The sequence below is a fragment of the Paeniglutamicibacter quisquiliarum genome (genome assembly GCF_019084045.1).
Classification (GTDB): Bacteria; Actinomycetota; Actinomycetes; order Actinomycetales; family Micrococcaceae; genus Paeniglutamicibacter; species Paeniglutamicibacter quisquiliarum.
In genome coordinates this window covers 57,672-173,014 of record NZ_JAHRED010000007.1, presented here as the reverse complement: position 1 = coordinate 173,014, position 115,343 = coordinate 57,672, and the positions used below count along the sequence as shown (strand labels likewise).

General features: G+C 65.5%; 105 protein-coding genes and 3 tRNA genes (2 of these 108 cut by a window edge). 81 read left to right on the top strand and 27 right to left on the bottom strand.

Features of this window, described 5'->3' with window-relative positions:
• Together KRR55_RS13820 and metX are read left to right on the top strand one after the other, a co-directional pair.
• Positions 1-994 carry the 3' portion of a bifunctional o-acetylhomoserine/o-acetylserine sulfhydrylase gene (locus KRR55_RS13820; RefSeq protein WP_217389684.1) on the top strand. The gene continues 350 nt to the left of window position 1, outside the view, so the window shows 994 of its 1,344 coding nt (coding positions 351-1,344); its start codon lies beyond the left edge, outside the window; it ends in the stop codon at positions 992-994.
• A gap of 14 nt (positions 995-1,008) precedes the next feature.
• Positions 1,009-2,169: a homoserine O-acetyltransferase MetX gene (metX, locus tag KRR55_RS13815; protein ID WP_336245122.1), complete on the top strand. Its 1,161-nt coding sequence runs from the start codon at positions 1,009-1,011 to the stop codon at positions 2,167-2,169.
• Between the two features lie 73 nt (positions 2,170-2,242).
• On the opposite strand, the gene KRR55_RS13810 is transcribed toward metX, so the two are convergent.
• Entirely contained in the window at positions 2,243-2,587 is a 345-nt protein-coding gene (locus KRR55_RS13810; protein ID WP_336245121.1) for an SHOCT domain-containing protein, read from the bottom strand.
• Between the two features lie 237 nt (positions 2,588-2,824).
• Positions 2,825-3,685 (bottom strand): SGNH/GDSL hydrolase family protein, encoded by an 861-nt coding sequence (locus KRR55_RS13805; RefSeq protein WP_217389682.1) that lies wholly within the window; start codon positions 3,683-3,685, stop codon positions 2,825-2,827.
• A 92-nt stretch (positions 3,686-3,777) separates the two neighbouring features.
• On the opposite strand from KRR55_RS13805, the gene KRR55_RS13800 reads away from it, so the two are divergent.
• The 3 genes from KRR55_RS13800 to KRR55_RS13790 all read left to right on the top strand — a co-directional run bounded on the left by KRR55_RS13800 (position 3,778) and on the right by KRR55_RS13790 (position 5,947).
• Positions 3,778-4,434: an alpha/beta hydrolase gene (locus tag KRR55_RS13800; RefSeq protein WP_217389681.1), complete on the top strand. Its 657-nt coding sequence runs from the start codon at positions 3,778-3,780 to the stop codon at positions 4,432-4,434.
• Positions 4,435-4,538: 104 nt separating this feature from the next.
• Positions 4,539-5,600: a hypothetical protein gene (locus KRR55_RS13795; protein ID WP_217389680.1), complete on the top strand. Its 1,062-nt coding sequence runs from the start codon at positions 4,539-4,541 to the stop codon at positions 5,598-5,600.
• Positions 5,597-5,947, top strand: coding sequence for a GntR family transcriptional regulator (locus KRR55_RS13790; RefSeq protein ID WP_217389679.1), 351 nt, complete (start codon positions 5,597-5,599; stop codon positions 5,945-5,947). The genes KRR55_RS13795 and KRR55_RS13790 overlap by 4 nt, the downstream gene beginning before the upstream one ends.
• A 32-nt stretch (positions 5,948-5,979) precedes the next feature.
• Here KRR55_RS13790 and KRR55_RS13785 read toward each other — a convergent pair whose 3' ends face one another.
• Positions 5,980-6,207 carry an RNA-binding S4 domain-containing protein gene (locus KRR55_RS13785; RefSeq protein WP_217389678.1) on the bottom strand — a complete coding sequence of 76 codons (228 nt, stop codon included), beginning with the start codon at positions 6,205-6,207 and terminating at the stop codon, positions 5,980-5,982.
• A gap of 144 nt (positions 6,208-6,351) precedes the next feature.
• Here KRR55_RS13785 and KRR55_RS13780 point away from each other — a divergent pair, with 144 nt between their 5' ends.
• From KRR55_RS13780 to KRR55_RS13760, 5 genes are all read left to right on the top strand, one after another.
• Positions 6,352-7,332 (top strand): DMT family transporter, encoded by a 981-nt coding sequence (locus tag KRR55_RS13780; RefSeq protein WP_217389677.1) that lies wholly within the window; start codon positions 6,352-6,354, stop codon positions 7,330-7,332.
• Positions 7,329-8,318 (top strand): DMT family transporter, encoded by a 990-nt coding sequence (locus tag KRR55_RS13775; RefSeq protein ID WP_217389676.1) that lies wholly within the window; start codon positions 7,329-7,331, stop codon positions 8,316-8,318. The genes KRR55_RS13780 and KRR55_RS13775 overlap by 4 nt, the downstream gene beginning before the upstream one ends.
• A 175-nt stretch (positions 8,319-8,493) precedes the next feature.
• On the top strand, positions 8,494-9,087 hold the full coding sequence (locus KRR55_RS13770) for a carboxymuconolactone decarboxylase family protein (protein WP_217389675.1): 594 nt from the start codon (positions 8,494-8,496) through the stop codon (positions 9,085-9,087).
• 235 nt (positions 9,088-9,322) lie between these two features.
• A complete protein-coding gene (locus tag KRR55_RS13765; protein WP_217389674.1) occupies positions 9,323-10,708 on the top strand; it encodes a glycine--tRNA ligase in 1,386 nt (461 codons plus the stop codon).
• 4 nt (positions 10,709-10,712) lie between these two features.
• Positions 10,713-11,630: a GNAT family N-acetyltransferase gene (locus tag KRR55_RS13760; RefSeq protein WP_217389673.1), complete on the top strand. Its 918-nt coding sequence runs from the start codon at positions 10,713-10,715 to the stop codon at positions 11,628-11,630.
• An 83-nt stretch (positions 11,631-11,713) separates the two neighbouring features.
• On the opposite strand, the gene KRR55_RS20530 is transcribed toward KRR55_RS13760, so the two are convergent.
• Complete coding sequence (locus KRR55_RS20530; RefSeq protein ID WP_217389672.1) at positions 11,714-15,616, bottom strand: endo-alpha-N-acetylgalactosaminidase family protein; 3,903 nt, start codon at positions 15,614-15,616, stop codon at positions 11,714-11,716.
• Positions 15,617-16,037: 421 nt separating this feature from the next.
• Between KRR55_RS20530 and KRR55_RS13750 the strand changes: the two genes are divergently transcribed.
• The 14 genes from KRR55_RS13750 to KRR55_RS13685 all read left to right on the top strand — a co-directional run bounded on the left by KRR55_RS13750 (position 16,038) and on the right by KRR55_RS13685 (position 30,680).
• Entirely contained in the window at positions 16,038-16,595 is a 558-nt protein-coding gene (locus tag KRR55_RS13750) for a dihydrofolate reductase family protein (protein WP_217389671.1), read from the top strand.
• A 245-nt stretch (positions 16,596-16,840) separates the two neighbouring features.
• Positions 16,841-18,037: a tRNA dihydrouridine synthase DusB gene (gene dusB / locus KRR55_RS13745; protein ID WP_217389670.1), complete on the top strand. Its 1,197-nt coding sequence runs from the start codon at positions 16,841-16,843 to the stop codon at positions 18,035-18,037.
• Between the two features lie 8 nt (positions 18,038-18,045).
• On the top strand, positions 18,046-19,329 hold the full coding sequence (locus tag KRR55_RS13740; RefSeq protein WP_217389669.1) for a deoxyguanosinetriphosphate triphosphohydrolase: 1,284 nt from the start codon (positions 18,046-18,048) through the stop codon (positions 19,327-19,329).
• Between the two features lie 71 nt (positions 19,330-19,400).
• Positions 19,401-21,278, top strand: coding sequence for a DNA primase (gene dnaG / locus KRR55_RS13735; protein WP_217389668.1), 1,878 nt, complete (start codon positions 19,401-19,403; stop codon positions 21,276-21,278).
• 66 nt (positions 21,279-21,344) lie between these two features.
• Positions 21,345-21,420: transfer RNA gene (locus tag KRR55_RS13730), tRNA-Asn, on the top strand.
• Positions 21,421-21,671: 251 nt separating this feature from the next.
• On the top strand, positions 21,672-23,096 hold the full coding sequence (locus KRR55_RS13725; protein WP_217389667.1) for a lipase maturation factor family protein: 1,425 nt from the start codon (positions 21,672-21,674) through the stop codon (positions 23,094-23,096).
• Positions 23,097-23,160: 64 nt separating this feature from the next.
• Positions 23,161-24,843 carry an ABC-F family ATP-binding cassette domain-containing protein gene (locus KRR55_RS13720; RefSeq protein WP_217389666.1) on the top strand — a complete coding sequence of 561 codons (1,683 nt, stop codon included), beginning with the start codon at positions 23,161-23,163 and terminating at the stop codon, positions 24,841-24,843.
• A gap of 97 nt (positions 24,844-24,940) precedes the next feature.
• A tRNA-Asn gene (locus tag KRR55_RS13715) sits at positions 24,941-25,013 on the top strand.
• A 162-nt stretch (positions 25,014-25,175) separates the two neighbouring features.
• A complete protein-coding gene (locus KRR55_RS13710; RefSeq protein ID WP_217389665.1) occupies positions 25,176-26,051 on the top strand; it encodes a phage holin family protein in 876 nt (291 codons plus the stop codon).
• Positions 26,052-26,214: 163 nt separating this feature from the next.
• Entirely contained in the window at positions 26,215-26,835 is a 621-nt protein-coding gene (locus KRR55_RS13705) for a CDP-alcohol phosphatidyltransferase family protein (protein WP_217389664.1), read from the top strand.
• Complete coding sequence (locus tag KRR55_RS13700) at positions 26,823-27,734, top strand: DMT family transporter (protein ID WP_217389663.1); 912 nt, start codon at positions 26,823-26,825, stop codon at positions 27,732-27,734. Before KRR55_RS13705 ends, KRR55_RS13700 begins: the two co-directional genes overlap by 13 nt.
• Positions 27,735-27,826: 92 nt before the next feature.
• Positions 27,827-29,014: a glycosyltransferase gene (locus tag KRR55_RS13695; protein WP_217389662.1), complete on the top strand. Its 1,188-nt coding sequence runs from the start codon at positions 27,827-27,829 to the stop codon at positions 29,012-29,014.
• Between the two features lie 126 nt (positions 29,015-29,140).
• Positions 29,141-29,214 (top strand) — tRNA-Ile (locus tag KRR55_RS13690).
• A gap of 275 nt (positions 29,215-29,489) precedes the next feature.
• Positions 29,490-30,680 (top strand): glycosyltransferase, encoded by a 1,191-nt coding sequence (locus KRR55_RS13685; protein WP_254456202.1) that lies wholly within the window; start codon positions 29,490-29,492, stop codon positions 30,678-30,680.
• Here the strand turns inward: KRR55_RS13685 and KRR55_RS13680 are convergent.
• Positions 30,677-31,198, bottom strand: coding sequence for a M23 family metallopeptidase (locus KRR55_RS13680; RefSeq protein WP_217389660.1), 522 nt, complete (start codon positions 31,196-31,198; stop codon positions 30,677-30,679). The two genes, KRR55_RS13685 and KRR55_RS13680, sit on opposite strands and share 4 nt — an antisense overlap.
• A 434-nt stretch (positions 31,199-31,632) precedes the next feature.
• On the opposite strand from KRR55_RS13680, the gene rpsB reads away from it, so the two are divergent.
• The 6 genes from rpsB (at position 31,633) to KRR55_RS13650 (ending at position 36,755) form a co-directional block, all read left to right on the top strand.
• Positions 31,633-32,514 (top strand): 30S ribosomal protein S2, encoded by an 882-nt coding sequence (rpsB, locus tag KRR55_RS13675; protein WP_217389659.1) that lies wholly within the window; start codon positions 31,633-31,635, stop codon positions 32,512-32,514.
• A gap of 140 nt (positions 32,515-32,654) precedes the next feature.
• Positions 32,655-33,494, top strand: coding sequence for a translation elongation factor Ts (gene tsf, locus KRR55_RS13670; protein ID WP_217389658.1), 840 nt, complete (start codon positions 32,655-32,657; stop codon positions 33,492-33,494).
• A gap of 206 nt (positions 33,495-33,700) precedes the next feature.
• A complete protein-coding gene (gene pyrH / locus KRR55_RS13665) occupies positions 33,701-34,444 on the top strand; it encodes a UMP kinase (RefSeq protein ID WP_217389657.1) in 744 nt (247 codons plus the stop codon).
• A gap of 97 nt (positions 34,445-34,541) precedes the next feature.
• Positions 34,542-35,099 (top strand): ribosome recycling factor, encoded by a 558-nt coding sequence (frr, locus tag KRR55_RS13660; protein ID WP_217389656.1) that lies wholly within the window; start codon positions 34,542-34,544, stop codon positions 35,097-35,099.
• The gene (locus tag KRR55_RS13655) at positions 35,099-36,031 is read left to right on the top strand and encodes a phosphatidate cytidylyltransferase (protein ID WP_217389655.1); all 933 of its coding nucleotides are present in this window, start codon (positions 35,099-35,101) and stop codon (positions 36,029-36,031) included. Before frr ends, KRR55_RS13655 begins: the two co-directional genes overlap by 1 nt.
• Before the next feature lie 139 nt (positions 36,032-36,170).
• Positions 36,171-36,755, top strand: a complete 585-nt coding sequence (locus KRR55_RS13650) for a DivIVA domain-containing protein (RefSeq protein ID WP_336245119.1) — start codon at positions 36,171-36,173, stop codon at positions 36,753-36,755.
• A 101-nt stretch (positions 36,756-36,856) separates the two neighbouring features.
• Here KRR55_RS13650 and KRR55_RS13645 read toward each other — a convergent pair whose 3' ends face one another.
• The 4 genes from KRR55_RS13645 to KRR55_RS13630 are packed head-to-tail and all read right to left on the bottom strand — an operon-like array spanning position 36,857 to position 40,727.
• Positions 36,857-38,338 (bottom strand): sodium/solute symporter, encoded by a 1,482-nt coding sequence (locus KRR55_RS13645; RefSeq protein ID WP_217389781.1) that lies wholly within the window; start codon positions 38,336-38,338, stop codon positions 36,857-36,859.
• Complete coding sequence (locus tag KRR55_RS13640; RefSeq protein WP_254456199.1) at positions 38,338-38,769, bottom strand: hypothetical protein; 432 nt, start codon at positions 38,767-38,769, stop codon at positions 38,338-38,340. Before KRR55_RS13640 ends, KRR55_RS13645 begins: the two co-directional genes overlap by 1 nt.
• Positions 38,766-39,482: a LytR/AlgR family response regulator transcription factor gene (locus tag KRR55_RS13635; protein WP_217389654.1), complete on the bottom strand. Its 717-nt coding sequence runs from the start codon at positions 39,480-39,482 to the stop codon at positions 38,766-38,768. The genes KRR55_RS13640 and KRR55_RS13635 overlap by 4 nt, the downstream gene beginning before the upstream one ends.
• Before the next feature lie 45 nt (positions 39,483-39,527).
• The gene (locus tag KRR55_RS13630) at positions 39,528-40,727 is read right to left on the bottom strand and encodes a sensor histidine kinase (protein WP_217389653.1); all 1,200 of its coding nucleotides are present in this window, start codon (positions 40,725-40,727) and stop codon (positions 39,528-39,530) included.
• Positions 40,728-40,968: 241 nt separating this feature from the next.
• On the opposite strand from KRR55_RS13630, the gene KRR55_RS13625 reads away from it, so the two are divergent.
• Both KRR55_RS13625 and KRR55_RS13620 read left to right on the top strand, forming a co-directional pair.
• On the top strand, positions 40,969-41,313 hold the full coding sequence (locus tag KRR55_RS13625) for a DUF485 domain-containing protein (RefSeq protein ID WP_217389652.1): 345 nt from the start codon (positions 40,969-40,971) through the stop codon (positions 41,311-41,313).
• Positions 41,314-41,316: 3 nt separating this feature from the next.
• Positions 41,317-42,945: a solute symporter family protein gene (locus tag KRR55_RS13620; RefSeq protein WP_217389651.1), complete on the top strand. Its 1,629-nt coding sequence runs from the start codon at positions 41,317-41,319 to the stop codon at positions 42,943-42,945.
• A 142-nt stretch (positions 42,946-43,087) separates the two neighbouring features.
• Here KRR55_RS13620 and KRR55_RS13615 read toward each other — a convergent pair whose 3' ends face one another.
• A complete protein-coding gene (locus KRR55_RS13615; protein ID WP_217389650.1) occupies positions 43,088-43,609 on the bottom strand; it encodes an Lrp/AsnC family transcriptional regulator in 522 nt (173 codons plus the stop codon).
• A gap of 184 nt (positions 43,610-43,793) precedes the next feature.
• On the opposite strand from KRR55_RS13615, the gene pdhA reads away from it, so the two are divergent.
• The 11 genes from pdhA (at position 43,794) to KRR55_RS13560 (ending at position 59,662) form a co-directional block, all read left to right on the top strand.
• Positions 43,794-44,924 (top strand): pyruvate dehydrogenase (acetyl-transferring) E1 component subunit alpha, encoded by a 1,131-nt coding sequence (gene pdhA / locus KRR55_RS13610; protein ID WP_217389649.1) that lies wholly within the window; start codon positions 43,794-43,796, stop codon positions 44,922-44,924.
• Positions 44,921-45,928, top strand: a complete 1,008-nt coding sequence (locus KRR55_RS13605) for an alpha-ketoacid dehydrogenase subunit beta (protein ID WP_217389648.1) — start codon at positions 44,921-44,923, stop codon at positions 45,926-45,928. Before pdhA ends, KRR55_RS13605 begins: the two co-directional genes overlap by 4 nt.
• Positions 45,925-47,334 carry a dihydrolipoamide acetyltransferase family protein gene (locus KRR55_RS13600; protein ID WP_217389647.1) on the top strand — a complete coding sequence of 470 codons (1,410 nt, stop codon included), beginning with the start codon at positions 45,925-45,927 and terminating at the stop codon, positions 47,332-47,334. Before KRR55_RS13605 ends, KRR55_RS13600 begins: the two co-directional genes overlap by 4 nt.
• Positions 47,335-47,551: 217 nt before the next feature.
• Positions 47,552-49,192, top strand: coding sequence for a peptide ABC transporter substrate-binding protein (locus tag KRR55_RS13595; RefSeq protein ID WP_217389646.1), 1,641 nt, complete (start codon positions 47,552-47,554; stop codon positions 49,190-49,192).
• Between the two features lie 165 nt (positions 49,193-49,357).
• Positions 49,358-50,284 (top strand): ABC transporter permease, encoded by a 927-nt coding sequence (locus KRR55_RS13590; RefSeq protein ID WP_217389645.1) that lies wholly within the window; start codon positions 49,358-49,360, stop codon positions 50,282-50,284.
• A 19-nt stretch (positions 50,285-50,303) separates the two neighbouring features.
• A complete protein-coding gene (locus KRR55_RS13585) occupies positions 50,304-51,290 on the top strand; it encodes an ABC transporter permease (protein WP_336245126.1) in 987 nt (328 codons plus the stop codon).
• Between the two features lie 4 nt (positions 51,291-51,294).
• On the top strand, positions 51,295-52,995 hold the full coding sequence (locus tag KRR55_RS13580; RefSeq protein ID WP_254456198.1) for a dipeptide ABC transporter ATP-binding protein: 1,701 nt from the start codon (positions 51,295-51,297) through the stop codon (positions 52,993-52,995).
• Between the two features lie 451 nt (positions 52,996-53,446).
• On the top strand, positions 53,447-55,249 hold the full coding sequence (locus tag KRR55_RS13575; RefSeq protein WP_217389643.1) for an ABC transporter family substrate-binding protein: 1,803 nt from the start codon (positions 53,447-53,449) through the stop codon (positions 55,247-55,249).
• Positions 55,250-55,363: 114 nt separating this feature from the next.
• Positions 55,364-56,881: an ABC transporter permease gene (locus KRR55_RS13570; protein ID WP_217389642.1), complete on the top strand. Its 1,518-nt coding sequence runs from the start codon at positions 55,364-55,366 to the stop codon at positions 56,879-56,881.
• A gap of 40 nt (positions 56,882-56,921) precedes the next feature.
• Entirely contained in the window at positions 56,922-57,962 is a 1,041-nt protein-coding gene (locus KRR55_RS13565) for an ABC transporter permease (RefSeq protein ID WP_217389641.1), read from the top strand.
• The gene (locus KRR55_RS13560) at positions 57,959-59,662 is read left to right on the top strand and encodes an ABC transporter ATP-binding protein (protein WP_217389640.1); all 1,704 of its coding nucleotides are present in this window, start codon (positions 57,959-57,961) and stop codon (positions 59,660-59,662) included. The genes KRR55_RS13565 and KRR55_RS13560 overlap by 4 nt, the downstream gene beginning before the upstream one ends.
• An 87-nt stretch (positions 59,663-59,749) precedes the next feature.
• Here the strand turns inward: KRR55_RS13560 and KRR55_RS13555 are convergent, their stop codons facing one another.
• Together KRR55_RS13555 and KRR55_RS13550 are read right to left on the bottom strand one after the other, a co-directional pair.
• Positions 59,750-60,214, bottom strand: a complete 465-nt coding sequence (locus KRR55_RS13555) for a GNAT family N-acetyltransferase (RefSeq protein WP_217389639.1) — start codon at positions 60,212-60,214, stop codon at positions 59,750-59,752.
• Positions 60,215-60,251: 37 nt separating this feature from the next.
• Positions 60,252-60,866: a TetR/AcrR family transcriptional regulator gene (locus KRR55_RS13550; RefSeq protein WP_217389638.1), complete on the bottom strand. Its 615-nt coding sequence runs from the start codon at positions 60,864-60,866 to the stop codon at positions 60,252-60,254.
• Positions 60,867-61,111: 245 nt separating this feature from the next.
• Between KRR55_RS13550 and KRR55_RS13545 the strand changes: the two genes are divergently transcribed.
• Together KRR55_RS13545 and KRR55_RS13540 are read left to right on the top strand one after the other, a co-directional pair.
• On the top strand, positions 61,112-62,275 hold the full coding sequence (locus KRR55_RS13545; protein ID WP_217389637.1) for an acyl-CoA dehydrogenase family protein: 1,164 nt from the start codon (positions 61,112-61,114) through the stop codon (positions 62,273-62,275).
• A 143-nt stretch (positions 62,276-62,418) separates the two neighbouring features.
• The gene (locus KRR55_RS13540; protein ID WP_217389636.1) at positions 62,419-62,949 is read left to right on the top strand and encodes a MaoC family dehydratase; all 531 of its coding nucleotides are present in this window, start codon (positions 62,419-62,421) and stop codon (positions 62,947-62,949) included.
• 11 nt (positions 62,950-62,960) lie between these two features.
• Here KRR55_RS13540 and KRR55_RS13535 read toward each other — a convergent pair whose 3' ends face one another.
• Both KRR55_RS13535 and KRR55_RS13530 read right to left on the bottom strand, forming a co-directional pair.
• Complete coding sequence (locus KRR55_RS13535; protein ID WP_217389630.1) at positions 62,961-63,626, bottom strand: response regulator; 666 nt, start codon at positions 63,624-63,626, stop codon at positions 62,961-62,963.
• Positions 63,623-65,197 carry a sensor histidine kinase gene (locus KRR55_RS13530; RefSeq protein ID WP_217389778.1) on the bottom strand — a complete coding sequence of 525 codons (1,575 nt, stop codon included), beginning with the start codon at positions 65,195-65,197 and terminating at the stop codon, positions 63,623-63,625. Before KRR55_RS13530 ends, KRR55_RS13535 begins: the two co-directional genes overlap by 4 nt.
• A gap of 258 nt (positions 65,198-65,455) precedes the next feature.
• On the opposite strand from KRR55_RS13530, the gene KRR55_RS13525 reads away from it, so the two are divergent.
• The 9 genes from KRR55_RS13525 to KRR55_RS13485 all read left to right on the top strand — a co-directional run bounded on the left by KRR55_RS13525 (position 65,456) and on the right by KRR55_RS13485 (position 74,831).
• Positions 65,456-66,463 (top strand): Bug family tripartite tricarboxylate transporter substrate binding protein, encoded by a 1,008-nt coding sequence (locus tag KRR55_RS13525; protein WP_217389629.1) that lies wholly within the window; start codon positions 65,456-65,458, stop codon positions 66,461-66,463.
• Positions 66,460-66,963, top strand: a complete 504-nt coding sequence (locus KRR55_RS13520; RefSeq protein WP_217389628.1) for a tripartite tricarboxylate transporter TctB family protein — start codon at positions 66,460-66,462, stop codon at positions 66,961-66,963. The genes KRR55_RS13525 and KRR55_RS13520 overlap by 4 nt, the downstream gene beginning before the upstream one ends.
• A gap of 21 nt (positions 66,964-66,984) precedes the next feature.
• Positions 66,985-68,595, top strand: coding sequence for a tripartite tricarboxylate transporter permease (locus KRR55_RS13515; RefSeq protein ID WP_254456220.1), 1,611 nt, complete (start codon positions 66,985-66,987; stop codon positions 68,593-68,595).
• Positions 68,596-68,736: 141 nt separating this feature from the next.
• On the top strand, positions 68,737-69,987 hold the full coding sequence (dxr, locus tag KRR55_RS13510) for a 1-deoxy-D-xylulose-5-phosphate reductoisomerase (protein WP_217389626.1): 1,251 nt from the start codon (positions 68,737-68,739) through the stop codon (positions 69,985-69,987).
• Entirely contained in the window at positions 69,981-71,363 is a 1,383-nt protein-coding gene (locus KRR55_RS13505) for a M50 family metallopeptidase (protein WP_217389777.1), read from the top strand. The genes dxr and KRR55_RS13505 overlap by 7 nt, the downstream gene beginning before the upstream one ends.
• A gap of 438 nt (positions 71,364-71,801) precedes the next feature.
• Entirely contained in the window at positions 71,802-72,116 is a 315-nt protein-coding gene (locus KRR55_RS13500) for a pyrophosphorylase (RefSeq protein ID WP_254456194.1), read from the top strand.
• Positions 72,117-72,348: 232 nt separating this feature from the next.
• Positions 72,349-72,948 (top strand): hypothetical protein, encoded by a 600-nt coding sequence (locus KRR55_RS13495; protein ID WP_217389625.1) that lies wholly within the window; start codon positions 72,349-72,351, stop codon positions 72,946-72,948.
• Between the two features lie 27 nt (positions 72,949-72,975).
• On the top strand, positions 72,976-74,313 hold the full coding sequence (locus KRR55_RS13490; protein ID WP_217389624.1) for a hypothetical protein: 1,338 nt from the start codon (positions 72,976-72,978) through the stop codon (positions 74,311-74,313).
• Positions 74,314-74,417: 104 nt separating this feature from the next.
• The gene (locus KRR55_RS13485; protein WP_217389622.1) at positions 74,418-74,831 is read left to right on the top strand and encodes a hypothetical protein; all 414 of its coding nucleotides are present in this window, start codon (positions 74,418-74,420) and stop codon (positions 74,829-74,831) included.
• Positions 74,832-75,161: 330 nt separating this feature from the next.
• Here the strand turns inward: KRR55_RS13485 and KRR55_RS13480 are convergent, their stop codons facing one another.
• Positions 75,162-76,556: an NtaA/DmoA family FMN-dependent monooxygenase gene (locus KRR55_RS13480; protein ID WP_217389620.1), complete on the bottom strand. Its 1,395-nt coding sequence runs from the start codon at positions 76,554-76,556 to the stop codon at positions 75,162-75,164.
• Complete coding sequence (locus tag KRR55_RS13475) at positions 76,553-78,046, bottom strand: amino acid permease (RefSeq protein WP_217389619.1); 1,494 nt, start codon at positions 78,044-78,046, stop codon at positions 76,553-76,555. Before KRR55_RS13475 ends, KRR55_RS13480 begins: the two co-directional genes overlap by 4 nt.
• Positions 78,047-78,588: 542 nt before the next feature.
• Here KRR55_RS13475 and KRR55_RS13470 point away from each other — a divergent pair.
• From KRR55_RS13470 to KRR55_RS13430, 9 genes are all read left to right on the top strand, one after another.
• Complete coding sequence (locus tag KRR55_RS13470) at positions 78,589-79,074, top strand: septum formation family protein (RefSeq protein ID WP_217389618.1); 486 nt, start codon at positions 78,589-78,591, stop codon at positions 79,072-79,074.
• Between the two features lie 187 nt (positions 79,075-79,261).
• Complete coding sequence (locus KRR55_RS13465) at positions 79,262-79,771, top strand: hypothetical protein (RefSeq protein WP_217389616.1); 510 nt, start codon at positions 79,262-79,264, stop codon at positions 79,769-79,771.
• A gap of 10 nt (positions 79,772-79,781) precedes the next feature.
• Positions 79,782-80,072 (top strand): YciI family protein, encoded by a 291-nt coding sequence (locus KRR55_RS13460; protein WP_217389615.1) that lies wholly within the window; start codon positions 79,782-79,784, stop codon positions 80,070-80,072.
• Positions 80,073-80,237: 165 nt separating this feature from the next.
• On the top strand, positions 80,238-81,383 hold the full coding sequence (gene ispG / locus KRR55_RS13455) for a flavodoxin-dependent (E)-4-hydroxy-3-methylbut-2-enyl-diphosphate synthase (protein WP_407611138.1): 1,146 nt from the start codon (positions 80,238-80,240) through the stop codon (positions 81,381-81,383).
• Positions 81,337-82,245 carry a GNAT family N-acetyltransferase gene (locus KRR55_RS13450; protein ID WP_217389614.1) on the top strand — a complete coding sequence of 303 codons (909 nt, stop codon included), beginning with the start codon at positions 81,337-81,339 and terminating at the stop codon, positions 82,243-82,245. The genes ispG and KRR55_RS13450 overlap by 47 nt, the downstream gene beginning before the upstream one ends.
• Positions 82,246-82,338: 93 nt before the next feature.
• Positions 82,339-83,133, top strand: coding sequence for a hypothetical protein (locus KRR55_RS13445; RefSeq protein WP_217389612.1), 795 nt, complete (start codon positions 82,339-82,341; stop codon positions 83,131-83,133).
• Between the two features lie 116 nt (positions 83,134-83,249).
• Positions 83,250-84,119, top strand: coding sequence for a hypothetical protein (locus KRR55_RS13440; protein ID WP_217389610.1), 870 nt, complete (start codon positions 83,250-83,252; stop codon positions 84,117-84,119).
• Between the two features lie 240 nt (positions 84,120-84,359).
• Complete coding sequence (locus KRR55_RS13435; protein ID WP_217389608.1) at positions 84,360-86,159, top strand: proline--tRNA ligase; 1,800 nt, start codon at positions 84,360-84,362, stop codon at positions 86,157-86,159.
• Positions 86,160-86,161: 2 nt separating this feature from the next.
• The gene (locus tag KRR55_RS13430) at positions 86,162-86,977 is read left to right on the top strand and encodes a sulfite exporter TauE/SafE family protein (RefSeq protein WP_217389606.1); all 816 of its coding nucleotides are present in this window, start codon (positions 86,162-86,164) and stop codon (positions 86,975-86,977) included.
• Between the two features lie 175 nt (positions 86,978-87,152).
• Here KRR55_RS13430 and KRR55_RS13425 read toward each other — a convergent pair whose 3' ends face one another.
• The 3 genes from KRR55_RS13425 to KRR55_RS13415 all read right to left on the bottom strand — a co-directional run bounded on the left by KRR55_RS13425 (position 87,153) and on the right by KRR55_RS13415 (position 91,854).
• The gene (locus KRR55_RS13425; RefSeq protein WP_254456193.1) at positions 87,153-88,115 is read right to left on the bottom strand and encodes an Ltp family lipoprotein; all 963 of its coding nucleotides are present in this window, start codon (positions 88,113-88,115) and stop codon (positions 87,153-87,155) included.
• A 536-nt stretch (positions 88,116-88,651) separates the two neighbouring features.
• Entirely contained in the window at positions 88,652-90,481 is a 1,830-nt protein-coding gene (ggt, locus tag KRR55_RS13420) for a gamma-glutamyltransferase (RefSeq protein ID WP_418888842.1), read from the bottom strand.
• Positions 90,482-90,636: 155 nt separating this feature from the next.
• Positions 90,637-91,854, bottom strand: coding sequence for a hypothetical protein (locus tag KRR55_RS13415; RefSeq protein ID WP_217389602.1), 1,218 nt, complete (start codon positions 91,852-91,854; stop codon positions 90,637-90,639).
• Positions 91,855-91,972: 118 nt separating this feature from the next.
• On the opposite strand from KRR55_RS13415, the gene rimP reads away from it, so the two are divergent.
• The 5 genes from rimP to rbfA all read left to right on the top strand — a co-directional run bounded on the left by rimP (position 91,973) and on the right by rbfA (position 97,683).
• Complete coding sequence (rimP, locus tag KRR55_RS13410) at positions 91,973-92,551, top strand: ribosome maturation factor RimP (protein WP_217389600.1); 579 nt, start codon at positions 91,973-91,975, stop codon at positions 92,549-92,551.
• Between the two features lies 1 nt (position 92,552).
• Positions 92,553-93,527 (top strand): transcription termination factor NusA, encoded by a 975-nt coding sequence (nusA, locus tag KRR55_RS13405; RefSeq protein WP_217389599.1) that lies wholly within the window; start codon positions 92,553-92,555, stop codon positions 93,525-93,527.
• A 229-nt stretch (positions 93,528-93,756) separates the two neighbouring features.
• Entirely contained in the window at positions 93,757-94,086 is a 330-nt protein-coding gene (locus KRR55_RS13400) for a YlxR family protein (protein ID WP_336245117.1), read from the top strand.
• A gap of 162 nt (positions 94,087-94,248) precedes the next feature.
• Entirely contained in the window at positions 94,249-97,131 is a 2,883-nt protein-coding gene (gene infB, locus KRR55_RS13395; protein ID WP_217389597.1) for a translation initiation factor IF-2, read from the top strand.
• 117 nt (positions 97,132-97,248) lie between these two features.
• Positions 97,249-97,683 carry a 30S ribosome-binding factor RbfA gene (gene rbfA / locus KRR55_RS13390; protein WP_217389595.1) on the top strand — a complete coding sequence of 145 codons (435 nt, stop codon included), beginning with the start codon at positions 97,249-97,251 and terminating at the stop codon, positions 97,681-97,683.
• A 103-nt stretch (positions 97,684-97,786) separates the two neighbouring features.
• Here rbfA and map read toward each other — a convergent pair whose 3' ends face one another.
• Positions 97,787-98,551 (bottom strand): type I methionyl aminopeptidase, encoded by a 765-nt coding sequence (gene map, locus KRR55_RS13385; RefSeq protein ID WP_217389594.1) that lies wholly within the window; start codon positions 98,549-98,551, stop codon positions 97,787-97,789.
• Positions 98,552-98,618: 67 nt separating this feature from the next.
• Here map and KRR55_RS13380 point away from each other — a divergent pair, with 67 nt between their 5' ends.
• Entirely contained in the window at positions 98,619-98,921 is a 303-nt protein-coding gene (locus KRR55_RS13380) for a helix-turn-helix domain-containing protein (RefSeq protein WP_217389593.1), read from the top strand.
• Between the two features lie 119 nt (positions 98,922-99,040).
• Here the strand turns inward: KRR55_RS13380 and KRR55_RS13375 are convergent, their stop codons facing one another.
• On the bottom strand, positions 99,041-100,138 hold the full coding sequence (locus tag KRR55_RS13375; protein WP_217389592.1) for a ScyD/ScyE family protein: 1,098 nt from the start codon (positions 100,136-100,138) through the stop codon (positions 99,041-99,043).
• Between the two features lie 476 nt (positions 100,139-100,614).
• On the opposite strand from KRR55_RS13375, the gene truB reads away from it, so the two are divergent.
• From truB to KRR55_RS13360, 3 genes are all read left to right on the top strand, one after another.
• Entirely contained in the window at positions 100,615-101,493 is an 879-nt protein-coding gene (truB, locus tag KRR55_RS13370) for a tRNA pseudouridine(55) synthase TruB (protein ID WP_217389772.1), read from the top strand.
• A gap of 65 nt (positions 101,494-101,558) precedes the next feature.
• Positions 101,559-101,933: a hypothetical protein gene (locus KRR55_RS13365; RefSeq protein WP_217389590.1), complete on the top strand. Its 375-nt coding sequence runs from the start codon at positions 101,559-101,561 to the stop codon at positions 101,931-101,933.
• Positions 101,930-102,427 (top strand): hypothetical protein, encoded by a 498-nt coding sequence (locus tag KRR55_RS13360; protein ID WP_217389589.1) that lies wholly within the window; start codon positions 101,930-101,932, stop codon positions 102,425-102,427. The genes KRR55_RS13365 and KRR55_RS13360 overlap by 4 nt, the downstream gene beginning before the upstream one ends.
• Positions 102,428-102,518: 91 nt before the next feature.
• On the opposite strand, the gene KRR55_RS13355 is transcribed toward KRR55_RS13360, so the two are convergent.
• On the bottom strand, positions 102,519-103,133 hold the full coding sequence (locus KRR55_RS13355) for a DUF937 domain-containing protein (RefSeq protein WP_217389588.1): 615 nt from the start codon (positions 103,131-103,133) through the stop codon (positions 102,519-102,521).
• Between the two features lie 178 nt (positions 103,134-103,311).
• On the opposite strand from KRR55_RS13355, the gene KRR55_RS13350 reads away from it, so the two are divergent.
• The 6 genes from KRR55_RS13350 (at position 103,312) to KRR55_RS13325 (ending at position 107,841) form a co-directional block, all read left to right on the top strand.
• Positions 103,312-104,259: a bifunctional riboflavin kinase/FAD synthetase gene (locus tag KRR55_RS13350; RefSeq protein ID WP_217389587.1), complete on the top strand. Its 948-nt coding sequence runs from the start codon at positions 103,312-103,314 to the stop codon at positions 104,257-104,259.
• Positions 104,252-105,067, top strand: coding sequence for a class I SAM-dependent methyltransferase (locus KRR55_RS13345; protein ID WP_217389586.1), 816 nt, complete (start codon positions 104,252-104,254; stop codon positions 105,065-105,067). The genes KRR55_RS13350 and KRR55_RS13345 overlap by 8 nt, the downstream gene beginning before the upstream one ends.
• A gap of 156 nt (positions 105,068-105,223) precedes the next feature.
• The gene (rpsO, locus tag KRR55_RS13340) at positions 105,224-105,493 is read left to right on the top strand and encodes a 30S ribosomal protein S15 (RefSeq protein WP_217389585.1); all 270 of its coding nucleotides are present in this window, start codon (positions 105,224-105,226) and stop codon (positions 105,491-105,493) included.
• A gap of 242 nt (positions 105,494-105,735) precedes the next feature.
• Positions 105,736-106,035, top strand: coding sequence for a hypothetical protein (locus tag KRR55_RS13335; protein ID WP_217389584.1), 300 nt, complete (start codon positions 105,736-105,738; stop codon positions 106,033-106,035).
• Positions 106,032-106,472: a YceI family protein gene (locus tag KRR55_RS13330; protein ID WP_217389583.1), complete on the top strand. Its 441-nt coding sequence runs from the start codon at positions 106,032-106,034 to the stop codon at positions 106,470-106,472. Before KRR55_RS13335 ends, KRR55_RS13330 begins: the two co-directional genes overlap by 4 nt.
• Before the next feature lie 346 nt (positions 106,473-106,818).
• Positions 106,819-107,841, top strand: a complete 1,023-nt coding sequence (locus KRR55_RS13325) for a DUF808 domain-containing protein (protein WP_217389582.1) — start codon at positions 106,819-106,821, stop codon at positions 107,839-107,841.
• A 204-nt stretch (positions 107,842-108,045) separates the two neighbouring features.
• On the opposite strand, the gene KRR55_RS13320 is transcribed toward KRR55_RS13325, so the two are convergent.
• The 3 genes from KRR55_RS13320 to KRR55_RS13310 are packed head-to-tail and all read right to left on the bottom strand — an operon-like array spanning position 108,046 to position 110,090.
• Positions 108,046-108,813 carry an SCO1664 family protein gene (locus tag KRR55_RS13320; RefSeq protein WP_217389581.1) on the bottom strand — a complete coding sequence of 256 codons (768 nt, stop codon included), beginning with the start codon at positions 108,811-108,813 and terminating at the stop codon, positions 108,046-108,048.
• Positions 108,813-109,373 (bottom strand): DUF3090 domain-containing protein, encoded by a 561-nt coding sequence (locus tag KRR55_RS13315; protein WP_217389580.1) that lies wholly within the window; start codon positions 109,371-109,373, stop codon positions 108,813-108,815. Before KRR55_RS13315 ends, KRR55_RS13320 begins: the two co-directional genes overlap by 1 nt.
• A 9-nt stretch (positions 109,374-109,382) precedes the next feature.
• Positions 109,383-110,090, bottom strand: a complete 708-nt coding sequence (locus tag KRR55_RS13310) for an MSMEG_4193 family putative phosphomutase (protein ID WP_217389579.1) — start codon at positions 110,088-110,090, stop codon at positions 109,383-109,385.
• A 236-nt stretch (positions 110,091-110,326) separates the two neighbouring features.
• On the opposite strand from KRR55_RS13310, the gene KRR55_RS13305 reads away from it, so the two are divergent.
• From KRR55_RS13305 to KRR55_RS13295, 3 genes are all read left to right on the top strand, one after another.
• Positions 110,327-110,554, top strand: a complete 228-nt coding sequence (locus KRR55_RS13305; RefSeq protein ID WP_217389578.1) for a hypothetical protein — start codon at positions 110,327-110,329, stop codon at positions 110,552-110,554.
• 475 nt (positions 110,555-111,029) lie between these two features.
• Entirely contained in the window at positions 111,030-111,950 is a 921-nt protein-coding gene (locus KRR55_RS13300) for a polysaccharide deacetylase family protein (RefSeq protein WP_217389577.1), read from the top strand.
• Positions 111,947-113,104: a C45 family autoproteolytic acyltransferase/hydolase gene (locus tag KRR55_RS13295; protein ID WP_217389576.1), complete on the top strand. Its 1,158-nt coding sequence runs from the start codon at positions 111,947-111,949 to the stop codon at positions 113,102-113,104. Before KRR55_RS13300 ends, KRR55_RS13295 begins: the two co-directional genes overlap by 4 nt.
• A 302-nt stretch (positions 113,105-113,406) precedes the next feature.
• Here KRR55_RS13295 and KRR55_RS13290 read toward each other — a convergent pair whose 3' ends face one another.
• Entirely contained in the window at positions 113,407-115,137 is a 1,731-nt protein-coding gene (locus KRR55_RS13290) for an ABC transporter substrate-binding protein (RefSeq protein ID WP_217389575.1), read from the bottom strand.
• 5 nt (positions 115,138-115,142) lie between these two features.
• Positions 115,143-115,343 carry the final stretch of a class II histone deacetylase gene (locus KRR55_RS13285; RefSeq protein WP_217389574.1) on the bottom strand. The gene runs 909 nt beyond the window's last position, so the window shows 201 of its 1,110 coding nt (coding positions 910-1,110); the start codon falls outside the window, past its right edge — the gene reads right to left on this strand; it ends in the stop codon at positions 115,143-115,145.

The following is a 115,343-nucleotide window of genomic DNA, read 5'->3' as shown; positions in this document are numbered from 1 at the left end:
GCTCAAGCACACGCTGCGCAAGCTCGGCATCGAGGTCACGTTCGTGGCGGATCCCGACGACCTGGACGGCTGGCGCGCGGCGGTCAAGCCCAACACCAAGGCATTCTTCGGCGAGGTGGTCTCCAATCCGCGCCAGGACGTGCTCGACATCGAGGCCGTCTCCGCCATCGCACACGAGTCCGGGGTGCCGCTGATTGTCGACAACACCCTGGCCACCCCGTACCTCATCCGTCCCATCGAGTGGGGCGCCGACATCGTGATCCACTCGGCCACCAAGTACCTTGGCGGGCACGGCACCGCGATCGCCGGGGTCATCGTGGATTCGGGCAATTTCGACTTCGCCGCCGACCCGGAAAGGTTCCCGGGCTTCAACACCCCGGACGATTCCTACAACGGGCTGGTCTATGCCCGGGACCTCGGCGTCAACGGGGCACTGGGAGCCAACCTCGCCTACGTGCTCAAGGCTCGCGTGCAATTGCTGCGCGACCTCGGCTCGGCCGTTGCCCCCTTCAACGCGTTCCTGATTGCCCAGGGGCTCGAAACCCTCTCGCTGCGCATGGAGCGCCACGTCGCCAACGCGGTGGAGGTCGCTCAGTGGCTTGAGGCCCGGCCGCAGGTTGAGCGGGTGCTTTATGCAGGGCTCGAGTCCAGCCAGTGGTTCGAGCGGGGCCGCAAGTACGGGCCGCGCGGCATCGGGGCCATCGTGTCCTTCGAGCTGGCGGGCGGAAGCGCGGCCGGCCAGGGCTTCGTCGACGCGCTGGAGCTGCACTCGCACGTGGCCAACCTCGGGGACGTGCGCTCCCTGGTCATCCACCCCGCCTCCACCACCCATGCGCAGCTTAGCGAGGCGGAGCAGGTCGCCGCGGGCGTCTCCCCGGGCCTGGTCCGGTTGAGCGTCGGCATCGAAAACGTCGTGGACATCATCGCCGACCTGCAGGCGGGCTTCGAGGCCGTGGCCGCCGCGGCCGAGGTCGAGCTGCAGGGCACCTTGTGAGTGTGGAGACAAACGTGGTCCTATATGACGCAGAAACCGCCGCGGGGCTGGACTTTGCCCCGGACGGCATCCTGCGGCACCTGCACACCGGTGCCTACACCTTTGAAACCGGCTCGACGCTGCCGGACATCGTGCTGGGCTACGAAACCTGGGGAACGCTGAACGTCGACGCCTCAAACGCGATCTACATTGCCCATGCCCTGACCGGGGACAGCCATGTGGCGCGCGGGGCCTCGACCGAGCCCGGCTGGTGGGACGGCTTCGTCGGCCCCGGCAAGACCGTGGACACCGATCGCTACTTCGTGGTTGCCGCGAACATGGTCGGCGGCTGCTCCGGAAGCACCGGTCCGGCCAGCCTGGACCCGGACGGGGTTCCCTGGGGATCGCGGTTCCCGTTCACCACCATCAAGGACTCGGTGCGTCTCGAGGCGCGTCTGGCCGACGAGCTGGGCATCGCCGCGTGGCACACCGTACTGGGCGGATCCATGGGCGGGGCACGGGCCCTGGAGTGGGCCATCGAGTTCCCGGAGCGGGTGAGGAATTGCGTGGTCGTGGCCGCCTCGGCCGAATCGTCGGCCGAGCAGATTGCCTTCGCCCAGGCGCAAACGGCCGCGATCAGGCTGGACCCTGATTTCGCCGGGGGCGACTACTACGCGAACGAACTCGTGCCCTCCGCGGGGCTGGGGATCGCGCGGCGCATTGCCCACATCACCTACCGCACGGCGGCCGAACTGGACGTCCGTTTCGGGCGGGCGCCGCAAGGCGACGAATTGCCGGTCTCCAGCCCCGGGCTGGACCGCGGCCGGTACCAGGTGGAAAGCTACCTGGACCACCAAGCCAGCAAGCTGGTGGGCCGCTTCGACGCCAACAGTTATTTGGTGCTGACCGAGGCGCTCATGAGCCACGATATCGGCAGGGGCCATGGATCCATCGAAGCGGCCGTGGCACGACTGGAAAATGTGAATGTCCTGGTGGCCGCCGTGGACTCGGATCGCTTGTACTGGCCAGAGCAGTCGGAGCGCCTTGCCGGGTTGCTGCCGATTCCCGGCAAGGTCCACTACATCACGTCGCCGATTGGCCATGACGGCTTCCTGACCGACATCGAGCAACTAAGCGATGCCCTGGATGAACACATTTTCGCGCGGGAATCCGGACTGCAGGCCGACGCCGGGTAGCTGAACGGACATGGCTCCGGTTTGGGGGTCCTTCCCCCGCCGGGGCCATGCATTTCCGCCTCGCGTGCCGGACCTAGTCGGTCAGGATCTTCAGGCGCGCCTGGGTGTATTCATCCCGGGTGATGACGCCCCGGGCCAGAAGTCCTTCGAGTTCGGCCAACTTTTGTTCGCGGGTTTGCCGGGGAGCAAACATTTGGGAATTGGCGGCACGCGTCGCCAGATCGGTTTCCAGTGTAAAGATGTCCATTCCGGCGTTCTTGCTGGCCTTGTAGTTTCGTATCCAGACGAATATCACGAAGGCCACGATCCCGATAAACACAATCGCGAAGATGACCATGAAAACGGGTATTGCCTCGAAAACGCCGCCCATTCCGCCGGGCAGGAAATCCGGGTCGGGGTCGACATAGCCGAAATCCACGGAGTCCTGGGGTCCCAGGACCTCGGGGGGAAGGCCGTCAATTGTGGTGGTGCTTGAATCGTTGATGGGTTGCCGTCCTCAAGGTGTCGAATGCCGGGGCAAACTGGGTCGTGATCTCGCTTTCGACACTAGTCAAACACGCGTCGGCAAAAACCGAGACGAATTCCACCAAACGTTTTCCATTCGTGATGTCGGGGGAGTGCCACCGCCATTCGCCGGGGCCTGGGGTCCACCCGATCAGATCGCGGGACCATTGCCCAGGGACGCGTTGGGCGGCTGCTCGGTGAAAGGGATGGCGAGGGGTCGCTTCGGCGAGATGCCGTCACCGGAGGACTGGTGGCGCAGGCGGCGCAGCACCCATGGGGCCAGGTGCGTGCGCGCCCAGATCAGGTCGTCGCGGCGGGCCTCGCGCCAGTTCTTGATCTCGGCCTCGCTTGGTTCAAGTTGTTGCAGCTGGTGCGGGACGTTCAGGGCATCCAGGGCCATTGCCGCGATGGTGTGGTGGCCCAGGGGTGAGAAATGCAGGCGGTCATCGGCCCACATGCGCGGTTGGTGTAACTCCCGCAGCGACCACATGTCCGCCACCACCGCATCGTAACGGGCAGCGATCGTGCGCACGTTTTCGTTGTAGATGGCAACCTTGCCCCGGATTCCGCCCAGTACCGGGGTATCGCGGATGTCGGGACCGGTGAAGAGCAGGATCGTGGCATTTGAGGTGGCCAGTACCCGCATGAGCGCGTCGAGCTTGTCGGCGGTGGCGTCAGGGTCGCCACCCGGGCGAATCACGTCGTTGCCGCCGGCGCACAGGCTGATGAGGTCCGGCTTCAACTCCAGTGCCGGCCCCGCCTGCTCGTCAAAGATCTGGGTGATGAGGCGTCCCCGAATGGCCAGGTTGGCATAGGCGAAATCATCGACACCCTGGCTGAGCTGTTCGGCAACCCGGTCGGCCCAGCCGCGGTAGTTCCCGGGGCTGCGGGGGTCGTCATCGCCGACGCCTTCCGTGAAGGAATCCCCGATGGCGACATAGCGACCCCACGGATGACTTCCGATGCTCGGTGGGCTGGAAGCTGAGGAAGGTGTTTCAATGACGTTGTTCACGAAGATATTCTTATCAAAGAATACGTAAGTTACCTAAGCGTAGGTTACTTGGCGGATCGCCGAATGCGGCGGACTTCTGCTTGACTGGTCTGGTGAGTGAAACAAGTTGGAACCCCACTGTCATTTGGTCGCGCCCGGAATCCGAACGCGCCGGCACCCCGCTGCTGGTGCTTTTGCACGGCTACCTCTCCAATGAAGAGGACCTCATGGGGCTCGCCCCCATGTTGCCGGAGGAATTCACGATTGTCTCGGTTCGGGCCCCGCAGTCATTGGGGCCGGGGTACACCTGGTTCCCGCTGATGCAGGACCTGGATTATTCATTTGATGCCGTCAAGAACTCCATCGCCGACCTGTGGTCCTGGCTTGAGCCGGTTAGTAAGCAGCATTCATCGGTGAGCCTGCTCGGATTCTCCATGGGCATGGCGGTGGCCACGTCCCTGCTGCGGCACCAGCCCGATGCGATCTCCACGGTCATCGGCCTGTCCGGTTTTGCGGTGCCGGAAGAGGGAGCGGGCTTCTTCCAGGACGAGAAGCTCAAGGAAATGCGGAAGCCGGTGTTCTGGGGAAGGGACCAGGCCGATCCGGTCATCACCCAGGACAAGATCGAGTACACGCATGCCTGGGCCACCAGCGACGTCCACGTCACCAAGGTGCTTTATACCAACATGTTCCACTCGGTGAACGCGCAGGAAATGTCCCATGTGCACGAGTTCCTGAGCCATGTCGTGCTGAAGGGTGCAAAAATCTAGGTTTTTGTACCGATCCATTGACACAAGAAGCGGCCACCTGTTTGTATTGCTTTATTGATACAAGCGGGTGGCTGGTTGGCTCCCGTTCCAACAACGGGAGCCCCATGGTCAACGGATTCGCCCTACTGCTGCTCCTCGGCTTTTCGGTCGGCATCGTCCTGCTTGTCAGGCGAAACATCTTCACCCAGCAACGCTCCAACTTGCTGTCGCTTGCCGCCGCCGGCACCATCATCGAGCGGGCCAACGCCGGCAGGGTGCTGCGCAGCCTGCGGGCACGCACCGTCGTGGCACTGGCGGTGATGGCCTTGGGCGGCGTCGCGGCGCTGGTCCTTCACGCTGAATACCCTGGCGCGGCCGGGCTGCCCCTGGCCGCCGCCCCCGCAGCTATGTGGGTCCTGGCCGCCCTGGTCTTCGTGGCCTGGCGCATCCCGCACGAGTTCTCCGACATCTCCCCGGAATTATCGCTGCACACCAGCGCCGAGCTGACGCCGCGCTCGACCGGAATGTTCGGCCCGGCCTGGGGGATCGTGATGCCGGCGGTGTTGCTCGGGGCATCGGCCGCGGGGCTCGTCGTTGCAGGGATCCTGTCGGGACCGGACGAGCGGGGACGCTTCCGCAACCTCCCATACGTATCGGCCGGCGGCGCGGAACTTGACCAAAACATGGTCGTGACCCAAGTCCAGCTGGGGGCCGGATCGATTGGGCCGTTCCCGGGGTGGTACTACGGAATCCCGGTGCTGGCGCTACTGATGTTGGGATCCGGGCTGGGTCTGTGGGCACTGAGCTCCAATGCCCGTCGACCGCGGATGCGCGGGATGCGGCTTCGTGCCTTCGACGATGCGGTGCGGACCAATGTCGGCTACGTGGTCAGCACGGGCTTTAGCGCGATGCTCTGCTTCCAGGTAGCGCCCTTGCTGCTGTTCGCGGCCTCGGCCCTGCACGGTTCCGGAATGAACGCGCCCTACGTCGTGGGCCAGGTCTTCGATGGGGGCGGTGTGCCCGGCATGACTGCGGATCCATTGCTGACAGCGCTGGCGCTGGCCATGGCCGTGGTCGCGTTGTTGCTACTGATTGTCGGCGCCGTTCTGCTGGTGCGATTGCTGGGGTGGGTGGGGGCAACTGTGCGCCCGCTGCAGTTCCCTGCGACGGCCCGGGCCATTGCATGATCACCCTGGACGCATCGCATCCCAGCGGACCTGCCGAACAAATCCGTGCGCAAATAACGGCTCTGATCCAGTCGGGGGAGCTGGAGGCGGACGACCGGTTGCCGTCGGTGCGCCAGTTGGCCGGCGACTTGCGGATTGCCGCCGGAACCGTTGCCAAGGCCTACAAGGAACTGGAGGCCGCAGGACTGGTGCGCACGGGACGCGCAAACGGTACTCGCGTGAATCCCGGCCAGCTGCTCGACGCCCCGGCCTTGCGGGAAGTTCGACGTCTTGTGGCAGCCGCGCGCAATGCGGGCATGAGTTTGGATGATGTGCAGGGGATCGTGGCGGTTACCTGGAACGCATGATTCCGGACGCCCGCCCTGGGGGCGGACGGTTGCTAGGCGGTCTCCACGCGGATGGTCTCGCCGTGGACGGTCACAGTGTCGCCATTGCGGATCTGGGCCCCGCGGCGCGTCTCGATTTCGCCGTTGACCTGCACCAGGCCATCCTCGATCAGCTGCTTGGCGTGGAATCCGTCGTCGGCCAACGATGCCAGTTTCAGCAGTTGACCCAGTCGAATCGACTCGTCGCGGATTTGGATGGGGAATGTTTCGGAATTTGCCATGTATCCATCATGGCGCATCGGCCGACCGCATATGCACGAGCGGAGGGCGTGAGGCAGGTTTTGTGGTGTTGGCGACATAATGCCCATGCCTTGGGGGCTTCGCAGTAGGTTGCACTAGTAGGAAACCCGTCCCCAAGGAGATCAGTGGCACGCCCCGAACCGCAAGCACATGCAGTCCCCTTGGCGCTGGCCGCCTCGGCCGGGATGCTGATGCCCCTGCAGGCCTTGATCACCTCCGAGGGCGCGGGGTTCCTCGGTGGGTACCTTTCGGCGGCGTTTCTCAGCGCGCTCACGTCCCTGGCCTGCCTCCTGGTGGCGAGCGTGGCGATTCCCGGGGCCCGTGCAGGGTGGAGGCAATTCGGCTCCGTGTGGCGCGACCGCACGATCCCGAGGTGGTTCCTGTTGGCCGGACTGGTCGGCTCGTATTACATGGTTGCCCAGGCCATGAGCGTGGGCAGCATCGGTTTGGCACTCTTCGCCGTCGCGGTTGTCGGTGCCAGGACCCTGTCGAGCATCGTCATCGACATGATTGGGTTCAGCCCGGCCGGGAAGCAGCCGGTCACCCGCATCCGACTCCTCGGCGCGGGGCTATTGGTCATTGGCGCGGTGATTGCCGCCTGGGGTACGGGAGCGCAGGCGGCCGAAGCGCCCCGGGCCCTTATTGCCCTGGCCGTCGCTGCCGGGGCAGGACTTTTGGTCAGCTTCCAGCAATCCATGAATGGCCGTGCCGGGAAGGCCTATGGCTCCACCACCACGGCAACGGCCATCAACTACGTGGCCGCCGCTGCCGGGTTGCTGCTGGCCATGGCACTTGCGGCCGTGCTGCGGATTGAATCATTCGGGTTCTCCCACGCGCCTCTGTGGTGGATGTACTTTGCCGGGCCGCTGGGCATCCTCTTCGTTGTCACGGGTGTCACCCTGGTTCCCCGGCTGGGGGCACTGCTTTTGGGCATGGGGCTGGTGACGGGGCAATTGGTCGGCTCCCTCGTCATGGACCTGGTCATTTCGCCCGAATTGGTGGGTGCAAACGAAATCGTCGGAACGCTGGTCACGCTGGTGGCGGTCCTGGTGGCCTCGTGGCAACCCAACGGGCAACCACGCTGGAAGACACGGAAGGCATCATGATTTCATCGCCGGCTCCCGCCCTGCGCAAGAAACGCTCCCTGGCGCCCCTCTATGTGGCGACCGCCGTGGTGGCCGGGTTGGCGATGCCAATCCAGAGCCGGATCAACGGCGCCCTGGGGCTCCGGCTGGGGGATCCGGTGGCCGCCTCGCTGGTCAGCTTCACCTCCGGACTGATCGTGCTGGCCATCGCCTCACTGCTATTGCCCGGTGCGCGCGCCGGGGCCATGGCGATCCCGCGCGCCCTGCGCGAGAGGCGTTTCCCCCTCTGGTACCTGGCAGCCGGCTGCGTCGGCGCTTTCGTGGTGATCTCCCAGACGCTGACGGTGCCACTGCTGGGCGTCGCGCTGTTCACCGTCTCCATCGTCACGGGCCAGACACTGGGTTCCCTGTTGGTTGACGGCATCGGCTTCGGGCCCGGCGGGCGGCGGCGCATCAGCACGCTCCGCGCGCTCGGTGCCGGATTGACCATTGCCGGCGTCATCTGGGCCGTGAGCCCCAGGATGGGGTCGGCCGCATCCATCGCCGTCCTGCTGCTGCCGATGGCCATCCCGCTGGTGGTGGGCTTCCTCATGGGATTCCAATCCGCGGCCAACGGCGTCCAGGCGCAGGCCTACGGGACGCCGGTGGCGGCAACGCTGGTGAACTTCTTCGTCGGCGGGCTCATGCTCGCGCTCCTGCTGCTGGTGCGCCTGCCGCTGGTCGGGCTCCCGGAGTCCCTGCCCGCCCAGTGGTGGTACTACCTGGGCGGCCCACTGGGATGCGTGTTCATCGGGCTTTCGGCGTTCCTAGTCAAGCACCTGGGCGTGCTGCTGACCGGATTGGGCATGATCTGCGGCCAACTCGTTGGGTCGCTGCTCATCGACGTGGTCGTCCCCGCCCCCGGAGCCGTCGTCAACGGTGCGACGATCGCCGGGACGCTGTTGACGCTTGCGGCCGTCGCGCTGGCCTCGATCCCCTTTGGCAGGATGCGCCGGACGCGGAAATAGCCGCAGCCGCCGTCCCCGGACGGTGGGGGACCGGACAAGGATGCCCGGAGATTTGGGGCATCGGCCCCATGTACCTGCGGGCCCGACTGGCCTAGGATCGCGCCAACAGGGAAAAGAGAACGGGCATGGAAGCGCGGCCGAATCCCTGTCGATGGGAACCGGGAGGCGCCACGCCATGAGTATTCTCCACACCGCCGGCGAGGGCGAGGCGCAGGGCGCCGTCGCCGCCGCGTATGCCGCCGACCGGGCGGCCCTGGGGTACGTCCCCAGCCACACCAAGGTGCTGGCCATCAATCCCGAGGCCTTCGAGGCATGGAAGGCCCTGCAGGGGTCGATCGCCGGCTCGCTGGGCATGCGCAGATACGAACTGGTGACCCTGGCCGCGGCGCTCGGGATCGGGTCCCGGCACTGCCGGCTGGCCCACGGAAACAAGTCCCTGAAGTACTTCGATGAGCAGGAACTGCTGCGCATCGCCAGGGACTACCACACCGCCGGCCTAGAGGAGGCCGAGGTCGCCATGATGGACTTCGCCGTGAGGCTGAGTACCGATTCGGCCGCCATGGAGGAGACCGACAGCCGGCGACTGCGCGATCTCGACTTCTCCGACCGGGAAATCGTCGACATCGCACTGGCGGCGGCGGCCCGGAACTACCTCAGCCGGATCCTGCAGGCCCTGGACGTGGACGTCGACGTGCCGCCGAAGCTCGGCGAGGAGATGCGCGGCGCCCTTCTGGACCCGCTCGATGCCCTTCCGGCGGTCGCCGACTGATCCGTGCCCGCCGGAGGGACCTTGACGCCGGGGATCCGCTGCCGGGGATTCGCTGGGTGCCCCCGCGCCCAAGGGGTCCCGGACCTCACCCGGGGCGGGAGCCAGGGGGTGGTCCGCCTCACGGCCACGGGCCACCGGGACGCTCGAACTTCACAACCCAAACACGTTAGGCTGGGCGAGTATGTTTTCGCCCAACGGACCGCAACCAGCGGCCTCGTGAACCATTGGAGTTGTTATGGCGCCTCAGTCCAAGCTCGATCAAGTCATCTCCCTCGCCAAGCGGCGCGGCTTCGTCTTTCAGGCCGGTGAAATCTACGGCGGATCCCGCTCCGCATGGGACTACGGACCCCTGGGCACCGAATTGAAGGAAAACATCAAGCGCGAATGGTGGCAGACCTTCGTGCGCGGGCGCGAGGACATGGTGGGACTCGACTCCTCCATCATCCTGCCCAAGGCCGTCTGGGAGGCCTCGGGCCACGTCGCCACGTTCACCGACCCGCTGGTCGAGTGCACCTCCTGCCACAAGCGCCACCGCCAGGACCACCTCCTCGAGGCCTTCGAGGCCAAGAAGAAGCGCAAGCCGGTCGACGGCATGAGCGAAATCGCCTGCCCCGACTGCGGCACCAAGGGCCAGTTCACCGAGCCGCAGATGTTCTCCGGGCTGATGAAGACGTTCCTGGGCCCGGTCGACACCGCCGCCGGCATGGCCTACATGCGCCCGGAAACCGCCCAGGGCATCTTCGTTAACTTCAACAACGTGCTCACCGCTTCGCGCAAGAAGCCCCCGTTCGGCATCGGCCAGATCGGCAAGGCGTTCCGCAACGAAATCACGCCGGGCAACTTCATCTTCCGCACCCGCGAGTTCGAGCAGATGGAAATCGAGTTCTTCACCGCGCCCGAGGACGCCCCGGCGTTCTTCGACAAATGGGTCGAGGACTGCTGGGCCTGGTTCCTGGACCTGGGCATCAACGAGGAGAACCTGCGCCGCTTCGACGTCCCGGAGGACGAGCGCGCCCACTACTCGGCCGGCACCATCGACTTCGAGTACCGCTTCGGCTTCCAGGGCTCGGAGTGGGGCGAGCTCATGGGCGTCGCCAACCGCACCGACTACGACCTGACGTCTCACTCCAAGGGCTCGGGCACCGAGTTGAGCTACTTCAACCAGGCCACCGGCGAACGCTACACCCCGTACGTGATCGAGCCGTCCTTCGGCCTGACCCGTTCGATGATGGCCTTCCTGGTCGACGCCTACGTCGAGGACGAGGCCCCGAACGCCAAGGGCGGGGTGGACAAGCGCACCGTGCTCAAGCTCGACCCGCGCCTGGCCCCGGTCAAGGCCGCGGTGCTTCCGCTCTCGCGCAACGAGGACCTGTCCCCGAAGGCCAAGGCGCTGGCCGCCGAGCTGCGCAAGACCTGGAACATCGACTTCGACGACGCGGGTGCCATTGGCCGCCGCTACCGCCGCCAGGACGAGATCGGCACCCCGTTCTGCATCACCGTGGACTTCGACACCCTCGAGGACCAGGCAGTGACCATTCGCGACCGCGACACCATGACCCAGGAACGCGTGGCACTGGACAAGGTGCGCACCTACCTGTCCGAGCGCCTCAACGGAGCCTAGGAACATGTCGACACTCGAATTCCGGCCCTGGCGGGACGGGGACGACCTGGCGCTGCTGGAGATCTTCGGCGACCCCGCGTCCCCGCACGCCCACCAGGACCGCACGATGTTCCGGAACGATTCCAACGCGCCGTTCAGCCGCGCGCTGGTGGCCACCGACCAGGGCATTGCCGTGGCGGCGGGCGTGGTGTTCGCCTCGACGTTGCACCCCACGCGGCTGTGGCTCTACGTCGAGGTGGCGCGCGAACACCGGCGCACCGGGGTCGGCACCGAACTGGTGGCGCGGCTGCGCGCCCTGGTGCCGGCCGGCCAGCCCTCCGAGCTCAAGGCCCGCTACACCGTGACTCCCGGAACCGATGCCGCGGCCGCGGCGGGGTTCTGCGCGTCGCTGGGCATGGCGGAAATCCAGGTTGCCCGCGACGTCGTGGTGGAGCCCGGCGGCCTGCAGATGCCGGTTTTCCATGACGACGGGCTGACCCTGGACGACATCGCCACCGGCAGCGTGGAGCTGACCAAGTTGGTCGTGGAGTTCTACAACTCGACCCATGAGTGGGACCCGGCAAACATGACCCTCGGCAGCGCGCAGAAGATGCTGCTCGACGACGCCACCGGCGCGCAGGGCGTGATCGTGCTGCGCGACAGGCCCAAGGCGCAGGGCGGGAAGATCCTGACCTTTGCCATCAGCTACACCCCGGCGCGCGCCGATGCGCCGGCGGACGTGCTGCTGGGCTGGAACCCGGAACTCAGCCAGGACGAGTCGGCGGAGCCCATCCGCGGGATGTTGGCCATGCTGGCGCACCAGCACCCGGTGAAGCTGGAGGTTGACGGCTCCATGCCCGTGCTCTCCTCGCTCATCGACATCCTGGTTGCCGCCGGCCAGGCCACCGTCATCGCGACCACGCACATCGTGGCCACCGCGTAGCCGCACCGCAACAACGCCGATGGCGCCGGATGCCCCCGTAAAACGGGGGCATCCGGCGCCATTGTCGTTTGGCAGGCGGGTGCCTACGAGCAGGTGAACTTCGCGTCGGCCCAGTCGGCGTGGTCGTTCCCGTTGCCGTCACCGGCAACGTCGGCCACCAGGTCCACGTACTGCGCCCCGGTGATGTCGGCGCTCAGCGCGTGGGTCGCGCTGCTGGCGCGCATCACCGGGGAGGCGGCGACTGACTTGCCGTCGGCCAGCACGGTGAAGCCGACCGAGCCCAGGGTCTTCTGCGCGTCGTCGATGCCGACGTCGGCGGTGAAGGATGAGCACTTTCCGCCCGTGAAGTAGCGCACGGTGCTCGGTGCGTGGGCACCCAGGCCCTTGGCGTAGACCACGCCGTTGAGCGTCAGGGCAGGACCGTCGCCCTGCCCGTTTTCGCCGTTGGCCCTGTCCCGCTCCACCGGGCCCCAGCCGTTCTCGGCGCTGACCCACTGGTGGTCGCTGGCGTAGACGGTGCCCGCGGGAGGTGCCGGCAGCGTGTACACGGACACGTCGTCGGACACGGTGCGCGCCCCCACCGGGTCGGCGGTGGTGGTGTAGGTCGCCCGCGTGCCGACGGTGTAGTCGCCGTCGGCGGATGCCGGGGGAACCACCTTCCAGGTGGTCTTCAGTGTCGCACCCGGTGCCAGCGTGTGCGCGGAGGCCGCGTCCCGGGCGGTGGCGGTCCAGCCCTCGGGGAGTTCGAGTCCCACCTCCAGGTCCTTGATGTCCGCCGGTTCGTCGCTGGTGAACGTCGTGGTGAACGTGTTCTCCTGGTCCTGCTTGATCACGTCTCCCTGAAGCGCGACGTCGACCTGCGCGCAGGCGGGGATGCCTGCCGCCTCGCCGAGGTCCTCGATGAGCAGGTTGTCCAGCGAGAAGTCGGCCTCCGAGTTGCCGCCGACCCGTTCCAGGCCCACCCAGGTGTCGCCGCAACCGCCGGCGACGATGGTGTCCTGGAAGCGGGCGGTCTCCAGTTGGCTGGGCAGGGCGGTGGTCTGGGTCTTGACCGTGCCGCTGGCCGCGGCATAGCCGCCGACCCAGTTGTATTCGCCCGCCAGCGCGTTCTGGTAGTCGAAGCTGACCCGGTACTCGTGGCCTGGCTTCAGCGGGAGCGTGTAGTTGCTGGTCCGGTACACCAGGCCCGGGCCCCCGCCCGGCGCCTTGTTCTCGGCATGGGACTTCAGCGACCAGCTGCCGTCGATGACGTCGTCGGTCTTCTTCCCGTTCCAGCCGGACTGCGTGTAGGGGGCGTTGAGTTCGGCCAGGTGGGTGCGGGGGTCGGTGGACCCGCCGGCGTTGCCCTTCACGAACGGCCCCCAGCCCTGGTCGATGTCCTCGAAGTCCTCCGAGATCACCCCGGCGGTGGGGACCTTGGAGGTTGAAACGACCCGCACGTCGTCGATGCGCACCTTGGCTGCACCCTGCCCGGCGGAGATCCGCAGCGTGGGGTTGCCCGTTGCCTTCACGTCCACGAGCACGCGCAGCCGCTGGAAGTTGGTGCCGTGCTTTTCATCCGCGGCGACGTAGTTGGTGGCCCGGGAGCTGGAGATGGTGTTGGATGCCGATTGCATGCCCTCGCCCGTGACGGAGAGGGTCGTCTCGCGCGTTTGTCCCTGCTCCACCTCGACCCAGGCGCTGACCGAGTAGGTTCCCGGTTTCAGCTCGCCCAGCCGCTGGGTGATCGCCGCGGGGCCCTCGCCCAGGACGGCGTAGCGGTGGCCCTTGGCGTTGCGTTCGGTGGCGGCGGCGCCGGAGGGGTTCCAGGCCGTGAGGGTGGCGGCGTTGAAGCCGGGGTCGGCGACGGGTGTGCCCTGGCCGAAGCCCGGGGCCTGGGGCAGGACCGGCCGGTCGTCGCCGACCAGCACGTAGGGTTGCCCGGCCTTGGCGGTCAGGGTGAGCTTGCCCCGGCGCGCCGTCGGCTCGCCCGCCAGTTCGCGCCCGGTGTCGGTGAGCCGGTACAGCTTGTAGTCGCCGTTCTGGCGGAAGCGTTCGGGCAGCGTCCAGGTGCTGGTGCCGCCATTGGCGCTGTAGTGGTAGAACTTGGAAGGTTCACTCGTGCCGGCCTCGTAGGTGCCGTCGGCGGCCCAGGGCAGCAGGTAGGTGTCCCCGCGCAGGACCTCGGTTCCCGAGTCGGTGATGACCCTTTCGGCCGCCGAGGTGCCGGTGACGGTCACGCCGCCGGTGAGGTCGATCCGGTCCTTTTCCCACTTCATGATCTCCTGCTGCTGCAGGTACTTGGCCGGAAGGTTCTTCTTCCAGATGTTTTGGTAGAAGGCGTTGTAGTCGGTCTGCCCCGTCCAGCCTTCCCATTCGACGATGTTCGCGTTGCCCAGCAGCGGGTGCGGGTTCCAGGTGTCCTTCTGCGAATTGAGTGCAAAGCGGATGATCTCCGAGTTGACGCCCTTGTTGTTGGATCCGCCGTAGTTCTCGTCCGTGGCCCAGTGCGACCAGGTGTTGTGCCTGTCCAGCGAATAGGCCCACTCGGAGCTGACGCGGAAGCCGTTCTTGACCAGTTCCTTCTGCAGGCGATCGGCCAGCCAGCCGTACTGGTAGTAGACGTCGACGTAGACCATGTCCAGGTTCTCGTCGGTCTGCTCGCGGAACTTCTTGATGCGCTCGGCCAGGTTTCCGGTGAGGATATCCTTGCGCTGGTTGATGTAGTACGACTGGTCCAGCCAGCTCCAGCCCTTGGCCTTCGGGTCCACGAGGTCCTCGGAGAAGAACTTCGATTCGGGGTAGGCCTCGGTCTGGTTGATGTGCACGCCGTAGGAGGCGTTCCACTTCTTGCTGGCCTTCAGGAGCTGGTTTAGGTCCTTCAGGCCTCCGGCGCGGGTGTTGTAGTTGTCGGCGAAGTCGGTGTTGGCCGAGTCGTGGCCCTCGCTGCCGAACCCCTTGAGGATGGCAGACTGGCCCAGCCCGTCGGTGGCAAGCGCGATGCGCTTGGTGTCATCGAGCGTGCGCAGGAACGGGTGCGTGGCCTGGGAGGCGAAATTGAATGGGATCCGCTGCACCACCTTGTCCTTGACGTCGCCGCCCTTGTGGGGGAGCACCGCGATGTCGCGCAACGCGATGGCCGCGTCCTGCCAGTTGACGGTGTGATCGCCGTTGGCGTCGGCGGTGATCTTCACCTTGGACCACGGCAACTCCTCGGTCTCGTTCGATTCGTTGGCGCGGTAGAGCCAGTCGCCGCTGGAGATGCCCACGCGCACATGCTCGCCGTCCTTGACGGCCTGGCGTTCGAAGCGGCCCTGGCTGCGGTAGCCGGGGCCCGCCGAGGTGTCGTGCAGCGAGTTCGACTCGAGCGCGGCGGCGAGATCGCCGGAGTTGGCCAGCGCGAATGCCGACCCGCGTGGTTCGGCGTCGACGGGCGTGGAGTCCGTGACGTTCGTGAAGGTGTCACCGGACTTCGCGCGGTCCACGGAGATGTTGGCGGTGGCGACCTGGGCGCCGGTGACGGCCGAGGACACGCTGACCAGGTTGTTCCCGGGGATGCCCAGCGTGCGGACCTTGGTGTCGGTGCCGTCCTTGATGCCGGTGACGCGGAAGGTCATGACGGAGTCCTCGACGCTGATCCGCGCGTCGATGGCGGCACCGGGAATGCCGGGAACGGTGAGACGGTAGTCCATCGCCGAGCCGTCCACCGGCTCCGAGGTCACCACGACCTTGTGGGTCTCGCCGTTGACCTTGATTGCATCGATCGCCTTGGTGCTTGCCTCAAGGGATGCCGAGGTCGAGGCATCGGTGTACCTGAGCACCTGGGGGAAGTCGCGGGAAACCGTGACCTTGAGTTCCGCTGAGGAAATGGTGCCCGTTGCCCCGTCGGGTGCTTCGGGCATGGCGCTCGCGCCGGCCATCCCGAGGGGGACCAGCGCGGACGCCGTGAGGGCTCCGATCGCCGTGAGGCTGATGGCTCTTCGAGTCTTGCGTGGTGAACTTCGCATCGTGCTCCTTGTTAGTTGCGAGCGGTCCAGGCTCACACGACGTCCCCACCCAGCGCGGTGCCAAACCGTACAGATATGTTATGGATAACAACCATAGTGTGACACGGCCCACTCTCGTTGGTAAAGGTATTTCTCGAAGTTCTTGCTTCCGCGCTGGGCTGGGAAAGGCGCCAAATTGTGATCCATAGCAAGCGGTGGCGACGAGGGGCAGCCAGGGGGCGTTGCCGGGGCCGGGGGCCTTGCGAGCAGGGTCATGCGCGTGGCCTCCCGCGGGTGTATTGTGTCTGCGCCTCCGCCTCGCACTGCCTCCCGACCTCCTTGACGCGTGCCACGTGCCACTTCTACGGTCGATGTACACGCCGTGGGCATGATGGCCCGCTGCGTTCGTCGCGGGAGCCGATGGCAGAGGAGGAATCGTCGCATGGGCCTTCTAACGTTCATCATCAACGTCACCCTGGATGGTTGCGTCGACCACGAGGAGGGTATCGCCGACGACGAGACGCACGCCCACTACACTCGCCTGCTGGACGAGAGCGGCGCAATGCTCTGGGGCCGCACCACCTACGAGATGATGGAGAGCTACTGGCCGGCGGTCGCCCGCGGCGACGTCGGTGCGCCGCCGGCGATGCGGGAGTGGGCGCTCATGCTGGAGGCCAAGCCGAAGTATGTCGTGTCCTCGACGCGAAGCGACTTCCCGTGGGCCAACAGCCACCACGTCGCCGGCGATCTGCGCACGTCGGTGCGGGAGCTCAAGGATCGGACCCCCGGGGGAGTGCTCGTCGGAAGCGGCAAACTCGCGACGGGGCTGGATCGACTGGATCTGATCGACGAGTACAAGTTCCTCGTCCATCCCATGATCGCCGGCCACGGCCCGACCTTGTACCAGGGCGGGCTGCCCGGCACACGACGCCTCGAGCTGATCTCGGCGGAGCCGCTGGGCAACGGCGCAATCGCCGTGCACTATCGACGGGCGGAGTGAGTTTCGCCGCGCGACGGCGGCGCACGCGACCGCGGCCACCGGCAGGAAGGCGAGGCACATCGCGCCGGCCGCCGACCAGAGCTGACGGGTCTCCAGCTTCGCCCCCGAGGAGACGATCCTCTTGGCCGCCCTTCAAGTCCAGCCGCCCACGATGTTGCACGGCTGCGCCTGGTGCCATTCCCGGTGTGATGCACAAGTTGGCCCCCGGCCGCCACGGATTTGGATCTATTTGAGAGAATGGGTTAGTGACTGCAATTTCCGACGTAACCCAGACCGGCGCGCCCTCGACGGCGAAACTTGAGCTGCCCCCGCTCCAGCTGGGCAAGCACACCATTGACACCCCGGTGATCCTTGCCCCCATGGCAGGCATCACCAACAAGGCCTTCCGCCGGCTCTGCCGCGAATACGGCGGCGGGGTGTACGTCACCGAGATGGTCACCTCCCGGGCCCTGGTGGAGCGCAACGCCGAGTCCATGCGCATCATCTCCCACGATCCGGATGAGGAACTGCGCTCGGTGCAGCTCTACGGCGTGGACCCCAAGACCGTTGGTGCCGCCGTGCGCCTGATCGTCGAGGAAGACCGCGCGGACCACATCGACCTGAACTTCGGCTGCCCGGTGCCCAAGGTCACCCGCAAGGGCGGGGGAGCGGCGCTGCCCTGGAAGACCGACCTCTTCACCTCCATCATCAAGGCGGCCACCACCGAGGCCGCCCGCGGGGACGTGCCCTTGACCATCAAGATGCGCAAGGGTATCAACGAGGACCACCTCACCTACATCGAATCGGGCAAGATCGCCCGCGACCACGGCGTTGCGGCCGTCGCCCTGCACGGGCGCACCGCCAGCCAGTACTACTCCGGCAAGGCCGACTGGGACGCGATTGCCAAGCTGCGCGAGTCCCTGCCGGACATGCCGGTGCTGGGCAACGGAGATATCTGGAGCGCCGAGGACGCCGTGGCGATGGTCAAGCAGACCGGCGTCGACGGCATCGTCGTGGGCCGCGGCTGCATGGGCCGCCCTTGGCTCTTCGGGGACCTGCAGGCTGCCTTCGAGGGCACCGACACGCGCTACACCCCCGGACTGGCCAAGGTCGCCGAGACCGTCTACCGCCACGCGGAACTGCTGACCGAATACTTCGAGGACGAGTTCAAGGGCCTGCGCGACATCCGCAAGCACATGGCCTGGTACTTCAAGGGCTACCCGGTCGGCGGGGACATCCGCTCCGCCCTGGCCCAGGTGCCCACCCTCGAGGTGCTGCGCGAGCTGCTGTCCCAGCTGGATCACTCCATGCCGTACCCGGGCAAGGACGCCGAGGGCCAGCGCGGACGCGCCGGCTCCCCGAAGAAGACGCACCTGCCCGACGGCTGGCTTGCCACGCGCGAGATGGACGAAAAGCACAAGGCCATGATTTCCGCGGCCGAACTAGACGTTTCCGGCGGCTAAGGAGCCCAATGTTGCAGATTCCCGGATACACCGAGGCGGACCAGGATCGCTGGGTACCCGAACCGCCCAAGAAGGCGTACCGGACCGCGTTCGAGCGCGACCGCGCCCGGGTGCTCCATTCCTCGGCGCTGCGCCGGCTGGGGGCCAAGACCCAGGTCGTGGCCCCGTCCTCCGACGACTTCGTGCGCACCAGGCTCACCCATTCCCTGGAGGTGGCCCAGGTGGGCCGCGAGCTCGGCGCCACCCTGGGTTGCGACCCGGACGTGGTTGACACCGCCTGCCTGGCCCACGACCTGGGCCACCCGCCGTTCGGGCACAACGGGGAGAACACGCTCAACGAACTGGCCGGCGACATCGGCGGCTTCGAGGGCAACGCGCAGACCCTGCGCCTGCTCACCCGCATCGAGACCAAGACCTTCCGGCACACCGGTGCCTCCGCCGGGCTGAACCTCACCCGCGCCTCGCTGGATGCCGCCTGCAAGTACCCGTGGCTGCGGGCCGACGCCCCGGAAAAGAACGGCAAGAAGACCAAGAAGTTCGGCGTCTACGTCGATGACGCCCCGGTCTTTGACTGGCTGCGCTCCGGCTCCGGCGCCCGGCCGCGGCAGACCTGCATCGAGGCCCAGGTCATGGACCTGGCCGACGACATCTCCTACTCGGTGCACGACGTGGAGGACGCGATCAACGCCGGGCGCTTCCAGCTGCGCTGGATCAAGGACCGTGCCGAGCGCGCCAGGGCCATCACCTTCACCCGGCAGTGGTATTTGCCACACGTGGAGGACGACGTCATCGATGCCGCCTTCTCCCGCCTCGAGGCCACCAACGAATGGGTGCCGCACGCCGACGGCTCGCGCCGCTCCATGGCGGCGCTGAAGGACATGACCAGCCAGTTCATCGGGCGCTTCTGCCAATCCGCCATCGACGCGACCCGCGAGCAGTTCGGGCCCGGGGAACTGACCCGCTTCAACGCGGCGCTCATCGTCCCCGAGTCCACCGAGCACGAGATCGCCGCGATGAAGGGCCTGGCCACCGCCTACGTGATGACCAGCGACGAGCGCAAGCCCATCTACGCGCGGCAAAACGAGATCCTGGGCGAGCTGGTGACCCTGCTGGCCGAGACCGGGGACAAGTACCTCGAGCCGCTCTTCGCCGCGGACTGGCGCGACGCCGCCGACGACGCGGGGCGGCTGCGCACCGTCATCGACCAGGTGGCCTCGCTCACCGACGCCTCGGCCATCGAATGGCACGCCACCCTGGTGCTGGGCAAGAGCTTCAACGAACGCCTCTTCTAGCTCCGCCGCCCGATCCACACCCCGCAGCGAAACGGCGCATGCGCTCCCGTTTCGTCACTAGACTGGGTGGTATGGCAGGCCTGATTAAGCGTGAAGATATCGACGAAGTCCGCAACCGCACGGACATCAAGGAAGTCATCGACGGGTATGTGACGCTGAAATCCGCCGGTGTCGGCTCGTGGAAGGGCCTGTGCCCCTTCCACGACGAGCGTTCCCCGTCCTTCCACGTGCGCCCGCAGGTCGGCTCCTTCCACTGCTTTGGCTGCGGCGAGTCCGGCGACGTGATCGCCTTCATGCAGAAGATGGACCACGGCACCTTCTCCGAGACCGTCGAACAGCTGGCCGCCCGCGTCGGCGTCGAGCTTCACTACGAAGACGGCGGCACCGGCCCGCGCCGCGAGGACACCGGCCGCCGCCAGCGCCTGCTCGACGCGCACAAGATCTCCGAGGAGTTCTTCCGCGAGCAGCTCACCACCCACGGTGCCGAAACCGCCCGGAAGTTCCTCTCCGAGCGCGACTTCGATGCGGAGGCCGCCGCGCACTTCGGCGTCGGCTACGCACCCCAGGGCTGGGACGCCCTGCTCAAGCACTTGCGTGGCCGCGGCTTCCACGACGAGGAACTCAAGCTCACCGGCATCTTTTCCGAGGGCAACCGCGGGATCTACGACAGGTTCCGCGGCCGGTTGATCTGGCCCATCCGCGACCTCACCGGTGCCACCATCGGGTTCGGTGCGCGCAAGCTCTACGAGGACGACCAGGGCCCCAAGTACCTGAACACCCCCGAGACCCAGCTCTACAAGAAGTCCCAGGTCCTTTACGGGGTCGACCTGGCCAAGAAGGAAATCACCAAGACCCGCCAGTTGGTCGTCGTCGAGGGCTACACCGATGTGATGGCCTGCCACCTGTCGGGCATCGGGACCGCGGTGGCAACCTGCGGCACCGCCTTTGGCGCGGACCACATCAAGATTGCCCGCCGGCTGTTGCGCGACGACGGATCCGGCGGCGAGGTGGTCTTCACCTTCGACGGCGACGCCGCCGGCCAGAAGGCCGCCCTGCGGGCCTTTGAGGAAGACCAAAAGTTCATTGCCCAAACCTACGTCGCGGTGGAGCCGAGCGGGGCGGACCCGTGCGACCTGCGCCAGACCCGTGGCCCGGAGGCGGTGCGCGAGCTCATCGACTCCAAGCGCCCGCTCTTCGAGTTTGCCATCAAGGCCGGCCTGAAGAACTTCAACCTCAACACCGTCGAGGGGCGGGTTCAGGCGCTGCGCGTCAGTGCCCCCATCGTGGCGGAGATCCGCGATTCGGCCATTCGCCCGGCCTACGCCCGTGAACTGGCCGGGTGGCTGGGCATGGACATGGAGGACGTCAACCGCGCCGTGGGGGCCTCGGTGCGCCGCAACCGGATGCCCAAGTCGGCGGAACCTGTCCACGGCAACGCCGGCCATGCGGCACCGGAGCAGCCTGCCGCCCCCGTCTACTCCCGTCCCGATCCGCGCGACCCGGTCTCACGAATGGAGCGCGAGGCGCTCGAGGTTGTGCTGCAGCAGCCGGCGCAGCTGACACCCGAACAGTGGCAGGCATTCTACGATGCCCGGTTCATGGCACCTGCCCACGCCGCGGTCCACGATGCCGTCCGCGCCGCCGGGCTGGCCGGCGCCACCCCGTCACAGTGGGTCGAGGCCATCCGCCAGGAAGTCCCCGAACCGCTGCGCTCATTCGTTTCCGAGCTGGCAGTGACTCCGTTGCCGGCCAACAGCAACGAGGCATTGCTGCGCTATTGCAACGACATCATCAATCGCCTTTTCGAGTTGCAAATCACACACCTGAAGGCAGAGAAGATGGGGGAGCTGCAACGCATGGATCCCGCGGGCGATCCGGAGGGCTTCCAGCGCATCAATCGGGAGCTTTTGGAGCTGGAATTGCGCCGCAGGGCGCTGCGCCAGGACTAAGCGCGGCGCGGGTCCGGGACGATTTTTGTTTTCCCGGAACCTTGTGTAGAGTATTTTTCGTTGCATTCCTCCGTAGCTCAATTGGCAGAGCATTCGACTGTTAATCGAAGGGTTACTGGTTCAAGTCCAGTCGGAGGAGCCAAATCAAAGGAATCCGTATTTTCTTCACAGGAAATGCGGATTCTTTTGTATTTAGAAGCTGCCCGGGCAGCCGGGGCCTCTCCCGCCCTCGACATGGCGGCCAGGCATTCATCGCGCTGTCCTACAGGCGAACGGCAAACCCCCTCGAGAACTGCCTGCTTCGCCGAATGTCGGTGACCGGCTCGGCGAGAATGCCGGAAACCGGTTCCCTCCGGCATGGTCGTACAGTCCCGGTGAATCTAGTCTGGTTCCATGGAATGGCTGGCGGCTACCGACTACGGCATGGCCCGGGAAATCCTGCAACGCGGCGTCGCGTTGATATATCTGATCGCCTTCATTTCCACGCTGAACCAGTTCCTCGCCCTCGCCGGCGAGCACGGATTGCTGCCAGTGCCCAGGTTGCTGCGCGGCCGCGGTGCCCGTGGACCGTCGCTGTTCAGCCGGATGGGGTACTCGGACAGGAAACTGTCGACCGTGTGTATCGCCGGGTGCGTCATGTCGGGGGTGCTGGTCCTCGGCCTTCCCCAAATGGGGCCCCCTTGGCTGCCCTTGGCCGGATTCCTGGCGCTGTGGGGCCTGTACATGTCGATCGTCAATGTCGGACAGATCTTCTACGGTTTCGGCTGGGAAATGCTCTTGCTGGAGGCCGGGTTCACCGTGGGCCTGCTCGGTTCCCGGCAGGTCCCGCCGCCGCAAACCATCCTGCTGCTGATTGCCTGGCTGGTGTTCCGGTTGGAATTCGGGGCAGGCATGATCAAGTGGCGTGGCGATCAGGCCTGGCGCAACCTCACGGCCATGTACTACCACCACCAGACCCAGCCAATGCCCGGACCGTTCAGCCGCCTGGCGCACTTGGCCCCGCGATGGTGGCATCGCTGCGAGGCGGCGGGGAACCACGGGGCGCAATTGGTGGTTCCGTTTCTTCTGTTTGCGCCCCAGCCGATCGCCTCCATCGCCGCCGGCATTGTCATTGCCACACAGCTCTGGCTGGTGGCGACCGGCAACTTCGCCTGGTTGAACTGGATCACCATTGTGCTGGCCTTCTGCCGGGTCAGTGATCCGGTGCTGCACCGGATCATTCCCTGGCTACCGCCGGAAGGTGTGCCGCCCGCCGAGGCTCCGGTGTGGTGGACGGTGGTGGTGCTGGCCGGCACGGTGATCCTGGCCGTGGCTTCGATTCCGGCGCTGCGCAACCTGTTCTCCCCACACCAGCGCATGAATGCATCCTTTAACCGGTGGCAATTGGGCAATGCCTATGGTGCGTTCGGCACGGTGACCCGGGAACGGATCGAGGTCGTCATCGAGGGCACCGAGGACGAGGCTCCCGACGAAGCGTCCTGGCGGGAATACGGGTTCAAGGGGAAACCGGGGGACGTGGACCGGCGGCCGCGCCAATTCGCGCCCTACCACCTGCGCCTGGACTGGATGATGTGGTTCCTGCCCTTTGACTCCATCCACCAGCGCTGGTTCCACGCGCTGCTGTCCAGGCTTTTGGAGGCCGACGCCCGGACCCTGGCGTTGTTGCGCCACGATCCGTTCTCCGGAAGGCCGCCGCGCTTCGTGCGCGTGCTGACCTATCGCTACCGTTTCGCGACCGCCGCGGAGCATCGAAGCACCGGCGCCGTTTGGGTGCGCGACCGGCGGCTGCTGGTGATTGGTCCCGTGCTCCGGCAATGAGGCGCCGCCCGTCCCTGCGCGAGACGGTGGGGAGACCGCGCCGGGAGGTCAGTAGGATGGGACGGTGGCTCATATCGACGTATCCGACATCCATTACTTCCTCTCCGACGGAACCCAGCTCCTGGGCGGCGTGACGTTCAAGGTCACCTCGGGATCCAAGACTGCTCTCATCGGCCCCAACGGGGCAGGAAAGACGACGCTCTTCAAGATCATCGCCGGCGACCTCAAATCGGATGAAGGTGCGGTCAGCCGTTCCGGCGGCATGGGCATCATGCGGCAGTTCGTTGGCCAGGTGCGCGACGAATCCACCGTGCGCGACCTGCTGGTCTCCACCGCCTCGGCGGACCTGGCGGCTGCGGCGAAGGCCGTGGACGAGACCGAGCTGCTGATGATGGAGTCCGACGACGAAAAGGTCCAGATGCGCTACGCCCAGGCCATCATCGACTGGGGGGACGCCGGCGGCTACGAACTGGAAACCGCGTGGGACAAGGTCTGCATGGCGGCCCTCGGGGTGCCCTTCGACCGCGCCGCCCACCGCCTTGCCTCGACGCTCTCCGGCGGAGAGCAAAAGCGCCTGGTGCTCGAGGCCCTCTTCGAAGGTCCCGACGAATTGCTGCTGCTCGACGAGCCGGACAACTACCTCGACGTCCCAGGCAAGCGCTGGCTCGAGGCGATGCTCAACGACTCGCCGAAAACCGTCCTGTTCATCAGCCACGACCGAGAATTGCTGAACAACGCAGCGAACCGCATCGTCACCCTCGAGCCCGGCCACTCCGGGGCCACCGCGTGGATCCACGGCGGGGCGTTCGGCTCCTATGTGGAAGCACGGCGCGAACGCAACGAGCGCTTTGAGGAACTGCGCAAGCGCTGGGACGAGGAACACGCCAAGCTCAAGGAGTTGGTGAACATGTACAAGAACAAGGCGGCCTTCCGCTCCGACATGGCCAACAGGTACCACGCCGCGCAAACCCGCCTTGCGAAGTTCCTCGAGGCGGGCCCGCCCCAGGCCATCCCGTTGGAGCAGAACGTCAACATGCGGCTCAAGGGCGGCCGAACGGCCAAGCGCGCGATCGTGGCCGAGAAACTTGAACTCACGGGCCTGATGAAGCCCTTCAGCAACGAGATTTGGTTTGGGGACCGCGTGGCGATCCTAGGATCAAACGGTTCGGGCAAGTCCCACTTCCTGCGGCTGCTGGCGGCCGGGGGAACGGACCCGGAACGCGAACACCTGCCCGTCTCGGAGGTCGAGATCGCCGAGGTCCCGCACAACGGAACCGTGAAGCTCGGTGCGCGCATCCGCCCCGGTTTCTTTGCCCAGACCCACAGCCGACCCGACCTCATGGGCCGGACACTGCTGGATATCCTGCACCGGGGCGACGAACACCGCTCGGGCATGGCCCGGGAGGCAGCCTCCGGGGCGCTCGACGGCTACGGCCTGGCCGGCCAGGCGGAGCAGAAATACGATTCCCTCTCCGGCGGACAGCAGGCACGTTTCCAGATCCTGCTGCTGCAGCTCTCGGGCGCAACGCTGCTGCTGCTCGATGAACCCACCGACAACCTCGACCTGCACTCGGGGGAGGCCCTGGAACGTGCCATCGAATCGTTCGTGGGCACCGTGCTGGCCGTGACCCACGACCGCTGGTTCGCCCGCTCCTTTGACAGGTTCCTGGTGTTCGGCTCCGACGGGAAGGTCTATGAGTCCGCGGAACCGGTCTGGGACGAGGGCCGGGTCCAACGCCAGCGGTAGCGGCGGCCGCCCCCGTGGTTGGGGGCGAAAGGGGCGCATGGGGCGATTCCGATTTGGGTTTCCAATCGGGGCTCTGGTAGTGTTTTACCTGCTTCATTCCTCCGTAGCTCAATTGGCAGAGCATTCGACTGTTAATCGAAGGGTTACTGGTTCAAGTCCAGTCGGAGGAGCGTACATGAGAAACCCCGTTCTCCATTGGAGGGCGGGGTTTTCTTGTCTTCACGCGATCTCATACCCTGGGTGTACCTCTTCAGGTTGAGCCGTTTAGGCACGTCCGGGTGATAGTTTTGGGTGGAGCGGGCCGGGCCTAGGCCGCATGAAATGGAGACACCATGTCTGGATCGGAATCGACTGGAACCCAATACCAGTCAACGCCACGAACCATCAAGGGACAGGTGGGCGGACTAAGCCACCTGATTCCAAACCAATTGGCTGACGAAGCGCGCATTGCCGCCATCGTCCTCAAGTCAAAGGGCATCAGCGTCGGCATTGCGGCAGGCGCCGGAATCGTGGCGCTGGCATTGCTTGGCTTGATGGTGATTGCCTTGGTCGTGGCCCTGATAATGGGCATCGGTACCGTCATCGATCCGTGGCTGGCAGCGCTGCTCGTGGCGGCCGGCTTCCTGGTCCTTGCACTAATCTTTGCGGCATTCGCCTTCTTCAAGATCAAGAAGTCCATGCCGCTGGTGCCGGAGGAAGCGATCCGGGGAATCCGGCACGACCTCGGGGTGGTCAAGGACGGCAGCGCCTTCGATGTTTCGACGCTCGATGAGCCGAAGCCATCGAAGAAGAAGGATGAGAAGGACGCCAAGAAGGACGATGCCCACGAGGCAAAGGCCGAGAAGCCCACGCACAACGAGTTGATCATCCGTACCCGTGAACGTCGCGAGGAGATTGCCCTGCATCGCGATGGCCTGGGACAAAAACTTGAGGCTCCCCTTCATCTGGGAGAAAAGTTCTCGGACGCCGGGCAGGCCGCCGGCGATGCGGTGACCAAGGCCGCCGGCAAGGCCAGGCACCTGGCGGACACCGCTTCGGAAAAATTCTCCGAAGGGGCGGAACGGGCAACCGGAAAGCTTGCCTCGCTCAGCGGTCTCGAAGGCGACAATGCCAAGGAGGCCCTGCGCGAACGGTGGCGGCCGTTGGCCATCATGGCCGGATCGGTGACGATGTTCTTTGTTTTCCTGCGCAAGTTGGTGCGCAAGTAGGCAATGCCCCGGTGCGGTCAGGCTGAAATTCCTGAACCGTTCCACCCCCGGACGCCGTTCCTGCAGCAGTTTCGAAGCAGGACGAGCGACACCTGAGGAAAACAAATGCCCTTGATTAGCCCACCAGCCCCGGACCCCGGAACAGACCATGAAAGAGGAGGGCATGCGCATCTTTGGAGCGGGAACACGCGACAATTTTGAATACCGCGAGCTCACCACATTCTGGACGGTTCCGAACCTGATAACTGTCCTCAGATTCCTGCTGGTACCGCTATTTGTCTGGCAGACGCTGACCATGCACTACGGCTGGGCGACACTCACCTTGGCAATCCTCGGTTCCTCCGACTGGATCGATGGCTTTGCTGCCCGGCGCCTCGACCAGATATCCACCGTTGGCAAATGGCTGGACCCCGTCGCCGACAGGGTGGCCCTGATTGTCATCGCCACGACCTTTGTGGCCACCGGGATCGCCCCTGCTTGGCTGGTGTTCTCCATTGTGATCCCCGATGCCGTATTGATCATCAACGCGTGGGTGCTCTTTCATGGCAACCCCAACCTGCCGGTCAGCAACCTTGGGAAATTCCGTACCGCCCTGCTATTGGTCGGAACCCCGTTGTTGCTCCTGGGGAACACCAACTGGGGCAGGGGAACAATCCTGGGCGACATCGCGACCTGGGCCTTGGCACTGGCCTGCGTTCTCCACGTGATTGCGGCGGTGCAGTATTTCCTACTGGCCCGGCGCAAGGCCAAGGCTCTCAGGTCGGGAACTGAATGGTCTGGCTAGCGGTCACGGCCGCGATCGCCGGGGCGTTCTTTCTGGCATTTGGAACGCAGCGGCAATCGAGCGCGGTGCGTGCCAGCGCCGGCGGACTGGACGTCACAGGATGGGGGCTGCTCCGACTTTTCAGGTCGCCCCGCTGGGTGTTCGGGCTGCTTTTGCTCGCCATGGGGATGAGCCTGAATGTGTATGCCTTGGCAAGCGCACCGTTGACGGTGGTCCAACCCATTGGTGCGATTGCGCTGGTCATCACCACGGTGGTCAATGCCCGCGAGCACCACATCAAGATGAACCGGCCCACGATCCTGGCGATCACTGCCTGCATGGTGGGCAGCGCGGCGTTCGTCTTCCTGGCCATCGAGGTCAGCGCCGAGGAACACCGGATCACCAGTGGCCAGGAACTGGTCACCATATTGATCCTGGCGATCGCCGTGGCCGTATTCGGTGGAGCGGTGGTGCTGTTGCCGCATCGGCTTGGAGCGTTCTTCTACATCCTGGGCGCCGGGGTCCTTTTCGGGTTCGTGGCGGTGTTGGTGCGCACCATATCCGTGTCCCTGCTGGATCCCAACGGCCGATTCCTGGCCAACGTTTCCTGGTATTCCCTTATAGCCGTGGCCGTTGCGGGACTGTTGGGTTCCTACTTCGTGCAGAATGCCTATTCGAAGGGCCCCCCGGACTTGGTCATTGCCGGGCTGACGGTGATCGACCCCATCGTGGGGATCTCCATCGGGATTGTGATCTTGGGTGAATTGGATCCCAATGTCCAACCCGCCATGGCGCTTAGCATGGTGGGCGCCGGATGCATTGCTATCGTTGGGGTAATCGCGCTATCGCGCCATCACCCGGACGTGCTTGAACGCAAGGCCGAGGCCAAGCGGCGCACCAGGGTTGCCGATGGCAAATAGTCGATGACAAACCCCTGTTATTGCCCAACCAAGACAATGAAACGACAACCGTGGCCTCGAAATGCGGTCATGTCAAGGAGTGAACACACCCCGTGACGGGCGAGAAACCATTGAAGATCGTGATTGCGGCGGATACCTATCATCCGGACGTCAACGGGGCAGCAGTTTTTTGCTACCGGTTGGCCACGGCCATGACCGAGCGCGGGCACGAGGTGCATGTCATGGCCACCCGGCCGGACAAGGGACCCACGGTCACCGAGGTCCTGCCCGAGGCCACCGTCCACCGGTTGCGCTCGCATGCGGTGCCGACCCACGAGTACTTCCGCATTTGTTTCCCCTGGGAAGTGAACCCGGAAATCAAGGCGCTGCTCAACGAGATCAAGCCGGACGTCGTCCACGCACAGTGCCACTACATGATCGGCCAGGGCGCGCTGGCCTTCGGCAAGAAGCAGGGCATCCGGACGGTGGCGACCAACCACTTCATGCCGGAGAACCTGGATCCGTTCCTGCCGTTCCCCCAGTGGTTCAAGCGGATCGTGGCCCGCAACTCCTGGCGCGACATGGGCAAGATCATGGGCAAGGCGAACGTCGTCACCACGCCGACCCCGCTGGCGGCCCGGGCCATGACGCAGTATGCGCGTTTGGGCAAGGTCCTCCCGCTGTCCAACGGCATCGAATCCAGCAACTATGAACTCGGGGCCACGGAGACGATCGACCGCAACCCGTACCCCACGATCCTGTTCGTTGGCAGGTTGGCGGTGGAGAAGAACGTCAATGAAATCATTGACGCCCTGTCGCTGATGAAGACCGTGCCCGACGCCCACCTGGAAGTCATTGGCGGCGGCGAACAGCGGGGCCCGCTGGAAAAGCTGGCCCGGGAAAACGGGGTTGCGAGCCGCGTGCACTTCCTTGGCCACGTCGATGACGAGGAACTCCGCAGCGCCTACCTGCGCTGCGACGTGTTTTGCCAGCCCGGCACCGCGGAACTCCAGTCCCTGGTGACATTGGAAGCCCTGTCTGCCTCCAAGCCCGTGGTGCTGGCCAACGCGATGGCGTTGCCGCACCTGGTCGATGACGGGGTCAACGGGCACCTGTTCGAACCGGGGGACCGCGCCGAACTGGCTGCCAAGTTGGACTCGATCCTTGCGCTGGCACCCGAGGAACGAGCCGTCATGGGCAAGGCCGGGCACGCAAAGGTCTCTGTGCACAGCCACAGCAAGACCATGGATACCTTCGAGGCGATCTACCGCGGTGCCGTGGCTGAGGACTTCCTTCCCTAATATCGGTGCTGGCCATGGGTTTTTGGCAGGGAAAGATGAAAAGCCGCGGGGGAATCCATTAGGATGGCTGGGGATGTTTCACCGAATCCCGCCAGTGGCGGGGAATTGATGGTTCATTCCGATGTTGGGGCGGTAGCTCAGTTGGTCAGAGCAGGGGACTCATAATCCCTTGGTCGTGGGTTCAAGCCCCACCCGCCCTACATGTGAAAGGCCTAGCCGAGATCTCCGTCAAGGGATTTTGGCCGGGCCTTTTTCGTTGGCTCATGCTTTGCTGGGTTGGTTTCGCGCAAAGACGCCTGATCCTCCGCGTTCCCGCGTGAAGCCCGACGTGGCTTGCCCAGTGGTCGACGCATCTCCGTTAGGCTCGATTTGCGGCGGCGAGGTGAAACCTTCGGCCATTGGCCCGGGCATGCACCGCACGCCGAACATACTTCTTTACGCACCGAAAGGACGCGCCCGGTAAATGCATTGCGTCATGTTTGTCGACCAGCACCCCGACACCCTGGGGGGAATGCAAACCTCCGTGCGGCTGCAGCGGCGGTTCCTCGAGCTGGCGGGGCACCGGGTGACGATTGTTTCGCCCAGATACCGGGGCAACCATGCAAGTGACCCGGCGGTCATCGAGCTCCCCTCCGTGCCGCTGGGGCCGGGGGAGTATTCCATGACCATCCCCGGCAAGGTCAGCGACAGGTTGCTGGCCGCCGCCATGGCCGCCCGCGGGCCAATCGACGTCGTGCACGTCCAGGCGGACTTCTGGCAGGCCATCATCGGCTACCGCTTCGCCAGGGACAACAACCTTCCGGTCGTCCACACCATGCACAACCGGCTCGATGTGGGAATCGCCGCAACGATGCCGCTGCCGGGCCTGGTCCAGCGCGGGTTCGGCCTCGCGCAGAAGGCTTTCCTGCACACCGGCCTGCCAGTGGCTGCCAACGCATGGACATACCTGCGAAGGTTCACCGACCGTGCCCAACGAGTAACGGCCCCCTCCAGCCATTTCGCCCGGCTGCTGCAGGACGAACACGTCTTTGCACACGTCGATGTCGTCCCCAACGGCATGGACGACGGAATAGCGGCGGGGCTGCTGGCCCGGCCGCCGGCAGAACCCGGCCCCCGACCGAGGCTGGCGTGGGTGGGGCGGTTCAGCGCGGAGAAGCGCCTGCTTCCATTCCTGGACGCGGTTGCCATGTCCAACATCGACGCGGAGATCCATGTCTTTGGCGACGGCGCGGATCGGGCCAAGGCGGAAGCCAAGGCCAAGTCAATGGACAAGCCGACAGTGGTCATCCGCGGCAAGGTTCCCTACGGGAAAATGCTTGACGAGCTGCGTCGGGCCGACGCCTTGGTCCAGACGTCCCAGGGATTCGAGACCCAGGGCATGACCGTCTATGAGGCTGCTGCCCTGGGCACACCGTCACTGCTCAGCGACCGAAGCATCGCCGACGACCTGCCGGAGGGGGTCTATTGGCTCACCGAGGACGACTCAATCGGCGGACTGGCCGACGCCCTGGGCAGGTGCGTCGATGAGCTGCGGTCGGGCCGCGGACCACAGACGTCTTCCTTCGACCCGGCGTCGTTCCTGCAAAGCCGGCAGACCCAACTCATGGTTGAGGTCTATGCGGCGGCGGATCGCGAATTCAGGTCCCAGGGCCAGCCCCAAGGCTAATCCAGCGGCAGAAGGATCGAGGGACGGGTATCGATGATCGTGAGCAACGGATCGATGTACTCCCCGTCCAGCCGCAGGCCCCAGTGCAGGCAGCGAGCATCGCAGTGAGCACCGGTTCCGACCACACCGATCTCATCCTTGGCGGAGACGATGGCACCGACGGCCAGGGTGCTGCGCACCGGCTCGAAGCTGGAAAGCAGCCCCGATCCATGGTTGATGACAATGACGGGACGATCCACGATGGTTCCGGAGAAGGACACGATGCCGTCGGCGGGCGCGCTGACGGCGTCGCCGGGCCCCGCCTCCAGATCGGCGCCCCGGTGGCCGCTAAGCCAACGCTGGGCCGGCGGGTCGAATCCGCCCACCACCCGCGGAATCGGTGGCAGCGGCCAGCTCCACGCGCCCGCCGGGGCGGCGCGTTGGCTGGCCGGGCCGGGGGCTGGCGGAAGCCCGCTGGCCGGGGCCAGCAGCACCACGGTGCCGATCGCGAAGCCTGCCAGGGCTGAAACTGTTTTCATGCCCCCAGCATGCTTCGGCCGGGCCGGCCCGCCGGCCGCTGCCCGCTGCCCTGTGGAGGGCTCAGCGGTGTGATGCACGTCCCCTGTTCCTGTGCGGACGGGTCAAATTTCGGGCCGCCCGCCTGTAGTACACTTGAGCATGCGGTTCCCTGTGCCCTCTTGACGCCTGCGCTGACGGGGGGAAGGCAAGGAACTGACTTCGCGTATGAGTCATCCACACCTGAAAATCCCGCTTTCGTGGCGATTGGTTGTGTGTGCGACTTCCAGGCCCGCGGTCCGAATTACTTCGGGAGGGGCCGGGCAAGGAACGAATTGCCGTTCTGCTCATGCCAGGGGTCGCGTCCAATTCCGGATGCGCACCATCAACCGATAACAATGGCAGTTACCGCGGCCCAGTGATGGGCCGGCCAGCTACTGCCGGAAGGAGTTGCGACATGCCAGTCGTAACCATGCGCCAGCTGCTCGACAGCGGCGTTCACTTTGGACACCAGACCCGTCGTTGGAACCCGAAGATGAAGCGTTTCATCTTCACGGAGCGCAACGGCATCTACATCATTGACTTGCAGCAGTCGCTGTCGTACATCGACCGCGCCTACGAGTTCGTCAAGCAGACCGTTGCCCACGGCGGCACCGTTCTGTTCGTTGGCACCAAGAAGCAGGCTCAGGAAGCAATTTCGGAGCAGGCTACCCGCGTTGGCCAGCCCTTCGTCAACCAGCGCTGGCTCGGTGGCATGCTCACCAACTTCCAGACCGTTTCCAAGCGCATCTCGCGCATGAAGGAACTGGAAGAGATCAACTTCGAGGATGTTGCCGGTTCGGGCCACACCAAGAAGGAGCTGCTGCTGCTCAAGCGCGAGCTGACCAAGCTTCAGACCAACCTTGGCGGTATCCGCAACCTGACGAAGACCCCTTCGGTCCTCTGGGTTGTTGACACCAAGAAGGAGCACTTGGCCATCGACGAGGCACGCAAGCTGGGCATCCCGGTTGTTGCCATCCTCGACACCAACTGCGACCCGGATGAAGTCCAGTACCCGATCCCGGGCAACGACGACGCCATCCGCTCCGTCAACCTGCTCACCCGCGTCGTTGCCGACGCCGTTGCCGCTGGCCTCATCGCCCGCAACAACAAGGCTGCAGGCAACACCGAAGCTCCGGCCGAGCCGTTGGCCGAGTGGGAGCGCGAACTGCTCGAGGCCGGCAAGGCCGAGGCACCTGCCGCCGAAGCTGCTGCTGAAGCCGCTCCGGCTGCTGAAGAAGCACCTGCCGCTGAGGCTGCCCCGGCAGCCGAGGAAGCACCGGCCGCTTCGGCCGAGTAGTCACAAACCAAGGTCCCGGGCTGCCGGCGCTCCTCCCTTTGCGGGGGAGCGCCGGCAGCCCGGGACAAACCGCGGGACGGGCCACTATCGGCCCGTCCTTCGGCGAAAAAGCTCAAAACCACTTATGAATGGGGTTGCACGTGGCAAACTACACCGCTGCTGACATTAAGGCACTGCGCGAGCGCACCGGCGCTGGCATGATGGACGTCAAGAAGGCCCTCGACGAGGCCAACGGCGACGCCGAAAAGGCCATGGAGCTCATCCGCATCAAGGGCCTCAAGGGCGCCACCAAGCGCGAAGGCCGCTCGACCTCGGAAGGCCTCGTTGCCGCCAAGGTCGTCGACGGCACCGTCGGCGTCATGATCGAGCTTTCCTGCGAGACCGACTTCGTCGCCAAGAACGACAAGTTCATCGCACTGGCTGCCCGGGTCCTGGAAGTTGCCGTTTCCTCGGCCGCAGCCGACCTGGAGACCCTGCTGGCAGTCGACGTCGACGGCAAGACCCTTGCCGACGTCGTCACCGAAGAGGGCGCAGTCCTGGGCGAAAAGGTCATCGTCCGTCGCCTGTCCCGCATTGAGGGCGCATCGGTTGATGCCTACCTGCACAAGACCTCCAAGGACTTGCCGGCACAGGTTGGCGTTCTCGTCGCAGTGGACGGCGCCGGCGAAGCCGCTGCCACCGTTGCACACGACGTTGCAGTGCACACCGCTGCAATGGCACCGACCGTGCTTTCCCGCGACGACATCGACGCCGAGATCGTCGAATCCGAGCGCCGCATCGCCCAGGAGACCGCTGTCGCCGAGGGCAAGCCGGAAGCCGCCATGACCAAGATCGTTGAAGGACGCCTGACCGGCTTCTTCAAGGAGCAGGTGCTGGTCGACCAGGCATTCGCCAAGGACGCCAAGAAGACCGTGGGCAAGGTGCTGGAAGAAGCCGGCGTCAACGCCACCGCCTTCGCACGTTTCCGCGTCGGAGCCTAATTAGCTTCAACAGCAGGTAAATTGGTTCTCGGCGCCCCGGCACCGGCAACCATTTGCTTCACACCAAGGTAAAGGGGGTGGCCACTTGAAGGTGGCCGCCCCTTTTTCCTGCCAGCTCCCGGGCCATTGAGGCCCGGGGGCCGGCAACACCCCCAACAGCTACAACGTGGGCCCGCACCGACCCGCACGCAGGAGGAATGACACCCATGGAAGCAACCCCCGAATCGCATGAACACACCCAGGCCCCGCGTCGCCGCAGGGTCTTGCTGAAGCTTTCCGGAGAGGTCTTCGGCGGCGGCAAGCTGGGCGTGGACCCGGTCACCGTGCGCGGCATTGCCGAGCAGATCGCCGCGACCGTGGGCAAGGTCGAGGTCGCCATCGTCGTCGGCGGCGGAAACTTCTTCCGCGGCGCCGAGCTCTCGGCCTCCGGCATGGACCGCTCGCGAGCCGACTACATGGGCATGCTGGGCACCGTCATGAACTGCCTGGCCCTGCAGGACTTCCTGGAGCAGGCCGGCGTCGACACCCGCGTCCAGTCCGCGATCTCCATGGCCCAGGTCGCCGAGACCTACATCCCGCGACGCGCCATCCGCCACATGGAAAAGGACCGCGTCGTCATCTTCGGCGCCGGTGCCGGCCTGCCGTACTTCTCCACCGACACCGTGGCGGCCCAGCGTGCCCTCGAGGTCGACGCCGACGTGGTGCTGATGGCCAAGAGCGGGGTCGACGGCGTCTACACCGCGGACCCGAAGAAGGACCCCACCGCCACCAAGCTCGAGCACCTCACCTACGAGGAGGCGCTCATCAAGGACATCCGCGTCATGGACCAGACCGCTATGACCATGTGCAAGGACAACAAGCTGGAGATGATGGTCTTCGGCATGGAAGGCGACGGAAACGTCACCCGCGCGATCCTTGGCGAAAAGATCGGCACCCGCGTCACCATCTAGGTGCCCCTCGCCATGCGCTTGCGTGGCATAGGATTGTTCACAAGCCCAAAATTACCCGGCCGCCCATGTACTGGGAGCCGATTCAAAGGAGTAGACCGTGATTGAGGAAACACTCGCCGAAGTTGCCGACAAGATGGACCGCACCATCGAATCCGCCAAGGAGGATTTCTCGGCGATTCGCACGGGCCGCGCCCACCCGGGAATGTACGCCAAGGTCATGGTGGACTACTACGGCACCCCGACCCCGCTGCAGCAGCTGGCATCCTTCGCCACCCCGGACGCACGCACCATCATGATCAGCCCGTACGACGTCAGCGCACTGCGCGAGATCGAAAAGGCCCTGGGCGATTCCGAGGTCGGCGCCAACCCGTCCAACGACGGCAAGTCCATCCGCGTGATCATGCCGGTGCTGACCGAGGAACGCCGCAAGGAGTACGTCAAGGTCGTGCGCGTCAAGGGCGAGGACGCCAAGGTCGCGCTGCGCAACCTGCGCCGCAAGGCCAAGGACGCCATTGACAAGCTGGTCAAGGACGGCGAAGTCGGCGAGGACGAAGGCGCACGCGCCGAAAAGGACCTCGACGCACTGACCAAGTCCCACACCGACGGCATCGACGACCTGCTCAAGCGCAAGGAAGCCGAGCTGCTGGAAGTCTAATGTCCAATCCCACCGAGCCGAGCGAAGGATCCGCAGGATCCCTTCCGGAGCCGACGCCGGAACCCGGCGGGCTTGAACCATTGACCCGGCGAGGCCGCAAGGCCAAGCGGACCAAGCCATCGCGGGCAGGGCGCGACCTGCCCGCGGCCATCGTCGTCGGCCTCGTGCTGCTGGCCGTGGTGTTGACGGGGCTGTTTTGGCTGCCGCTGGCGTTCGTCGCCACGGTGGCCATCTTCGGCGTCGTTGGCAGTTGGGAGGTTTCCCGCGCGCTGAACGGCGGGGGAGTCGACACCCCGTTGGTTCCCCTGGCCGTTGCCGGGGTTGCCCTGCCGTTCTCCGCGTACTACGGCGGCCTCGAGGCCCTGGGCATGGCGTTCACCGCCAGCGCGCTGCTGGTCTTCCTGTGGCGCATCATCGAGGGCCCGGCCAAGTCCGTGGCCTCGATCGTTGCAAGCATCTTCGTCCTGACGTGGGTGCCGCTGTTGCTGAGCTTCGCGGTGCTGCTGCTGAACGCTCCGGACGGGCACTTGTTGGTGACAACCATGTTGTTGCTGGTGGTCTCCAACGACACGTTCGGGTACCTGGTGGGCGTGCTGTTCGGAAAACGCCCGATGGCCCCGAAGATCAGCCCCAAGAAGTCCTGGGAGGGCTTTGCCGGGTCGGTCGCCGGGGCCACCGTGGTGGGCATTGCCGCGGCGGTGTTCCTGTTGGACGCTCCCTGGTGGGTCGGCATCCCGCTGGCGGTGGCGACGGTTGTTGCCGCGACGGCCGGGGACCTGGCCGAGTCCATGGTCAAGCGGGAGCTGGGCATCAAGGACATGAGCAACATCCTGCCCGGCCATGGCGGAGTCATGGACCGGCTCGATTCGGTGGTTTTCGCGATTCCGGCGACGTACATCCTCACCATTTTGCTGATGCCCGGCGCGCTGTAGGGCGCCGGTGCCAATGCATCCCTAAGATGGATATGCAGGCAGGTGCGACCGCTCCGCGGTCGGATCCGGTCCATCGCACCACCCGCAGCACCAAGGTGCCGGTTTTCCGGTACGCAATACCGAGATCAAGGAAAGAATTGTGAGTCAGGACAAGGCACAGCCGGCCCCCAGCCCCTTTGAGCGCGTGGGGGAAAAGGAATTCGGCTACAACACCAAACAGGTGGATGTGTTCCTCGCCCGCGCCCGAGCCACTTTCAACGGCGACGGCGACGATGATTCGATTGTCACCAGCCACATGGTGCGCCGCACCGTCTTCCCGGCCCAGCGCGGCGGCTACAGCGCCCGCGAGGTCGACGGCGCCCTGGACCGGCTCGAGGACGTCTTTGCCCAGCGGGAACGCGACGCCCTGATCCAGTCCAACGGCGAGGACGCCTGGCTGCAGCAGGTCGGCCGGCTCTCGGCGATCCTGCGCGGACGCCTGCACCGGTCCCCGGGGGAACGCTTCCGCCGGCCCTCGCGCACCAGTGCCTCGAGCTACAACGTGCAGGATGTGGACAAGCTCTGCGCCCAGCTGATCGACTACTTCGAGAAGGATGTCCCGATGAGCGTGGACGCGGTGCGCCGCGCGGAGTTCCGCCGGGCAGAGGGCGAACACGGCTACGAGGAGTCGCAGGTCGATGCGTTCCTGGACCGCGTCGTGGAGCTCATGGCCTCGATCGACTAGCCTCGGCGGTCGCCGAAGGATTCAATGCGGTTGGCTTGGTGTCGGACACCGGGCCAGCCGCATTTTTTTGTGCCCCGGCGCCGGCTTGCCCGGCCGGCGGCTCAGGGCAGCGGGCCGGCCTGCGGCTCGGGCACATGCAGCCGGGCCATGACCTCGTCGATGCGCACCGGGGCACGGCGCCTGGTGGCCAGGGACACGAAGAACATGACCAGGAACGCCAGCGGCACGCACCAGCCGGCGGGCTGGGCGAGCAGCGCGTGGAACGACTGCGCCTCGTTGGGCAGCGCTGCCGCCAGGATCAGCGAGGTCGCGCAGGCCACGGCGCCGGTCACCATGCCGGAAATGGCCCCGGCGACGGTGAGCCCGCGCCACCAGATGCCCAGCAGCAGCAGCGGGCAGATGGTCGCGGCGGTGAAGGCGAAGACCGAGCCGATGGCCCCGGCCAGGGCCAGGCTGGAGGTGCCCATGGCCAGCAGCAGGGGGACGGCGGTGGCGATGAGCGTGGAGATCCTGAATCCGCGCACCGTGCCGCGGAAAAGGTCCTGCGAGATGGTCCCGGCCAGGGACACCACCAGCCCCGAGGAGGTGGAAAGGAACGCGGCGAAGGCCCCGCCGATGATGATCGCGGTCAGCGCATCCCCGGCGGTCCCGCCCACGATGCGCCCGGGCAGCAGCAACACCGTGGCATCGGCGTTGCCGCTGGTGGCCAGCTCGGGCGTGTAGGCGCGGCCCAGGATTCCCAGCACCGTGGGGAAGAGGTAGAACAGGGCCAGCAGGCCCAGCACGATCGCGGTGGTCTTGCGCGCAGAGGGCCCGTCCGGGTTGGTGTAGAAACGCACCAGCACATGCGGCAGGCCCAGCGTGCCGAAGAGCAGGGCCACCAGCAGGGAGATGTTGTAGTACAGGCCCTGGTTCGCCGCCGGGTCGGCCGCCCGGTCAAAGACCGCGCCGCCCAGGGTCGCCGATTCCCCGGCCAGCCCCAGGTGCAGCAGCAAGAAGACCGCGGGGATCGCCAGTGCCGCGAGCTTGAGCCAGTACTGGAAGGCCTGGACGAAGGTGATCGAGCGCATGCCGCCGGCCAGCACCGTGAGGCACACGACCCCCATCACCAGCAGCGAACCGAGCCAGCCCGGCAGCCCGGTGCTGATGCCCAGGGTCAGTGCGGCCCCGTGCAGCTGCGGGACGATGTACAGCCAGCAGATGACCACCACCAGGAAGCTGGTGAGCCGGCGCAATTTCATGGATCCGAGCCGGATCTGCGCGAAGTCCGGGATCGTGTAGGCACGCGAGCGGCGCAACGGTGCCGCCACGAAAAGCAGCAGCATCAGGTAGCCGGCCGTGTACCCGATGGGGAACCACAGCCCGTCCTGCCCGGAGACCACGATCAGACCGGCAATGCCCAGGAACGATGCCGCGGAAAGGTATTCCCCGCCGATGGCGCTGGCGTTCCACCAGGGCTTGACGGTGCGCGAGGCCACATAGAAGTCCCCGGTGGTGCGCGAGAGCCGCAGCCCGTTGACGGCGATGAGCACCGTCGCCAGGGACACCAGCAACACCGAAAGCAGGGCAACCGCGGGATTGATCATTTCTTGGCGATGCTCCGGTACTTTGCCTCGTTGCGGGCAGCGGCCCGGTTGAAGAGGAACGCGCAGAGCATGATCAGCGGGTACACCCCCACGCCCAGGATCCACCAGGGCAGCGGGATCGTGGCCAGGCGGATGTCGTTGATCTGCGGCCAGGTGAACACCATGACGGCCAGGCCCACCAGCAGCAGCAGGAAGCCCAGGGCAACCGATGCGGCCAGGCGCAGCTGCGAGCGGATGAGCGAGTGGACGTAGAAGGTGTCTGCGGCATCCGGGGCGGAGCGGCGGACGATGTTCAACATGGTGCCGGCGGGGGCGCTGACCCGCACGCGGGCGCCGCTGGGCGCCGGCAGCGTGCCATCGGGTGCCGGGCCCTGGCGGGGCCCGGGGGCCCCGCGCGGGCCCGGGGCGGCTGCGCCGGTCTCGCTCACAGCGGCCGGACTCGGTTCGCCGCCAGCTTCTCGCGCAGGTAGGGCAGGGCGCGGCGGCTGACCGGCAGTTCGGTGCCGCCGATGACCACCACGGCCTTGCCGGTGGCGAGCTTGACGGTGTCGATCTTGTCCATGGCCACCAGGTAGGAGCGGTGGATGCGCACGTAGCCGGCCGGTCCCCACTGTTGTTCCAGGTCGTTGAGCGGGACCCGGATCAGGTAGCTGGCGTCCGCGGTGTGCAGCCGGGCGTAGTCGCCCTGCGCCTGCACGTAGCGGATCTCGTCGCGGCGGATCATCTTGGTGATCCCGCCCTTTTCCACCGTGACCATGTCCGGCTTCGCGGTGTCCTCCTCGGCCAGCTCGCAGATGCGGCGGACCGACTCGGCCAGGCGTTCGGGGCGCACGGGCTTGAGCACGTAGTCCACCGCCGCCAGCTCGAAGGCCTCCAGCGCCTGGTCCTCGTCGGCGGTCACGAAGACCACGGCCGGGGGACGGGTGAAGCGGGAGATGACCCGGGCGATGTCCAGCCCCGACAGCGCGGGCATGTGGATGTCCAGGAAGAGGGCGTCGACCTCGAATTCCTCCAGGGCCTTGAGCGCCTCGGCCCCGGAGTTGGCCCGGTGGATGGTGCCCACCCGTGAATCGAGCGACAACAAATATGCCAGTTCCTCCACGGCAGGCAGTTCATCGTCGGCGACGACCACGTTTATCATGCACGTCATTTTACCCGCACGCCTCGCCGAACCGGCCCCGGCGCGCTAGTGCGCGGACAGGCCCGGGGCGGTGGGCTCCACGCCGGGGCGGAACTTGGGGATGCGCATGGTGATCAGGGTGCCGGCGCCCGGGGCGGTGTCGATGACCAGCCCGTGGGCGTCCCCGTAGACCTGGCGCAGCCGAACGTCCACGTTGCGCAGGCCCACGTGGATGGATTCGGTGGTGCCGGCGAGCACCGCCGCCAGGGAGACCGGGTCGATGCCCACCCCGTCGTCCTCCACGGTGATCAGCGCGTACTCGCCCGAATCCGAGGCGCTGATGGTGATCCTTCCGCCGCCGGGCTTGGACTCCAGGCCGTGGCGCACCGCGTTTTCCACCAGCGGCTGCAGGCTCAGGAACGGGATGGCGGTGGCCAGCACCTCCGGGGCAATGGCCAGGGAGACCTTGATGCGCTCGCCAAAGCGCGCCTTTTCCAGCAGCAGGTACCTGTCGATGGCGGTGAGTTCCTCGGCCAGCGTCGTGAAGTCCCCGTGCCGGCGGAAGGAGTATCGGGTGAAGTCGGCGAACTCCACCACCAGCTCCCGGGCCCGGGCCGGGTCGGTGTTGATGAACGAGGCGATCGCGTTCAGCGAGTTGTAGATGAAGTGCGGGCTGATCTGCGCGCGCAGCGCCCTGACCTCCGCCTCCATGAGCAGGGCCCGGGAGGCGTCGAGCTCGGCCAGGCCCACCTGCGCGGCAACCCAGGCCGCGACCTCGGCCACCGCGCGCACGAACCCGGCCCCGGCGCGCGGGATGTACGCGCAGACGGTGCCGACCGGGACGTCCCCGACCATGATCGGGGCGCAGACCATGTCCCCGGCATCCGAGCGCCGCACCTGGGTGCGGGTGGCCGACAGCGCGGCGGCGGCGAGCTCCAGCGCCGCGGCGGTGCCCTGTTCCCCGGAGTCCGGGAGCGTGCCGTCCACCGCGAGCACCGCGGAGGTGTCGGTGATGACCAGCCCCTGGGCGGCCAGCAGGGCGCGCAGGTGCTTGCCGGCCGTGGCGGCGCCCTCCGGGGTGAGGCCCTGGGCCAGGTGCGGGGCCGCGACCGAGACCCGGTGCAGGGTCTCGAAGGTGGCCTTCTCGGCGTCGGTTCCCAGGTCGCGGGTGGAGCGCGCGATCCTGAACCCGAGGAATCCCACCAGGGCGCCGCCGACCACGACGGTGGCGACAATCAGGGTCATCTGCAGTGCGGTGGAGAGCATGTTCCCAAGCCTACGCGGAGCGCGGAGCGGCGTGCCGTTCGTCGCCGGCGGGTGCCGCTTGGCGCACCCGGGGGACCGTTTGGCGGTTGCCGTGCCCGGCCCCCTTCCCGTGTGGCGGGCCAATGGCGCAGAGTGATCTCAGTCACCCTGCCAGGTGGCGTACCCCACAGTCCGGCCCGGATCGGCCGCATCGGGCAAGGTACCGCTCCTGGCGCCTTGAGCCCCTTGTGAAGGAGGAGTCATGAGCACCACCGAAGAGTCGGACCTTGGGACCGGCATCGATTTTGAGAAAGAGCAGGACTCGGAAGAGTTCCGCGAACTGCGCAAGACGCACCGCAGCTTTGTTTTCCCCATGGCAGCCATTTTCCTGCTGTGGTACTTCGCCTACGTCCTGTTGGCCGACTATGCGCACGAATTCATGTCCATCAAGGTGTGGGGCAATTTCAACGTCGGCCTGCTGCTGGGCCTGCTGCAATTTGTTTCCACCTTCGGCATCACCGCCGCCTACGTGTCCTACAGCAACAAGAAGCTCGACCCGAAGGCCACCGCGATCCGCAAGCGCCTCGAAGCACAGGAAGGGGAGTAGGCCATGAACGTCCTCACTTCATCGGTCCTCGCCGCGGCCGCCGAATCGACCAAGGTCGGCAACCCGTGGGTCAACATCGGCATCTTCGGACTCTTCGTGGGCATCACCCTGATCGTGGTGCTCAAGGCCTCGAGCAACAACAAGACCGCCGCCGACTACTACGCCGGCGGGCGTTCCTTCACCGGGACGCAGAACGGCACCGCGATCGCCGGGGACTACCTCTCGGCCGCATCGTTCCTGGGCATCGTCGGGGCCATCGCCATCAACGGCTATGACGGTTTCCTCTACTCCATCGGCTTCCTGGTCGCCTGGCTGGTGGCCCTGCTGCTGGTCGCCGAGCTGCTGCGCAACACCGGCAAGTTCACCATGGCCGACGTGCTCTCCTTCCGCCTCAAGCAGCGCCCGGTGCGCATCGCCGCGGCGATCTCGACCCTTGCGGTCTGCGTCTTCTACCTGCTGGCCCAGATGGCCGGCGCCGGCGCGCTGGTGTCCCTGCTGCTGGGCATCGACGACCGGCTGGGCCAGTCCCTGGTCATCGTGGTCGTCGGCGCACTGATGATCGTGTACGTGCTGATCGGCGGCATGAAGGGCACCACCTGGGTGCAGATCATCAAGGCCTGCCTGCTGATTGCCGGAGCCTTCATCATGACCATCATGGTGCTGGCCGCCTACGGCTTCAACTTCTCCGCACTGCTCGGTGCCGCGGTTGAATCCGCCGGCACCCCGGACATCCTGAACCCGGGACTGCAGTACGGCAAGTCGGAGACCTCGAAGATCGACTTCATCTCCCTGGCCCTGGCCCTGGTGCTCGGCACCGCCGGCCTGCCGCACGTGCTGATGCGCTTCTACACGGTTCCCACCGCCAAGGAAGCCCGCCGCTCGGTGGTCTGGGCCATCTGGCTCATCGGCGCCTTCTACCTCTTCACCCTGGTGCTCGGCTACGGAGCCGGAGCCATGATCGGCGCCGACAAGATCAAGGCGGCACCGGGCGGCGTGAACTCCGCGGCACCGCTGTTGGCCTTCGAACTCGGCGGCCCGCTGCTGCTGGGATTGATCTCCGCGGTCGCCTTCGCCACGATCCTTGCGGTGGTCGCAGGCTTGACCATCACCGCGGCGGCATCCTTCGCCCACGACGTCTACGCCTCGGTCATCGCCAAGGGCAAGAGCACCCCGGAGAAGGAAATGAAGGTGGCACGCCGCACCGTCATCGTCATCGGCATCTTCGCCATCGTCGGCGGCATCGGCGCCCAGGGGCAGAACGTCGCCTTCCTGGTGGCCCTGGCCTTCGCGGTCGCCGCATCGGCCAACCTGCCCACCATCCTGTACTCGCTGTTCTGGAAGAAGTTCACCACCCAGGGCGCTGTCTGGTCCATGGTTGGCGGCCTGGCCTCGGCCATCCTGCTGATCGTCTTCTCCCCGGTCATGTCGGGCCTGCCGACCTCCATGATCCCGGGCGCCGACTTCTCGATCTTCCCGCTGGCGAACCCCGGCATCGTCTCGATCCCGCTGGCCTTCTTCCTCGGCTGGCTCGGCTCGGTGCTCGACAAGCACACCGAGGACCCGATCAAGTCCGCGGAAATGGAGGTCCGCTCGCTGACAGGTGTCGGTGCCGAAAAGGCCGTCGACCACTAGTGGCGATGCAAGATCCACGGTGAAGGCGGGCAATGCCCCGCTTCCACCGAGGCGCATGGGCGGTGTCGTTTTCTTCCCCCATAGGGAAACGGCACCGCCTTTGTCGTGCCTCAGGGCTTTCCCGTGCGCCGCCTAAGGCAAGTCAGCCGGCGGCGGGGGAGCCGGTTTCCCGGGTCGGGGCCGCGGCGCCCGAAAGGGATCCGAGCCGCATCTCCATCAGGGCGGTGGTGCGGTGCGGGATCAGCTCGGCCATCGACAGCGAGGTGTCGGCGCGCTCCACGCCCTCGATGGCGAGGATCTGCCCGTTGACCCGGAAGAGCTCCTCCGCGCTGCCGGCCACCACGCGTGCCAGGATGTCGGCCGAGCCGGTCACCCCGTGCGCCTCGATGATTTCCGGGATGCCCCGCAGCCGATCCACGATGCTTTCCAGCAGCCGCTGCCGCACGTGGATGTGCACGAAGCTGACCAGCCCGAATCCCAGGGCCGCCGGGTTCACGCGCTGCTCGAAGGGCAGCAGGGCGCCGCTGGTTTCCAGTCGCACCAGGCGCGCCTGGACGGTGTTGCGGCTCAGGCCCAGCTCGGTGGCCAGCGCCACGGCGCTGGCCTTGGGGCGGTGGCTCAGCGCGGAAAGGATCCGAAGGTCAGTGGCATCAAGTTGTTGCATAATGCGCAAGATTAGCACCGTGTGACCTCGCCGAATAGTGCAAGCTGCGCAATGAATCGAACAAGGATTGTGCGCACTGCATTACGTGAGTAGCATCACAGATAGGTGGCGGCGACGAGGCCGCACCCGCAGGAACGGCACGTCCCACCGGAATGCCGCACCTGATTCGCCATCGACGCAAAGGATGCTGACCGTGTCCCCCACGTTTGACCCCTCCACCCCCGAGGGTCCCGATACCTACCTCCAGGTGATCGCCCCCGACGGCACCCGCAATCGCTGTGAAGAGATCGACGAATGGGTGAAGGACATCGACGTCCCGGCCCTGGAAAAGCTCTACATCGACATGGCCTGCATCCGCCGGCTGGACTCCGAAGGCACCGCGCTGCAGCGCCAGGGAGAGCTCGGCCTCTGGGCCCCGCTGCTGGGCCAGGAAGCCGCCCAGATCGGATCCGGCCGCGCGCTGGAAAACGACGACTTCATCTTCCCCTCCTACCGCGAGCACGGGGTGGCCTACTGCCGCGGGGTGAACCCGCACGATTTGCTGCGCATGTGGCGCGGGGCCGCCCCCAGCGGATGGAACCCCTACGAGGTCAACATGGCCAACCAGCAGATCGTCATCGGGGCACAGACCCTGCATGCGGCCGGATATGCCATGGGATTGAAATTCGACGGCTCCTCGGCCGCGGCCATCACCTACTTCGGGGACGGGGCCACCAGCCAGGGGGATGTCAGCGAGGCCATGGTCTTCGCCGCCAGCTACCAGGCGCCGCTGGTGTTCTTCTGCCAGAACAACCACTGGGCCATCTCCGAACCCGTGGCCCGGCAAACCACCGGCCACATCGCCGACCGCGCCGCCGGCTTCGGCCTGGCCACCTGGCGCGTGGACGGCAACGACGTCCTGGCCGTCATGGCGGCAACCCGCGCCGCCCTGGCCCACGTGCGCACCGGCAGCGGACCGGCCTTCATCGAGGCCGTCACGTACCGGATGGGCGCACACACCACGGCCGATGACCCCACCCGCTACCGCGATGCGCTGGAGCTGGAGGAATGGGCGGCGAAGGACCCGCTGGACCGGATCGCCGCGCACCTCGACACCCTCGGCGCGGACCTGGAGGAGCTGAAGAAGCGCTCCGGGGCCGCGGCCGACGAGCTGGCGGCAGGGCTCCGCGAGGCCATCACCACGATGCCCGACCCCTCGGTCGACGACCTCTTCGCCCACGTCTACAGCCATCCCCACCCGGGGCTGGAGGAACAGCGCGAAAACTACGCCACCTACCTCGCCGGCTTTGCCGCGGAAGCGCAGGGAACCAAATGAAAACCCTCACCTTCTCACAGGCCCTGAACACCTCGTTGCGCGCCTCCATGGAACGCGATTCCAAGGTCGTGCTCATGGGCGAGGACATCGGAAAGCTCGGCGGCGTCTTCCGGATCACCGACGGACTGCAAAAGGACTTCGGTGCGCACCGGGTCATCGACACCCCGCTGGCCGAATCCGGCATCGTGGGAACCGCCATCGGGCTGGCCTTCCGCGGCTACCGCCCGGTGGTCGAGATCCAGTTCGACGGATTCGTCTACCCGGCCTTCGACCAGATCGTCTCCCAGCTGGCCAAGATGCATTTCCGCTCCCGCGGCAACGTCAAGCTGCCGGTGACCATCCGCATCCCCTTCGGCGGCGGCATCGGCTCGCCGGAGCACCACTCCGAATCCCCGGAGGCCTACTTCGCCCACACCGCCGGGCTGCGCGTGGTTTCCCCCTCGAACCCGCAGGATGCCTACACCATGCTGCAGCAGGCGATCGCGGACGACGACCCGGTGATCTTCCTCGAACCCAAGCGCCGCTACCACGTGCGCGGGGAGGTGGACACGGACCTGGTCCCGGACCCCGGGTCGCTCTACCGCGCGCAGGTGGTGCGCGAGGGCACCGACCTGACGCTGGTGGCCTACGGGCCGCTGGTAAAGACCGCCATGGATGCCGCGGCCGCGGCCCGGGACGAGGGCATCGATATCGAAGTCATCGACCTGCGCAGCATCGAGCCGGTGGACTTCGGGACCCTTTCGGCTTCCGTGCGCAAGACCGGGCGGGTGCTCATCACCCACGAGGCGGGCAAGTTCGGCGGGATCGGCGCGGAACTGGCTGCAAGCCTGACCGAGCGCTGCTTCGACCACCTGGACCACGCCCCGGTCCGGGTCACCGGGTTCGACATCCCCTACCCGCCCTCGAAGCTCGAAAGCCACCACCTCCCCGACCTCGACCGGATCCTGGACGGGGTCGACCGGGCCATGCGCCGGACGCCGGAACTGCTGGGAGAGGAAGGATGAACGCCACCATGGAGAAACTCTTCAAGCTGCCTGACCTCGGCGAGGGCCTGACCGAATCCGAGATTCTGTCCTGGCGCGTGGCCGAGGGCGACGCCGTGGAACTGAACCAGGTGATTGCCGAGGTGGAGACCGCCAAGGCCGTCGTGGAACTTCCCTCGCCCTTCAGCGGGGTCGTGAAAAAGGTCTACGAGCCGGTCGGCGCAGTCGTCGAGGTCGGCAATCCCCTCATTTCCTTCGATGTGCCGGACAACTCGGGCGCCTCCGCGTCGAGCCCGTCGGACGGGGCAGAGGCCCCCGCCAAGCGACAGCCGACGCTGGTCGGCTACGGCGCCGCGGTCGAATCCAACGGGCACCCGACACGTAGGGCGCGCAGCACCCAGGCGCCCCGGAGTACACCCGAGCAGGCACCGGCGGTGGCTTCCGCACCTGCTTCCGCCGCCGCCCCGGTTGCAGGAGAGGATTCCCCGAAGCCGGGGCTGAGGATCGTCGGAAGCGCCGACGGGGAACCGCGGGGGATCGGCCACCTGCGGGCCAGGCCACCGGTGCGAAAGCTCGCCCGGGACCACAACATCGACCTGGGATCGCTCAAGGGCACCGGCACCGACGGGCTGATCACGCGCGAAGACGTCCTGCGGGCCTCGGAGGGGGTGGGCAGCGGGGCCACCGACACCAAGGCCCCGGCGCCCCGCGAAAGCGAAGACTCCTGGCAAGAGACCCGCACGCCCGTAAAGGGAGTGCGGAAGGCGACGGCCGCGGCGATGGTCGCCAGTGCCTTCACCGCGCCGCATGTCACCGAGTTCCTGAGCGTCGATGTCACCGAAACCATGGCGCTGCTTCAAAGGCTGCGCACCTCCCGGCAGTTGGCCGAGCAGAAAATCACCCTGACCACCCTGGTGGCCAAGGTGGTGACCCTGGCCCTGGCCCGGCACCGCACCCTGAACTCGCGATGGGACGGGGAGAGCGGGGAAATCGTCGAATTCGGCCACGTGAACCTGGGAATCGCCGCGGCGACGGATCGCGGTCTCATGGTGCCCGTCGTGCACGGCGCCCAGCGCATGAACCTGGCCGCCCTGGCCGGGGAAATGGGGGAGCTGACAGTTGCGGCACGCACCGGGACCATCACCCCGGCCCAGCTCTCCGGAGGCACCTTCAGCATCAGCAACGTGGGGGTCTTCGGAGTGGACGGCGGCACGCCGATCCTGCCTCCCGGACAGGCCGGGATCCTCGCCATGGGGCAGGTCCGCAAGATGCCGTGGGAGCACCTGGGCGAGATCGCCCTGCGGCAGGTCATGGTGCTCTCGCTGTCCTTCGACCACCGCGTTGTCGACGGGGAACAAGGAGCCAGGTTCCTTGCCGAAATCGGCAGCGTTCTCGAAGATCCCGCCATGTTGATGGGGCTGGTATAACGTCACCCGACCGATGTGAGGAGATGACAACAAAGCCTACGGAAAGTTGTCCTGTCATAAGTTGCAGAATCATTAAGATTCTGTTTCGAAGCAGTCGTTCATTGGTTGTTTCAGAGATTTATGAGTAGTGTCACTTGTGAGTGATGAGACTCACCATGGTTGGCGCTGCACAAAACACTCGCTCACGCCAACCAAACAAACTCGTTGAGGAGAAAGAATGCGTTACAACCGCACCTCGAAGGCCCTTGTGCTTTCCGCAGCCCTGGCCCTTACCCTGACCGCCTGTGGTGGCGGCGGCGCAGAGGAAGCCGACGAAACCACCGGCGGAGATCCGTCGAAGGTCATCACGGCGAACTCGACCGAACCGCAGAACGGCCTGTTGCCGGCCAACACCAACGAGGTTGGTGGCGGACGCGTGATGGATCTGCTCTTCACCGGGCTGGTCAGCTACGACATCGACGGCAAGCCGGTCAATGAACTGGCGGAGTCCATTGAGACCACCGACGCCAAGACCTACACCATCAAGATCAAGACCGGCCAGAAGTTCACCAACGGCGAGGCCGTCACGGCCAAGTCGTTCGTGGACGCCTGGAACTTTGGCGCCGCAGCCAAGAACGCGCAGCTGAACTCGTACTTCTTCGAGTCCATCAAGGGCTACGACACGGTTAGCGCCGAGGGTGCCACCGAGGAGACCATGGAGGGCCTGAAGGTCGTGGACGACACCACCTTCACCGTTGAACTCAAGCGCGCGGAGTCCGACTTCCCGCTGCGCCTGGGCTACACCGCCTTCTACCCGCTGCCCGCCGCCGCATTCGAGGACCCGAAGGCCTTCGGCGAAAAGCCTGCAGGCAACGGCCCGTACAAGCTGGCCGAAGACGGCTGGAAGCACAACGTTCAGATCGACCTGGTCCCGAACGCCGACTACTCCGGCCCGCGAACCGCGGCCAATGGCGGCGTTTCGTTCAAGATCTACAGCACCTTCGATGCCGCCTACCAGGACCTGTTGGCCAACAACCTCGATGTGCTCGACCAGATCCCGCCGAGCGCTCTGCAGAACTACCAGGACGACCTCGGCGACCGCTGGGTCAACCAGGCATACGCGGGCAACGCCACCATGACGATTGCCAGCTACCTGCCCGAGTTCAAGGGCGAGGCCGGCGAGCTGCGCCGACAGGCCATCTCGATGTCCATCAACCGCCAGGAAATCATCGACAACATCTTCTTCGGCGGCAAGCAGATCGCCAAGGACTTCACCTCCCCGGTCCTCGACGGCTACTCCGATGCCCTCCCGGGCAACGAGGTGCTGACTTTTAACGCCGAGAAGGCCAAGGAACTGTGGGCCGAGGCCGACAAGATTGATCCGTGGCCGGCCGACAAGACCTTCACCATGACCTCAAACATCGATGGTGCGGGCAACAAGGAATACATCGAGGCAATGGCCAACCAGATTTCCAACACCCTGGGAATCAAGGCCGAGCTGAACCCGATCCCGACGTTCAAGGAAATGCGCGAACTGGTGGTCTCCAAGAAGCTCACCGGGGCCTCGCGCGCCGGCTGGCAGGCAGACTACCCGTCGCTCTACAACTTCCTTGGCCCGCTGTACGGCACCGGTGCCGGTTCCAACGACGGCGACTACTCGAGCAAGGAATTCGACCAGAAGCTGGCCGAGGGCCTTGCCGCCACCTCCGTCGAGGAAGGCAACAAGATCTTCAACGAGGCCCAGCAGATCCTGCTCAAGGACCTGCCGGTGATCCCGCTGTGGTACCAGGCTGTCCAGGGTGGCTGGAGCGATCAGGTCACCGATGTGAAGTTCGGCTGGAACGGGGTACCGGTTTACAACGCCATTGTCGGCAAGTAAAGCGTCCTACCACAGCTCCAAAACGCGAGAAAGGGGGACCCGACCTGGGTCCCCCTTACTTGCGTGAACCGGCAAGGCATCCCCGCCCGCCAACCCAAAATTCCTTACAAGGAGTAGTCCCTTGATCGAATCGATCACCCCCACAACACCCACGGTGGCAGTTCCATGATTTTGTTTACCTTCAAGAGATTCCTGCAGTTGATCCCTGTATTCTTCGGGGCAACGCTGCTGGTGTATTTCTTGGTCTTTGCCACACCGGGAGACCCCATCGCCGCCCTATCCGGCGGCAAGCCGATGAGCCCGGCCGTTGAATCCGCACTGCGCGCCCAGTACAACCTGGACCAGCCGTTCTGGGTCCAGTATTTCCTCTACCTCAAGAACCTGGTGACCTTCGATCTGGGCCAGACATTCTCGGGCCAACCCGTGGCAGACGTCATTGCCCGGGCGATGCCGGTGACTGCACGCCTCGCTGTGATGGCGCTGGCCATTGAGGCCTTTTTCGGCATCATCTTCGGCGTCATCGCCGGGCTTAAGAAGGGCAAGCTCTTTGACTCCACGGTGCTGGTTGCCTCGTTGATCGTCATCGCCGTTCCCACCTTCGTCCTGGGTTTCGTGCTGCAGTTTATCGTCGGGGTAAAACTCGACTGGGCAAAACCCACCGTTGGTTCGACTGCGCCCTGGGGCGACCTGATACTGCCAGCCACCGTCCTGGGACTGGTCTCGCTGGCCTATGTGCTGCGACTGACCCGCACCTCGATCATCGAGAACAAGCAGGCAGACTATGTGCGCACCGCAACGGCGAAGGGCCTGAGCCGCCGCCGGGTGGTCATGGTCCACATCCTGCGCAACTCGCTGATCCCGGTGGTCACGTTCCTCGGGGCCGACCTTGGCACCCTCATGGGCGGCGCGATCGTCACCGAAGGCATCTTCAACGTCCCGGGTATCGGCAACCTGGTTTACCAGGCCGTACTCAAGGGTGAAACCCCAACCGTCGTGGCAGTCGTCAGCGTCCTCGTGGTTGTTTTTGTTATCGCTAACCTCGTCGTTGATTTGCTCTACGCGTGGCTTGACCCAAGGATCCGCCTTGTCTGAGAATCCAACTCCCGAAATCATCGAACCGACCGCGTCGGCTCCACGTGTCCGCGCCGGAAAGATCTCCAGCCGCCGGATAGAGCACTATGTGGCACCGCTTGAGGAAACCCCGCTGCAGTCAGTGGATAAGGTCGACGAAACGGCTACGCCACTGAGCATGTGGGCCCAGGCCTGGCGCTCGTTGCGCACCCAGCCGCTGTTCATCATCTCCGCGGCGCTCATCCTCCTGGTGATCGCCGTGGCCGCCTTCCCCGGGCTGTTCACCAGCACCAGCCCGACCAGCTGCAGCCTCGAGTTTGCGCGCCAGGGCCCCTCGGCCGGACACCCCCTGGGCTTCACGTTCCAGGGCTGCGACATCTATGCGCGCATCATGTACGGTGCCCAGGCCTCGGTGCTGGTCGGATTGTTCACGACCATCGCAGTGGTCGTCTTTGGCGGCATCCTCGGCGCGCTGGCAGGCTACTACGGCGGCTGGCTCGACGCGATCCTGGCCCGACTGGCCGACATCTTCTTTGCCCTGCCGCTGATCCTTGGTGCGATCATCATCATGCAGCTGCCGGCATTCCGGGAGAACCGCAGCATCTGGACCGTCATCATCACCCTGGCAATCTTCGGCTGGCCACAAATGGCCCGCATCACCCGCGGTGCGGTCATCGAGGCCAAGAGCTCGGACTACGTCATGGCCTCGCGCTCGCTTGGCCTGTCCAAGTTCAAGACCCTGGTCAAGCACGTGGTGCCGAACTCCCTGGCACCGGTCATCGTGGTTTCGACCATCTCGCTGGGCATCTACATCGTCGCCGAGGCGACGCTGTCGTTCCTGGGACTCGGGCTGCCACCGAGCATCATGAGTTGGGGCAATGACATTGCCTCGGCGCAGATCTCCGTGCGCAACAACCCCGAGATCCTCATGTGGCCGGCACTGGCACTGTCCATCACGGTGTTGAGCTTCATCATGCTCGGGGACGCCGTGCGCGACGCACTCGATCCAAAGTCACGTAAGGGCTAGCACCATGAGCGAATTATTGAAGAAACCCACCATGTTCGACTCGGCGCAGGACGACCTTCCGCTGCTGGAAATCAGGGACCTGGCCATCACCTTCACCACTCCCGAGGGGCCGGTCAACGCGGTGCGCAAAGCCCACCTGACGGTGATGCCCGGGGAGACCGTGGCGATCGTGGGGGAGTCGGGGTCCGGAAAGTCCACCACCGCGCTGTCGGCCATCGGCCTGCTGCCCGGCAACGGCAAGGTCACCGCCGGCCAGATCATCTTTGACGGCGAGGACATCACCCACGCCGACGAGAAGCGCATCATCGAGCTTCGCGGCAGCTCGATCGGCATGGTTCCCCAGGACCCGATGTCCAACCTCAACCCGGTGTGGAAGATCGGCTTCCAGGTCCAGGAAACCCTGAAGGCCAACGGCCTGGCGGGAAGCAACTCCAAGGAACGCGTCGCCCAGGTCCTGTCCGACGCGGGGCTGCCCGACGCGGCAAAGCGCGCCGGGCAGTACCCGCACGAGTTCTCCGGCGGCATGCGCCAGCGCGCGCTGATCGCGATCGGGCTGGCCTGCCGGCCCCGCCTGCTGATCGCCGACGAGCCCACGAGCGCGCTGGACGTCACGGTGCAGCAGCAAATCCTGGACCACTTGGACACCATGACCAGCGAACTGGGCACCGCGGTGCTGCTGATCACCCACGACCTGGGTCTTGCCGCCGAGCGCGCCGAGAAGATCGTGGTCATGTACAAGGGCCAGGTCGTCGAGTCCGGCCCGGCACTGGAGATCCTGCGCAACCCGGTGCACCCCTACACCCAGCGCCTCGTTGCGGCGGCACCCTCGCTGGCCTCCAAGCGGCTGCAGTCGCAGCGGACGGAGGTCGCTGAGGAAATCAACGCCGTGGTGAAGGCCGAACACGAAATCACCGACGACGATGTCCTGCAGATCAAGGACCTGACCAAGGTCTTCAAGATCCGCAAGGGCCTGGGACGCAGCGAGGACTTCACCGCTGTGGACAACGTGTCCCTCTCGGTCAAGCGCGGCACCACCACGGCGATTGTGGGGGAGTCCGGCTCGGGCAAGTCCACCGTGGCCCAAATGGTGCTGAGCCTCCTGGAGCCAACGTCGGGGTCCGTCATCTTCGATGGGCAGGAAATGAGCAACAGGAGCGAAAAGGACCTGTTCAAGTTCCGCCGGCGCGTCCAGCCGATCTTCCAGGATCCCTACGGTTCCCTGGACCCGATGTACAGCATCTACCGGACCATCGAGGAACCGCTGAGGATCCACGGGATCGGCAATGCCAAGTCCCGGCAGACCCGGGTGAAGGAGCTGCTGGAACACGTCTCGATGCCATCTTCCACGATGCATCGCTTCCCCAATGAGCTCTCCGGAGGCCAGCGCCAGCGCATTGCCATTGCGCGTGCCCTGGCGCTGAACCCGGAGGTGATCATCTGCGACGAGGCGGTCTCTGCCCTGGACGTGTTGGTGCAGGCCCAGATCCTGAACCTGCTCAACAAGCTGCAGGAGGAACTGAACCTCACCTACCTGTTCATCACCCACGACCTGGCCGTGGTGCGCCAGATCGCGGACGACGTCTGCGTGATGCAGCATGGCCGTGTCGTGGAGTATGCCACCACCGACGAGGTGTTCAACAACCCGCAGAGCGAGTACACCAAGAACCTGCTCCGCTCCATCCCCGGTGCCACGTTGAGGCTGTAAATGGATGTGAGGAGTCGGTAAGGTTTCCGCAATAAAAGAACGCAGGTGGAGGGGCAAACCGGAAGGTTTGCCCCTCCGGTTGCTTAAGCCGGGATCCCGCCCGACAGGCCGATTCACGGGCGGCGAAGGCCCGTTCGGGCCATGTTTCCAAACTGTTATAAATTGCCCGAGCGCCAACCCGACTACTTGCCGGTAGTAATTGGCAAAACTCAATGTGAAGTAGATCCTTGATTTTTAGCGGTTGTAGCGCCCGTCACGTTTGTTGCGGGCGTCGGTGGTGACGCGGGTCACCAAGTGGAGCGCCGATTGCCCCAAAAATATGAAGCGGTGTTTTTATATCCAACCGGCGAAATCGGCGCTATGGTTCTAAATTGTGGGGCATCGCACACTGCATGGACCGCATCCGGGTGGAATCCCGGCTTCATTTGGATCAAGCTAATTAGGAGGAGAAATGCGTTTCCAACGTATTTCCAAGGCTGTTGCGGTGGGTGCTGCGCTCGCACTGGCGCTCAGTGCATGTGCCCCCGGCGGCCAGAACGCAACGCCTTCGGAGTCGTCGCCGGCCGCTTCGAGCGGCAAGTTCAGCGTCGAACCGGCGAACACCGGCCTGGCCGACCTTGGCGACATCACGACCAAGGACGACTCGGTCAGCTATTCGGTCGGCGCCGAGGACTTCATCAGCTACAACGGGTTGACCCCCGAGTCCTACAGCACCTATAACTCCGCCATCACCGACAGGCTCTTTGCCAGCTTCTACTACTTCGGCACGGACGGAAAGGTCTACCCGAACGAGGACCTGGGCAAATACGAGGTCGTCAGCGAAGACCCGATGACCATCAAGTACACCATCAACCCCGAGGCTAAGTGGTCAGACGGCACCGACATCACGGTTGCCGACGCGGTGCTGGCCTGGGGCGTGCAGAACACCAACCTCGCCGACGGCAAGAAGCCGCTGTTCAACTCGGTGTCACAGGACCTCGGACAGACCATCCCCAAGGGTCCCGAGGGCGACGCGGCCGGCAAGGAATTCACCGTCACCTACGCCAACCCGGATCCGGACTACGCCATCCAGACCATGATCTACAGCCCGGCCCACGTCGTGGCGAAGCAGGCTGGCATGAGCACCGAGGAAATGGTCGACGCCATTCGCTCGGGCGACTCCGCCGCGCTGAAGAAAGCCGCTTCCTTCTGGAACACCGGCTGGAACACCTCACCGGGCAAGTTGCCCGCGGCCGACCTCATCCCGGTCTCCGGACCGTACAAGCTGGGCAGCTGGGAGGCCGGCCAGTCCGTAACCCTGGTGGCCAACGAGAACTACTACGGCACTCCGGCGGCAACCAAGGAACTGGTCATCCGCTTCGCGGCGCCCGACACCATGGTCCAGGCGCTGCAGAACAGCGACATCGATGTCATCGAGCCACAGGCGACTGTGGACACGCTCGCGCAGCTGACGGCACTGGGCGACTCGGTCCAGATCCACCAGGGCGACACCCTCACCTGGGAGCACCTCGACTTCAACTTCGCCAAGGGCGCGCTCTTCTCGGACAACCTGGAACTGCGCAAGGCCTTCGCCATGTGCGTTCCGCGCCAGCAGATCGTGGATAACCTGATCAAGCCGCTGAACCCGGAGGCCGAGGTCATGAACGCCCGCGAGGTCTTCCCGTTCCAGGACAGCTACGACGATGTCGTGGCCGCCGCCTACGCCGGCCAGTACGACAACGTCGACATCGAGGGAGCCAAGAAGATCCTCGAGACCGAAGGCGTCGACAAGCCCAAGGTCCGCATCGGGTACTCCGCGCCGAACCCGCGCCGCGCCGAGGAAGTCGCCATGATCAAGTCCTCCTGCGACCAGGCGGGCTTCGAGGTCGTCGACGCAGGCAACGCGGACTTCTTCGCACCCGGCGGCACCATGGAACGCGGCGACTACGAGGTTGCCCTGTTCGCCTGGGCCGGATCCGGCCAGATCACCTCCGGCGAGAACATCTACGGCACGGACAAGCCGCAGAACTACGGCCAGTATTCCAACACCGAGGTCGACGCGGCCTGGGAGCGTCTGACCACCACCTTGGACACCAACGTCCACGCGGAGGAAACCAAGAAGATCGAAAAGCTCCTGTGGGATGACCTCTTCGGCATCCCGGTCTTCGCCCACCCGGGCCTGGGGGCATCCGCCGCGGACGTGCTCAACGTCCGCAAGACGGCCACCCAGAACGGGCTGGTCTGGAACGCGGAACAGTGGGTCCGCGCCGAATAGCCGATCGACGGTAAAACGGTAAGAACGTGGGGCCTGGCGCAACCAGCGTCGGGCCCCACGTGTCCGTTGGCCCCCGGGCCGCGGGCACATCGGCTAGAAAGGTAGCTACTTGCAGTGTTGAGATTCATTCTCCGCAGGCTGGGCGCGTCGATAGGGATCCTATTCGCGGCCTCGCTCCTGCTCTACGTCCTCGTGATCAACTCCGGCGACCCGCTGGCGGAGTTGCGGGAAAGCAATGCGGAAAACCGCGAAAACCTGATGCAACGGCGCATCGAGTTCATGAACCTGGACATGCCCTGGTACCAGCGCTACTGGACCTGGCTGGTCGGCGTCGGCAAGTGCTTCGCGCTCCAGTGCGACCTGGGCACCAGCCGCCAAGGCGTGGAAGTCAGTGCGCTGCTCGGACTGGCGGCCAGTTCCACCCTGCGCCTGGTCCTGCTGGCCACGGTGCTCGCCGCGATCCTCGGGATCGCCATCGGCGTCTTGACTGCTGTGCGCCAGTACTCGGGCCTCGACTACGGCGTTACGTTCCTGACGTTCATGTTCTTCTCGCTTCCGGTCTTCTGGGCCGCAGTGCTGCTCAAGGAATACCTCGCCATCGGCTATAACGACTGGATGGAGGACCCTGCCTTCTCGGTGCCGCAGATTGCCGCCATCGCGGTCCTTGTCGGCTTCCTCATGCAGGTCTTCCTGGGTGGCACGCCCAGACGGCGCATTGCCACCTTCGCCGTGGCGGCCGCCTTCGTGGCGATAGTCATCCCCTACCTCACCTGGCTGAACTTCTTCCGCTTCCCGCAACTGGGCTTCGGCGGGGTGCTGGTGCTCGGGCTCGGCGTGGCCCTGAGCGGCACCGCCATGTCGGTGGGCCTGCGAAACACCAAGGTGCTTTACCCGGCGCTGGCCACCGTTGCCCTGGGCGCGATCGTCTACTTCGCGTCTTTCGGCCTGCTGGAGAACCCGAACTGGTTCGTCCTGGCCATCGGAGCCGTCCTCGCCGTGGTTATTCCGGCGCTGTTGGGCAAGTACCTGGGCGGGCACCTGGCCGTCCCGGCGATGGGCGTGGGAATCGCCACCGGCATCGTCATGGCCGGGCTGACGACCCTTGACCACATCTTCCGGGCCTGGCCCGGATTCCTGGCGCTCAAACCCCGGCCGATCGCGACCATCGGGTCGCAAACACCGAACTTCGTCGGCACCTTCTGGGAGGATTTCCTGGACAAGGGCACCCAGCTGCTGTTGCCCACCATCCTGCTGGCGATCATCTCGCTGGCCAGCTACAGCCGCTACACCCGCTCCTCGATGCTGGAGGTCGGACAGCAGGACTACATCCGCACGGCCCGATCCAAGGGGCTGAGCGAACGCACGGTGATCTTCCGCCATGCCTTCCGCAACGCGATGATCCCTATTGCCACCATCGCGGCCTTCGACTTCGCCGGCCTGATCGGCGGAGCGGTGATCACCGAGTCGGTCTTCGGCTGGAAGGGCATGGGCGAGCTGTTCCGAACGGGCCTGATGCAGGTTGACCCCGCTCCGGTGATGGCCTTCTTCCTGGTGACGGGCACCGCTGCGGTCCTGTTCAACATGCTGGCCGACATTTTCTACGCCATTCTGGACCCGAGGATCAGGGTATGAACAAGCACACGAACCACGCAAGCGCACGGGAGGGCCGGGCATGACCATCGAAAAGGAACCCACCGAGGTCCCCGCCGTCCTGCTGGCCGAGGCCGAGGACGCGGCGCTGGCACGCAAGGACAGCGTATCGCTGAGCCAGGGCCAACTGGTCCGCCGACGCTTCGTCGCCCACCGGGCCGCCATGATCTCCACCGTCGCGCTGGCCTTCATCGCCGTGATGGCCTTCTCTTCCATCGGCTATGCGGGCATCCCGGGCTGGTGGGACAAGGACTACACGATGGCCGGGAGCGTCATCGACGGGGGAAGGCCCACGTTCTCGCTGCTGCCCACCTGGCTGGGGGGCACGGGACTTGCCTGGGGCGAACACCCCTTCGGCCAGGATTCCACGGGCAAGGACTACTTCGCCCTGGTGATGCGCGGCACCCAGCAGTCGATCATCATCGCGGTGATCGTCGGGATTGTGGCCACCGTGATCGGGGCCGTCGTCGGGGCCGTCGCCGGCTACTACCGCGGCTGGGTCGATGCGGTGCTGATGCGCATGACCGACCTGTTCATCGTGATTCCGCTGCTGGTCCTGGCCGCGGTGCTCGGGCAGATCGCCTCGCGCACCGGCAACACCACCGTGGTGTTGGCGCTGGTGCTTGGCCTGGTCACCTGGACCGGCCTGGCCAGGTTGGTGCGCGGCGAGGTGCTCTCGCTGCGCGAACGCGAGTACGTTGCGGCAGCGCAGTCCATGGGCGCAAAGACCAGCAGGGTGATCCTCAAGCACCTGCTGCCCAACACCATTGGCGTCATCGTGGTGAACGCGACGTTCGCGATCGCCGGGGCCATCCTGCTGGAGACCTCGCTGTCCTACCTCGGCTTCGGGGTCAAGGCCCCGGATTCGTCCCTGGGCCTGCTCATCAGCCAATACCAAAACGCCTTCACCAACCGGCCCTGGCTGTTCTGGTGGCCGGGCATGATCATCCTGGCGATCGCGTTGAGCGTCAACTTCCTGGGCGACGGGTTGCGCGACGCCTTCGATCCGCGCCAGACCCGCAAGGCCAGGCGCCGCAGCAAGAAGGAAGAGGTTTCCGAATGAGCATCACCTCACCCCCGGCAAACGACAGAGGAACGGCGCTGAGCTTCGAGAACCTGTCGGTCTCCTTCGAGACCGAGTTTTCCGACGTGCACGCGGTCAAGGGCCTGTCACTGGAGGTGTACCCCGGCGAAGTGGTGGCCCTGGTGGGCGAATCGGGCTCCGGCAAGTCGGTGACCTCCACCGCCGCCATCGGGTTGCTGCCCTCCAATGCCTACATCACCGGCAAGGCGCTGGTCGGCGGGGTCAACGTGGTGGGCATGGCGGAGAACAGGATGCGCAAGATGCGCGCCACCGACATTGCCATGGTCTTCCAGGAACCCATGACGGCGCTGAACCCGGTGCTCACCATTGAGCGCCAGCTCACCGAGTCCCTGGAACTGCACGGCCTGGCCTACGGCAAGGACGCCACCAGGCGGGCCATCGAGCTGCTGGACATGGTCGGCATCCCCGACCCGGCCAAGCGCATCAGGCAGTACCCGCACCAGTTCTCCGGCGGCCAGCGCCAGCGCATCGTGATCGCCATGGCGATCTCCTGCGACCCGAAGGTCATCATCGCCGACGAGCCGACCACGGCGCTGGACGTCACGGTGCAGGCCGAGATCCTTGACCTTTTGCGCGAGCTGAAGGACAAGCTGAACACCGGCATCCTGCTCATCACCCACAACATGGGCGTGGTGGCCGATCTGGCCGACCGCGTCGCGGTGATGTTCCACGGCTCGCTGGTGGAAACCGGCACCGTGGACCAGGTGCTCAACAACCCGGTGCACCCGTACACGCAGAAGCTGCTGGCCTCGGTGCCCCGGCTTAAGGCCGTGGACGTGACCGGGGGCTGGACGCCCGAGCCCGTCGCCCCGGTGGACCCGAACCGCACGCTGGTCCTCGAAGCCAGGAACCTGGTGCTCGAATACGACATGCGCGGCACCAAGTTCCGGGCGGTCGATGACCTGTCCTTCGAACTGGCCCGCGGGCAGATCCTGGGCATCGTGGGGGAGTCGGGCTCCGGCAAGTCGACCGTGGCCAAGGCCGTGCTGGGGCTGCTGCCCGTGGCCTCGGGCGTGCTCGCGGTCCACGGCACCAACCTGGCCACGCTGCGGCCCAAGGCTGCCCGGGCCGTCCGCGCCAAGATCGGGGTGATCTTCCAGGACCCCGCGGCGTCGCTGAACCCGCGCTTCCCGATCGGCGACTGCATCACCGAGCCGATGGTGGTGCACAAGGTCGGCAGCCGCGCCGAGCGCATCCGGCGGGCCGGGGAGCTGCTGGAAGCGGTGCACCTGCCGCGCTCGGTGCTCAACCGCTACCCGCACGAGCTCTCCGGCGGCCAGCGCCAGCGCGTGTGCATCGCCCGCGCGCTGACCCTTGACCCGGAACTGCTGATTGCCGACGAGCCGACCAGCGCGCTGGACGTCTCGGTGCAGGCGGCGGTGCTGGAAATGATCCAGGAGCTGCAGGCCCGCTACGAGTTCGCCTGCCTGTTCGTCAGCCACGACCTGGCCGTGGTGGACCTGCTGGCGCACCACGTGGTGGTCATGAAGGACGGCAAGTCGGTGGAGCAGGGCAGGGTCTCGGACGTGCTGCACGCCCCGCAACACGACTACACCCGCCGGCTGCTGGCGGCGGCCCCGGTGCCCGAGCCCCGCGAACAGGCAGTGCGCCGCGAGGCGCGCCGCCTGCTGCTCGAATTGGAGACACCGAAGGGCTGATCCGCGCTGGACACAACAGAGGCCGGGATCTCCGCGGGGATCCCGGCCTCTGTCATGCCCCCAGTGGGCGAAGTCTGCAGGTGGGAGCTAGCTGAGCTCCATGATGAATTCCTTCACGACCGCGGCGCGGGCGTTGGAGAAATCGGCCGACTCCTCGATGACCTTGAAACCACGTCGTTCCAGGACCTTGATGGAGCCGATGTTGTCCTGCGGCACGCGGGCGCGCAGCGGGCGGGCCGTGTACTCGGCCAGGAACGCGTCAACGGCCGAGGTGGTGATGCCCTGGCCCCAGTAGCGGCTGGCGGTCCAGAAACTGATCTCCGGGATCGTCTCGTTCTCGAAGACCAGGATCGAACCTGCGACTTCGCCGTCGTGCTCGATGGTGCGCACAATGACCTTGGGGTCGTTGATGATCGAACCCCAGTGGTGGTCGAAGACCCCGCGGTCCGCCGGGTTCCGGGCCGTGAAGGCAGCCATGAGGTTGGCTTCGGGATCCTGCTGGTGTTCGAAGAACTGATCCAGGTCTTCGGGCTGCAAAGGCCGTAGATGCACGGTCACTGCCTCTCTCTTTGTGGTCAACGTCTAGGCCCTAGCCTACCGGGGTGAACAGGGCGGATGCGGCCATCTGGTTCAGCAGCCGCCGCAATCCCGCCTTGGAGGTGCGCGGGGAGTGCGCCGAATGGGCGGTTGAGTTGAGCAGGCCGAAGGCCGCGTGGGCGCGGAACCGGATGACGGCGTTGGTTTCCTGCGGGTGGATCAGGTGCAGCTGCTCGGTCCACAGGGCGATGTAGGCGCGTTGCAGCTTGCGAACCAATTGCAGTTCGGCCGCCGGCAGGGTCTCCAGGTTGCGGTCCTGGACCTGGATGATGTCCGGGCGGGCCAGGGCGAAGTCGGTGTGGAAGGCGATCAGCCGCTTCAACGTCTCGTCGGCGGTGCCGCCGGCGCCGACAACCTTCTGGCCGCCGTCCAGCAGGTCCTGGCTCATGCCCACCAGCAGGGCGATGAGCACCGCCGACTTTCCGGAGAAGTGCCGGTACACCGCCGGCCCGCTGATGCCGCAGGCGGCCCCGAGGTCCTCCAGCGAAACCCCGGCATAGCCGTGGATGGCGAAGAGCCTGGTGGCCTCGGTCAGCAGGTCCTCGCGTCGCTGTGCCTTGGCGCGTTCGCGGTCGGTCGATGCAGGGTCCTTGGGAATGTCGTTCACCCTCCACCGTTCCTTCGTGTCTCGGCCCGGCGGCCGCCACAGGACCGCCGGTGCAACTTTCTCCCGGAGGCTGGACAAGTGTGGCGCGCGCCACTAGCCTCGGACTCAGTTAATGATCACTAACAATACGTGGTCAACCGGCAAAGCCCAAGCGAAGCGCAACCAAGCAACGTTTGGCCTCGCGGCCCACCCGGCCCGCGGCCATCGGGCGGCCCCGGCAACCAGTGAAAGGTGCACAGGGAAAAATGATCAACCTGGAACTCAACGACGACTACCTGGAACTCGCCAAGACGGTGCGGGAGTTCGCCAACGAGGTCGTGGCGCCGGTGTCGGCCAAGCACGACGCGGCGCATTCCTTCCCCTACGACGTCATCGCCCAGATGGGCGGGATGGGGCTTTTCGGCCTGCCCTTTGACGAGGACTTCGGCGGCATGGGCGGGGACTATTTCGCGCTGTCCCTGGCCATCGAGGAACTGGCCCGGGTCGACCAGTCGGTGGCCATCACCCTGGAAGCCGGCGTCAGCCTGGGGGCCATGCCCATCCACCGCTTCGGCACCCAGGCGCAAAAGGAGCGCTGGCTTCCGGCGCTGTGCTCCGGGGCGGAACTTGCGGGATTCGGGCTGACCGAGTCCGGCGCCGGCTCGGATGCCGGCGGCACCGCCACCACCGCCGCGCTGCAGGACGGGCAGTGGGTGGTCAACGGGTCCAAGGAATTCATCACCAATTCCGGCACCGACATCTCCACGCTGGTCACCGTCACCGCCGTCACCGGCACCCGGACCAAGGCCGACGGCTCGATCGCCAAGGAGATCTCCACGATCCTGGTGCCGCGGGACACCCCGGGATACACCGTGGACCCCGCCTATGACAAGGTCGGCTGGCGCGCCTCGGACACCCACCCGCTGAGGTTCGAGAATGCGTCAGTCCCCGAGGAAAACCTGCTGGGGGAGCGCGGGCGCGGCTACGCCAACTTCCTGTCCATCCTCGACGAGGGCCGCATCGCGATTGCCGCGCTGGGAACCGGGGCGGCCCAGGGCTGCCTGGACGAGGCCACTGCCTATGCCAAGACGCGGAAGACCTTCGGCAGCCCGATCGGCTCAAACCAGGGGATCTCCTTCAAGATCGCCCGGATGGCCGCGCGCGTGCACACCTCCCGCCTGGCCTACTATGCGGCCGCGGCGAAGATGCTGGCGGGCCAGGACTTCAAGACCGAGGCGGCCATCGCGAAGCTGGTGGCCGGCGAGGCCGCCATGGACAACGCCCGCGACGCCACGCAGATCTTCGGCGGCTACGGGTTCATGAACGAGTCCCTGGTGGCCCGGCACTACCGGGACTCGAAGATCCTGGAAATCGGCGAGGGCACCACCGAGGTCCAGCTGCTGCTGATCGCCCGCTCGCTGGGTCTTTAGGCATTTCGGGGGCGAACGCCCCGAAAGTTTGTAGGATACGAGAACAAGGATCTTCGTGGGCCGCTTTCTCCGCCGCACCGCTCCCGTGAAGGGGAGGCGGGCGGCGGGGAAATTCCCACACAAGGACAAGGGGCGTGAGGGACATGTCGGAGCGAGACGACGTCAAGGAAATCCACGAGCGGGGCCTGTACTTCGAGGAATTGGATGCCGACGCGGTCTACGTGCACTCCCCGGGGCGCACCATGACGGAGGCGGACAACGTCCTGTTCACCTCGCTGAGCATGAACACCCAGGCGCTGCACCTGGACGCCGCCTTCGCCGCGACCCAGCCCTTCGGGCGGCGGGTCATGAACTCGATGTTCACCCTGGCCACCATGGTGGGCCAATCGGTCTCGCAGCTGACCCAGGGGACGCTGATGGGCCAGCTGGGCCTGACCGACGTGCGCTTCCCGCATCCACTCTTCCCGGGGGACACGCTGTACACCCAGACGCACATCGTCGACCTGCGCCCGTCGAACTCCCGGCCCGGGCTCGGGGTGGCGACCTTCGCCCACGTGGGCAAGAACCAGGACGGCATCACGGTGGCGGAGGCGACGCGCGTGTGCCTGATGTTCACGCGCGAGGCCCACCAAAAACTGCAGAACGGCACCTTCGGCGAGGACGACTGGCTGTAGCCGGCCCGCAGCTAGGCCCCGCGCCGGCTGTACCGGCGCTCCGGGCGCCCGCCGCCGTAGCGCAGGTTCACCTGCGCCTGGCCGACCTCGTTGAGGTACTCCAGGTAGCGCCGCGCGCTGACCCGAGACAGGCCCAGCATCTCGCCGACCTCCAGCGCGGAGAGGTCAGCCTCCGCCTCGCGCAGGATGGCCTGCACCCGCTCCATGGTTTCCGCCGCGCAGCCCTTGGGCAGCGGCCTGTCGGCCCCGGCCATGCCGAAGACCGCATCGACGTCGGACTGCTCGGCGGTGGCGGCCGAACCCAGCGAACGGTAGGTGCGCCGGTAGTGCTCCAGGCGCTGGTGCAGGTCCTCCTGGGTGAACGGCTTCATCAGGTAGTGCACGATGCCCCCGCGCAGCGCCCGGCGCACCGTCTCGGCCTCGCGGGCGGCGCTGATCACCAGCACGTCGAGCTCCGGGACCTCCGCGCGCAACTGGCCCAGCAGCTCCAGCCCGTAGATATCGGGCAGGTGGATGTCCAGCAGCACCAGATCGGGCTGGATCCGGCGGGCCTCGGCTAGGGCCTGGGCCCCGGTGCGGGCGACCCCCGCGACCTCGAAGCCGGGCATCTGCGCCACGAATCCCGAATGGATCCGCGCGACCATGAAGTCGTCGTCGACGATGAGCACCTTGATCATGGCTGAACCCTTTTCCCCAGGCGGGCGGTGAAGACCGCCCCCTGGTCGTTGGCGACCGTGACGTCGCCGCCGCGGCGCAGGCACACCAGGCGGGTCAGCGCCAGGCCGAAGCCGCGACCCGCCTCGGAGGAGGAGGCCTTGGTGCTGTAGCCCTGCACGAAGATCTTAGCAACGTTCGACTCGTCGACGCCCTCGCCCGAGTCGTGCACCGTGACCACCACCGTCTGGCCCTCCTCGGCCAGCCGGACCTTGACCCGCGCGTCGGGTCGCCCTGCCACCGCGTCGATGGCGTTGTCCACCAGGTTGCCGACCACCGTGGTCAGGTCCCGCGACAGCGCCTCGTCCACCCGGCCCAGCTGCGAGGCAGGATCCAGGTCGATGCCCACGCCCCGCTCCGAGGCCAGCGCTGACTTGGCAATAAGCAGCGCGGCCACCGTGGGGTCTGCCACGCGGTGGGTGACGTCGTCCAGCAGCCGGGTGCGGCTGAAGCTCACCCCGTTGACATAGGAGAGCACCTCGTCGTATTCCTCCAGCTGGATCAGCCCGGAGATGGTGTGCAGCTGGTTGGCGAACTCGTGGGTCTGGGCGCGCAGCGTCTCGGTGGTCATGCGCGTGGCCCCCAGTTCCTTTTCCAGGGTCGTCAGCTCGGTGCGGTCGCGCAGCGTGGTCACCGAGCCGACCAGCCGGCCGCGCGCCTCCATGGGGCGGCGGTTGAGTACCACCATGCGCTCGCCGACCAGCACCAGCCGGTCCGCCTCTGCCTGCTTCATGGTCAGCACCTCGCGCAGGGCCGCGTCGATGGACAGGTCCGCCAGGGTCCGGCCCTCGCTGTCCTCGGGCCAGCCCAGCAGCCGGCGGGCGGCGTCGTTGGCCAGGGTGATGCGTTCGCGCAGGTCGATGGCCACCACGCCCTCCTTGACGCCGTGCAGGATGGCCTCGCGGTGTTCGACCAGCCCGGTGATTTCCGCCGGCTCCAGGCCCAGGGTCTGGCGCTTGACGCGGCGGGAGAGCAGGAGCGAGCCGAGCGTGCCCACTGCCACCGAGACCCCCAGGTAGACCAGCAGGTTGGGGGTGGCCTCCAGCAGGCGTTCGAGCAGCGAGGGGTAGCTGCGCCCCATGGCGGAGAATCCCACGAGCCGTCCGCCGTCATCGAGCACCGGGACGTGCGCCTCGAGCATCTTGATGCCGCCGCGCTGCGTGGACCCGGTCCATGCGCGGCCCTCCATGACGTCGGATTCGCCCAGCGGGAACTTCTCCCCGAGCAGGGCGGGATTCGAGGCGGTCACGACTGTCCCCTCGGCGTTGACCAGCACCGCCTCGCTGCTGCCGGAGACCGAGCGCACCGACTCGGTGATCGAGGGCAGGGCCGAGCCGAAGCGGGGCCTGGCCTCGGGCAGCAGGGCGCGCACCAGCGGGGTCGCTGCGAGGTTTTCGGCAGCCGCCAGCGAACGCCGGGACTCGACGCGTTCAAAGGTCTGGGTGGCCTGGGCCAGGGACATGGCAAGGACTCCGGCCATGACGGCGAGAAGGATCAGCAATTGCAGTCCCAGGAACTGGCCCGCGAGGCTCAGCCGGGCGGTGCGGCCCCAACGCGGGGCGGGGGAGTGGCCGGGCACCGGCGGTCCTTTCCGTGCCATGACGCACCCGGCGCCAATCGCCCGGTCCGGCATATGCCATCGGCGTGAACTCTACCCAAATCGGGCATCCGCGCCGAATGTGACCGTGAACACTATGTACACAACTTTCTTTGCGAACACAAGAATTGCCCGGCCCTGCTGGCGGCCTAGTGTGGTGCACATCATTCACTCGCATTTGAGATGGGAATCACCATGGGACGAACCAATATCTTGAAGCTGGCAGCGGTCGCCGCCGGCATCATGCTCGCCGCCACCGGCTGCGGGGTCACCGGCAACGACGCCGGCGCCTCAGGCAGCGCGGCCGAATCCGGCCCGGTGACCGGCCTGCGCATCATGGTCCCCAACAGCCCCGGCGGCGGCTACGACACCACGGCCCGCGTCGGCGCCAAGGTCATGGAGGAAGCGGAGATCGCCAAGTCGGTGGAGGTCTTCAACCTTGCCGGCGCCGGCGGCACCGTGGGGCTGGCCCGCATCGTGAACGAAAAGGGCAACAACGACCTGGGCATGCTCATGGGCCTGGGCGTGGTGGGCGCGAGCTACACCAACGACACCGACGCCCGGCTGACCGACACCACCCCGATCGCCCGGCTGATCCAGGAGCCGGGGGCCATCATGGTCTCGAAGGACTCCCCGTACAAGACCATCGAGGACCTCGTCGCGGCCTGGAAGAAGGATCCGTCCAAGCTGGCCGTCGGCGGCGGCTCCTCGCCGGGCGGCCCCGACCACCTGCTGCCGATGCAGCTGGCCCAGGCCGTGGGCATCGACGCGAAAAAGGTCAACTACGTCTCCTACGACGGCGGCGGCGACCTGCTGCCGGCGATCCTGGGCAACAAGCTGGGCTTCGCGGCCTCCGGTGCCGGGGAATTCCTCAAGCAGATCCAGTCCGGCGACGTCCGCGTGCTCGCCACCTCCGGCGCCGAGCGCCTCGAGGGCGTTGATGCCCCGACCCTGAAGGAATCGGGCATCGACCTGGAATTCAGCAACTGGCGCGGCCTGGTGGCCCCTCCGGGCATCAGCGACGAGGCCAAGGCCCGCTGGATCGCCACGCTGGAGAAGATGCACGCCTCCGAGGAATGGAAGGCGGCACTGAAGACCAACGGCTGGACCGACGCGTTCATCACCGGGGACGAGTTCGCCGGCTTCCTCACCGACCAGGACAAGCGGGTCTCCGACGTCCTGACCGCCCTGGGATTGGCATGAAACCAGTAGCCGTTTGGCTCAAGGACCGCTCCGAGCTGGGCTTCGCGGCCCTGCTCGGGGCGGTCGGGGCCATGGTGCTGGTCGATGCCGCGGGGCTGAACGTGCCCTACCAGCAGTCCGACGGGCTGGGTCCCAAGACCGTTCCCTACATCGTGGGGACCCTGCTGTTGGTCTGTGCCGTCCTGCTCGCGGTGAACATCCTGCGCGGGGGAGCGGCAGAGCCGGAGGACGGCGAGGACATCGAGATCGGGACGCCCATCGACTGGAAGGTCGTCGTTCCACTGGTGCTGGTCTTCATTCTCAACATCCTCTTCATCGACCTGGTGGGCTGGCCGATCTCCGGGACCATCCTCTTCTGGGGCAGCGTCCTGGCCCTGGGCGGGCGCAACTACATCCGTGACGGACTGATTTCCGTGGCCCTGGCCGTGGGCACCTTCTACGGCTTTTACCTGGGGTTGGGCATCCACCTGCCGGCCGGCTTGCTCAAGGGAGTGCTCTAAGTGGAAACATTCAACCTGCTGATGCAGGGGTTCGCCACCGCAGTGACCCCCGTCAACCTGCTCTTCGCCGTGGTGGGCGTGCTGCTGGGCACCGCCATCGGCGTGCTGCCGGGCATCGGCCCGGCCATGGCCATCGCGCTGCTGCTGCCGGTGACCTACGGGCTGGAACCCACCAGCGCCATGATCATGTTCGCTGGCATTTACTACGGCGGCATGTTCGGCGGCTCGACCACCTCCATCCTGCTGAACACCCCCGGCGAGTCCGCCACGGTCATCACCGCCATCGAGGGCCACAAGATGGCCAAGGCCGGCCGCGCCGCCCAGGCGCTGGCCACCGCGGCCATCGGATCGTTCGTCGCCGGAACCATCGGCACCGCCCTGCTGGCCACCATCGCCCCCTGGGTGGTGCAGTTCGCCGTGTCCCTGGGCAACCCGAGCTACCTGGCCATCATGCTGCTGGCGCTGGTTGCCGTGACCGCCGTGCTGGGTTCCTCCAAGCTGCGCGGCTTTGCCGCCCTCGGCCTGGGCCTGGCCATCGGCCTGGTCGGACTGGACCCGGTCAGCGGACAGGGCCGGCTGGTCTTCGGCCAGCCGCTGCTCGCCGACGGGCTGGACATCGTGGTGGTCGCCGTGGCGATCTTTGCCATCGGCGAGGCCCTGTGGATCGCCGCGCACCTGCGCAAGACCCGGAGCCAGACGATTCCCGTGGGTCGTCCCTGGATGGGCAAGTCCGACTGGAAGCGCTCCTGGAAGCCCTGGCTGCGCGGCACCGCGTACGGCTTCCCCTTCGGCGCCCTGCCGGCCGGAGGCGCGGAGATCCCGACGTTCCTGTCCTACATCACCGAGAAGAAGCTTTCGAAGCACCCGGAGGAATTCGGCCACGGCGCCATCGAGGGCGTTGCGGGTCCCGAGGCGGCCAACAACGCCTCGGCCGCCGGCACGCTGACCCCGATGCTGGCCCTGGGCCTGCCGACCAACGCGACCGCCGCGGTCATGCTCCTGGCGCTCATGCAGCTGGGGGTCCAGCCCGGCCCGCTGCTCTTCGAGGAGGAGCCGAAGCTGGTGTGGGCGTTGATCGCCAGCCTGTTCATCGGCAACGCGCTGCTGCTGCTGGTCAACCTGCCCATGGCGCCGCTGTGGGCCAAGCTGCTGCAGCTGCCGCGGCAGTACCTCTACGCGGGCATCCTGTTCTTTGCCACGCTGGGCGCCTATGCGGTGAACCTGCAGGCCTTCGACCTGGTCCTGCTTTTGGTGCTGGGCACGCTGGGCTTCGCGATGCGCCGCTTCGGCATCCCGGTGCTGCCGCTGATCATCGGGGTGATCCTTGGCCCCCGGGCCGAGGAGGAACTGCGCAAGTCCCTGCAGCTCAGTGGCGGGGACCCGGCCGGCCTGTTCAGCGAGCCGATCGCCGTGGTCGTCTACGCGATCATCGCCCTGGTGCTGCTCTGGCCGCTGCTGGCCAAGGTGCTGCGCCGCCTGTTCCCGAAGGCGGCAGCCGAGGTCGGTGAGCTGGTGGAGCCCGTGGTGGTGGTGCCCGAGGCCGGGACCGGCACCGGCGAGAACGAAGAGCCCGCCGAGGTGCAGGTCATGGACATCCACGGCCCGCGCCACGGCGGCAAGACGCGCCGCTAGCCGCGGCACGCGCCATCCCGCGTGGCCCCCGATTCCCCCTTCACCGGAGGGAAACGGGGGCCACGCCCGGTTAAGGGCGGCAGCGCTCACCGCAACGTTGCGCCCACTTCCCATTGGGTAGGCACAGGAAGAGCGGACATAATGGGTCAGGTGAACAATGCGCAGTTTTCCGCCCCCCGCCCGGCCACGGCCTTCACCGCCCCGCTCCCCGGCACGATCCGCCGCATCACGCTGATCGGCTCCACCGGATCCATCGGCACCCAGGGCCTGGAGGTCATCGCCGCGGCACCCGACAGGTTTGCCGTGGCGGCGCTTTCGGGCGGCAGCAACCTGCCCCTGCTGGCCGCCCAGGCCGTGGCCACAATGGCCGCCGCGGTGGGCTGCGCCTACCCGGACCTGGACGCGCTCTCCGCCGCGATCGCCGCGGCCAAGGACGCCGCCGGGGTGCGCGGCTACGACCCGCAGCTCTTCGCCGGGCCCGACGCGGCAACGCAGATCGCCTCCTTCCCGGACGCGGACGTGGTGCTCAACGGCATCACCGGCTCCATCGGCCTGGCCCCCACCCTCGCGGCACTGAACGCAGGCCACCTGCTGGCCCTGGCCAACAAGGAATCGCTGATTGTCGGCGGACAACTGGTCAAGAACGCAGCAGCCCCCGGACAACTGGTCCCGGTGGACTCCGAGCATTCGGCGCTGGCCCAGGCGCTGCGCGCCGGCACACCCGAAGAGGTGCACAAGCTGATCGTCACCGCTTCCGGCGGACCCTTCCGCGGACTCGGCCGCGAGCAGCTGCGCGACGTCACCCCCGCCCAGGCGCTGGCCCACCCGACCTGGGACATGGGCAAGGTCGTGACCACCAACTCCGCGACCATGGTCAACAAGGCCCTGGAGGTCATCGAGGCGCACCTGCTCTTCGACGTCCCGCTGGATCGCATCGAGGCCGTCGTGCACCCCCAATCCATCGTGCACTCCATGGTCGAATTCATCGACGGCTCCACCATCGTCCAGGCCTCCCCGCCGGACATGGCCCTGCCCATCGCGCTGGGCATCGGCTGGCCCGCACGCGTGCCGGGAGCCACCGCGCCCTGCGACTGGTCCACCGCATCCTCCTGGACCTTCGAGCCGCTGGATGCGACGGCGTTCCCGGCCATCGAGCTGGCCAAGGCCGCCGCCGCCGCCTCGGCCACGCACATGGCCGTGTACAACGCCGTGAACGAGGAGGCGGTCGAGGCATTCCACGCCGGGGCCATCCGCTTCACCGACATCGTCGAAACCGTCGACGCAATCCTGCAGGGCTACGACCCGGAACCCGGCACCCTTGACCTGGAATCGGTGCTCGCCGCCGAGAGCTGGGCACGAACCGAAGCCGCCAAGCGTTTGGAAACATTGTGAGCGTTCTACTTTTCATCCTCGGTGTCCTGATCATGGTCGTCGCCGTCGGCGCGTCCATCGGCCTGCACGAGGTCGGGCACCTGATCCCGGCCAAGCGCTTTGGCGTGCGCGTGCCCCAATACATGATCGGCTTCGGCAAGACGCTGTGGTCCTTCAAGCGCGGGGACACCGAATACGGGTTCAAGGCCATCCCGCTGGGCGGCTACATCTCCATGATCGGCATGTACCCGCCGGCGCGGAACAAGGGGCTCGTCGGCGCCACCGACGCCCCGATGCTGCGCAAGTCCTCCACCGGCATGTTCCAGCAGATGGCCGACGAGGCCAGGCACGCAGCCGCCGAGCAGCTGCAGCCGGGGGACGAGAACCGGCTGTTCTACAAGCTGCCGGTCTACAAGCGCATCATCATCATGCTCGGCGGCCCGGTGATGAACCTGCTCATCGGCGTGGTCATGATCGGCATCGTCACCGTCGGCTTCGGGATGCCCGCCCAGACCAGCACCGTCGACGAGGTCTACCAGTGCGTGGTGCCGCTCGGCGAGGAATCCTCCCGCGACTCCTCGGTGAACAACGGCTGCCTGCCCTCCGACGCACCGGGCCCTGCCTATGCGGCCGGCCTGCGCCCGGGAGATGTCATCACTTCATTCGACGGCGCGCCGGTGGGCACCACCGACTGGGTGGGCCTGACCCAGGCGATCCGCGGCCACGCCGGCGAGTCGGTCCCGTTGGTCTACCAGCGCGACGGCTTGGAACACTCCACCACCATCACCCCCTACAAGACCGAACGCCCGGTGATCAACGACCAGGGCCAGGTCGTCACCGACGCCTCCGGCACGCCCGAGACCGTCGAGGTCGGGTTCATCGGCATGGGCTCGGACGTGCGGAACATCCAGCAGCCGGTTTCCGCCGTCCTGCCGGCCGTGGGCCAGCAGGTCGCCGGGGTCTCGGCCGTGGTGCTCGATCTGCCCGCCCGCGTGGCAGCGGTCGGCAAGGCCGCGTTCTCCGATACGCCGCGCGACCCCAACGGGCCGATCTCCGTGGTGGGCGTGGGACGCATTGCCGGGGAAATCAGCGCCATGGAGCAGATCGGGGTCGCGGACAAGGCCGCCAGCCTGATCTCACTGATCGGCGGGCTGAACATCGCGCTGTTCGTCTTCAACCTGATCCCGCTGCTGCCGCTGGATGGCGGGCACATCGTCGGCGCACTCTTCGAATCGGTGCGCCGGTTCTTCTCCAAGATCTTCCGCCGCCCCGATCCGGGGCCGGTGGACATCGCCAAGATGCTTCCGCTGACCTACGTGGTCGCGGTGGGCATGCTGGTGATGGGTGCGGTGCTGATCTACGCAGACATCGTCAAGCCGGTATCGATCTTCGGCTGACGCCCGCAGGTTTGGACACGTGACCCGTCACATGGCCGACACCCCGCGTGGCGGGCGACCCCTCGCCGTGCACCGCCGGGGGAGTCGCCGGACAGGGTAGCCAGTGGCATCGGTGCTACCCGCAGCAGCCGCAACGTCCCGCCGCGCTCTCCTTCGTCGGGCAAACGATCCGCGGGAATGCGTTCGCGGATCTCGGCATCGATTGACTGCCGTGGTGATGGTCGAGCTTCAATCTTGCCGGAGGGAGCTCCTCTCAACCATGGAAGACACCACTGGCCTCCTACTCGGGTCGAATGCGGTGCGCACTCTCCAGCCTGCAGGATCCATGACAGAGGTATTTGTAAAGGCTTTTGTGATAACCTGCTGATGGGGTGGTCAGGATGGCCCTTTTTACTATGTGACCTTGCGTGCGTTGTGCTCTTGAGGGAGACAACGCACATGGCCGGACCGTCTAATGTCGAAGGGGTTTTTATGTCACGGGTTTGGTCTACCGAGCGGGCGAAGCATTTAATCCAGCAGATTCAAGGCATCGTGAACGGTGGATGCACCGACCAGATGACAGCACTGGATAACCAAGGGCGCATCTTGTCCGACCCGAACGTCTGGGATGGCCCGCTGGCGAAGACGTTCCGTTCCTCGACTTGGCCAGAAACCAGGGCCGCGTTGGGCAAGGCGCGTAGCGAACTCGAAGCATTGCGGAACCAGCTGCAGAAGATCTCGCAGGACATCTTTACCGCTGGTGGCGGCGCATAACCACAATTGGTGACGCGCGGGCAGGTCTGCCTTACTCACTAACGTGAGTGGCAGACCCGGTGCGCTGCGTAGCGACTTGTCGTCGTATCCGCAGCGTGATGGCAATGAGCCGCCCGCTCGTCATCCAGGTTGCCGGGCTCGTTGCTGTACCTTGCCTGTGCTTTGTTGTCTTAGTTTTTGGTTGATTATTCCCGTCGTGCGCTGGCGGCGTGCTGGTCGTAGAGGATGTTGAATGAATTTTGATCATGGAGTAGCCGATGCACTCATCGCGAAGTGTGACGCGGCGTACGGGAAGCTCTCTGCGCAGGTTGTTCAACGAGGGTCTGTGTTCGGTGAGGCGTTGGATCAGTTCAGCGGGACGTACTCGGGTTTGTTCGCTGAGAACCATGAGGCCCAGAAGAGGGCCCGTGTAGCTCTGTTCCGTGCGGTTGAAGATCTGGCCGAGGGCGTGAAATCGGTCAAGCGGCAAGCCGATACTGCCCGCGACGAAATGAATCGTGCCCAGGATAGAGCCCGTGCACGGCTCAAGGAGATCGAGTTCCTTGAATTCCAGGAATCAGAGCCATGGCTACACCAAGCGGAGAGTAGGGACGCGCAAACGATTCTCGGTTATTCCTTCTCTGACTGGCTGCGAGATAAGACGATGCCGCCGAGGGTTGCTGTTGATCCGATACCGCAAGAGGTCCGTGGCTGGATATTAGGTGTGGGCGCGGGTGGAACGAGTTCCGCGATCCCCGATGCGCTGACCCGTGCCGCGACGGTGTTCCGGGCCCAAGACGTGGATGCCAGACCGGTGTGTGATTCCGTGGTGGCTGCACTGGGCACTTTTTGAGACGTGTGCACGTGGACGCGACGAGGCATGGTCGGCGATAGCGCGCTCCAGGACGGGTTCACCCGGTTTTTCGAGGATAATGATGAGGACGCCAGATATCTGGTCAAGATCGCGGACGCGTTCCGCAACGCCGGCGAAGGAACGGACCTACCAGGTGGGGCACTGAATCTATCCACCGACAGCCTGGTGTTGGCGTTGGTCCCGGCCAGCCGATCCGGGGAGGCGTTGATGAACTTCCTGTCCACCGCGACACCCGAACAGATCCGGGCCCAGGCGAAGATCCCCGGGTGGGATGAGGCATTGCAGTCGGTACCTGCGGAACGGATTGCCGTGTGGTGGGATGGCCTACAAGGTCCCGACCAGGTGATCAGACTGAATCAAAAGGTTGAGTTCACGGTCACAACACTGCAAGCGGAGCTACTCGGGGCCGCACCGAGGGTGTTCGGGTCGCTGGACGGGATCCCGGCGTTATCTCGCGTGTATGCGAACAAGTTGGCGGTGTCATCAGATATCCAGGCCGCCGAGAAAGAGCTGAAAATGCTTCAGGAATTCTCCAAGGCCAGCCCGCTAGGTAGTCAGTATCCGGATCGTCAGGCATTCCTTATTAGTGAGATCAACTACCTGAAAAAGGTCGAGTCCGGGGACAGGCAGCTGTATTTGTATGACCGCGACAAGTCCCGAATCGTTCAGATGATTGGCGCCCCGGATGAGGATACCGAACGGACGATTACCTATGTTCCGGGAACGTTTACGAACCCAAAAAGTTTTTATGATAATGGCCCCCAACAAATCCCAATCGAGTTGGTGGGCGCGGTCCCGGACACCGTCGCATTCGTGTACAAGGACGGGCAATTCGCTGGGGAAGACTCGTACGACGGGGGGACTGACTTCTTCCGTCTTCTGGAGGCGAACGATCCAGATCGCGGTTTGGATGCCGGACGGCAACTGGCAGCCTTCCAACGGGGAATACAGTCAGATCCGTTGCTTCAAAACGCCGAGCAGATTGGGTTTGGTCATAGCTGGGGGTATCAGAACCTGTCGAGTTCCGAGATCTTCGGTGCCAAGTGGGACAAGTCCACTTCTTTGTCCGGGGCCGGGATGCACGAAAAGTGGGTTCCGGACGAGGACACCGAGTACACGAATCTCGTGTATGAGCGCGATGCTTTGCTGTGGGCGCAAAGGAAAGGGTTGGTCTGGGACGGTAAGATACCGAGGACTCAAGAGGCGTTTACCAATAACGTCTACACCAGACCTGACGGTGAAGGTGATCCGGTTGACGACCACAGTGAAATTCAGAGGGCCGACCCTGAGAACCAAGATAATCGAGAAGCGCGCAACGACATGGTTAAGTGGGTAATGAAATGATCCGGACACGATTCACTGCTGCCGCGTTGATTCTGTTGGTGGCGGTTACGGGGTGCACACCCGGGGCGCCGAAAAGTACGACCGAGACCGAAGGGAATACCCCTGTGGAGAGTGAACTGACGTGGCAGGAGGCCAAGGCCAAGGCCCAGGCAATGGAGCTGGAAATCGCCGACTTGATTCCCGAAGACAAGGTTACCAAGATCGATCAAAGGGAGACCGGGGTCTTGTTTAGTTGCTCCGAGAAAAAACATACTTGGGACGGCTCAACCACCGTCACCTTAAAAAAGGGGACCGAGGGAGAACCTATCTTGAAGGCGATTGAGGCGCATTACCGGGATGGTCCCTTCGCCATCAAATCAGATCTCGATATCGTTGGCGATTATCGGGTGCAATTGCGCTCACGAGACGCCGCAGAAAGCTACATCATCGGGATAGGTGAGCCCGGAACGATCCGCATTGCATCGGGGTCTGCCTGCTTTACGCTGCCGGAGGGTGTGGATCCGGGTGATGACTTTTAGGCATTGATGGCGACGGTAAGCGTTCGTTGGGTGCCCTCAGCTTCCTCAGTCTTTGGGGGCCGACATTCCATTGAACCGCGAGCTCAAGGTCAACAACGCCGTAGCCAAATAATCAATGTAGTCCGTTTTCGGACTTATTGAGCTGACAAAGAATCGGTCGGTGTAGCTTCACCAAAAGTGAAGGTGCACCGACCGATTTGTTTACCCTGAGGTTTTTATCGCCCGAGGTGCCTCAGAGGTCTGGACATGGCAACGCGGTGGGATGAGCCATGTCCAGACCCTTGGGACCTCAACGACCACTCAACTCCGCGGCAAACCAGCCCGCGGGACTTAGCGGGATTGGCTCACCGTTTGCCGGAACGATGCCCCGTACGACGTTGACGACAGCTGATCTGTTTTGTCCTTGCGGAGCCTGGAGCGCAACGTCCCCGACTTCGGTTCGGAATCGTAGAGCCCGCGCTTGGTAAGCTCCGGAACCACAAATTCAGCGAAATCGTTGAGCGATCCCGGGCTCACCAAGGGATTGATCATGTATCCATCGAGACCAGAGGTTGCCGCATGTTCTTGAATCTGGCGTGCAACCTCCGCTGGCGTCCCAATGAATAGCAAGTCTGTGCCGCGGGTGACGTTTTCGAACTTCCGGCGAACGTCTCCAGCTGTCAGTGGTTTATCCGTCGGAGCACCCTTAACGACGTAGGACGTCAGGCCGTTGGAATCCGTGGTGAGTGGTTCGTTGTCGGCATACTTGCTCAGGTCGATGCCCGTGTCCCCGGCATAACTAACCAGCTGTGCCTCCAGATGGTAGTTGCTTTGCAGATCGTCGTACTTCTTTTGCGCCTCGATTGCGGTGGGCGCGGTGATGATTCTGGCCAAGGCCATCGATCGAATCTCGCCCGCGGGTCGTCCTCGTTCGGCCGCACGCCGATGAATGTCTGCCAAACCGGTGGCGATTTCGTTCGGGTCTTTCTTGGGTAGCAGCACCATTTCGGCGTGCTTAGCGGCAAACTCTCGACCACGTGGTGACCAGCCGGCTTGGTAGAGGGCGGGTGTCCGCTGTGATGACGGGGAGGTTAGCGATGGCCCGTCAACCCGGAAATGTGCGCCGACGTGGTTGATGGGCTGAACCGAGCCCGGACGGGCATAAACCCGTTCCGCCTTATTTGCCACAACAGCGTCCGCCGCCCAGCTGCCTTCAAGAAGTTTGTAGATGACGTCCATGAATTCGTCGGCCCGCTCATACCTGTCGGCGTGCTTTAGCATCTCGTCCATGCCGAAGTTGCGCGCGGCGCTAGCGAGATATGAGGTCACAATGTTCCAGCCGATACGGCCGTTGCTGATGTGGTCCAAGGTGCCAAATCGCCGGGCGAGAGCGAACGGGTGTTCGTACGTCGTCGATGCGGTAATCACGAACGAAAGACGTTCGGTCAGCGCGGCCAAAGCGGGTACATAAACGAAGGGGTCGTTCGCCGGAGCCTCCACTGCCCAGCTGAGCGCGGCATCGGCGGACCCACCATAGACGTCATAGAGACCCAACACGTCGGCGAAGAAGAGCGCGTCGAGATTTGCCTGTTCGGCGGTGATGGCAACGTTTTTCCATCGATCCAGAGAATTTACCTGCAGACGATCGTCCAGCGGGTGAGTCCAAAGGCTTGGTGCACCACCGCAACCGACGGTGGCTTGTTCGTAAAGGGAAAAGAGAAGTGGGGACGGAGTTGAAGCGTTCATCGAGACATGGGGCTTTCTTTCAAGCTGGCCGCGGAACGGCGACCATGGCGGATGTAAAAAAACAGGTAGCAGGCGCCCACAAACGGGACGCCGAAGTAAAGCGCAGCTACCTGGTTTGGGTCAAAGGCGAGCCCGATGACCGAGATCAGGCACAGGGTGAAGGCAAGAATTGGGACCACAGGGTAGATCGGTGATTTGTAGGCCAAGGCGGAGACATCCCCGCCGAGGCGCACGAAGTTTCTGCGGTGAAAGAAGTGCGAAGCGGAAATGGACATCCACACGCCCACCACCGCGAAACCCGCAATAGAAACCAAGACCAGATAAACAGATTCGGCTGCCATGACGCTGCAGAAAAGCGAGGCAAGTCCACCCAGCATGCTGACGCTCAGGGCTATCAACGGAACACCGCGACGGGTGAGCCTTTTAAACACCTTCGGTGCGTGGCCCTCATCAGCTAAAGAAAACAACATACGGGCGCAGGAATAGAGTCCGCTGTTGCCCGCGGACAACAAGGCAGTGATGATGACGAAGTTCATGATGTCGGCCGCGTAGGGAATGCCGAGGCTGCCAAAAACCGTCACAAACGGACTTTCATCCAGTCCCACATTGCCATAGGGCACGGTGGCTGCAATGACGGTAATAGCACCAACAAAGAAAATCAACAGCCTAAATACCGTGGCCCGCAACGCCTTGGGAATCGAGCGTGCAGGATCTTTAGTTTCGCCAGCGGCAACACCAATGAGTTCCGACCCCGAGAAGGCATAAAAAACCGCAAGGGTGGTGACGAGGACGCCGGAGAAGCCTTGGGGGAACAAGCCTTCGTTCGTGACGAAGTTATTCAGCAGCAGTGGCGTTCCACTGTCGGTTGCCAACGGTCGAAATCCCAGCAAGGCGGCACCACCAAAGACGATCAAGGCGACAATCGTTGCCACCTTGACCAGGGACAGCCAGAATTCGGCTTCACCGAAAAGACGTGCGGAGAAAGCGTTGAACCCAAACACCAGAACGGCAAACACCAAGCACCACACCCAAACCTCCACGTCCGGGAACCATCGCTGCATCAGCAGGCCGCTGGCGGTAAACTCCGAGCCAAGCGCAACGGCCCAGCACAGCCAATAGAGCCACGCGGTCGTGAACCCTGTTGCCGGTCCAATAGACCTGGCCGCGTAAATGTGAAAGGCTCCCGCCACAGGGTAGGCAACCGCCAGTTCACCCAGGCAAGACATCACCAAATACACCACGAATGCGCCCACGAGATACGCCAAAACGGCCCCCAGCGGACCGGCCTGGGCGATGGTGTAGCCCGAACTGAGAAAAAGCCCTGAGCCAATCACCCCACCCATCGCGATCATGATGAGGTGGCGGGGCCCCATGCTTCGGTGCAATCCGGAGGGTGGATCCGTCGCTTGGGCCTTGGATTCTTGCGTACCCGGATCGGAACCGGAAACCTCTCTTTGTCCAGAGGTAATGGTCGCTGAATCTGGCTGCATATCTGGTGCTCCGAGCAAGTGGCTAATAATTGCGCATTCCACGCTAGGTGGCGCGGATAATCCACTCCGGATGCATGTCGTCATATTGCTTTATGTGAATCAAATGTTTCCTATTCAACACCTTTCGCGAGCCGCCTGAAAAGTCATGTTTGGTTTGTTTAACAACGCCGCGTCCAGATCGTGGGACAATTCCTCTCTGTGTGACGCAGGGAAGCGGTCAGGACTGCACTGTCCCCGGAGTCAATCCGCGCGACATGCAACAGAAATCCGACCATTGCGGCACGGAACGGCCTTACGATCGTGGTTCCCGGTCACCACGATGGCCCGTCCAGATGCCGCCGGTTCGGCCGGGGGAATCCACCGCGAAGCGGACATCAACGCAAACGGGACCTACCGCATCTGCGCACCCGGCTCCAAAAATTATTTAGACCTGTGCAAAGAACAGCGATCGACTTTTCTTGATATACACGAATTTGGCGGGACAGAATTGATCTTTGAGCACTAGAATCAATTCATAAATTCCATCGCGAGAAGGACAAATAATGATCAGGTCGACCACCGCCGGGGTGTGGCTCACTATCGGACTTTTGGCTATGAGCAGCTGTTCACTCATCCCAGCCAAAGAGGCCCCCCGTGACGTAGCCGGAAAGATCAGCGACGAAGTCAACGCGGACGCGTTCTCCATTCGCCTCGGCGATTGCCTCAACGATCCCGGTGAAGGTGAACTGGACCGGGTCCCGGTGGTACCTTGCGAAAAGCCGCACTCCCTTGAGGTCTTCCACGAATTCACCATCGATCTAGAGAAGTTCCCCGACACCGTCGAGGCCATGGATGAGCTGGCGGAGACGAGCTGCATTAACGCGTTCAGCTCCTTCGTGGGAGTCGCATATGATGACTCCGAGCTCGATTTCACGGTCATGCAGCCCACCAATGAAAGCTGGGCGGACGGCGACAGGATCGTTCAGTGCCTGATCGGGGATCCTTCGGGCGCAATGACCACCGGCTCCCTCAAGGGCAGCAAAGCCTAGCCCGGGCTAAGCACTCTTGGACTCCAAGGGTCTGGACATGGCAACGCGGTGGGATGAGCCAGAATTGCGGATTTCCGGGAAAGTCGCTGGCTGGAAGACTGCTAATCGGTGTCCGGACCCTTGGTTTCTTGGCGCGTGATTGGGACCGAGAAGGGTTTCAGGTCTGGGTAAGAAATTACCCCACTTCATGCCTCGCCAGATCAGGAAACACGCGACGCTCAAGGTGACCCAGGCATCCCCGTCTGTTCCGGCTGCCCTGACCGGCCATTCGGCCGTTTCCCACGCTGGACTGAACGCGCTCGAACCGTGCGTGGGTGGGACCGGTGTCGGCTCCTTGCGTGACGACAGCATTTCCCGGTTCGCCCCCGAGGAAGTCATCTACCGCTCCTGGCTGATCATCGGTTCGCTCGCGGTGATGCTCGCCGACGGCGTACTCGTCTCCGACCTGGACGTGCTGCGCAACAACCCCGTGCTCTTCCGCCAGGTTCCCTCGCTTCGTTGGCTTCTCGACCCCCGCGAGTCCCCTGAAGCTCCATGGCCCAACCCATGGGCACCATTGGCTGTTCGCTGGAAATCTCCGTCCGGCCAAGGCCGGTCGGGCCACTGGTTTCGGAGTCGCCATAGTGGCGCCGTGGTTACGGCTCACCGGCCCCGGTGTGTCGTATTAAGCATCAGAGTTGCCCAACGCACCGGTTAGGCTGTTGCCCATGAGTGTTTTCGCAGTTGAATATGTGTACGCCGCCGGTTCCGATGCCATTCGTGATGAGCACCGCCCCGGGCACCGCGAGTTCCTGTCCGGATTGGCCGGCGAGATCGCCCTGGTCGCCTCCGGCCCCTACGTCGATGGATCCGGCGCCCTGTTGCTGCTGTCCGCGCCCAGCCAGGCCGCGCTCGCGGAAACCCTGAAGAACGACCCGTTTGCGATCAGCGGCGCCGTTGCGGTGCTGCGGATCACCGAATGGAGCCCGGTCACGGGTGAGCTCAGTCACCACGCCTAGGTAGCAAACCCGCGTGATCACGGCACTTTGCCGCCGTGGCCGCGCATCCGGCTTCGCCCTGCGAGATTACGGCCCCGGTTGCCGGATCGCGGGGGGATAATGGAAAAAGCTTCCATTCTCAACACCTCGGAGGAAATCTTGACCTCGATCCCGGTCAGCCTCGGCATGCCATCGACGCCACCCCCTGTCCTCGCACCGCGACGCAAGACCCGACAGATCAAGGTCGGCTCCGTCGGTGTTGGTTCCGACAGCCCGGTCAGCATCCAGTCGATGACCACGACGCCGACCACCGACATCAACGCAACGCTGCAGCAGATCGCCGAGCTCACCGCCACCGGCTGCGACATCGTGCGCGTTGCCTGCCCGTCGGCCGACGATGCGCTGGCGCTGCCGATCATCGCGAAGAAGTCGCAGATCCCCGTGATCGCCGACATCCACTTCCAGCCGAAGTACGTCTTCGCCGCCATCGACGCAGGCTGCGCCGCGGTCCGAGTGAACCCGGGCAACATCCGCAAGTTCGACGACCAGGTCAAGCAGATCGCCGAGGCCGCCAAGGCAGCCGGCACCTCGATCCGCATCGGCGTCAATGCCGGGTCCCTGGACCCGCGCCTGATGGAGAAGTACGGCAAGGCAACCCCGGAGGCGCTGGTCGAATCCGCGGTCTGGGAAGCCTCGCTCTTCGAGGAACACGACTTCCACGACTTCAAGATCTCGGTCAAGCACAACGACCCCGTGGTCATGGTCCGCGCCTACGAGCTGTTGGCCGAACGCGGCGACTGGCCGCTGCACCTGGGCGTCACCGAGGCGGGACCCGCCTTCCAGGGCACCATCAAGTCGGCCACGGCCTTTGGCGCGCTGCTCTCCAAGGGCATCGGCGACACCATCCGCGTCTCGCTCTCGGCCCCGCCGGTCGAGGAGGTCAAGGTCGGCGCGCAGATCCTACAGTCGCTGAACCTGCGCCCGCGCAAGCTCGAAATCGTTTCCTGCCCGTCCTGCGGCCGTGCCCAGGTCGACGTGTACACGCTCGCCGACCAGGTCACCGCCGGGCTGGAGGGCCTCGAGGTCCCGCTGCGCGTGGCAGTCATGGGCTGCGTCGTCAACGGACCCGGCGAGGCCCGCGAGGCTGACCTCGGCGTGGCCTCGGGCAACGGCAAGGGCCAGATCTTTGTGAAGGGCGAAGTCATCAAGACGGTGCCCGAAGACCAGATTGTTGAGACACTGATTGAAGAGGCGATGCGCATCGCCGAGGAAATGGGGGACGTGGATGGAGAAAATCCTGTCCAAGGTGGCCCCGTGGTTACCGTCAGCTAGACGCAACCCGGGCGCCGGAGAGTCGCTCTCCGCAAGTATCCGTGTCCTGGACGATGCGGATACCGCGGCTCTCCGCGCCCTCGTTTCCTCCGACCCCGTTGCCAATATCTTCATGGATGCGCAGCTGGCGGTCACCGGCTCGGCCCGGCCCGGGCTGGGCGGCTCGCTCATCGTGGGCAGGTTCGACGGCGGACTGCTGGTCTCGGCCTGTTGGGTCGGGGCCAACATTGTCCCCATCAACGTCACCGCCGGGGACGCCGAGGAATTCGGCCACGTGGTGAAATCGCTCAACCGCTCCTTTGCCTCCTGCTTCGGCCCCGCCGAGGCGGTCATGGGGATGTGGAAGGTCCTCGTCGACGGGCCGCAGCAGGCCTTCAGCGTGCGGCCCAACCAGCCGCTGATGACGCTTTCCGGCGCCCCCGCCATTGAGCCGGACACCTCCCTGCGGGCCAGTCATTCGGGGGAGTACGACCTGGTGCTGCCCGCCTGCGCCCTGATGTTCGAGGAGGAGCTGGGCTACTCGCCCCTGGTCAACGGGGGATCGTTCTACCGCTCCAGGGTCCGCTCGCTGATCCATTCGGGGCATTCGCTCATTTCCCTCGATCCGAACGGCGAGATCCGCTTCAAGGCCGAGCTGGGCACCGTCACCACCCGCGCCACGCAGATCCAGGGTGTCTGGATGAACCCCGGGCACCGCGGCAACGGGAAGGCCGCGGGCTACATGGCGGCGGTCGCCGACTACGCCCTGCGCCTGGCCCCCACCACCAGCCTCTATGTCAACGACTACAACGCCCCGGCCCTTGCCACCTATCGCAAGGTCGGTTTCGAAGAGGTCGGGGAGTTCGCCACCATCCTTTTCTGACCCGCCCGGCGGTTGCCGGCAATCCCATCCACCACGGAAACGGCGCTCCCCGGCACGGGCCGCCGACCGGAAAGCCAGAGCTTGACGTCCCACATGCCAAGGACCAACGAAACCATTCGCAAGACCCTCGCCGTGCTGGGGGCCGCCGGCTTGCTGCTGGCCCTCGCCGGCTGCACCGACGCCCCGGGGCCGTCCGCCCCATCCCCGACCGCCGTGGAGGTCCCGGTCACCGCGCCGGGCTCCCAGGAATCGCCGCAGGCACCCTCGGCCCCGGCCGCCCTGGGGTACCTGGATGCCGCGGCACTCAAGGGGGCCGTGCAGCAATGGGCCAAGGCAACCCCGGGAACCGTGGTCAACGACCATGAAAGCCTGCGCCGGCAACTGCCGCAGGCGGAAAAATGGCTCGAGGGCATCACCGTGGTCCCGGCCAAGTGCGGGCTCTACGGGCTGGGCAGCCTCAAGGACCAGCTGGACCAGGCCGCGATGGCCGCGGCGATCCTGCCGCAGCAGGCCGGCGGGGACCTGACGGTGGCCTCCTACCGGGACCGTGCGGCCCTGGTGGCCGACGTGGCGGCGCAGCAACACCTGGATGAATCCTGCGGCACCTACACGCTCACCGCGGACGGCCAAAGGATCGTTTCGCGGTTGTCGCGGCTCGACGCCACGAGCTCGGCCCCCTACACCTCGGCAACGATGCTGGAAAGCGTGAACGGGAGCGCCAGGAGCAAGCAGGTGTCGGTGCGCGTCATTGACGGGAACATCATGCTGACGGCAACCCGCGCGGTGAAGGACACCGCCGAGGCCGCCGCCGCCCAGGCGCTGAAGGATGCCGAGGCCATGCTGGGGATCCTGCGCGCGGCATCGCCCGCGGCGACCCCTGCACCGTAGCGGCCCCGCACCCGGGGTTCCCTCTCCCGGCCCGACGGGACCTGCCCAGGCGAAGACGGAAAACTCCTGCCGAACATTTCCTCCCACGACTAGTTTTATTCGGTAAGGTGTTGCCCATGGCTGCCACCATGGTGGCCGGAATAGCGTTCCATTCATACGCCTCGGGGGAGAAGATGAAGAAAACAGCACTGTGGGCATTGCCCATTGCCGCAACACTTGCCGTCACCGGATGTGCGGCGGAATCCACGCCGGGTGCAGCCACCCAGCCGGGACAGACCGCCACGGCCGAGTCCTCGTCCGGTTCGGCGGCGCCGTTGACGGGACCCGGATCCGCCGGGCCATCCGCGCCAAGCTCCGTGGCAACCACCGAGCCGAGCGCCGCCACCGGGAAGCAACTGACCGCGAACCAGCTGGTGAAGGTCGCGCAGGCCTTGGAAAAGGAATATGGCAAGGACGATGCGCAGGTCCTCAAGGACGCCGAACTCCGGGCAAGCATGGGCACCATCGAGGAGATCGTGTCGGGCATGAAGGTCAGTCCGGCGGAGTGTGGTGAGTTCGCGGTGGCCGGCATGAGCGAGATGCTCGAGCGCGTCACCATGGCGGTACTGGTCCTGCCCGCCGAGCCCAACGACGTGAGCACCGCCGTCAGCATCGCCTCCTACGAGGAAGCAGAGATCCTGGAGAAGCTGATGCAGCAGGCCGCGGAAGACAAGGCCGACTGCAGCAAATTCACGCTGACCATGCAGGACCAGGAAGCCACCGCGGAGGTCAAGGACGCCAAGGCCAGCACCACGGCGCAGACCACGATGGCCACCGTGACCGACGTGAAGGTGATGGGCCAGTCCATCACGACGCTGACCGTGGCCGGCTACGACGGCCAAAACAACGTCTCGGTCAGCATCTCCCAGCCGGAGGACCTGGAGGCGGCCGTGAATAAGGCCGAGAAATACATCGACCTCGCACTGCTGCACATGGGCGACAAGTAACCACCGGGCCCACCCGGCGTGCCGACGGCCGGCAGGCACTCATCCTCGGGTGCCTGCCGGCCGGTGCCATGTCGCCGCCCGATGCCAAGGGGCGCCGGGTCGGCAAAGTAGGATGGGACAAGTGCCTTGCGGCGCCATGCCCCGCCGCGGACCCCCGCGGACGGAAGCCGCGGCACCAAAGATTTGCACCCCACCACTATGTTGTGGCCTGGAAAAAGGCCGCGGAAATGGAAAGTTAGCGTGGTCCTAAAGCTCTCCACCCTGTTCCTGCGCACGCTGCGCGAAGATCCGGTCGACGCCGAGGTCGCCAGCCACAAGCTGATGGTCCGCGCCGGGTACATCCGCCGCGCCGCGCCCGGGATCTACACCTGGCTGCCGCTGGGCCTGCGCGTCCTGGGCAAGGTGGAGGCCATCATCCGCGAGGAAATGAACGCCATCGGCGCCCAGGAAGTCCACTTCCCGGCCCTGCTGCCGCGCGAACCGTACGAAACCACGGGCCGCTGGACCGAATACGGCGACGGGCTCTTCCGCCTCAAGGACCGCAAGGGCGCCGACTACCTGCTGGCCCCGACCCACGAGGAGATGTTCACCCTCCTGGTCAAGGACCTGTACAACTCCTACAAGGACCTGCCGGCCTACCTGTACCAGATCCAGAACAAGTACCGCGACGAGGCCCGCCCCCGCGCGGGCCTGCTGCGCGGGCGCGAATTCATCATGAAGGACTCCTACTCCTTCAACATCGACGACGAGGGCCTGGAAGAGGCCTACCAGGCGCACCGCGCCGCCTACCTGAAGATCTTCGCGCGCCTGGGCCTGGAGATCCTGCCGGTCTTCGCGACCGCCGGCGCCATGGGAGGCTCGAAGTCCGAGGAGTTCCTGCACCCGACCGAGGTCGGCGAGGACACCTTCGTGCGCTCCCCGGGCGGCTACTACGCCAACGTGGAGGCAGTGACCACCGTGGTGCCCGAGGACATCGACTACACCGATGCCCCGGCCTTCGAGGTGCTTGACACCCCGAACACCCCCACCATCGAGACCCTGGTGGCCTGCGCCAACGAGGTCGCCCCGCGCGCCAACGGCGCCTGGAGTGCTGCCGACACCCTGAAAAACGTCGTGCTGGCCGCCACGCTGCCCACCGGCGAACGCCAGCTGGTGGCCATCGGCCTGCCCGGGGACCGCAACGTCGACCTCAAGCGCGTCGAGGCCAACATCTCCGCGCACCTGGAAACCGGCGGCGAGGTCGGCCTCGAGGCCGCGACCGAGGATGACCTGAAAAAGCACCCGACGCTCATCAAGGGCTACATCGGCCCGGCCCTGGGCACCGAGACGGCTGTCCTGGGCCTCGAGGGCGCCAGCAAGATCCTCTACCTGGTCGACCCGCGCGTGGTGCCCGGCACCAGCTGGGTCACCGGCGCCAACGAAGACGGCAAGCACGTCTTCGGCCTGGTCGCCGGGCGCGACTTCGCCTGGGACGGCACCATCGAGTGCGTCGAGGTGCTCGCCGGGGACCCGGCACCGGACGGATCCGGCCCGCTGGAAACCGCCCGCGGCATCGAGATGGGCCACATCTTCCAGCTCGGCCGCAAATACGCCGAGGCGCTGGACCTGAAGGTGCTTGACCAGAACGGCAAGCTCAAGGTCGTCACCATGGGCTCCTACGGCGTGGGCGTCACCCGCGCCGTCGCCGCCCTGGCCGAGGCCAACCACGACGAGAACGGCCTGGTCTGGCCGCGCAACGTCGCCCCGGCCGACGTGCACCTGGTGGTCACCGGCAAGCAGGCCGAGCTCTTCGAGGCCGCGCAGAAGATCGCCGACGAGCTGCATGCAGCCGGCGTCGAGGTCATCTACGACGACCGGCCCAAGGTCTCCGCCGGCGTGAAGTTCTCCGACGCGGAGCTCATCGGCGTGCCGACCATCGTGGTCATCGGCCGCGGCCTGGCCGATGGAGTGGTCGAGGTCAAGGACCGCGCCACGGGCGAGCGCACAGACGTGGCCGTCGACGAGGTCGTCGCCCAGCTGATCGCACTCGCCAAGGGCTAGGCATGATCGAGGCGGCGGGGCTGCTTGAGGGTTCCGGCCTGCAGGGCATGCAGGCCGGAACCCTCGCGCTGATCGTGCTCGCGGGCTTCGCCGCCGGCTGGGTCGACGCGGTGGTCGGCGGCGGGGGACTGCTCCAGCTCCCCGCCCTGCTGCTGGTGCCGGGGATCTCCCCGGTGCAGGCGCTTGCCACCAACAAGCTGGGCTCGGTCTTCGGGACCACCACTTCTGCGGTGACCTACTATCGCCGCGCCCACCCGGACCTGAGGACGGCCATCCCGATGGCCATGGTCGCGCTGGCCGGATCCTTCGGCGGCGCGATCCTTGCCACACTGCTGCCCGAGGAGGTCATCAAGCCGGTCATCATTGCCGCGCTGGTTGCGGTGGGCCTGTTCACGCTCTTTCGGCCCACGGCCGGGGAGCTGACCAACCTGCGCCACACCGGGTCCCGCCACCACGCGGTGGCGGCGGTGATCGGGCTGGTCATCGGCGGCTACGACGGGCTGATCGGCCCGGGCACCGGCTCGTTCCTGATCATCGCGATGGTCGCCTTCATGGGCTACAACTTCCTGGCTGCCAGCGCCAAGGCCAAGATCGTGAACATGGCCACCAACCTCGGCGCCCTGGCATTCTTCCTGCCCACCGGGCACCTGCTGTGGGGGATCGGCCTGGTCCTGGGCGCGGCGAACATGGCCGGCGGCTACCTGGGTGCGCGCATGGCGGTGTCCAAGGGCAGCAAGTTCATCCGGATCGTGTTCCTCTCGGTCGTCGGCGCGCTGATCCTCAAACTCGGCTACGACGTACTGTTCCCGGCTGCGTAACCGACTCTCGCGAGGCTTGGTCTCGAGTTGGACCACAGCGCGGAACCTGTCGCACCGGTAACGGTGCGGCAGGTTCCGGGCGAAGCCCGCGCTGCTGGTGAATGCAGCGCCCTCGGAGTCGGGCCACATCCGTGTGCCATCGAGAAGACTTGAAAGCACACGGCCAGGCGGAGTCCTAGAGACCGGTCTTGCCCACGCCGTACTCCGCCTGCTTCTTGGTGTAACCCTCAAACACCAGCTGGTCAATCAGGCCTTTGCGTGAGAAGGACGAGTAGTCGAGATACTGTTCGGCGGACTTGACGGCTTGTTCATTCCAGTCGACGGCCACACGGTCAACCGCCCAGGTGGCGTCCTTGGTCGAGAAGTCCTCGAACTCCAATTGGTTGATCAGCCCGCTGCGCGAGAAGGCCGAGAAGTCGAGGTAGTTCTCGGCCGATCGAAGGGCATTTTGTTGGCTCAAGGTCCCCGCTTCTGCCTCTGCCTTGGCGCTGGCAGCGGCTTCCTCCTTGGCTTTGGCTTCCGCTTCAGCCTCAGTCTTCGCCTTCTCGCTGGCCTCTGCTTCGGCTTCCGTCTTTGCCTTGGCATCGGCTTCTGCCTTGGCACTTGCTTCAGCCGCGGCCTCGGCCTTCGCACTGGCCGCAGCGTCTGCCGAAGACACCACGGGCGCGACAGCGGTCGGGGAACTGGGGGAAGCTGTTGGGGCGTCCGTGGCGGCGGGGGCTGACGAGGGCTGCTCGTCGCTGCCGCCACAGGAACCAATGATGATCGCGAGGACAACGAGGCCTGCGACTCCGATTCCGATCTTCTTTCCCCTGCCCAGGGGCTTCTTGGGTCCATTGTTTTCGGGCGCCGAAAAACCGGAGACGCCCGGCCTGCCATCCGTTCCGATCGAACTTGGGGCATGGGCCCCGGCGGCACTGAAGGCCGGCTCCCCGGGCATCAACGCCATGTACAGGTACGGATTGGCGGAGAACTCTTCCGGCGGCGCCGCGGGTTGGCCATTGAGACCATCCACCCACATGGGCCAGCCTGCCGGAGGTGCACCCCACGCGGTGTCCGGGATCCATGAGGGTGCGGGCTGGAAATCCGCAGGCAGGTGCTGGATCCAGAGTGGTGGCGGATTGAAACGAACAGACATAATTCCCCCTAGTGATGATGCGAATCCGAGCCCCTCCCAAACACCAGTGGCTCATAGCCAGATGCTAGCCCCAAGCACAGACGGTTTATAGTCCGTTTAGGCAAAAAATCACTTTTTGGAAGATTTCATTTCTCGACTTTCGATGAATTCGTGAAGGACCTGGCACTATTTATATTGACCCACGGAAACCTTTTTATTTTCGCCTGCCAATATGATGCATCAAACCGTCATGAAGCGCGTTAATGAAGCGGCACGTCGGCCTCCTTCGTCACCCGACGGCAGTTGAACAGGCCACTATCTGTGATCAGGGAGGTCTGATCACATAGCCGCTAATGTCGCCCCTTGTGAACGTGCCGCCAGGTTGGCAATGGGCGCAGCAAAAACCGGAGAGGGGGACTTCTTGTCTCTAATGCCAGCGGGGCGTAATTCCGAGGGCCGGAAACCACCCACAAATAGGTGCGGCTCCCCGATCACCCAACCGGCGTACCGGTTCGGTTCTCGGGGAGCCGTTCCTCGATGTGGGGGCCTTGCCGCCGTTAGCGCGTCGGCTTGAGCACCATGGCCGAGCCGCCGCCGCGGCGCGTCGGTTCGGCCGCCGCGGTCATCGTTCCGTCGGGTGCGAACTCGATGGCCTCGAGCGCGCCGATTTCCGCCTGCGGGGTGAATGAATCGCCGGCAGGCACGAATTCATGGCCGAGGGCCCGAAGCGCCGGTGCCTGGGACTCGATGAATTCCGGTTCCGCCGTGACCTTGGCCGTGTTGCGCTGGGAGGCGCGCGGTGCGGCAATCGCCTCGGGCAGGCTCATGCCCAGATCCACGCGGTTGACCAGGGTCTGCAGCACCGTGGTGATGATGGTCGATCCGCCCGGGGAGCCCAGGGCCAGCAACGGCTTGCCTTCGGAGAGCACGATGGTCGGGGACATCGAAGAGCGCGGACGCTTGCCCGGATCGATCCGGTTAGGGTCGGTCGGGTTGTACACGGTGGAGAAGTCGGTCAGCTCGTTGTTCAGCAGGAAGCCGCGTCCCGGGACGACGATGCCCGAACCGCCGGTCTGCTCGATGGTCAGCGTGTAGGAGACCACGTTGCCCTGCGCATCTGCCACGGACAGGTGGGTCGTGGAGTAGTTCTCGGTGTCAGTCTCCTCCGCCGGGGCGGCGGTGGTCGCCGGGCACAGCCCGTCGTAGTCCGCGACGTCGCCGGGGGCCACGGGCTTGTTGGCGGCCTGCCCGGGATCCAGCGCGCAGGCGCGCTCGGCGCCGAACAGGGCATCGGTCAGGCTGCCGGTGGGCACGTCCACGAACGCCGGGTCGCCCACGTACTTTCCCCGGTCGGCGAAGGACAGCGCGCTGGCCTCGAGGTAGTGGTGCATCGCGCCCGGGCCCTCCATGGCGGAGAGGTCGTAGTTGCCCAGGATGTTCAGTGCCTCGCCGACGGTGGTGCCGCCGCTGCTGGAGGGAGCCATGCCGTAGACCTCCAGCCCGCGATAGTCCACCTTGGTGGGTGCCTGGTTGAGAACCTCGTAGTCGGCGAGGTCCTGGGTGGAAAGGTGGCCGACCGGCACCGGGAGCTCGGTGTCCTCGGAGACGGGCGGGGCCTGGACGGCGTTCGCAATATCCTGCGCCAGCGCCCCGTGGTAGAAGGCCTCGACCCCGTCGCGGGCCAGCATCCGGTAGGTCTGGGCCAGCTCCGGGTTCTTCAGGATGCTGCCCACCTTCGGGGCATCGCCCCCGGGGAGGAAGAGCTCGGCGGTGGAGTCGAACGCGGCAAAGCGCTCCTGGTTGTCCAGCGTCTGTTCGCGGAAGGTCTCGTCCACCACGAAGCCGCGGGTGGCGGCCTTGATGGCCGGCTGCAGGGCCTGGCCGAGGCTGAGCGACCCCCAGTTCTCCAGCGCCTGCTGCCAGGTCGCCGCGGTGCCGGGCACTCCCACCGAGACGCCGCTGGTCACCAGCTCGGGGGTGAAGGGATAGGGGTTCCCGGTGGCGGGATCGATGAACGCGTCGTGCGGCATGGCCGCCGGTGCGGTTTCCCGTCCGTCAAGGGTGCTGACCTTTCCGGAGGCGGCGTCGTAGTAGACGAAGTAGCCGCCCCCGCCGATGCCGGCGCTGTAGGGCTCGGTGACGCCGAGGGTTGCTGCCGCGGCGACGGCGGCGTCCACCGCGTTGCCGCCCTTGCGCAGCACTGCCATGGCGGCCGCCGAGGCCTCGGCATCGACGGTGCTCACGGCCCCGCCGGTGCCGGTGGCGGTGGCCTGTTTTTCGGTTTGCCGCGGTTCTGCGGCGGCCGGGGCGGCGGTGACCGCCCCGGCGACGAGGGTGAGTGCGGCGGCGCAGGCCGAGGCATGAATGAATCTGCGTGACACAGGGATCTCCTTGGTGGCGGTGCGAGTGGGACACTGCCAACCTAAGACCCGGGCGTCAAAACCAAGGTCGTGACACGCCTCACGCGGCGGCGCGGCTTGCCGGGGGCCGAGCCGGGAAGCCGGAAGGTCCCCGCAAGGCCTGGCCAAGGAGGCTCTTGCCGCTAGGGTCCGGAAGACACGGGGGATTCGGTTGCCGCGCCCGTCACCGCTGCAGCGCCCTCCACCTGGGTGAAGTCAGGGGCAACCCCGGTGACCTGGCGGGCGTGGAGCGCCTGGGCCCAGGCGGCGTCCAGGAGGTATGCGCGTGCTTCTGCTTCCTGGGTCGCCGCGGCGTCGCGCAACAGCAGTGCCAGCTGCGCCTCTCCGCTGCGTGCCGCGTCCATCGGGTTTTCGATGGCGTCGGCCGGGAGCTGGTAGGCGGGCTGCCGCAGGGGAGCGCAGCCGAGTTCGGCAGCAAACTGGCTTTCCACGGCCTTCGCGAAGTCCACCAGCATCGCGGACCTGTTCCAGGCGGCGGTGCGCAGCCCGGCGCTGGTCCGTGCCCCGGCGACGTCGTAGGCGTAGCCCATCCGGTAGGCGGCATCTGCAACGCCGGCCAGCAGCCGGCCCGAATCCGCCGCCTCGCTTTGCGTGGGTGCGGGGGAGGGGCAGCCGGAGACGGTGAACGCGGGCATCTGGGCCAGCACGGCCGGGCTGGTGGTGGCCCCGCCGGCGGCGGGAGTGGATTCGGCCGCGGATTCCTGAGCCGAGCCGGACGCGGTTGCCGGCGCCTGCTCACCGGTGCCGCGGGGCGCCGGCAGGGCGTCGATCTCCGCCTGCGTTGCCCCGGAGGCGGAGAGCACGGTGCGGGCCTGTAACAACAGCTCCAGGCCGGCCCCGGAGAGCCTGCGGGCCTCCTGCCCGGGGGCGCCGAGAGACTGTGTCAGCAGGGCGCTGCCGGTCTGGGCCAGGCGCAGGGAAAACTCGGCCGGGGTCGGCGGGGTGGCCGCGGAGGGTCCGGCGGAGGTCTCGGAGGCCGTCGGGGCCTCCGGGATTCGGGGTGTGAGTAAATCGACATGCTCCGACAGCATGGTGCCGCTGCCCTGCAGCGCGACGGCCAATGGGGCACCGCCGGAGGCGCCCGGGCCCTCGATCATGAGGTTCAGTGCATCGAGCAGGACCGGCAGTTCGGCGGCCGGGTCAGGGGCTTCCCGGAGCACCGGTTCGGTGCCCAGGATTCCCTGCCATGTAGGGGATTCGCGGTTCAGGTAGACAGCTGTGCCCAGGGTCCCGGCGGCCACGGCAAGAGCCGCCGCCAACGCCAGCAGGGCGCGCCTGGCGCCGCTGCGGCGGGGGCGGGGGGAAACACGATCACTGGGGTCCTGGGGGTGCTGATCCATCACCTTGATCATCCCATGGACCGGGGCAGGGGGTGGCCCGCGAAGGATCGGGCAGACGGATGGCACCAAAAGTCGCTACCCTAGGATTCACAACATCGAATAATGTGGGAGGACTTTCATGACCGGCAAGCCGGCAGACATCCAGCTCGAGGCGGCCCGCCTCACCGAACTACTGGAGCCCACCGTCGCCTCCCACCAGCTGGTGCTTGAAGAAGTCGAGGTCCGCCGTGTCGGGGACCAGCGCATCGTGCACGTGGTGGTCGACGCTACCGAGGGCACCGAGGGAATCCTGCTCGACCAGGTCGCCGAGGTCTCCCGCTCGATTTCCGAGGCCCTGGACAAGGACCCGCACGACACCTCTGACCCCTATGAGCTTGAGGTTTCCTCGCCCGGAACCTCCCGCCCGCTGACCCTGCCGCGCCACTGGCGCCGCAACGTCGGGCGCATGGTCAAGGTCAACGTGATCGGCGAGGACAACCTACTCGGCCGCCTGATGGAGGTCGACGACGCGGGAATCACCATCGTGCCGGAGATCGCGGTGAAGAAGGGCATGAAGCCCAAGGTCGGCGAACCCCGCAGCATTGAATTTGGATCCATCCGCCGCGGCAACGTCGAGGTGGAGTTCTCCCGTGCCGAGAGCGCGGACCTGACTGAACTAGAACTTGACGACGAAGACGACGAAAACGTGGAGGCCTGAGTTGGACATTGATATGAGCGCGCTGCGCATGCTCGAAAAAGAGCGGGAAATTCCTCTCGAGGTGCTGATCCCCACCATTGAGCAGGCCCTGCTCATTGCCTACCAGAAGTCCCCGGGTGCGATGCCGCAGGCACGCGCCGAGGTCGACCGCCGCAACGGCCACGTGACGATCTTCGCCACCGAGACCGAGGAAGACGGCACCGTGGTCGGCGAGTTCGACGACACCCCCACCGGGTTCGGCCGCATCGCCGCCTCCACCGCACGCCAGATCATCCTGCAGCGCCTGCGCGACGCCGAGGACGACAACGTCGTGGGCGAGTTCAAGAACAAGATCGGCGAGATCGTCTCCGGACAGATCCAGCAGGGCAACAACCCGATCATGGTCCAGGTGAACCTGGGAACCGTGGAGGCCCTGCTGCCGCCACCGGAGCAGGTGCCGGGCGAGAAGTACACCCACGGCAACCGCATCCGCTGCTACGTGGTGGACGTGAACCGCGGCCCCAAGGGCCCGGCAGTGACCCTGTCGCGTTCGCACCCGAACCTGGTCCGCCGGCTCTTCGAGCTCGAGGTCCCGGAGATCGCCGACGGCGCCGTGGAAATCATCGCCCTGGCCCGCGAAGCCGGCCACCGCACCAAGATCGCCGTGCAGGGCAACATCCCGGGCGTCAACGCCAAGGGTGCCTGCATCGGTGAAATGGGTTCGCGCGTGCGCGCCGTCATGACCGAGCTGAACGACGAGAAGATCGACATCGTCGACTTCAACGAGGACCCGGCGAAGTTCATCGCCTCGGCACTGTCCCCGTCGAAGGTCGTCTCGGTGACCATCACGGATGAGTCGACCCGCTCGGCCCGCGTCGTGGTCCCTGACTACCAGCTCTCGCTGGCCATCGGCAAGGAAGGGCAGAACGCCCGCCTGGCCGCCAAGCTCACCGGCTGGCGCATCGACATCATCTCGGACGCGGTCGACGCCAACTAGCAACACCGGGTTCAGGGGCCGTCGCGCCCCGCGACAGGCAGGCACCGCCTCGGTGCCTGCCTCTCGCGGGCCGGCGGCCCTTTGCGTGCCCCGAACCCCGGCCCGAGGGGGAGTGGACTGTGATCGATTCGAGTGGTCCACGGCACGCTCCACGGATTGACGAAACGCGCTAGACTTGTCTGTGGTCCACTATGCATCGTGGTAAATCAATGTCGGAAGAAGAACCAACGTGTCATTGCAGCAACAGCCGCAGCGCACGTGCATTGGTTGCCGGATGGTGGCGGACCAGAACCAGCTGAGGCGCTGGGTGTTGAAGGCACAGGACGGCAAGTCCGTTCCCGTGCCGGATCCCACCCGGAACCTCCCCGGGCGGGGTGCATGGCTGCACCCGAACCCGGAATGTGCCCAACGCGCCGTGCAACGCGGGGCATTCGCGCGGTCCTTTCGGACCAACGTGGATGTTTCCGCACTTGTGGCGGAGTCGAGGGCCAAGGTCAGGACCCAACCTGGGAAACCGGCCTTCACAAACGTCCAACCTGAAAGCGGGTCAGAAATCTGATGGAAACCCGATGAGTTCCAAGCGATGAGCGCCTAACGATGATGAATCGGTTATGCGTCGCAGCGCCTGTGGCATCCGTTTTGGATGCTGGGCTAGACAGCAAACGTTGGTTCGTGCCAAAGACTTTTTAAGAAGTGGCGCGGACCTTCAGACAGGAGAAATGTGGCTAAGGTCCGCGTACACGAGCTCGCCAAAGAGCTCGGAATCACTTCAAAGGATGCAGTTGCAAAACTGCAGGAAATGGGCGAATTCGTCCGTTCCGCATCCTCAACCATCGAGGCACCGGTAGTGCGCAAGTTGCGCTCCGCGTTCCCGAACGCTGCTCCGGCAGCACCCAAGGCAGCACCGGCAGCCAATGCCCCGGCCGCAGCTCCGGCCGCCCCGGCAACCCCGGGCGCCACCGCACCGAAGCCGGCCGGCACCACCCCGGCCCCGGCAGCCGCAGAGGCACCCGCTGCCTCCGCACCTGCCGATTCGGCTCCGGCGGCACCGGCAGCCTCGGCTCCGGCCGCCCCGCGCCCGGGTGCCAAGCCCGGCGCCCCGCGTCCGGGCAACAACCCGTTCTCCTCCCAGCAGGGCATGCGCCCGACCGGTGAGAACGCACGTCCCGAGCGCACCGAGCGTACGGACCGCCCCGAGCGTTCCGCAGCTCCCCGTCCGGGTGCCAAGCCCGGCGGACCGCGTCCGGGCAACAACCCGTTCGCATCCCAGCAGGGCATGCGCGCTTCCGGCCCCGGCGCCGGAGGCCCCCGTCCGGGCGGTCCCCGCCCGGGTGGCCCGCGTCCCCCGGCAGGTGCCGGCGGTCCGCGTCCCGCAGCAGGTGCCGGCGGTCCCCGCCCGGCAGGTGCCGGTGGATCACGTCCGGGCGCCCCGCGTCCGGCCGGTGCCCCCGGTGCAGGCCCGCGCACCCCGGGAGGCGCTCGCGCAACTCCCGGCATGATGCCCAACCGCACCGAACGTCCGGCTCCGGCCGGTGGACGTCCGGCAGCGGGCGGCCGCGGTGGCCCGGCACGTCCGGGTGGCGCACCGGGCGCCGGCGGAGCTCCGGGAGCAGCCGGTGGCGGCGGCGGTTACAAGGGCGGCGGCGGTCCCAACCGCGGTCGCGGTGGAACCCAGGGTGCCTTCGGCAAGGGCGGCGCAGGCCGCGGCAAACAGCGCAAGTCCAAGCGCGCAAAGCGCCAGGAACTTGAGCAGATGAGCGCTCCGTCGCTGGGCGGCGTCAGTGTGCCCCGCGGCAACGGCTCGACCGAGGTTCGCCTCCGTCGTGGCTCGTCGATCACCGACTTCGCCGACAAGATCAACGCCAACCCGGCAGCACTGGTCACCGTGCTCTTCCACCTGGGCGAAATGGCCACGGCCACGCAGTCCCTGGATGAGGCAACCTTTGACGTCCTGGGTGCCGAGCTCGGCTACGTCGTCACCGTCGTGTCCCCCGAGGACGAAGAGCGCGAACTGCTCGCCTCGTTCTCGATCGACTTCGACGCCGAGCTTGAGGCCGAGACCGAGGACATGCTTGAAGCACGTCCGCCGGTGGTCACCATCATGGGTCACGTTGACCACGGTAAGACCCGCCTGCTCGATGCGATCCGCAAGTCCAACGTCATCGAGGGCGAAGCCGGCGGCATCACCCAGCACATCGGTGCGTACCAGATCCACCACATCCACGAGGAAATCGATCGCGCGATCACCTTCATTGACACCCCGGGCCACGAGGCGTTCACCGCCATGCGTGCACGTGGTGCCAAGGTGACCGACATCGCCGTGCTCGTGGTTGCAGCGGACGACGGCGTCATGCCGCAGACCGTTGAAGCCCTGAACCACGCCAAGGCCGCCGGTGTCCCGGTTGTCGTGGCAGTGAACAAGGTCGACAAGGACGCGGCAAACCCGGACAAGGTCAAGGGCCAGCTGGCCGAATACGGCCTGGTCCCGGAGGAATACGGTGGCGACACCATGTTCGTCCACGTCTCGGCGCTGCAGAAGATCGGCATCGACGAGCTGCTTGACGCGGTTCTGCTGACCGCCGACGCCGCGCTGGACATGCGTGCCAACCCGGACAAGGACGCCCGCGGCATCGCCATCGAGGCGAACCTGGACAAGGGCCGCGGTGCGGTTGCGACCGTGCTGGTCCAGTCCGGAACCCTGGCCGTCGGCGACACCATCGTTGCCGGCACCGCACACGGCCGCGTGCGTGCCATGTTCGACGAGAACGGCGAGAACCTCGACGTTGCACTGCCCTCGCGCCCGGTCCAGGTCCTCGGCCTGTCCTCGGTGCCGCGTGCAGGCGACACCTTCCTGGTGACCGACGACGAGCGCACCGCCCGCCAGATCGCCGAGAAGCGCGAAGCAGCGGACCGCAACGCGGCCCTGGCCAAGCGTCGCAAGCGCATCACCCTGGAAGACTTCGACCAGGCTGTTGCCGACGGCAAGATCGACACCCTCAACCTCATCCTCAAGGGTGACGTTTCCGGTGCCGTGGAAGCCCTGGAGGATTCGCTGCTCAAGATCGACGTGGGCGAGGGCGTGCAGCTGCGCGTCATCCACCGCGGCGTTGGCGCCATCACCCAGAACGACGTCAACCTGGCGACCGTTGACAATGCCATCATCATTGGCTTCAACGTCAAGCCCGCGGAGCGCGTTGCGGACATGGCCGACAAGGAGGGCGTCGACATGCGCTTCTACTCGGTCATCTACGGCGCCATCGATGACATCGAACTGGCACTGAAGGGCATGCTGAAGCCGGAATACGAGGAGGCCCAGCTGGGCACCGCGGAGGTCCGCGAGGTCTTCCGTTCCTCGAAGTTCGGCAACATCGCCGGCTCGATCGTCCGCTCGGGCACCATCCGCCGAAACACCAAGGCACGCGTCCTGCGCGATGGCAAGGTCATCGGCGAGGGCCTCACCGTGGATTCGCTCAAGCGGTTCAAGGACGACGCCACCGAGGTCCGCGAGGGCTTCGAATGTGGTATCGGCCTGGGCTCGTTCAACGACGTCAAGGACGGCGACACGATCGAGACCTACGAGATGCGCGAAAAGCCGCGCGCTTAATCATTATCAAGCGCTGCTAATCGACGGTGGGGGGCCGCAACCGCACAGGGTTGCGGCTCCCCGCCGTCGAAGCGCATTAACCGGCACCCTTCGCGGGTGCCGAGAAAAGGAGTGAACGTGGCTGACTCAGCTCGCGCCGCAAAACTGGCCCAACGCATCAAGGTGGTCGTTGCCCAGGCCCTGGGCAAGGCCGTCAAGGATCCGCGCGTGGAGGCCATCACGGTCACCGATGCGCGCGTGACCAACGACCTGCAGCACGCAACGATCTACTACACGGTCTTCGGCGACGACGAAGCGAAGTCCGACGCCGCTGCCGCCCTGGAGAAGTCCAAGGGCGTCCTGCGCAAGGAGGTCGGCAAGAACGTGACAGTTCGCCTGACCCCGACCCTGGAATTCGTTGCCGACGAGATTCCCGTCAACGCCTCGAACCTCGAGGCGCTGCTGCGCGTCGCCAAGGCCAAGGACGCCGAGGTTGCCGCACTGGCGGCCGGCAAGAACTTCGCCGGCGACGCGGACCCGTACAAGCACGACGAGGAAGAGGAAGACGACTAACCCTCGTTCCCCCTTCTTTCGGAATAAATGAGGCCGTCAGGTCTTCCGCCCCGGGGCGGAAGACCTGACGGCCTTGTTGTTGTGCCCTGCGGGGCGCCGGGACCTAAAGGGTCAGGATGCGCGGGCCGTCCTCGGTGATCGCGATGGTGTGTTCGGAGTGTGCCGTGCGGGCGCCGGTGGCGCTCCTCAGCGTCCAGCCGTCGGCGTCGGTGACGAGCTTGTCGGTGTCCGCCATGACCCAGGGCTCGATGGCCAGCAGCAGGCCCGGGCGAAGCTTGTAGCCGCGGCCCGGGCGGCCAATGTTGGCGATGTGGGGATCCTGGTGCATGCTCGATCCCACGCCGTGGCCGCCGAACTCCAGGTTGACGCTGTATCCGGCAGCGGTCAGGACGGTTCCGATGGCGTGGGAGATGTCCCCGATGCGGGCGCCGGGGTTGGCCGCGGCGATGCCGGCATCCAGGGCCTGCCGGGTTGCCTTGATCATCTTGGCATCGGAGGGGCTGGAGGATGTTCCGACGGTGAAGCTGATCGCGGCGTCGGTGACGATCCCGTTGAGGGACGCGGCGAAGTCGAGCGTCAGCAGGTCGCCGTTCCTCAGGGAATAATCGTGGGGCAATCCGTGGAGCACCGCGTCGTTGACCGAGGTGCAGATGAAGTGGCCAAATGGTCCGCTGCCGAAGGAGGGCGCGTAGTCGATGTAGCACGAACGGGCGCCCGCCGCCTTGATCATTTCCCCGGCCCAAGAATCGATTTCCAGCAGGTTGGTGCCCACCTTGACCCGCTTTTTGATGCCTTGGAGAACCGAGGCTATGAAGGCCCCGCTTTCCGTGGCGCGCTCAAGTTCGGCTGGGCTGAAAATTTCGATCATGGGCTGTTCCTCTCGCGGCCTCCAATAACAATACCGGTAATACTATACCGGTACTATCATTGGACTCATGGTCAGACTTCCACTCACTCCCGCCGAAATCGAACGCGGCCAGCAACTCGGCGCCATCCTGCGCCGGGCGCGCACCGATCGATCCATGTTCGAGGTGGCCGTGGCCGCCGACATCTCGCCGGAGACCCTTCGCAAGATCGAAACCGGTCGCGTGGCCACGCCCTCCTTCTCCACCATTGCGGCCATCGCAGGGGTGCTCGGACTCTCGCTCGACGAGGTGTGGTCTGCCATCAGCCGGCCGCCGCAATCGGCCGGGCTCGATAATCCGCCGGATCGGCAGCCGGAACGCCTGGCATCCTGACTTTTTTGAAACGGCCCAAACGCGTCCAAACGCGGGCAAACCCCGGGCGGGAATCCCGATGTGAACGGGTCCCCGCCCGGGGTCGCCTCATTTCCCCGGGAATGGCCGGGGCTGATTGACTACTTGAGGGTCGCTGTCACCAGCTTGCCCGAAGGGGTCAGGGCCTCGGTGCTGGCTATCAGCTTGTTGTTGCGGATCTCTACATCGCTGGCCATCATGGCCGGGAGCACGGTTACCCCGTGGCCGTTGACGATCTTGGCCACGCCGCCGCCGAAGAGCTCTGCCACATAGACGTTGCCGCGCTTGTCCAGGGCAATGCCCGTGGGCGCGCTGAGTCCGGTGGCCACGGTCTGGGTCTTCTTGGTCAGCAGGTTCATCTTGTAGACCTTGCCCCTGGAGAGGGACTCGCCCGGAACCCCGGGCAACACGGTGTAGTACATCCAGTTTCCCTTGACCGTGATGTCGGTGGGAACGGGCTGTGCCCAGTAGGTGAGTCCGAGCATGCAGTCCGGGACCGTGATGCCCATTTCCCCTGCAGCTTCCCGCACCGCCTCGGTGATGGCGACGGGTTCGGCGGGAAGCACCTTGACGAGGGAAACCTTGCCCTGGTTGTTCACGTTCAGGATCGTGTTCGCCCCGGCATCGCCGACGTAGACGCCGTTGCGTGCCGGGAGGCTGGAGAACGGGTGCGAGTAGAGCTCGCCCATGGAACGCATCTCCGGCGCCTGCGCCAGGCAGCTGGCTGAGGCGTCCCGGACCCCGTACACGGTCCGGGCGTCGGGATCGTGCGTCTTCTCAAACTCCAGCAGGTCGGCGATCGTGCGGGTCTTGCCCTTCTTGTCGATGGACTTCAGCAGCGCGGGAGTCGCCCCGCTGGGCGGTTCCTCGCCGGTGGCCCCGGCATTCTCGAAGTAGTAGGTGGTGCCGCGGGCGTGGGAGACGCCGACGATTTCCTTGCCCGGGGCATTGACCAGGGTGGTCTTGGCGCCGGTGGGGGAGACGGAGGTGACCTTGCCGGCGAATGCCTCGGCAACGAGGATGCTGCCTTCCGGTCCGAAGGCGACCTTCAACGGGCCGCCGAACCCTTGGGCAAGTGTCTTGACGTTGGTGATGGACGGTGCCGGCTGGCGGTCCTTGGTGGCATGGGCGGGGGCGACGCTGAGCGTCACCGTCATGGCCGAGGCAGCGGCTACCGCCGCGAGTGCGCGAAACTTCATGCTGTGGATCCTTTTCAAGAGAACTGGACGTGCCGCGTCGTTGCGGAGCGTGGACTATTGAACCGGCTCGTTTTCTCCGTGCGCCATGGCCCCAAGTTGTTTCGATTTGGCCGTGCCCGCCGGTGCCGCCGTGAGGCAACGCCGGCGGCTGGCGAATGGCGCCGACGGGAAATGGACGAGTGGATGCCGTATACACGGGACGAGGGTGTTGGCGCCCCAGCTACACCTTGCCCGACACAGATGATCCGGCCGTGGCCAGACACCCAGAACGCTAGGGGCAGCGCAGGGGGAAGTCAATGGCGTGCACTGTCTTCCTTACCGATGGCGCGCGGGCAAGCACTAGCGGCCGGGAAGGGATCCATGGGGGATAGCTTGCGCACATTGCCACCGTGTCCGTGCGGCCCGGGAAATTGCCCCCAGGGAACCGGCCTATACTGGAGGGCGTGAAAACAGCCGCGCAGAACCCCACGGAACCCATTGGCTCAGGCCTGGTCATTGTCGACAAACCGCAGGGTTGGACGAGCCATGACGTGGTGGGGCGCACGCGCCGGCTGGCGGGCACCCGCAAGGTCGGACACGCAGGCACCCTGGACCCGATGGCCACCGGCGTGCTGGTGCTGGGCATCAACAAGGCCACACGCCTGCTGACCTACATCGTGGGCGCCAACAAGACCTACACCGCCACCATCCGCCTGGGGGAGTCGACGATCACCGACGACGCCGAGGGCGAGATCGTGCAGGCGCGGATCGCCGCCGCCGTCACCGAGGAACAGATCCATGCCTCAATCGCCAGGCTCACCGGCCCGATCGAGCAGGTGCCTTCCTCCGTCAGTGCCATCAAGGTCAACGGGGAACGCTCCTACGCCCGGGTTCGCGCCGGGGAGGAAGTCAAGCTTGCCGCCCGCCCGGTGACCATCCACCGTTTCGAGGTCCACGACATCCGCCGCGAACGCGGCGGCAAGGTGCTGGACATCGACGTGACAGTCGAATGTTCCTCGGGCACCTACATCCGGGCACTGGCCCGCGACCTGGGTGAGGACCTCGCGGTCGGCGGCCACCTGACCGCGCTGCGCCGCACCGAGGTCGGACCCTACACCCTGGACAGGGCCCGCACGCTGGAACAGCTGGCCAAGGACTTCGAGTACCTGCCGCTGGAGAAGGCCGCCGATGCCCTGTTCCCGCGCCGGGACCTGAGCGAGCACGAGCGCTCCGAGCTCTCCTTTGGCCGGCGGATCGGCGTGAACGAGAGCGAGGAGACGACCGCGGCCTTTGCCCCGGACGGCACCCTGGTGGCGCTGCTGAAGAACAAGGGCGAGAATGCCAGGCCCGAACTGGTGTTTGCCCCCGCGTCCTAGGGTTGGCGCGCCGGGACGAGCCGGTGGCCGAGTGAATGAACAACTTCTAAGGGGTAACTTCCGCCGTGATCGTTGACGGATTCTTTATAGCCGGGGCCATTCTCTGCGCCGTGGCGGTGCTGCTGGGCGTGGTGGCGACCATCATCCGCACCTACCCGGACGACTTTGCCCTGGTGTCGGTGGCGCTGCTGGAGGTGTTCCTGGTCGTCTACGGGATCGCCGCCGCAATCCGCCAGGCCGGGGGACAGGTGATCAGCGGGGAACCCTGGGAGTTCTGGGGCTACTTGCTCACCGCACTGCTGATCCCGGCGCTGGCCTTCATCTGGGCGGTCACCGACAAGTCGCGGTACTCGAACACGGTGCTGGCGGTCTCCGGGGCGATCGTCTTTGTCATGCTGTACAGGATGGAACAAATTTGGGACGGAGCACTGCCGGCATGAGCGAGCAGCGAAAGAACACGGCGAAGCGTTCGCGCATTGCCGACGCGGCGACCCGCAGCGCGGGAAAAAAGCAGCGCTCCAACGGCGGGCGCAGCTCCGGGCTGGGCCGGATCATCATCGCTGTCTACGGGGTGCTGGCACTCTCGGCCACGGTCCGTGCCGTCTACCAGATCCTGATGGACTTCTCCGAGGCACCGCTGGCCTACCTGCTCAGCGCCCTGGCCGGGCTGGTCTACATCGTGGCGACCCTCGCGATGGCCTCCAAGCGCCCGGGCAGCTGGAGGCTGTCCTGGTACGCGGTGCTCTTTGAGCTCATTGGCGTCTTGGTGGTCGGGACGCTGAGCTTCGCGTTGCCGAGCCTCTTTGCCCACCCTGCCGTCTGGTCCCACTTCGGCTCCGGCTACGGCTACGTGCCCCTGGTGCTGCCGCTGATCGGCCTCTGGTGGCTGGGCCGCCACCGCATGAATGACGGGCAAGCGCAGCCCGCGGCCTGATTCCAGACATCCACAAGGAGCCGGATTTCCCCCGCCCCTGCCACTGGGGCGGTGTGCGGGAAATCCGGCTCCGGTGTTGGTGGCCGTAGGGCTACTTCTTGCCGAAGAGCCCGCCGAGGATTCCTCCGAGGTCAAGGCCCCCGGGAGCCTGGCCCTGCTGGGGCTGTTGCTGCTGCGTGCTTCCGCCGCCGAAGAGCCCGCCCAGGATCCCGCCGAGGTCAAGGCCACCGGGCTGCTGCCCGGCTGCCGGGCCCTGCCCGCCGAGCATGCCGCCCAGGAGGCCTCCCAGCCCGCCCTGCGAGGAGGAAAGCTTTTTGGCCAGGAACGACATGACGATCGGCGCCAGGATCGGCAGGGCCTTCTGCACCAGCGCGCCCAGGTCCACGCCGCCCGGTGCCGCACCGCTGAGCTGGGCGGTCAGCGCCGACTGGTTCTCACCCAGTGAATGCTGCACGATCTTCTGCCCGTCTTCGGTGTCCACCGCGTCGATGTCCACGCCGCCGTCCAGGAACTTCGCGTCGTGTTGGGCAATGGCCGTGGCCAGGGCGTCCTCGCCTTCGGGGGAGGCGGCGTTGTTTTGCAGCCCCGCCAGCAGCGAGGGAAGTGCCGTCGCGGCGGTGGCGCGGGCGGTCTGGGCATCGACGCCGAGCTTCGCGCCCAGCTGGTCAAGGGGGATCAGGTCAAGCAGTTCATTCAGGTCGGCCATCTGGAGCTCCTTGTGATTGGCGGGCCGGACGGAATTGTGGCCCTGCGCCCATCCTATGGTGCACGCCACGTCAATGGGCGGAGGGGGGACGCAGGAATCGGCACTTGGCGTATTTGTCGTTCATAATGGTAATGGCCGGTCTCAAGGCGGCCGCCAGGATCACCAGCGAAGGAGCAACGTGCACTATTGGAAAGGCCTCGAAGCCGTCCCGCCCGGCATCGGCCCGTCGGTAGTGACCATCGGCAACTTCGACGGCGTCCACCGCGGGCACCGCGAGGTGCTCGCCGCCGTGGTGGCCACCGCCAGGGAGCGCAACGCCAGGGCGGTTGCCATCAGCTTCGATCCGCACCCCTCCCAGGTGCACCGCCCCGATGACGCACCCGAACTCATCATGGGCCTTGAGGACCGCATCGAGACCCTCGCCGAGGAGGGCCTCGACGGCCTGCTCATGATCCGCTACACCCTTGACTTCGCCCGGGCCACCGCCGAGGAATTCGTTGCCAAGGTCATCGTGGGCGCGCTCAACGCCTGCACCGTGGTGGTGGGCCACGACGTGCGCTTCGGGCGCGAGAACTCCGGGGACTTCGACACCATGGTCGAACTCGGCAAGCAATACGGCTTTGACGTCGTCGGCGTCGAGGACGTGGGCGAGCACCGCCGCTGGTCCTCCACCTGGGTGCGCGAGGCACTGAACCGCGGCGAGGTCGCCACGGCCGCCCAGATCCTGGGCCGCCCGCACCGGATGCGCGGCGAGGTCGTGCACGGCGCGGCACGCGGCCGCGAACTCGGATTCCCCACCGCCAACCTCGACCCCTCGGCCTCGGGCATCATCCCCGCCGACGGCGTCTACGCCGGCTGGCTGGTCGACGAGGCGCAGGTGCGCTGGCCGGCGGCCATTTCCGTGGGCTCGAACCCCACCTTTGAGGGCGTCAGCCGCCAGGTAGAGGCCCACGTGATCGACCGCCCGGCCGAGGGCGTGGAGGACTTCGACCTCTACGGCCAGCAGGTTGCCGTGGAATTCGTGGAGCACCTGCGCCCGATGGTGGCCTACCGGGGCATCGAGGCCCTGATTGAACAGATGCGCGAGGACGTCGCACGCACCCGTACCGTCCTGCTTGATGCCTGATTCGGGCCCCGGGACCACCGGGGCAACACCGCGCCCGGTTCCCGGGCTGCCCGCCCGCGCCTTCACGATGGACTCCAAGCGCCGCCGGGAACTGGCCAGGGCCTTCAAGGCCGGGGGAGCGCACTACGATGCCGTGCGCCCGAATTACCCGGATGCAGCGCTGGACTTCATGGTCCCCGCGACCGCCCGCGACGCCGTGGACGTGGGGGCAGGCACCGGGATCTTCACCGCGCAGCTGCTGGGCCGCGGGCTGAAGGTCGGTGCCGTGGAACCCTCCGACGACATGCTCGACGTGCTCCGCAGCCGCCTGCCCGAGGTCACGGCCGTCGCCGGGACCGGGGAAGACACCGGGCTGGACGATTCCAGCGCGGACGTCATCACCTACGCGCAGGCCTGGCACTGGGTGGACCCGAAGGCCGCCAGCGCCGAGGCGGCCCGCGTGCTGCGCCCCGCCGGGCAATTGTCCCTGGTCTGGAACCAGCTTGATGTCTCGGTGTCCTGGGTGCACCGCCTGGCACGGATCATGCATGCCGGGGACGTGCACCGCCCGGATTTCGTCCCGCCGCTGGGCCCGGAGTTCCACGCCCCCGAATCCGGGGCCTGGACCTGGGAGCAGCCGTTGATCGGGGAACAGGTCATCGCGCTGGCCAAGTCCCGCAGCTACTACCTGCGCGCGGGAGCAGCGACCCGGGCGCGGGTCGAGCACAACCTGTCCTGGTACCTCTACGACCACCTGGGCCACACGCCGGGGGAGCCGTTCGCGCTGCCCTACCTCACCCACGCCTGGCGGGCCCGGCTGCGCAGCTAGCGTTCACGCGGGCGAACCATGTGGCGTGGGTCGCAAGGGTGCCGGGGGCGGGCATCCGTTTGCTAGACTTATCTGCGGTGCCCGCTGCAGTCCGCGGTTGCGAGTGCACCTGCCGGCAACGGTGTTTTGAAACGCGGTACAACTCTAGGAGTTATTGTGGCATTAGACGCCGCTGTCAAGCAGGAAATCATGAAGGCCTACGCCACCAGCGAAGGCGACACCGGTTCCCCCGAGGTCCAGATCGCCGTGATGTCGCGCCGCATCCTGGATCTGACGGAGCACCTGAAGATGCACAAGCATGACCACCACACCCGCCGCGGCCTGATGGCCCTGGTTGGTCGTCGTCGTCGTATGCTTGCGTACCTCAAGGGTGCCGACATCGAGCGTTACCGTACGCTGATCGAGCGCCTCGGCCTGCGTCGCTAGTCGTTAGCACTAGGTTTGATTGAAATTCCCCGGTTCCCGTCACAGGGCGCCGGGGAATTTTTTTGCCCGGAGGGCGGCGGTGCCAGGGCCGGGGTTCCGCGGCAGTCTGTTTGTGGCCTGTGTATTTTTGGTGAACTTCGCGGGATGCGCGCATTTTCGGCATGTGAAATCGAACGCGATGAAATAATTCAAGCATCAAGTAAAACTCCGCCGGGAGACGGCGCGATCGATCAGGAGAACACATGACCGACCAGCCGGCACCCACCCGCCCGAAGAACAAACGCCTGATATGGATCATCGCCCTGGTGGCGGCAATCGTCGTAGCGGGCATCTTCGTGGGCAGCCGCATTTATGCGGCCAACGTTTCCGCCCGGGCCGAGGCCGTTCCGACCTTGTCGGCAACGGCGACCGGTGAAGCGTCCAAGCGACTGGGGAGAGCGGCGCCGCAACGGCAGCCGAGGACCACTCCGGAACCTGGACCGTCGGTGCCGGATCTTTCGCCGGGTACCGGCTGGAGGAAGTCCTCAACGGAGCCGACGTGACAGTTACGGGACGCACCGAGGACGTGAGCGGTTCCCTGACCCTCGAGGACGACCGGCTGACGGCCGCGGACATCGAGCTGTCGGTGGACACCATCAGCACGGACTCCGATCGCCGCGACCAGTATTTCCGCACGACGGCCATCGACACGTCGCAGTACCCCGAGGCAACGTTCACGCTGACCGAACCCGTTGACGTGTCGGGGGCGCTTGAGGGCGACACGCAGAGATTCGCCATCACCGGCGACCTCACCCTCAATGGCCAGACGGTTTCCGTGGATGCCGACGTCCAAGGCGTGTTGGCCGACGGCTCGGCGCAATTGGTTGGCCAGATCCCGATGACCTGGGCGGAATTCGGTGTCGAGGCGCCGAACCTCGGGTTCGTCGCCGTGGAGGACTCGGGCTTCATTGAGTTCTCGCTGAATGTCGCGCGGGGCTGAGAAAGGCCGGAAGACGACGGGGAGCGCACCGCACCGGTGTCTGGCCAGTGAGGACCTTCACTGAGGTAAAACCAGTGAATCCCTCGGGCCATGGTCTCAGGACGTGCCGTGATTGGGGTTCAACAAAGTGGTTTTCGGCCATCGAACGCCGTCAGCTTTCGCCCACCGGCATCCCATGCGGCGGGCCGGAAACCATCGACGGCCAACCGTTCCTGTGCTGTCGACTTCCGTTTCCCTCGTCGCCTGTGGCCTGCTCGCCGCCATATACTCGGAACATGCCAAATATGCGCCTTGACCGAGGCTTCCACGTCCAGCCGTCCGCCCTCGAGCAGCACCGGGGCGCCCTGTGAGCGGCGGCCTGGTCGCCCTGCTGGACGATGTTGCGGCCCTGGCCCGCATCGCGGCCGCCTCGGTGGACGACGTCGCCGCAGGCGCCGCGAAGGCGGGAGCCAAAGCGGCCGGGGTGGTCATCGACGATGCCGCCGTCACCCCGCAGTACGTTTCCGGCGCCGACCCCTCCCGTGAACTGCCCATGATCAAGAAGATCTTTTGGGGTTCGCTGCGCAACAAGCTGTTGGTCATCCTGCCGGCGCTGTTGCTGATCAGCGCATTCCTCCCGGGGATCATTCCGTTCATCCTCATGGCCGGTGGCACCTACCTCTGCTACGAGGGTGCCGAAAAGGTGTGGCACAAGCTCCGCGGACACCATGAGGCGGAAAAGACCCCGGCGGTCGACCGCGGCCCGCTGGCGGAGGCCAAGGTCATCAAGGGCGCCATCACGACCGACTTCATCCTCTCCTGCGAGATCATGGTGATCTCCATGAACGAGGTGGCCACCGAGTCCCTGCTCTCGCGGGCCATCATCCTGGTAGTCGTGGCGGTCGCCATCACGGTGCTCGTGTACGGGGCCGTGGGGCTGATTGTGAAGATGGACGACATCGGCCTGCACCTGGCCACCAAGGACTCGGCTGGCGCCAAGCGCTTCGGCGAGGCGCTGGTCAAGGGCATGCCCGCCGTGCTGGCCGCGATCACGTTTGTCGGGACGATCGCCATGTTGTGGGTGGGTGGCCACATCATGCTGCAGGGCGCCTACGACCTGGGGTGGCATGCCCCCTACGACCTGGTCCATGTCCTCGAGAAGCCGTTCGCAGGGATCCCCGCAGTGGGCGGCTTCCTGGCCTGGCTCGTGAACACCCTGTGCTCGGCCATCCTCGGAATCATCTGGGGCAGCGTCGTCATGGCCATCGTGCACCCGCTGCTCAAGGCGCTGCCGTTCGGCAAGACCAAGGGCGGACACGAGGAGGGCGACATCAGGGCAGAAATCGCCGGGTATCGGCCGGGGAAGGACAAGGTCGATCCCGCCCCGTGACCGGGGTGCCAGGGATGGTCTGCAGTCCGCGCGCGGGACGCATTCCTGTGTCGTGCGCCGCCGTGGATCACCTCGGGGGAGTCGCGCTGCCTGTCGGTGTGGCCTTCGGTGGCGGATTTCCCCGCCCGTCGGGATTTTGAGGGTTCCCCTGGACGGCGTCTGTTTCACGACAGGTGCCTGGTCCCGCCGGAAACTGTCCTTTTCCTAGAACAGCGGCCAGGGAACCGCCGGCATCCCGCCGCTCGGAGCCGGAAACCGCCCGGTCAAGCGCAACCGCATGCAGCGTGCGCCGAGCGCCGAGATCTCCCCGGCCGTGAGCAAGTGCGCCAGGTCGCGTCCCAGCTGGCCGTCCAGGCCCTGGATGACACGGTCCACGCCGTCGAGTTCCCCTGCGCTTAGGGTGTCTCCGCTCCAACCCCACAACACCGTCCGCAGTTTGTGGTCACTGTGAAAAGTGAGCCCATGGTCCACGCCGTACCGATGTCCGACGCCCATGGCAAGAACGTGGTTGCCTTTACGGTCGGCATTGTTGATGACCACGTCGAACACGGCCATGCGCCGGAGTTCCTGCGAGTCTTCATGGACGAGGGCGACCATCCGCCCCTGCTCATCCTGGCCTTCAAGGACCTGCTTCCAGTCCGTTTGCGGCACCTCGTCCGCCATCACCAGGTCCACGGCATTCTGGGCGGGATCCTGCTCCTGCCAGAGCTGCACCATGCCCTCGCCCAGCGGGCCGTCACGCAGCCAGGTGTGCGGCACGACGTTCCAGCCCAGGGCCTGCGAGACCAGGTAGGCGGCCAGCTCCCGGTGGGCAAGGGCGCCGTCGGGGAAATCCCACAGCGGCTGTTCACCCGCCATGGGCTTGTAGACGACCACCGCGTCGCCGATGCTTCCCAGGAAGGTGGCGTTTGACGCAGTGGTGATGCGGCCGGTGAGCGTCAGCTCCGCCGTTGCCAGGTCGGGCGCCGGCATCAGTTCTCGGGAAGGGTGCAGGTGTGTCCCTCGGCGTCCATCGGGTAGCCGCAGAGCAGGCACATCGGGCGCCCGGCGGCCACGACCTCGCGGGTGCGCTTGGCGAATGCCCGGGCGGAGCCCACCGGCATGCTCACCAGCAGCATTTCGTCCGCGTCGGGGTCAATCACCTCAGGAGATTCGAGGTCTTCGTCATCGTTGTCATCGACTTCGGTGATCGGGTAGGCCTTGATAACCACCTGGGCCGTCGTGGGGTCCCAACCCAGGCCCATGGCCCCGCACCGGAACTGTTCCTGGACGGCCTCGAGCTGGTCGTTGTCGACCAGTTCAATGGGCGTGTTCCCGGGAACGCTGAAGGGGTTGCCCTCGAGGGCCATGAGCTGGTCGAGGATTTCATCGACCTTCTCGGCAAGCAGATCCGCCTGCTGCTTCTCAAAGGCAATACTGACGATCTGCCGCCCCGCGCGCACCTGCAGGTAGAACGTGCGCGACCCCGGCAGGCCCATGGTGCCGACTATGACCCGATCGGGCCAGATGAACTCGTGAACGCGTGTAGGCATGCAACCATCTTAGGCTCCGGAGGTTCGCGGCGCCTCCTGCCCTGCCCCGCCGCCCACCGGTGCGTCGCCGGAGGGGATGTTGTTCGCGAGCCACGCGAGATCCCCGGCGTCGGTGTTGGTCGCGTGGACGGTCGGCCGGGTGGCGCCATAGCGCACGATGGACACGGAGGCGGGGCCGACATTGATGCGCTGGAACAGGTCAAGGTGCATGCCAAGTGCGTCGGCGAGGATTGCCTTGATGAGGTCGCCGTGGCTCACCGCTGCCCATACCGCCCCTGGCCCGTGCTCCGCTTCGAGGGCCGCATCGTGGCGCCGAATCGCCGCCACGGACCGGGCCTGCATGGCGGCCAGTGATTCACCGCCGGGAAAGGTGACGGCGGAGGGTTGCGACTGCACCACCGACCATAGCTTCTCGGTCGCGAGGTCCTCTAGCGTGCGGCCCTGCCACTGGCCGTAATCGCACTCGATAAGATCCGGTTCGACCGGCGCGTACGGGTTGCCGGCCTGGCGTTCGAGGACGAACCGGGCGGTCTGCCGGCAACGCTCCAGGGGGCTGGACACCACGGCGACCAAGGGCACGGCAGCGAGCCGGTCCCCGGCCCGGGCAGCCTGGTCGATCCCGATTTGGTCCAGACTGATGCCCGCTGCCCGACCGGCCAGCAGTCCGGCGGCATTGGCATTGGTGCGGCCGTGCCGCAAGAGAATAACTGTCGCCATCCACCCAGCATAGCCACCGGCTCGACGGCCCGATCCATCCGGGCCATGAAAACCAACATTCGGAGTCAATATCTGGACTCCTTCAGTGGTCGGCGAGGAAATAAGCACGGCCATCAATGAGCGGGCGAGACAACTGGATGAACATAATGCATGGCTTGCCAGCCAGCATCAGGCACGATTTGGAAAGGTTCCCTCGATGGCGCCAAAAGCATCTTAGTCCCGTCGAGCACGCGTCCGTGTTCGAGTACGACCGATGGACCATGAACAGGCCAGAGCATGTTCTTAACCCCGTTGAAGACGAAGCGCTCAAGTCTTTGTTCATGCACCGTCTGGTTGAATCGGTCTGGGATTGGGACACCGATCGTCAAGGCGTTCAATTCTGGATCAACTTCGACGAAGAAATAGGCGCCCTTCCAATGTCGCGTCAAGAGAAGGTACGCAAGAGCGTGAAGGAATTAGTCTAGTGGGGTTTTTGGGAGCCAACTCGCTACCGATTGCAGCGGGGACGCCAATCAGCTGGGACGGTCCGGATGCCCAGAGCAGGCCGATTCCGGACGAAGGTCCATAGACTCTGCATTGCTTCAGACGCCGTCAATTTGGGCCACGCGCAGCAGGCGCTCGACCGAACGATCCGCTTGGGCGCCCTCCCCGCGGAGGTCGTCTGCGCACTGACCAAGTGCCATAGTTTCTACCGAAACTTAGGACATGTCCGCAACAGTATCCGCGCCCTCAGACCAATTTTTGGTACCAGTTCCAGGGTGGCCAAGCCATTGGTTGGATCGGTTTCTCACGCCACCACCCGGTTTGGATTTTCGACGTGAAATTGAAGATACGTCATTTGACCCATGACGCAGGGCAATGTGCCGGGCAGACTGGATCTTCACGTAATGACCATGGCATTCTCTCTCCCAGCGGGATGCCCACGAGTGAGGATGCACGATGGCTTTGTGGCCGCAGGACAAGGATTTCGGTGCAAGCATTACCTTTGATTTTGATGCCGAAGAGGTTTGGATCGGAGAGAACCCCGAGAATGCCAACCGTCCCGGAGTGCTTTCGCAGGGAGCCTACGGTCCGCGCGTGGGGGTTCCCTTGATCTTGGATCTGCTGGCTAAGCACGACGTGAAGGCAACCTTCTTCATCTGCGGCAAGGATGCCCTGCGCCACCCCGACTCCGTAAGAGCAATCCTGGCCCGGGGCCACGAGGTCGCCCACCATGGACACTCACACACCAACCCCACAACACTGAGTCCCGAGGCAGAACGCGCGGAATTGTATGATGGGCTGGCCGTATTGCGGGACCTGGGTGCGGAGATAACGGGATACCGATCCCCCTCGTGGGAATTCACGGACCAGACCCTTGACCTCTTGCAGGAAGCGGGCTTCAAATACAGTTCCAACCTGCTCAACGACATTCGCCCTTACCGTTTCGAGAGCCACGACCTCATTGAGGTCCCCGTGTCCTGGATACTGGACGACGCCGCGCATTTCTGGTTCGCCAATGACACCTGGGAAAAGACCATTCGCTCCACCCGCGAGGTCCTAGAGGTGTGGCAGCCGGAGATCGACGGCATTGCAGCCCTGGGCGGACACGTCATGCTGACTTTGCACCCCATGATATCCGGGCGACCCTCGCGCCTGGCCATGCTCGAAAAGATCATCGTGGGACTCAAAGGAGCTGGCGCCTGGATCGGCACGGTGCGGCAAACCGCCGAACTACTGGATGAAGACTCTCCGACCGGGACGCTGTCCGCTGCCCAGGCCCCCACGTCATTGCCCGCCAATTTGATCCCGGAACATAAAGACGAACGACTCTTGGGGGTCGCACGAGGCGCTCTGGCAGGACGGACGGGCCGGGCATGAAAACTGCAGGCTACCCGCGCATCAGAGTCAGTGGCGGGCCGATTGAACGCGGTGAACAATACGGATCATTGGCCCGCACACAGGTGCACCATGCCCGCGACGGCTACGAGCGCTCCTTCGCCAGCAAGGGCGTGACTTGGGAAGACGCCGTCAGCCACGCCGAAGGGTACGCTGAATCCATCCAACGCTTCTTCCCAGATATCTGGGACGAAATGCGCGGGATCGCCAAGGGCGCGAACCTGCCGTTCGGAGACATCCTGGCGATGAATTGTCGCACCGAGATCCTCTGGCAGGCTTTGGTCTCCGCGCACTGGATGGCCACGGGATCGGCAAATCCACTGCGTGGGGTCGGGGAATGTTCTTCCTTTGCGATAGCCCCGACGCACACGGCACTGGGACACACATTGATTGGCCAGAATTGGGATTGGCTGGTGCACGGCTTGGATTCGGTGATCCTGCTGGAGGTTGAACGCGAGGACGGACCGAACTACGTCACCATCGTGGAGGCCGGGTTGCTGGCCAAAACGGTGATGAACGAGCACGGCATCGGCATGGCAGTAAACACGCTTGTGACAAGCGTTGACGGATCAACCCCGGGCGTCCCTTTTCATGTCTTGCTGCGGGCGCTGGCAGATTGTAAACGTGTCTATGACGCGGTCGAATTACTGGCCTCTCACCCCAGGGCCTCTTCCGGAAACTACATGCTGGGAGCCGCGGACGGGGCGATCCTGAACGTTGAGACGGGACCGGGGGACGCACGCAACATCAACGTCCAGATTGCCAAACATGGAAAGACCTTCCACACCAACCACTTCTTGGATTCGACGCGGGACGGTTTCGACCTAGCTCCCGTGGCCATGTCCGATTCCTACGTGCGACTGTCCCGGTTGCGCGAGCTGGTCGGCATCAACACACAAAAGGTCACTATCGCTGTACTGGATCACGCCCTGCAGGATCACACAGACGCCCCGGGTTCCATTTGCTGCCACCCCGATGTCCGATCGGATCCTGCGGCGCAGTGGTCGACGGTCATGTCTGTGGTCATGGATCTGGACAACCGCGTACTGCATCTGGCAGAAGGTAACCCCTGCTTAGCGCCTAGAAAGGTTGTCGATTACGCCGAATTCTTACTGCCTAATCTTGTGAAGGCGTAGCTGTGCGACATCCCGTATCGCGCTTCCACTCACGCCCACGGCAGAGTATGCCGCGGGAATCGCGGATACTTCGTGCTTCTCTGCGGCGTGGGCGCCTGGACTGGCCATGGGTGCCCAACCTAGACGTGGTGGTCCCCTTGAGCTGGCCGCGATCATGCGTTGGGACTGGTTCGCCGATCTCGGCGACGAGATCGCTTTTCAGCCCGGGCAGCAGAAAACAACCATGTGTCACGAAATCGAAGTCGCTGGAAACCTCGCCATGGTGCGGGGGATCTCGGTGCCCTGGTTAATGCAGTCTTTGGTTAGCTTTCCTCGGCGAGGTTCATTCCCGGAATCTGCAAGAGATGCATGGACCCGAATGGTGCGGGGCTAAGGACCACTGGTCCACCCGATTGGATCTGGCAGGTTAAAAGCGGCATGCCAATCGTCGGATCGATTGTGCCATCAGGGTAGCTCAATGGCGCCTGGCCGTCCTCTCCCAGATAGTAGGTTCCGTTGAGCCCTCGGTAGAGGGTCTCGCGTAGGGCAGAGCACACTCCGGCGCTGTCCGTGCCTCCGTTTTGGCGCCACGAGGTAGCCAACAGCTGGACCTGGTCGTAGGCTGAACTGGATTGCGCCGGCCCCGGTTCCACGCCGTAGCGGACCGCATAGTTTCGCTGAAACGCCCGTGCGACGGCCGAATCCGTTCGGTTGGTCACGGAACTCCACACGACCCCATTCGCAAGATCCCCCAGCTGCTCCACAAAGCGGGGGCTCGATGCAGCGTAGACGTAGTAGACCAAGCCCGTGAACTTCGCGGCATGGAGTTGTCTCTGCAGCTCCGCAATTTCGTCGGTGATGAAGTGTGCCACGAGAATGACTTCGGCGCGGGACTCCACCAGATGCCGGGCCACTTCCTCCCAGTCCGATTGCCGGAAGGGAGCACTTTCGCGGCTGACAATGCTCCAGCCTGCCTCGGCGACTGCGGGCTCGAATCCGTTTCCGCCGATATGCGCACTCGGGGTATCCATCTCCACCAACGCCATCCGGCGTTGCCTTGGCAGGTAGCTCCGCAGCTTCCCGAGATCTCTCAGGAAGCGCACAAACGCCATGGCGTAATACTTCTCTGACGGGCACGTCTGGAACACTGTTCCGTAGCGACGGGGATTACTCCGGACTAGGTCCACATGACGCTCAAAGGTGTCGACATGAAGAAACGGCCTGCCGTATTCGGCGGCCATCTCGAGCAGGAAGGGATTCTCGGCGCTCGAATAGTGTGTTGTAATGGCGTCGACGCCTGCATCGATGAGTCGCTGCATGGCGGCCCGAACTGCATCGGGGTCGTACAAGTCCGCGTCAGCAACGAGGTGTTCAAGAGTCCGGCCCGCCACCCCGCCGTGGGAATTGATCTCCTCGACTGCCAGTGCAGCGCCGCGGACCAATTCTTCTCCCTCGTCGTTGGCCTGGCCGGTCAGGGACGCCAGGGTGCCAACCAGGATCGGGCGTGGTCCGTCGACTGTCTTCGGGCCTAAGGGAAGACGCGCGGGAACCTCATCGACCATGCCAGCAAATCGTTCGACACCCACGACCGAGATATGAGCCACGCCATCAACGCCACCCGGGATCGGCAAAGCAAGCAGGTGGCTGTCAACGACGAGCGATGCCAGCCCAGCCCTACTCACCTGGCCGAGCTTGTGCAGCAGCCGCTCCACCTGGGTGGACACAGTCCGGCGGCTGGTTCCGAGCCGCTCCCCGATCTCCGGGTTGGACAGTCCGAGCGACAACAAGGTCAGGACCTCGATTTCGCGCCGAGTGATGCCCTGTGGCAGTTCTGATGGAACGGCCCTGATCAGCGCACGATCGTGCTGCTCGCCGCGCCGACGTGCCCTTTCCAGCACGACGGTCAGCCATGGTTCGGCGGACCGGTAGAGGAACTGGACCCGGTGGCGGTTCAGCAGCAGGAAGCCCCGGGCGTAGGACACCAATTCCGGGGGTGGCGGACCGCCGTGGATCGATTCAATTCGGCCACGGTGGTCCGTGAGGAACTCGATCACACGGGTCATTGGCGGTGGTCCGGCACATGGTGGACGAGTTCGCTGGCCAAGTCCACGGCTTCCTTCTGCCACGGTTCCAATTGCAGCTGCGGGTAGTCGGCAAAAAATGCCATGTAGGGATCTTTGACCCCAGAATCCAGGCCGGTCAGTTCCTCAAGCACTGCCATGCCGCAGAACGGGACGTAGTGCGCCGAGTAACCGCCTTC

Bases quoted from the DNA above. Each gene is read 5' to 3' on its own strand.
- KRR55_RS13795 (WP_217389680.1), top strand. From the start codon at position 4,539: ATGGTCAACGGATTCGCCCTACTGCTGCTCCTCGGCTTTTCGGTCGGC.
- KRR55_RS13790 (WP_217389679.1), top strand. From the start codon at position 5,597: ATGATCACCCTGGACGCATCGCATCCCAGCGGACCTGCCGAACAAATC.
- KRR55_RS13785 (WP_217389678.1), bottom strand. From the start codon at position 6,207: ATGGCAAATTCCGAAACATTCCCCATCCAAATCCGCGACGAGTCGATT.
- KRR55_RS13775 (WP_217389676.1), top strand. From the start codon at position 7,329: ATGATTTCATCGCCGGCTCCCGCCCTGCGCAAGAAACGCTCCCTGGCG.
- KRR55_RS13770 (WP_217389675.1), top strand. From the start codon at position 8,494: ATGAGTATTCTCCACACCGCCGGCGAGGGCGAGGCGCAGGGCGCCGTC.
- KRR55_RS13765 (WP_217389674.1), top strand. From the start codon at position 9,323: ATGGCGCCTCAGTCCAAGCTCGATCAAGTCATCTCCCTCGCCAAGCGG.
- KRR55_RS13760 (WP_217389673.1), top strand. From the start codon at position 10,713: ATGTCGACACTCGAATTCCGGCCCTGGCGGGACGGGGACGACCTGGCG.
- KRR55_RS20530 (WP_217389672.1), bottom strand. From the start codon at position 15,616: ATGCGAAGTTCACCACGCAAGACTCGAAGAGCCATCAGCCTCACGGCG.
- KRR55_RS13750 (WP_217389671.1), top strand. From the start codon at position 16,038: ATGGGCCTTCTAACGTTCATCATCAACGTCACCCTGGATGGTTGCGTC.
- KRR55_RS13740 (WP_217389669.1), top strand. From the start codon at position 18,046: ATGTTGCAGATTCCCGGATACACCGAGGCGGACCAGGATCGCTGGGTA.
- dnaG (WP_217389668.1), top strand. From the start codon at position 19,401: ATGGCAGGCCTGATTAAGCGTGAAGATATCGACGAAGTCCGCAACCGC.
- KRR55_RS13725 (WP_217389667.1), top strand. From the start codon at position 21,672: ATGGAATGGCTGGCGGCTACCGACTACGGCATGGCCCGGGAAATCCTG.
- KRR55_RS13710 (WP_217389665.1), top strand. From the start codon at position 25,176: ATGTCTGGATCGGAATCGACTGGAACCCAATACCAGTCAACGCCACGA.
- KRR55_RS13705 (WP_217389664.1), top strand. From the start codon at position 26,215: ATGCGCATCTTTGGAGCGGGAACACGCGACAATTTTGAATACCGCGAG.
- KRR55_RS13700 (WP_217389663.1), top strand. From the start codon at position 26,823: ATGGTCTGGCTAGCGGTCACGGCCGCGATCGCCGGGGCGTTCTTTCTG.
- KRR55_RS13685 (WP_254456202.1), top strand. From the start codon at position 29,490: ATGTTTGTCGACCAGCACCCCGACACCCTGGGGGGAATGCAAACCTCC.
- KRR55_RS13680 (WP_217389660.1), bottom strand. From the start codon at position 31,198: ATGAAAACAGTTTCAGCCCTGGCAGGCTTCGCGATCGGCACCGTGGTG.
- rpsB (WP_217389659.1), top strand. From the start codon at position 31,633: ATGCCAGTCGTAACCATGCGCCAGCTGCTCGACAGCGGCGTTCACTTT.
- pyrH (WP_217389657.1), top strand. From the start codon at position 33,701: ATGGAAGCAACCCCCGAATCGCATGAACACACCCAGGCCCCGCGTCGC.
- KRR55_RS13655 (WP_217389655.1), top strand. From the start codon at position 35,099: ATGTCCAATCCCACCGAGCCGAGCGAAGGATCCGCAGGATCCCTTCCG.
- KRR55_RS13635 (WP_217389654.1), bottom strand. From the start codon at position 39,482: ATGATAAACGTGGTCGTCGCCGACGATGAACTGCCTGCCGTGGAGGAA.
- KRR55_RS13630 (WP_217389653.1), bottom strand. From the start codon at position 40,727: ATGCTCTCCACCGCACTGCAGATGACCCTGATTGTCGCCACCGTCGTG.
- KRR55_RS13625 (WP_217389652.1), top strand. From the start codon at position 40,969: ATGAGCACCACCGAAGAGTCGGACCTTGGGACCGGCATCGATTTTGAG.
- KRR55_RS13620 (WP_217389651.1), top strand. From the start codon at position 41,317: ATGAACGTCCTCACTTCATCGGTCCTCGCCGCGGCCGCCGAATCGACC.
- KRR55_RS13615 (WP_217389650.1), bottom strand. From the start codon at position 43,609: ATGCAACAACTTGATGCCACTGACCTTCGGATCCTTTCCGCGCTGAGC.
- pdhA (WP_217389649.1), top strand. From the start codon at position 43,794: ATGCTGACCGTGTCCCCCACGTTTGACCCCTCCACCCCCGAGGGTCCC.
- KRR55_RS13605 (WP_217389648.1), top strand. From the start codon at position 44,921: ATGAAAACCCTCACCTTCTCACAGGCCCTGAACACCTCGTTGCGCGCC.
- KRR55_RS13600 (WP_217389647.1), top strand. From the start codon at position 45,925: ATGAACGCCACCATGGAGAAACTCTTCAAGCTGCCTGACCTCGGCGAG.
- KRR55_RS13595 (WP_217389646.1), top strand. From the start codon at position 47,552: ATGCGTTACAACCGCACCTCGAAGGCCCTTGTGCTTTCCGCAGCCCTG.
- KRR55_RS13590 (WP_217389645.1), top strand. From the start codon at position 49,358: ATGATTTTGTTTACCTTCAAGAGATTCCTGCAGTTGATCCCTGTATTC.
- KRR55_RS13580 (WP_254456198.1), top strand. From the start codon at position 51,295: ATGAGCGAATTATTGAAGAAACCCACCATGTTCGACTCGGCGCAGGAC.
- KRR55_RS13575 (WP_217389643.1), top strand. From the start codon at position 53,447: ATGCGTTTCCAACGTATTTCCAAGGCTGTTGCGGTGGGTGCTGCGCTC.
- KRR55_RS13565 (WP_217389641.1), top strand. From the start codon at position 56,922: ATGACCATCGAAAAGGAACCCACCGAGGTCCCCGCCGTCCTGCTGGCC.
- KRR55_RS13560 (WP_217389640.1), top strand. From the start codon at position 57,959: ATGAGCATCACCTCACCCCCGGCAAACGACAGAGGAACGGCGCTGAGC.
- KRR55_RS13545 (WP_217389637.1), top strand. From the start codon at position 61,112: ATGATCAACCTGGAACTCAACGACGACTACCTGGAACTCGCCAAGACG.
- KRR55_RS13540 (WP_217389636.1), top strand. From the start codon at position 62,419: ATGTCGGAGCGAGACGACGTCAAGGAAATCCACGAGCGGGGCCTGTAC.
- KRR55_RS13535 (WP_217389630.1), bottom strand. From the start codon at position 63,626: ATGATCAAGGTGCTCATCGTCGACGACGACTTCATGGTCGCGCGGATC.
- KRR55_RS13525 (WP_217389629.1), top strand. From the start codon at position 65,456: ATGGGACGAACCAATATCTTGAAGCTGGCAGCGGTCGCCGCCGGCATC.
- KRR55_RS13520 (WP_217389628.1), top strand. From the start codon at position 66,460: ATGAAACCAGTAGCCGTTTGGCTCAAGGACCGCTCCGAGCTGGGCTTC.
- KRR55_RS13515 (WP_254456220.1), top strand. From the start codon at position 66,985: ATGCAGGGGTTCGCCACCGCAGTGACCCCCGTCAACCTGCTCTTCGCC.
- dxr (WP_217389626.1), top strand. From the start codon at position 68,737: ATGGGTCAGGTGAACAATGCGCAGTTTTCCGCCCCCCGCCCGGCCACG.
- KRR55_RS13500 (WP_254456194.1), top strand. From the start codon at position 71,802: ATGGCCGGACCGTCTAATGTCGAAGGGGTTTTTATGTCACGGGTTTGG.
- KRR55_RS13495 (WP_217389625.1), top strand. From the start codon at position 72,349: ATGAATTTTGATCATGGAGTAGCCGATGCACTCATCGCGAAGTGTGAC.
- KRR55_RS13490 (WP_217389624.1), top strand. From the start codon at position 72,976: ATGGTCGGCGATAGCGCGCTCCAGGACGGGTTCACCCGGTTTTTCGAG.
- KRR55_RS13480 (WP_217389620.1), bottom strand. From the start codon at position 76,556: ATGAACGCTTCAACTCCGTCCCCACTTCTCTTTTCCCTTTACGAACAA.
- KRR55_RS13475 (WP_217389619.1), bottom strand. From the start codon at position 78,046: ATGCAGCCAGATTCAGCGACCATTACCTCTGGACAAAGAGAGGTTTCC.
- KRR55_RS13470 (WP_217389618.1), top strand. From the start codon at position 78,589: ATGATCAGGTCGACCACCGCCGGGGTGTGGCTCACTATCGGACTTTTG.
- KRR55_RS13465 (WP_217389616.1), top strand. From the start codon at position 79,262: ATGCCTCGCCAGATCAGGAAACACGCGACGCTCAAGGTGACCCAGGCA.
- KRR55_RS13460 (WP_217389615.1), top strand. From the start codon at position 79,782: ATGAGTGTTTTCGCAGTTGAATATGTGTACGCCGCCGGTTCCGATGCC.
- ispG (WP_407611138.1), top strand. From the start codon at position 80,238: ATGCCATCGACGCCACCCCCTGTCCTCGCACCGCGACGCAAGACCCGA.
- KRR55_RS13450 (WP_217389614.1), top strand. From the start codon at position 81,337: ATGGAGAAAATCCTGTCCAAGGTGGCCCCGTGGTTACCGTCAGCTAGA.
- KRR55_RS13445 (WP_217389612.1), top strand. From the start codon at position 82,339: ATGCCAAGGACCAACGAAACCATTCGCAAGACCCTCGCCGTGCTGGGG.
- KRR55_RS13440 (WP_217389610.1), top strand. From the start codon at position 83,250: ATGGCTGCCACCATGGTGGCCGGAATAGCGTTCCATTCATACGCCTCG.
- KRR55_RS13430 (WP_217389606.1), top strand. From the start codon at position 86,162: ATGATCGAGGCGGCGGGGCTGCTTGAGGGTTCCGGCCTGCAGGGCATG.
- KRR55_RS13425 (WP_254456193.1), bottom strand. From the start codon at position 88,115: ATGTCTGTTCGTTTCAATCCGCCACCACTCTGGATCCAGCACCTGCCT.
- KRR55_RS13415 (WP_217389602.1), bottom strand. From the start codon at position 91,854: ATGGATCAGCACCCCCAGGACCCCAGTGATCGTGTTTCCCCCCGCCCC.
- rimP (WP_217389600.1), top strand. From the start codon at position 91,973: ATGACCGGCAAGCCGGCAGACATCCAGCTCGAGGCGGCCCGCCTCACC.
- map (WP_217389594.1), bottom strand. From the start codon at position 98,551: ATGATCGAAATTTTCAGCCCAGCCGAACTTGAGCGCGCCACGGAAAGC.
- KRR55_RS13380 (WP_217389593.1), top strand. From the start codon at position 98,619: ATGGTCAGACTTCCACTCACTCCCGCCGAAATCGAACGCGGCCAGCAA.
- KRR55_RS13375 (WP_217389592.1), bottom strand. From the start codon at position 100,138: ATGAAGTTTCGCGCACTCGCGGCGGTAGCCGCTGCCTCGGCCATGACG.
- KRR55_RS13360 (WP_217389589.1), top strand. From the start codon at position 101,930: ATGAGCGAGCAGCGAAAGAACACGGCGAAGCGTTCGCGCATTGCCGAC.
- KRR55_RS13355 (WP_217389588.1), bottom strand. From the start codon at position 103,133: ATGGCCGACCTGAATGAACTGCTTGACCTGATCCCCCTTGACCAGCTG.
- KRR55_RS13345 (WP_217389586.1), top strand. From the start codon at position 104,252: ATGCCTGATTCGGGCCCCGGGACCACCGGGGCAACACCGCGCCCGGTT.
- KRR55_RS13335 (WP_217389584.1), top strand. From the start codon at position 105,736: ATGACCGACCAGCCGGCACCCACCCGCCCGAAGAACAAACGCCTGATA.
- KRR55_RS13320 (WP_217389581.1), bottom strand. From the start codon at position 108,813: ATGCCGGCGCCCGACCTGGCAACGGCGGAGCTGACGCTCACCGGCCGC.
- KRR55_RS13315 (WP_217389580.1), bottom strand. From the start codon at position 109,373: ATGCCTACACGCGTTCACGAGTTCATCTGGCCCGATCGGGTCATAGTC.
- KRR55_RS13310 (WP_217389579.1), bottom strand. From the start codon at position 110,090: ATGGCGACAGTTATTCTCTTGCGGCACGGCCGCACCAATGCCAATGCC.
- KRR55_RS13300 (WP_217389577.1), top strand. From the start codon at position 111,030: ATGGCTTTGTGGCCGCAGGACAAGGATTTCGGTGCAAGCATTACCTTT.
- KRR55_RS13295 (WP_217389576.1), top strand. From the start codon at position 111,947: ATGAAAACTGCAGGCTACCCGCGCATCAGAGTCAGTGGCGGGCCGATT.